103 protein-coding genes, 1 tRNA gene and 1 riboswitch (2 of these 105 running past the window's edge) are annotated in these 114,694 nt (G+C 58.8%); of the genes, 53 read left to right on the top strand and 51 right to left on the bottom strand.

The window, feature by feature from the left end:
• A protein-coding gene (locus tag AC3IUF_RS07170) for an enoyl-CoA hydratase/isomerase family protein (RefSeq protein WP_123376322.1) crosses the window boundary here: on the top strand, positions 1-164 show its 3' portion. The gene continues 949 nt to the left of window position 1, outside the view; only the last 164 of its 1,113 coding nucleotides appear in the window; its start codon lies beyond the left edge, outside the window; its stop codon occupies positions 162-164.
• Between the two features lie 68 nt (positions 165-232).
• Here AC3IUF_RS07170 and AC3IUF_RS07165 read toward each other — a convergent pair whose 3' ends face one another.
• The 3 genes from AC3IUF_RS07165 to AC3IUF_RS07155 are packed head-to-tail and all read right to left on the bottom strand — an operon-like array spanning position 233 to position 7,879.
• Entirely contained in the window at positions 233-5,776 is a 5,544-nt protein-coding gene (locus tag AC3IUF_RS07165; protein WP_489280796.1) for a calcium-binding protein, read from the bottom strand.
• Between the two features lie 2 nt (positions 5,777-5,778).
• Positions 5,779-6,633, bottom strand: a complete 855-nt coding sequence (locus AC3IUF_RS07160) for a hypothetical protein (RefSeq protein ID WP_489280794.1) — start codon at positions 6,631-6,633, stop codon at positions 5,779-5,781.
• Position 6,634: 1 nt separating this feature from the next.
• Entirely contained in the window at positions 6,635-7,879 is a 1,245-nt protein-coding gene (locus AC3IUF_RS07155) for a glycosyltransferase family 4 protein (protein WP_489280792.1), read from the bottom strand.
• Positions 7,880-8,268: 389 nt separating this feature from the next.
• Between AC3IUF_RS07155 and AC3IUF_RS07150 the strand changes: the two genes are divergently transcribed.
• Positions 8,269-13,560 carry an SET domain-containing protein-lysine N-methyltransferase gene (locus AC3IUF_RS07150; RefSeq protein ID WP_489280790.1) on the top strand — a complete coding sequence of 1,764 codons (5,292 nt, stop codon included), beginning with the start codon at positions 8,269-8,271 and terminating at the stop codon, positions 13,558-13,560.
• 132 nt (positions 13,561-13,692) lie between these two features.
• On the opposite strand, the gene AC3IUF_RS07145 is transcribed toward AC3IUF_RS07150, so the two are convergent.
• Positions 13,693-14,121: a hypothetical protein gene (locus tag AC3IUF_RS07145; protein ID WP_489280789.1), complete on the bottom strand. Its 429-nt coding sequence runs from the start codon at positions 14,119-14,121 to the stop codon at positions 13,693-13,695.
• Positions 14,122-14,301: 180 nt separating this feature from the next.
• Positions 14,302-14,565 (bottom strand): hypothetical protein, encoded by a 264-nt coding sequence (locus tag AC3IUF_RS07140; protein ID WP_007911455.1) that lies wholly within the window; start codon positions 14,563-14,565, stop codon positions 14,302-14,304.
• Between the two features lie 283 nt (positions 14,566-14,848).
• Positions 14,849-14,949: riboswitch (guanidine-I (ykkC/yxkD leader) on the top strand.
• A gap of 63 nt (positions 14,950-15,012) precedes the next feature.
• Between AC3IUF_RS07140 and AC3IUF_RS07135 the strand changes: the two genes are divergently transcribed.
• The 13 genes from AC3IUF_RS07135 to AC3IUF_RS07075 all read left to right on the top strand — a co-directional run bounded on the left by AC3IUF_RS07135 (position 15,013) and on the right by AC3IUF_RS07075 (position 29,457).
• Complete coding sequence (locus AC3IUF_RS07135) at positions 15,013-16,080, top strand: putative urea ABC transporter substrate-binding protein (protein ID WP_007911457.1); 1,068 nt, start codon at positions 15,013-15,015, stop codon at positions 16,078-16,080.
• 18 nt (positions 16,081-16,098) lie between these two features.
• Complete coding sequence (locus AC3IUF_RS07130; RefSeq protein WP_095113796.1) at positions 16,099-16,914, top strand: ABC transporter permease; 816 nt, start codon at positions 16,099-16,101, stop codon at positions 16,912-16,914.
• Positions 16,911-17,699, top strand: a complete 789-nt coding sequence (locus tag AC3IUF_RS07125; RefSeq protein WP_123376328.1) for an ABC transporter ATP-binding protein — start codon at positions 16,911-16,913, stop codon at positions 17,697-17,699. Before AC3IUF_RS07130 ends, AC3IUF_RS07125 begins: the two co-directional genes overlap by 4 nt.
• A gap of 25 nt (positions 17,700-17,724) precedes the next feature.
• Entirely contained in the window at positions 17,725-18,450 is a 726-nt protein-coding gene (locus AC3IUF_RS07120; protein ID WP_489280785.1) for an urea amidolyase associated protein UAAP1, read from the top strand.
• 11 nt (positions 18,451-18,461) lie between these two features.
• Complete coding sequence (locus AC3IUF_RS07115) at positions 18,462-19,103, top strand: urea amidolyase associated protein UAAP2 (RefSeq protein ID WP_095113798.1); 642 nt, start codon at positions 18,462-18,464, stop codon at positions 19,101-19,103.
• Between the two features lie 278 nt (positions 19,104-19,381).
• Positions 19,382-23,014, top strand: a complete 3,633-nt coding sequence (uca, locus tag AC3IUF_RS07110) for an urea carboxylase (protein WP_489280783.1) — start codon at positions 19,382-19,384, stop codon at positions 23,012-23,014.
• 24 nt (positions 23,015-23,038) lie between these two features.
• On the top strand, positions 23,039-24,811 hold the full coding sequence (atzF, locus tag AC3IUF_RS07105; protein WP_489280781.1) for an allophanate hydrolase: 1,773 nt from the start codon (positions 23,039-23,041) through the stop codon (positions 24,809-24,811).
• A 276-nt stretch (positions 24,812-25,087) separates the two neighbouring features.
• Positions 25,088-26,575, top strand: a complete 1,488-nt coding sequence (locus tag AC3IUF_RS07100; RefSeq protein ID WP_489280779.1) for a sensor domain-containing diguanylate cyclase — start codon at positions 25,088-25,090, stop codon at positions 26,573-26,575.
• Positions 26,568-26,798 (top strand): cysteine-rich CWC family protein, encoded by a 231-nt coding sequence (locus tag AC3IUF_RS07095; RefSeq protein ID WP_007911468.1) that lies wholly within the window; start codon positions 26,568-26,570, stop codon positions 26,796-26,798. The genes AC3IUF_RS07100 and AC3IUF_RS07095 overlap by 8 nt, the downstream gene beginning before the upstream one ends.
• A gap of 33 nt (positions 26,799-26,831) precedes the next feature.
• The gene (locus tag AC3IUF_RS07090; RefSeq protein ID WP_273914384.1) at positions 26,832-27,524 is read left to right on the top strand and encodes a pseudouridine synthase; all 693 of its coding nucleotides are present in this window, start codon (positions 26,832-26,834) and stop codon (positions 27,522-27,524) included.
• A 316-nt stretch (positions 27,525-27,840) separates the two neighbouring features.
• Positions 27,841-28,725: an alpha/beta fold hydrolase gene (locus AC3IUF_RS07085; protein WP_007911470.1), complete on the top strand. Its 885-nt coding sequence runs from the start codon at positions 27,841-27,843 to the stop codon at positions 28,723-28,725.
• A 158-nt stretch (positions 28,726-28,883) separates the two neighbouring features.
• Positions 28,884-28,957 (top strand) — tRNA-Gly (locus tag AC3IUF_RS07080).
• 254 nt (positions 28,958-29,211) lie between these two features.
• On the top strand, positions 29,212-29,457 hold the full coding sequence (locus tag AC3IUF_RS07075) for a hypothetical protein (RefSeq protein WP_007911471.1): 246 nt from the start codon (positions 29,212-29,214) through the stop codon (positions 29,455-29,457).
• On the opposite strand, the gene AC3IUF_RS07070 is transcribed toward AC3IUF_RS07075, so the two are convergent.
• Positions 29,413-29,931: a BRCT domain-containing protein gene (locus AC3IUF_RS07070; RefSeq protein WP_042704881.1), complete on the bottom strand. Its 519-nt coding sequence runs from the start codon at positions 29,929-29,931 to the stop codon at positions 29,413-29,415. The two genes, AC3IUF_RS07075 and AC3IUF_RS07070, sit on opposite strands and share 45 nt — an antisense overlap.
• A 366-nt stretch (positions 29,932-30,297) precedes the next feature.
• On the opposite strand from AC3IUF_RS07070, the gene AC3IUF_RS07065 reads away from it, so the two are divergent.
• The 4 genes from AC3IUF_RS07065 to AC3IUF_RS07050 all read left to right on the top strand — a co-directional run bounded on the left by AC3IUF_RS07065 (position 30,298) and on the right by AC3IUF_RS07050 (position 32,652).
• Entirely contained in the window at positions 30,298-30,477 is a 180-nt protein-coding gene (locus AC3IUF_RS07065) for a type II toxin-antitoxin system HicA family toxin (RefSeq protein WP_007911472.1), read from the top strand.
• Between the two features lie 36 nt (positions 30,478-30,513).
• Positions 30,514-30,921 carry a type II toxin-antitoxin system HicB family antitoxin gene (locus AC3IUF_RS07060; protein WP_463542512.1) on the top strand — a complete coding sequence of 136 codons (408 nt, stop codon included), beginning with the start codon at positions 30,514-30,516 and terminating at the stop codon, positions 30,919-30,921.
• A gap of 143 nt (positions 30,922-31,064) precedes the next feature.
• Positions 31,065-31,382, top strand: coding sequence for a helix-turn-helix domain-containing protein (locus tag AC3IUF_RS07055; RefSeq protein WP_007911474.1), 318 nt, complete (start codon positions 31,065-31,067; stop codon positions 31,380-31,382).
• On the top strand, positions 31,375-32,652 hold the full coding sequence (locus AC3IUF_RS07050) for a type II toxin-antitoxin system HipA family toxin (protein ID WP_007911475.1): 1,278 nt from the start codon (positions 31,375-31,377) through the stop codon (positions 32,650-32,652). The genes AC3IUF_RS07055 and AC3IUF_RS07050 overlap by 8 nt, the downstream gene beginning before the upstream one ends.
• Positions 32,653-32,710: 58 nt before the next feature.
• Here AC3IUF_RS07050 and AC3IUF_RS07045 read toward each other — a convergent pair whose 3' ends face one another.
• Complete coding sequence (locus tag AC3IUF_RS07045; RefSeq protein ID WP_489280776.1) at positions 32,711-33,073, bottom strand: DUF6124 family protein; 363 nt, start codon at positions 33,071-33,073, stop codon at positions 32,711-32,713.
• A gap of 572 nt (positions 33,074-33,645) precedes the next feature.
• Between AC3IUF_RS07045 and AC3IUF_RS07040 the strand changes: the two genes are divergently transcribed.
• Positions 33,646-34,374, top strand: a complete 729-nt coding sequence (locus tag AC3IUF_RS07040; RefSeq protein ID WP_095113805.1) for a class I SAM-dependent methyltransferase — start codon at positions 33,646-33,648, stop codon at positions 34,372-34,374.
• Between the two features lie 160 nt (positions 34,375-34,534).
• On the opposite strand, the gene tam is transcribed toward AC3IUF_RS07040, so the two are convergent.
• Entirely contained in the window at positions 34,535-35,305 is a 771-nt protein-coding gene (gene tam / locus AC3IUF_RS07035) for a trans-aconitate 2-methyltransferase (protein ID WP_489280775.1), read from the bottom strand.
• Between the two features lie 377 nt (positions 35,306-35,682).
• Here tam and AC3IUF_RS07030 point away from each other — a divergent pair, with 377 nt between their 5' ends.
• From AC3IUF_RS07030 to AC3IUF_RS07020, 3 genes are all read left to right on the top strand, one after another.
• Positions 35,683-36,186, top strand: a complete 504-nt coding sequence (locus AC3IUF_RS07030) for an inclusion body family protein (RefSeq protein WP_007911481.1) — start codon at positions 35,683-35,685, stop codon at positions 36,184-36,186.
• Positions 36,187-36,311: 125 nt separating this feature from the next.
• Entirely contained in the window at positions 36,312-36,851 is a 540-nt protein-coding gene (locus AC3IUF_RS07025) for an AidA/PixA family protein (RefSeq protein WP_007911482.1), read from the top strand.
• Positions 36,852-36,972: 121 nt separating this feature from the next.
• On the top strand, positions 36,973-37,383 hold the full coding sequence (locus AC3IUF_RS07020; RefSeq protein WP_038358294.1) for a low affinity iron permease family protein: 411 nt from the start codon (positions 36,973-36,975) through the stop codon (positions 37,381-37,383).
• An 86-nt stretch (positions 37,384-37,469) separates the two neighbouring features.
• On the opposite strand, the gene AC3IUF_RS07015 is transcribed toward AC3IUF_RS07020, so the two are convergent.
• The 8 genes from AC3IUF_RS07015 to AC3IUF_RS06980 all read right to left on the bottom strand — a co-directional run bounded on the left by AC3IUF_RS07015 (position 37,470) and on the right by AC3IUF_RS06980 (position 43,291).
• A complete protein-coding gene (locus AC3IUF_RS07015) occupies positions 37,470-37,973 on the bottom strand; it encodes a DUF4142 domain-containing protein (RefSeq protein ID WP_007911484.1) in 504 nt (167 codons plus the stop codon).
• Between the two features lie 76 nt (positions 37,974-38,049).
• Positions 38,050-38,205 (bottom strand): KGG domain-containing protein, encoded by a 156-nt coding sequence (locus AC3IUF_RS07010; RefSeq protein ID WP_007911485.1) that lies wholly within the window; start codon positions 38,203-38,205, stop codon positions 38,050-38,052.
• Positions 38,206-38,321: 116 nt separating this feature from the next.
• On the bottom strand, positions 38,322-39,671 hold the full coding sequence (locus AC3IUF_RS07005) for a sensor domain-containing protein (RefSeq protein ID WP_007911486.1): 1,350 nt from the start codon (positions 39,669-39,671) through the stop codon (positions 38,322-38,324).
• Positions 39,672-39,750: 79 nt separating this feature from the next.
• Complete coding sequence (locus AC3IUF_RS07000) at positions 39,751-40,389, bottom strand: LysE family translocator (RefSeq protein ID WP_095113810.1); 639 nt, start codon at positions 40,387-40,389, stop codon at positions 39,751-39,753.
• Between the two features lie 60 nt (positions 40,390-40,449).
• Complete coding sequence (gene fos / locus AC3IUF_RS06995) at positions 40,450-40,866, bottom strand: fosfomycin resistance glutathione transferase (RefSeq protein ID WP_489280773.1); 417 nt, start codon at positions 40,864-40,866, stop codon at positions 40,450-40,452.
• 4 nt (positions 40,867-40,870) lie between these two features.
• Complete coding sequence (locus AC3IUF_RS06990; RefSeq protein WP_007911492.1) at positions 40,871-41,587, bottom strand: PA3715 family protein; 717 nt, start codon at positions 41,585-41,587, stop codon at positions 40,871-40,873.
• Between the two features lie 37 nt (positions 41,588-41,624).
• Complete coding sequence (locus tag AC3IUF_RS06985) at positions 41,625-42,359, bottom strand: PA3715 family protein (RefSeq protein ID WP_007911494.1); 735 nt, start codon at positions 42,357-42,359, stop codon at positions 41,625-41,627.
• A 20-nt stretch (positions 42,360-42,379) separates the two neighbouring features.
• Complete coding sequence (locus AC3IUF_RS06980) at positions 42,380-43,291, bottom strand: LysR substrate-binding domain-containing protein (protein ID WP_489280771.1); 912 nt, start codon at positions 43,289-43,291, stop codon at positions 42,380-42,382.
• A gap of 78 nt (positions 43,292-43,369) precedes the next feature.
• Between AC3IUF_RS06980 and AC3IUF_RS06975 the strand changes: the two genes are divergently transcribed.
• The gene (locus AC3IUF_RS06975; RefSeq protein ID WP_095113814.1) at positions 43,370-43,858 is read left to right on the top strand and encodes a DMT family transporter; all 489 of its coding nucleotides are present in this window, start codon (positions 43,370-43,372) and stop codon (positions 43,856-43,858) included.
• A 167-nt stretch (positions 43,859-44,025) separates the two neighbouring features.
• Here AC3IUF_RS06975 and AC3IUF_RS06970 read toward each other — a convergent pair whose 3' ends face one another.
• Complete coding sequence (locus AC3IUF_RS06970) at positions 44,026-45,354, bottom strand: NHL repeat-containing protein (protein WP_489280769.1); 1,329 nt, start codon at positions 45,352-45,354, stop codon at positions 44,026-44,028.
• 219 nt (positions 45,355-45,573) lie between these two features.
• Here AC3IUF_RS06970 and AC3IUF_RS06965 point away from each other — a divergent pair, with 219 nt between their 5' ends.
• On the top strand, positions 45,574-46,179 hold the full coding sequence (locus AC3IUF_RS06965) for a hypothetical protein (RefSeq protein WP_414915391.1): 606 nt from the start codon (positions 45,574-45,576) through the stop codon (positions 46,177-46,179).
• Between the two features lie 15 nt (positions 46,180-46,194).
• On the opposite strand, the gene yiaY is transcribed toward AC3IUF_RS06965, so the two are convergent.
• Entirely contained in the window at positions 46,195-47,343 is a 1,149-nt protein-coding gene (gene yiaY / locus AC3IUF_RS06960) for an L-threonine dehydrogenase (RefSeq protein WP_095113816.1), read from the bottom strand.
• Positions 47,344-47,499: 156 nt separating this feature from the next.
• Here yiaY and AC3IUF_RS06955 point away from each other — a divergent pair, with 156 nt between their 5' ends.
• Entirely contained in the window at positions 47,500-48,519 is a 1,020-nt protein-coding gene (locus AC3IUF_RS06955) for a DUF4917 family protein (protein ID WP_489280767.1), read from the top strand.
• 63 nt (positions 48,520-48,582) lie between these two features.
• On the opposite strand, the gene AC3IUF_RS06950 is transcribed toward AC3IUF_RS06955, so the two are convergent.
• On the bottom strand, positions 48,583-49,125 hold the full coding sequence (locus AC3IUF_RS06950; protein WP_201227620.1) for a helix-turn-helix domain-containing protein: 543 nt from the start codon (positions 49,123-49,125) through the stop codon (positions 48,583-48,585).
• A gap of 106 nt (positions 49,126-49,231) precedes the next feature.
• Here AC3IUF_RS06950 and AC3IUF_RS06945 point away from each other — a divergent pair, with 106 nt between their 5' ends.
• Positions 49,232-50,014, top strand: a complete 783-nt coding sequence (locus tag AC3IUF_RS06945) for an aldolase (RefSeq protein WP_007911518.1) — start codon at positions 49,232-49,234, stop codon at positions 50,012-50,014.
• 22 nt (positions 50,015-50,036) lie between these two features.
• On the top strand, positions 50,037-50,918 hold the full coding sequence (locus AC3IUF_RS06940; RefSeq protein ID WP_489280765.1) for a dihydrodipicolinate synthase family protein: 882 nt from the start codon (positions 50,037-50,039) through the stop codon (positions 50,916-50,918).
• A 138-nt stretch (positions 50,919-51,056) separates the two neighbouring features.
• On the opposite strand, the gene AC3IUF_RS06935 is transcribed toward AC3IUF_RS06940, so the two are convergent.
• The 3 genes from AC3IUF_RS06935 to AC3IUF_RS06925 form a co-directional block, all read right to left on the bottom strand.
• A complete protein-coding gene (locus tag AC3IUF_RS06935; RefSeq protein ID WP_007916316.1) occupies positions 51,057-51,401 on the bottom strand; it encodes a YegP family protein in 345 nt (114 codons plus the stop codon).
• Between the two features lie 192 nt (positions 51,402-51,593).
• Positions 51,594-51,899, bottom strand: a complete 306-nt coding sequence (locus AC3IUF_RS06930; RefSeq protein ID WP_007916314.1) for a ribbon-helix-helix domain-containing protein — start codon at positions 51,897-51,899, stop codon at positions 51,594-51,596.
• Positions 51,900-51,912: 13 nt separating this feature from the next.
• Positions 51,913-52,494 carry a DJ-1/PfpI family protein gene (locus AC3IUF_RS06925; RefSeq protein WP_007916312.1) on the bottom strand — a complete coding sequence of 194 codons (582 nt, stop codon included), beginning with the start codon at positions 52,492-52,494 and terminating at the stop codon, positions 51,913-51,915.
• A gap of 269 nt (positions 52,495-52,763) precedes the next feature.
• Here AC3IUF_RS06925 and AC3IUF_RS06920 point away from each other — a divergent pair, with 269 nt between their 5' ends.
• Entirely contained in the window at positions 52,764-53,654 is an 891-nt protein-coding gene (locus AC3IUF_RS06920; protein ID WP_489280763.1) for a DMT family transporter, read from the top strand.
• Positions 53,655-53,678: 24 nt separating this feature from the next.
• On the opposite strand, the gene AC3IUF_RS06915 is transcribed toward AC3IUF_RS06920, so the two are convergent.
• The 4 genes from AC3IUF_RS06915 to AC3IUF_RS06900 form a co-directional block, all read right to left on the bottom strand.
• Positions 53,679-54,896, bottom strand: a complete 1,218-nt coding sequence (locus AC3IUF_RS06915) for a class I SAM-dependent methyltransferase (RefSeq protein WP_489280762.1) — start codon at positions 54,894-54,896, stop codon at positions 53,679-53,681.
• 334 nt (positions 54,897-55,230) lie between these two features.
• Complete coding sequence (locus AC3IUF_RS06910) at positions 55,231-55,848, bottom strand: TPM domain-containing protein (RefSeq protein WP_007916305.1); 618 nt, start codon at positions 55,846-55,848, stop codon at positions 55,231-55,233.
• A gap of 33 nt (positions 55,849-55,881) precedes the next feature.
• Positions 55,882-56,655 carry a TPM domain-containing protein gene (locus AC3IUF_RS06905; RefSeq protein WP_489280760.1) on the bottom strand — a complete coding sequence of 258 codons (774 nt, stop codon included), beginning with the start codon at positions 56,653-56,655 and terminating at the stop codon, positions 55,882-55,884.
• A gap of 13 nt (positions 56,656-56,668) precedes the next feature.
• Positions 56,669-57,277: a LemA family protein gene (locus tag AC3IUF_RS06900; protein WP_489280758.1), complete on the bottom strand. Its 609-nt coding sequence runs from the start codon at positions 57,275-57,277 to the stop codon at positions 56,669-56,671.
• 261 nt (positions 57,278-57,538) lie between these two features.
• On the opposite strand from AC3IUF_RS06900, the gene bglX reads away from it, so the two are divergent.
• Positions 57,539-59,830, top strand: coding sequence for a beta-glucosidase BglX (gene bglX, locus AC3IUF_RS06895; protein ID WP_095113824.1), 2,292 nt, complete (start codon positions 57,539-57,541; stop codon positions 59,828-59,830).
• Positions 59,831-59,962: 132 nt separating this feature from the next.
• On the opposite strand, the gene AC3IUF_RS06890 is transcribed toward bglX, so the two are convergent.
• The 5 genes from AC3IUF_RS06890 to AC3IUF_RS06870 all read right to left on the bottom strand — a co-directional run bounded on the left by AC3IUF_RS06890 (position 59,963) and on the right by AC3IUF_RS06870 (position 64,343).
• Complete coding sequence (locus AC3IUF_RS06890) at positions 59,963-61,120, bottom strand: phospholipase D-like domain-containing protein (protein ID WP_489280757.1); 1,158 nt, start codon at positions 61,118-61,120, stop codon at positions 59,963-59,965.
• A gap of 1 nt (position 61,121) precedes the next feature.
• Complete coding sequence (locus AC3IUF_RS06885) at positions 61,122-61,712, bottom strand: YceI family protein (protein ID WP_007916295.1); 591 nt, start codon at positions 61,710-61,712, stop codon at positions 61,122-61,124.
• 219 nt (positions 61,713-61,931) lie between these two features.
• Positions 61,932-62,228: an amidase gene (locus AC3IUF_RS06880; RefSeq protein WP_414893905.1), complete on the bottom strand. Its 297-nt coding sequence runs from the start codon at positions 62,226-62,228 to the stop codon at positions 61,932-61,934.
• Complete coding sequence (locus AC3IUF_RS06875) at positions 62,225-63,298, bottom strand: serine hydrolase domain-containing protein (protein WP_489280755.1); 1,074 nt, start codon at positions 63,296-63,298, stop codon at positions 62,225-62,227. Before AC3IUF_RS06875 ends, AC3IUF_RS06880 begins: the two co-directional genes overlap by 4 nt.
• A 166-nt stretch (positions 63,299-63,464) precedes the next feature.
• The gene (locus AC3IUF_RS06870) at positions 63,465-64,343 is read right to left on the bottom strand and encodes an acyl-CoA dehydrogenase middle domain-containing protein (RefSeq protein ID WP_489280754.1); all 879 of its coding nucleotides are present in this window, start codon (positions 64,341-64,343) and stop codon (positions 63,465-63,467) included.
• A gap of 153 nt (positions 64,344-64,496) precedes the next feature.
• Here AC3IUF_RS06870 and olsB point away from each other — a divergent pair, with 153 nt between their 5' ends.
• Entirely contained in the window at positions 64,497-65,252 is a 756-nt protein-coding gene (olsB, locus tag AC3IUF_RS06865) for an L-ornithine N(alpha)-acyltransferase (RefSeq protein WP_007916280.1), read from the top strand.
• Entirely contained in the window at positions 65,252-66,043 is a 792-nt protein-coding gene (locus AC3IUF_RS06860; protein ID WP_489280753.1) for a lysophospholipid acyltransferase family protein, read from the top strand. The genes olsB and AC3IUF_RS06860 overlap by 1 nt, the downstream gene beginning before the upstream one ends.
• Before the next feature lie 124 nt (positions 66,044-66,167).
• On the opposite strand, the gene AC3IUF_RS06855 is transcribed toward AC3IUF_RS06860, so the two are convergent.
• A complete protein-coding gene (locus tag AC3IUF_RS06855) occupies positions 66,168-66,746 on the bottom strand; it encodes an acyl carrier protein phosphodiesterase (RefSeq protein ID WP_007917067.1) in 579 nt (192 codons plus the stop codon).
• Between the two features lie 170 nt (positions 66,747-66,916).
• Here AC3IUF_RS06855 and AC3IUF_RS06850 point away from each other — a divergent pair, with 170 nt between their 5' ends.
• Genes AC3IUF_RS06850 through AC3IUF_RS06840 form a run of 3 tightly spaced genes read left to right on the top strand, consistent with a single transcriptional unit; the run spans position 66,917 to position 69,498 of the window.
• Complete coding sequence (locus AC3IUF_RS06850; protein ID WP_007917068.1) at positions 66,917-67,219, top strand: ArsR/SmtB family transcription factor; 303 nt, start codon at positions 66,917-66,919, stop codon at positions 67,217-67,219.
• Between the two features lie 34 nt (positions 67,220-67,253).
• Positions 67,254-68,420: an MFS transporter gene (locus AC3IUF_RS06845; protein ID WP_007917078.1), complete on the top strand. Its 1,167-nt coding sequence runs from the start codon at positions 67,254-67,256 to the stop codon at positions 68,418-68,420.
• A 28-nt stretch (positions 68,421-68,448) separates the two neighbouring features.
• Positions 68,449-69,498: an alkene reductase gene (locus AC3IUF_RS06840; RefSeq protein ID WP_489280751.1), complete on the top strand. Its 1,050-nt coding sequence runs from the start codon at positions 68,449-68,451 to the stop codon at positions 69,496-69,498.
• Between the two features lie 397 nt (positions 69,499-69,895).
• Here the strand turns inward: AC3IUF_RS06840 and emhR are convergent, their stop codons facing one another.
• Positions 69,896-70,528 carry an efflux system transcriptional repressor EmhR gene (emhR, locus tag AC3IUF_RS06835; RefSeq protein ID WP_007917080.1) on the bottom strand — a complete coding sequence of 211 codons (633 nt, stop codon included), beginning with the start codon at positions 70,526-70,528 and terminating at the stop codon, positions 69,896-69,898.
• A 266-nt stretch (positions 70,529-70,794) separates the two neighbouring features.
• On the opposite strand from emhR, the gene AC3IUF_RS06830 reads away from it, so the two are divergent.
• From AC3IUF_RS06830 to AC3IUF_RS06810, 5 genes are all read left to right on the top strand, one after another.
• On the top strand, positions 70,795-71,952 hold the full coding sequence (locus AC3IUF_RS06830; protein WP_007917081.1) for an efflux RND transporter periplasmic adaptor subunit: 1,158 nt from the start codon (positions 70,795-70,797) through the stop codon (positions 71,950-71,952).
• Between the two features lie 3 nt (positions 71,953-71,955).
• Positions 71,956-75,105 (top strand): efflux RND transporter permease subunit EmhB, encoded by a 3,150-nt coding sequence (emhB, locus tag AC3IUF_RS06825; protein WP_007917083.1) that lies wholly within the window; start codon positions 71,956-71,958, stop codon positions 75,103-75,105.
• Positions 75,102-76,562, top strand: coding sequence for an efflux RND transporter outer membrane subunit EmhC (gene emhC / locus AC3IUF_RS06820; protein ID WP_007917089.1), 1,461 nt, complete (start codon positions 75,102-75,104; stop codon positions 76,560-76,562). Before emhB ends, emhC begins: the two co-directional genes overlap by 4 nt.
• 442 nt (positions 76,563-77,004) lie before the next feature.
• Positions 77,005-78,264: an OprD family porin gene (locus AC3IUF_RS06815; protein WP_489280749.1), complete on the top strand. Its 1,260-nt coding sequence runs from the start codon at positions 77,005-77,007 to the stop codon at positions 78,262-78,264.
• 268 nt (positions 78,265-78,532) lie between these two features.
• Positions 78,533-79,336, top strand: a complete 804-nt coding sequence (locus AC3IUF_RS06810) for a methyltransferase domain-containing protein (protein WP_489280748.1) — start codon at positions 78,533-78,535, stop codon at positions 79,334-79,336.
• Between the two features lie 131 nt (positions 79,337-79,467).
• On the opposite strand, the gene pcaC is transcribed toward AC3IUF_RS06810, so the two are convergent.
• From pcaC to pcaR, 11 genes are all read right to left on the bottom strand, one after another.
• Complete coding sequence (gene pcaC / locus AC3IUF_RS06805; RefSeq protein WP_489280747.1) at positions 79,468-79,860, bottom strand: 4-carboxymuconolactone decarboxylase; 393 nt, start codon at positions 79,858-79,860, stop codon at positions 79,468-79,470.
• A 13-nt stretch (positions 79,861-79,873) separates the two neighbouring features.
• The gene (pcaD, locus tag AC3IUF_RS06800) at positions 79,874-80,662 is read right to left on the bottom strand and encodes a 3-oxoadipate enol-lactonase (RefSeq protein ID WP_123376356.1); all 789 of its coding nucleotides are present in this window, start codon (positions 80,660-80,662) and stop codon (positions 79,874-79,876) included.
• 12 nt (positions 80,663-80,674) lie between these two features.
• Entirely contained in the window at positions 80,675-82,039 is a 1,365-nt protein-coding gene (locus AC3IUF_RS06795; protein ID WP_463542496.1) for a 3-carboxy-cis,cis-muconate cycloisomerase, read from the bottom strand.
• 46 nt (positions 82,040-82,085) lie between these two features.
• Positions 82,086-83,381: an MFS family transporter gene (locus tag AC3IUF_RS06790; RefSeq protein WP_007917096.1), complete on the bottom strand. Its 1,296-nt coding sequence runs from the start codon at positions 83,379-83,381 to the stop codon at positions 82,086-82,088.
• A gap of 187 nt (positions 83,382-83,568) precedes the next feature.
• Entirely contained in the window at positions 83,569-84,135 is a 567-nt protein-coding gene (gene pcaG / locus AC3IUF_RS06785) for a protocatechuate 3,4-dioxygenase subunit alpha (RefSeq protein WP_150792567.1), read from the bottom strand.
• Position 84,136: 1 nt separating this feature from the next.
• Positions 84,137-84,841, bottom strand: coding sequence for a protocatechuate 3,4-dioxygenase subunit beta (pcaH, locus tag AC3IUF_RS06780; RefSeq protein ID WP_007917099.1), 705 nt, complete (start codon positions 84,839-84,841; stop codon positions 84,137-84,139).
• A gap of 36 nt (positions 84,842-84,877) precedes the next feature.
• Complete coding sequence (gene pcaF / locus AC3IUF_RS06775; RefSeq protein WP_489280743.1) at positions 84,878-86,083, bottom strand: 3-oxoadipyl-CoA thiolase; 1,206 nt, start codon at positions 86,081-86,083, stop codon at positions 84,878-84,880.
• Complete coding sequence (locus AC3IUF_RS06770; protein WP_176472360.1) at positions 86,080-86,862, bottom strand: CoA-transferase subunit beta; 783 nt, start codon at positions 86,860-86,862, stop codon at positions 86,080-86,082. The genes pcaF and AC3IUF_RS06770 overlap by 4 nt, the downstream gene beginning before the upstream one ends.
• Complete coding sequence (locus AC3IUF_RS06765; RefSeq protein ID WP_007917105.1) at positions 86,859-87,716, bottom strand: CoA transferase subunit A; 858 nt, start codon at positions 87,714-87,716, stop codon at positions 86,859-86,861. Before AC3IUF_RS06765 ends, AC3IUF_RS06770 begins: the two co-directional genes overlap by 4 nt.
• Before the next feature lie 262 nt (positions 87,717-87,978).
• The gene (pcaK, locus tag AC3IUF_RS06760; RefSeq protein ID WP_007917107.1) at positions 87,979-89,325 is read right to left on the bottom strand and encodes a 4-hydroxybenzoate transporter PcaK; all 1,347 of its coding nucleotides are present in this window, start codon (positions 89,323-89,325) and stop codon (positions 87,979-87,981) included.
• Positions 89,326-89,619: 294 nt separating this feature from the next.
• Positions 89,620-90,462, bottom strand: coding sequence for a pca regulon transcriptional regulator PcaR (gene pcaR / locus AC3IUF_RS06755; RefSeq protein WP_007917109.1), 843 nt, complete (start codon positions 90,460-90,462; stop codon positions 89,620-89,622).
• A 650-nt stretch (positions 90,463-91,112) separates the two neighbouring features.
• Here pcaR and AC3IUF_RS06750 point away from each other — a divergent pair.
• Entirely contained in the window at positions 91,113-91,313 is a 201-nt protein-coding gene (locus AC3IUF_RS06750) for a hypothetical protein (RefSeq protein WP_008080067.1), read from the top strand.
• Positions 91,314-91,687: 374 nt separating this feature from the next.
• A complete protein-coding gene (locus AC3IUF_RS06745; protein ID WP_007917114.1) occupies positions 91,688-93,163 on the top strand; it encodes an inorganic phosphate transporter in 1,476 nt (491 codons plus the stop codon).
• 732 nt (positions 93,164-93,895) lie between these two features.
• Here the strand turns inward: AC3IUF_RS06745 and AC3IUF_RS06740 are convergent.
• The 4 genes from AC3IUF_RS06740 to AC3IUF_RS06725 all read right to left on the bottom strand — a co-directional run bounded on the left by AC3IUF_RS06740 (position 93,896) and on the right by AC3IUF_RS06725 (position 96,589).
• Complete coding sequence (locus AC3IUF_RS06740; RefSeq protein ID WP_489278862.1) at positions 93,896-95,038, bottom strand: IS481 family transposase; 1,143 nt, start codon at positions 95,036-95,038, stop codon at positions 93,896-93,898.
• A gap of 691 nt (positions 95,039-95,729) precedes the next feature.
• Positions 95,730-95,843, bottom strand: a complete 114-nt coding sequence (gene ccoM, locus AC3IUF_RS06735) for a cytochrome c oxidase subunit CcoM (protein WP_003222396.1) — start codon at positions 95,841-95,843, stop codon at positions 95,730-95,732.
• A 146-nt stretch (positions 95,844-95,989) separates the two neighbouring features.
• On the bottom strand, positions 95,990-96,151 hold the full coding sequence (locus tag AC3IUF_RS06730) for a hypothetical protein (protein ID WP_007918490.1): 162 nt from the start codon (positions 96,149-96,151) through the stop codon (positions 95,990-95,992).
• A 96-nt stretch (positions 96,152-96,247) separates the two neighbouring features.
• Positions 96,248-96,589, bottom strand: coding sequence for a hypothetical protein (locus AC3IUF_RS06725; RefSeq protein ID WP_003222394.1), 342 nt, complete (start codon positions 96,587-96,589; stop codon positions 96,248-96,250).
• Positions 96,590-96,841: 252 nt separating this feature from the next.
• On the opposite strand from AC3IUF_RS06725, the gene rapA reads away from it, so the two are divergent.
• Complete coding sequence (rapA, locus tag AC3IUF_RS06720) at positions 96,842-99,688, top strand: RNA polymerase-associated protein RapA (protein ID WP_095113838.1); 2,847 nt, start codon at positions 96,842-96,844, stop codon at positions 99,686-99,688.
• Between the two features lie 190 nt (positions 99,689-99,878).
• Here rapA and AC3IUF_RS06715 read toward each other — a convergent pair whose 3' ends face one another.
• Positions 99,879-101,228 carry a spinster family MFS transporter gene (locus AC3IUF_RS06715; protein ID WP_489280740.1) on the bottom strand — a complete coding sequence of 450 codons (1,350 nt, stop codon included), beginning with the start codon at positions 101,226-101,228 and terminating at the stop codon, positions 99,879-99,881.
• Positions 101,229-101,529: 301 nt separating this feature from the next.
• Here AC3IUF_RS06715 and AC3IUF_RS06710 point away from each other — a divergent pair, with 301 nt between their 5' ends.
• Together AC3IUF_RS06710 and AC3IUF_RS06705 are read left to right on the top strand one after the other, a co-directional pair.
• Positions 101,530-101,898 carry a YkgJ family cysteine cluster protein gene (locus AC3IUF_RS06710; protein WP_007918504.1) on the top strand — a complete coding sequence of 123 codons (369 nt, stop codon included), beginning with the start codon at positions 101,530-101,532 and terminating at the stop codon, positions 101,896-101,898.
• Between the two features lie 149 nt (positions 101,899-102,047).
• Positions 102,048-104,330, top strand: a complete 2,283-nt coding sequence (locus AC3IUF_RS06705) for a putative bifunctional diguanylate cyclase/phosphodiesterase (protein WP_489280738.1) — start codon at positions 102,048-102,050, stop codon at positions 104,328-104,330.
• On the opposite strand, the gene AC3IUF_RS06700 is transcribed toward AC3IUF_RS06705, so the two are convergent.
• Positions 104,221-105,117, bottom strand: a complete 897-nt coding sequence (locus tag AC3IUF_RS06700) for an NAD(P)-dependent oxidoreductase (RefSeq protein WP_414916511.1) — start codon at positions 105,115-105,117, stop codon at positions 104,221-104,223. The genes AC3IUF_RS06705 and AC3IUF_RS06700 overlap by 110 nt on opposite strands.
• A gap of 197 nt (positions 105,118-105,314) precedes the next feature.
• Here AC3IUF_RS06700 and AC3IUF_RS06695 point away from each other — a divergent pair, with 197 nt between their 5' ends.
• A complete protein-coding gene (locus AC3IUF_RS06695) occupies positions 105,315-107,513 on the top strand; it encodes a hypothetical protein (RefSeq protein ID WP_064119773.1) in 2,199 nt (732 codons plus the stop codon).
• A gap of 303 nt (positions 107,514-107,816) precedes the next feature.
• On the opposite strand, the gene AC3IUF_RS06690 is transcribed toward AC3IUF_RS06695, so the two are convergent.
• Complete coding sequence (locus AC3IUF_RS06690; RefSeq protein WP_007918516.1) at positions 107,817-108,137, bottom strand: DUF2288 domain-containing protein; 321 nt, start codon at positions 108,135-108,137, stop codon at positions 107,817-107,819.
• A 352-nt stretch (positions 108,138-108,489) separates the two neighbouring features.
• Between AC3IUF_RS06690 and AC3IUF_RS06685 the strand changes: the two genes are divergently transcribed.
• The 7 genes from AC3IUF_RS06685 to bufB all read left to right on the top strand — a co-directional run.
• Positions 108,490-109,617 carry a branched-chain amino acid ABC transporter substrate-binding protein gene (locus AC3IUF_RS06685; RefSeq protein WP_007918518.1) on the top strand — a complete coding sequence of 376 codons (1,128 nt, stop codon included), beginning with the start codon at positions 108,490-108,492 and terminating at the stop codon, positions 109,615-109,617.
• A gap of 231 nt (positions 109,618-109,848) precedes the next feature.
• On the top strand, positions 109,849-110,772 hold the full coding sequence (livH, locus tag AC3IUF_RS06680) for a high-affinity branched-chain amino acid ABC transporter permease LivH (protein ID WP_007918526.1): 924 nt from the start codon (positions 109,849-109,851) through the stop codon (positions 110,770-110,772).
• Entirely contained in the window at positions 110,769-112,025 is a 1,257-nt protein-coding gene (locus tag AC3IUF_RS06675; protein ID WP_038358181.1) for a high-affinity branched-chain amino acid ABC transporter permease LivM, read from the top strand. Before livH ends, AC3IUF_RS06675 begins: the two co-directional genes overlap by 4 nt.
• Positions 112,022-112,789: a high-affinity branched-chain amino acid ABC transporter ATP-binding protein LivG gene (gene livG / locus AC3IUF_RS06670; RefSeq protein WP_007918535.1), complete on the top strand. Its 768-nt coding sequence runs from the start codon at positions 112,022-112,024 to the stop codon at positions 112,787-112,789. The genes AC3IUF_RS06675 and livG overlap by 4 nt, the downstream gene beginning before the upstream one ends.
• Positions 112,790-113,491, top strand: a complete 702-nt coding sequence (locus tag AC3IUF_RS06665) for an ABC transporter ATP-binding protein (protein ID WP_007918536.1) — start codon at positions 112,790-112,792, stop codon at positions 113,489-113,491.
• 292 nt (positions 113,492-113,783) lie between these two features.
• Entirely contained in the window at positions 113,784-114,089 is a 306-nt protein-coding gene (locus AC3IUF_RS06660; protein ID WP_007918537.1) for a BufA1 family periplasmic bufferin-type metallophore, read from the top strand.
• A gap of 25 nt (positions 114,090-114,114) precedes the next feature.
• On the top strand, positions 114,115-114,694 hold the 5' portion of the coding sequence (gene bufB, locus AC3IUF_RS06655; RefSeq protein ID WP_489280734.1) for an MNIO family bufferin maturase. It continues 308 nt past the right edge of the window; only the first 580 of its 888 coding nucleotides appear in the window; it begins with the start codon at positions 114,115-114,117; the stop codon falls past the right edge of the window.

The following is a 114,694-nucleotide window of genomic DNA, read 5'->3' as shown; positions in this document are numbered from 1 at the left end:
ATCCGGAGTTCAGCGAAGGGGTTCGCGCGCGGTTGATCGACAAGGATCAAAAGCCGCACTGGCACTGGCCGGATATCAACAATGTACCGGATGCGGTGGTTGACGCGCACTTTCACAAGGTTTGGGAGGGGCGGCATCCGTTGGCGGATTTGACGCAGTATTGAACTGACGCGATGCTCGCGATGACGACTGGATTCCCATCGCGAGCTGGCTCAATCAGTCGCCATACGACTCAGACATTCAGCTCGTAAAACTGAATGATCTCCGTCATCGCCCGCTGCGCTTCTTCGTCGCCCTTTATCAAAATGTCTTCGACATCCCTCAATGGCGGAAGAGGGTGCAGACGTTCAGCAATCTGCATCGAGCTGTAGTCTTGAGTCGCTGTTCCTTCGCTGGCTCTTATGAAGCCGATTGCGCTTTCGCCTGCGGCAAAATGATTGGAAACCCGGATTTTCGGTGCCATGCCGTAATCCACCACGATCACCAGATCATCGCGCTCACGGTGAAACTTCAAGCTGTCGATCGTCAGCCTGCGTTCGGAAAAGTCGATCCCGTCAAGGCCGTCTCCGCGATTGATGATCACGTCCCTGCCGAGGCCATCGTATCGGTAGATATCATTTCCGGCGCCGCCGGTCAGCGTGTCATTGCCCGGCCCACCCAACAGCAGATCATCACCGGGGCTGCCCGTGAGCACGTCATCCCCTTCCATGCCTCGGATTTCCCCCGCGCCGCTTATCGTGTCGTTGCCTCGACCACCGACTAACGGCAGCGCCCGTCCGTCTCGCAGAGACGTAAAACGCGTTGAATTGTTAACGGCTACACCCGTATGAAAAGTCTCGGGCGCAGGGCCCAGCTGACTTGACTCCAAGAGTTGCTTCAAACTCACGACCGACCCATCGGCGAAATTCAAGAGCTCAATCCCGGCCCCCTCAAGTTCACCGTTGAGGGGCAGGACGATGCGAACCTTCTGTATCCCACCCCAATTGATATCGAGTGTCGGATGGAGCATTTTCGCTCTTGGCGGATTGCGGTGTGCCCCGCGACCAGGGTTGGGTTCCAGCGCGACATGTGTGGTTTCTATCAGCGCAGCACCCCAGCTCAATTGCAGTGCATTGCGCTGCGCATCTGCTGGAAGGACGACCGTGTCCTGATCGATCAATCCGTACTTGTCTTTCCACCCCGCTGCGCCAACTTCTGCTCGGTGGAAAACAGGGTTCGGCACATCCGCAATCGTGGTAGTTGCTCCGGCGTGCGCTTGCACGATGTAGGTGTCGGCACCGTCTTCACCGTAAAGCCAATCATCCCCTGCCCCGCTGACCAGATAGTCGGCGCCCTCGGAGCCCAGCAAGGTATCGTCACCTGCACCTGCGGATAAAAACGCGCCCGGTGTTCTGTCGCCGACAGTGCCGTAGTCAAGTGGGGAGCCTGCATAAGCGACAATCAGATCGTCTCCCGCGCCGCCGTGGAAAACGTTTTCCACTTCGACGTTGACTCGCCCGCCGGCATCGTCGCCAGAGACGATTTTGCGTTTGATCGTTTCAGTTGTGACATCCCAGCGAAACGCCTTGGGCACCGTTTCCCCCGAACCGAAGCTTGCTGCCGGATAGATGTACCAGCCCTCAAGCGCGCCGGATTCCTTACGGTCTTCAACCAATACATCTCCGGTATTGAATGAAAAGCCGTTGGCCGAGCCGGATCGATAATAGCGAGGCGCCTGACTCGAAGAGGCTATCGCCCCATCGGCTTTCACCTGCTTATGTTCGACACGGGTTGTGGTTTTCGACTGCCTTTCACTGACCACGGCATGCCCTGCATCAACCTTCATCCATGGCGGCGCGTCAGACAGTGTTCCCGTTTCGACGCCGTCATCGCTCAGCTCGGTGTGAGTGATGTAACCGGTGTCGCTAGTCGTGATATGACTGCGAACCCAGACGCCTTGATCACTCAAGGTGAAACCTGTGGCGTGTTTGCGGGCGTAGCGCTTGGATTTGATTTGTGCGAGGAATTTTTCAGTCCAGTCAACGGGGTGATCAGATGCCACAGGGCGTTGCGCCGCGATGGTTACATCGTCTGGCTGAACCGGATCTTCAACTTTGCTTTGCTGGATTCCTGAGGCGGTTACAACTTCCGGTACAGGTGACTCGGGCACCTTTATCGGCGGCAATGTTTTACGCAGGACATCCTCATAATCAAGTACAACGCCATCGCTGAAACTGAATGTGGAATCCTTCCACTGCTCGTGACTCTTGATGAGTATCGCGTCGCCCGCGCCGTTGGCCAGCCGCAATACCGTGCCGACGGCAACTTCAATAATGTCGGCTTTCAGACTTTGTGCGGAAAAGCCTGCGCCGAACCTGATGATGTTGCAGCCGCCGGCATCGGTAACAATATCCAGACCATCGCCAGCGCCGAAATAGTAAACATCAGCGCCGTCACGGCCTTCCAGCACGTCGTTACCGGCACCGCCATCAAAAACGTTATTGCCGGAATCGCCGCGAAGGTGGTCTACGCCCTCCCCGCCCAATAACGTGTCGTTGCCACCACCGCCCAGCAAGGTATCGTTGCCTGATCCACCGTCCAGATAATCTGCGCCGTGTTCGGCCTCGGCTGTCTGCTCGTAGTCGCCGGATAAAATGTCATCATCAGCGCCGCCATAAAGCGTGTCGGCGCCCAAGCCGCCCAAAAGGGTATCGTTTCCTTCATCGCCTTGAAGGTAATCATTGTTGATTCCACCTGACTGCAGGTTGGACACATCGCCATCCATCGCGTCAGCTCCTGCCCCACCGATCAGGGTATCGGAGCCACCCATTCCCTGAAGTGTGTCATCGCCCGCTCCACCATCAAGTAAATCATTGCCGTGATAACGAACCGGATGCTCAGCATAATCCCCGGCCAGCGCGTCGTTACCTTCACCTCCGAGCAGCAGATCATCCGCCCCACCGCCCCAGAGCTTGTCGTCTCCTGCACCACCGTCCAGCAGGTCATTTCCAAAAAAGTGGGCGGCGTCCCCGGCAACGCCGTTCAGTACATCGTCATCCCCCTTGAGAGTGTCATTGCCTGAGCCACCATAAATCGCATCGGCTCCACCGTTACCAGTGAGCCAATCATCGCCACTGCCACCGTCCAATACATCGTTGCCATGGTGTTTGCTTTGCAGGCCACCGCCCCAGTCGAGGTTATCGCCCATCATTGTGTCGTTACCGCTTCCTCCGGCCAGCGTGTCATTTCCACCATCCCCCGAAAGAAGATCATCTTCAGTTCCGCCATCAAGCAGGTCCTCGCCCCATCCACCATTGAGAACATCACGACCGCCCTGGCCGTAGAGAACATCGTTATCACCCTGCGTCGGACTGTTAAAGGAGGCCTTTGAAAAGACAGTTCGGTGACTGGTGACACCACCATCTATAAGAACGTCGACGCGTTTGAATCCCCATTTCTGCTCCAGCGCGCCGGTCGTTTCATCGCCTGATAAAATGTCATCCCCCGCACCTCCAATCAGCGTATCCCGATCGTTACCGCCCAGAAGCACGTCTTGGGATGCCGTACCGATGAGCAAATCGTGACCTGCTCCTCCATCAAGCCAATCACCTCGAGCTGTTTTCCCTTTAACGTCGCCAGCGGCCATGGCTTTTTCGAGCGTCGTCTGTTTATCCCCAAACAATTGATCGTTTCCATCCTTGCCGAACAATCGATCAGAACCGCCAAGTCCGAGAATGACGTCGTCCTTGGCAGAGCCGTAAAGCACATCGGCCTTGTTTCTCTGTTTTACGTTGGCCAATAGCAAGGCGTTGCCCAGCTCATCGTATGAGAACTGATCACCGGGAACATTGGGGTCGATATCCTTCGCTTTCCAGTCGCCCTTAAGAACCAGATCGGGAGCAGAGACCGTATGGCCTTGGTATTCAGGAAGTCGGATGCCAAGCAGCCCGGAGCGGAAGTTCTTGATAACGACGAGATCGTTCAGGCCATATTTGATGTTGAGCGTGGGTTCAGTGAGTTCTTCGATGAGGGTCAGGGTGATGGCCTGATCCTCGGTCGACCAGATATTGCCCAAAGGGGCGCGACGTTTGAGTGAAGGAATCGGCGAGCCGTTGATCCATAGCTGCCCATTTGGGGTGGCGTCGAAGATTTCATCGATGCCATCACCGCTGGAAAACTCATAGCGGTCGCTGCCCTCGCCACCGATCAAAGAGTCGTTACCCTTTCCTCCGACCAGAACATCATCACCGGCCATTCCGTGCAGCGCATCATTGCCGTCGCCTCCGGCAAGCAAATCGTTGCCGCGTCCACCCTCAATGACATCGTGACCTGCCAGCCCGTTGATCGTGTCATTGCCCGCGCCACCATAAAGATGATCAGTGTTCGCACCGCCCGCGAAAGACCGCGCGCCGTCATCACCGAACATGACCAGCGAGTTCAACACACCCGTGGTCATCGGCACCTGTTTGGCTGAGGCGAGATCGGAGTAGGAAAACTTCTGCAGCGAGTGTTCTCCAAACGAGCGCTGAGTTCGGGCAATCAAACGGGCCAACATCTGCGCACGATCGGTGAGCCATTGCGCGGTAATGAAACCTTCGCCAGTCAGCGGATCGTAGAGCTCCAGTCCGCGTCCGGGGTAACCGTCAGCTCGCTCAAGGACGATTTCACTGAGTTGCTTCAGGGAATTGCGCAGCGCCAGGCCGATGGGTGTCGACTCGCCAGCCAGTTTTGCCCATGAATTCGCGTTTCCGTATTCACCTATTGATCGGGTGACGATGCTTTGGGACTGCTCTGGTGGAAATGCCGAGAAGAATGCGTAAGCGTTGGTGGCGAAGGTTTCATCGGTGGTAGGTGGCGCTGCTGAATCGCCGTCGTAGGTGCGCTTGAACATGTCCAGAAATTCGTTCTGGCCGTAACGCAACATCAGGTCGACCACGGCGGAAACCGGCGTGCCTTTCACGACATGCTGAATCAGGGGATTGAGGCTGCCACTGGCGAGCGCGATATTGATTTGCTCCGGCACGACAGAAAGCAGACTTTGCAATGGGTTGATGCCGAAATTGCTGATCGCCGCTCGCAGGCCGACACTGTATGAATCGATGGCGAACAGAATATTTTTATAGTCATCGAGCCTGTTGGCTTGTGCCTGAATTGGTGGGCCGCCATCTTCCCGTTCCGCATCACCAGCGGAGATTAATCTCCAGGTTTCATAGGGTGGCATTCCACCCAGCAGGCTGAACCCGACTGTCCCGGACCAACCGGCGTTATGGCTCACGGCTGTATCTTTCTCTCCGCAAGCCTCACTAAACAGTGCCTTGCCGATCGCACTGGCATCAATCTCTGCAATCTGGCTGATGGACGGCACCGTCCAGGGTGCCAGTCGACCGGCGAGAGATCCGTCGATCAAGGTATTGATGAAATTGGCGGCGACCTGATTCGATGACAGTTGCATCAGCTCTTCACTGAAAATTTTATTCAATCTCAGTTCACCTTGCCGCGACGTATAACCGCGAATCAGGGCGGAGTAGGCACCGTTTCCACCGTTGGCATCAATGGCCACGGCAAGCCAGAGCCTGGCACTTTTCAGAATTTCTCCCGCTTCTTGATCGACAGCGGTAACCTCAGAAACTCTTCTGCCGATAATATCGAATAGCTTTTGATACAGGGGAGCGCAGTTAGCCCCCGCTATTCCCAGTGCCTCGTACTCAATTTTTTTTGAGAGAAGCCTCATACCTTTGCAAATATTGGCTGCGTTAAAGATCGCTGTTTTTTCCATATCGCTAAAAACATAACTCATCGTTACTTCCTTGTAATAACTGAGCGTGAAAGATAATCACTGAGAAACTTGAGCATCTCAGGTGCTTCGCGTAGTGACGATAGACCGAGGTCTACGCTGCCGTGCCCCCCAGCAAAGTCAAAGCTATCCAGATTGACAGTGCAGAAAAAGTTCAACTTGCCAAAATCCAGATTTTCCAATTCTGCTCTGCTGAGCCTTGCCAATTTCTCGTCAGTCAGTTGTTCCTCGGAAGCCGGGCGAATCAAACCGTCACAGTCTATCAACCGAGGGGTGCCATCACGCCGCGGCCAGCCAGTAATGACAAACGTTCTGACGGAATCCACATTCTTGAAATGCGGCGGCGGAGCATCCAGCCAAATCTCTAACCCCGGATAATTTTTCAACTTCACAATCAACTCATCCGGCCAGTTGATGTGGCGATAGCCCCGTTCATGGGGCTCGGTGGTTTCTTTTTTTGTATAAAGCCCAGCATTCAGTTTATAAAGACGCCAACTTTCAGGAATCGACTTCAGGCTCTGATCCTGGTACCGGCGCAAGCCCGTCCCGGTCCACCAGAAATGCCCCTTGAGCGTATTGGCCAGACACGCTTTCTTATTCGCCAATTCAGGCATGCCCACATAAAACTCCGGGACCAGAGTCTTATCCACATAGCTGCCGCCCAGTATGGGCACCTGCTTCAGGCTCGCCAGCTTCTTTTGACAGGCCTCCTGATCCGCGTAATAGATTGCCATTGCCTCAGCGACTTCTTCTTTACGGATATAAAAATCAACCACGCAGTAACAGACATAAATAAACAAGCCGTATTTCAACAACGTCTTAAACCATTTAACCCATTGCTTACGCGACATCCCGAGCATTTCAAAGCTCCCGGTCAAACTGAGTTTCAGGCTGTTTCTTGAGATGTCCGGACATCGCGCTTTCAAATAGCTCAAAGTAGTGTTTAGTGCCGTACTCCACATCAAATCTGCTCGCCGTCAACTTCGCGGCGCTGCGCAGGCTGTCGTACTCATCAACGGAATCAAGAACCTTGGTAATACGTTTGGCGATACCGTGATGATCGAAGAAATCCACCAGCATTCCATTGTGACCATCGACGATCACCTCCCTTACCGGAGCCGTATCTGACGCTACTACCACACACCCAGCCGCCATCGCCTCCAATAACGACCACGACAAAACAAACGGATACGTCAAATAAACATGAATCTTTGAGCAGTCCAGAATCGCGCGGTAAGTCCGGTAAGGAAGCTTCCCAGTGAAATGAACGGTGGAATGATCGAAACTTACCTCTGCCTGCATCCTGCTGCGCCAATTTGCATAGCCAACCGGCTTACACCCATAACTGACGTCATCACCGCCCACTACGATTATCTGCGCATCGGGACACTCAGCCTGAATATGCGGGATCGCTCGCATAAAACTGTGAAACCCGCGATAAGGCTCAAGATTCCTCGCGACATAAGTAACGATCGGCTGCCCGGCTCTCAGCTCGACGCCATTGGGCAACCTGACGGCCCCAACTTTCGCCAAGCAAGAACTTTGAATGACGCCCTCGTGAATAACCCGAATGGCCGACTGATAAGCGGCCGGAAACAGATTGCGCTGCCACCGCGTAGGCGCAATGGCAATGTCACATTGTTCGAGATTCAAAAGATGCAGCGAATTGAGCACTCGCAGCCTTGATGACTCTCTTGTGGCTCGCGGGAATTCAGGGTCGAACCCAGAGTCCGCGCCCTGCGCTCGATAGTAATATTCGCAATAGTGAATAAGCGGCGTGTCAGGATAGACATCCTTGACGAAGAGCGTTTCCCCCCATCCGGGATGAGCAAGAATCACGTCCGGCCGATAACCCGAATGTTTCAGTCGGCTCAGAATTTGAAAAACTTTCTCTCCATCAGTCACCGCTTGTTCGTAACGGATCAGATAGGGGTGAATAGCGCCCGCTGCTCTGCTGGCGGCGCGGTATCGATATATATTCACCTCTGCGATACCCGGCGCCGTATCCCGACCTATCGCCAAAACCTCGTAACGGCTGTCAATCGCCGCCAGCACCACGTGACGGAACTGGCCCGGAAAGTTTTGGTGAATCACAAGAAGCTTCATAACGGCATCGTCCTTTTATTCGCCGCTAATGAACTGAGTTTTGCTCACCTCGATCGGCAGGAACAAACGCTAACAAATGCAAGGAAATGAAACTGTAGGAAGCGTCCGGGAATGCCCTAGGAGAAGGCTAATGGGACGACTTTTCGACGGGCATAAAAAAGCGGTGCGGCACCCGTTGGCGGATTTGAGGGTTTACTGAGCCTATCGCCGGATTGGACAGGAAGTCCGTTTACATCCTCTCCGGCCGCGCGACACTGGGCTCATCTGACCTGTACGCAAAGTCTCACACTTGGTTTATGGCGTTTGTTCACGGAGTGTTTTTACTCTCGTGGACGCTGGAAGCGCCCCCCGCGTTTCCCAAGGACGACTCTTTGACTATGGACAGTCTCATGACGGGCAATACCCTCGTAATCACACCTTCGCAGATTCACCCGCTCCCACTTGACGATCAATCCACGCCAGAACCTGACGACATCGACTCGTCAAACGCAGGTACCGGCAGTGCCATCCGGCAACCGCTGGGTAATCCGGGTGGGGCGTTGTCCTGGCCGATTCCACTGAGTCCAGACGAACAACGGCGCTTGCGCCTGATCACGATGAATCATGCGCACCATTTGGGCGATCAGCCGCTGGTGATGCAAACCAAGGGCGGTGTGCTGGAGTTTCTGCGCTATCGCTGCCCACTCCCGGATAACATCGTGAACGATCCTGCCCGGGTACTTGAAACCCTGCTCGGCTGTGCGCAAGGGCAACTGATGGGCAGAGCTTTGCAACAGAAAATGCAAGGCATTGACAGCGCAAGCAGTGCGATCGATTACCTGCTGGCGGGCATCACACTGCAGCTGGACCCCGAATCGATCGCAACCCCTGATCGGCACAAAACAGCCGGCTTTGATCTGGCCAGTGATCGGCATTGGGGTCGGCACGCCTCTGAAGTTGCAGGTGAACTGGCTGCTCATTTAAGCCGTGAAGGTAGAACCAGCGCTGACTTGGCGAAAGCCGGTGCGTACCTTTTGTTGGCCAGGCTGGCCCCGCAGTTTCTGATTGCAGAGACTCCTCAGAATGTGAAAGTTGGCAGTCTGGCTTGGGCCAACCTGACCATGGCAGCAATGGCCATCGAAGCTCAAACACCGGGCAAAGTCCCCGGCCTGACGTTTGCCCAGGTCATGAGCATGGCGCAAAGTGCCCGCCTGGCAGACCCTGCGTCTACCCAGCGCATTCAGACAGCTGCGTTACTCGATTGGGCCGTGGCCAACGAAATCATCCTGAAAATAAACGATGACAGCTACACCGCCGGACAACTTGAAACGATAAGAGCGACATTTAACCAGGAGCTGGATGAGCGGCTTGCTGCCGCCAGAATACTGGACAAGGAATTACCGACACGAAAAGACATTGCCCTGGCCATATTGATGGAGCGATTTGGCGATTTGGGTCCGCTTTTCGACGTCAAGGCACTCCACACAGATACATATCGTGGCGAGCGTGGACAGACGGGTTTTAGTGGCATTCATTCGCTACTGGATTACGCGATGATGGATTTGCCGAATCCACGGCCGCTGGCATCGAGTGACTCGCGTATTCCCTTGGAGGCATTGAACAGTAACCCGACATTTGGCGTGCGGGAGGCTTTCGAACAGCAATTCACGCGCGCCATCGAGGCTAAAAAAACCGCTGTCAATACAACGGTCAGGCACATGATCTCCCTGCTCCCACGAGAGGACCGAAAGAATTTCGAGTTTGGAAAAATCAGCTTTTTCCAGCAAGGATCATTTTTGTCAGATGGCTTTTTCAACCATACCCCCTGTCCGAACGCGCCCGGACTGCTCATTGGAACGCAGTTGAGCGGCCACTTCCACGCATATGAAATCAACATCAATAAAGACACGATCGAACGCATAGCTCCGCACAAGGCAAAGCATCAGGATTCCAGGGAAGCCAACAAATATTTTACGACCAGAGAGCTTGTCCCCCGTGAGGCGGCAAATGAACTGGGTCGTGAGCGCACCGTCAGCGAATCACTTTTGAACAGTTTCAACAGCGCTCGGTCCCGTGCGATTGCCGATACCTTTGTACAACATCTTGATCTGGATGACCCCACAATCAAAGAGCTGGCACGCGGGCAGACGCCTATGGACGAATATTACCGGCCCAAGGCGCTGGGGGAGTTTTTGTTGAACCTGATTCCCTTCAGGTCCGCCATCGTCAATTTTCAGAAGGGCAACTACGGCGAGGCGGTATTTGATCTCACAGTGGATGTATTCGGTTTTCTCACTGCGGGCGCCGCCACTGCCGGAAAATTGATCAGGATCGGCAGGACAGCTCTTTCCGCCGGGACCAAGACACTGAAGACCGTTCATGTTATCGGCGTCGCCACCATCGAGGTGCTCAACCCGGTGGGTGGCCTGGGTAATCTGGCCAGACTCCTCGCTACCGGCGGCGCTCATCTACTCTCCCGAGGTGCCAAAGCCGTCAACCGGCTCAGGGGCGCCGCTGACAGCTACGACGTATTGAAAGCTGTCAGCACACAATATGATGCGGCGGCAACAGGCACCATAAAAGTGGCTGGCCAGACTGTGGAAGGCGCCGCCGTGTTGAAGAATGGTCACTGGTATTCATTTGATGCCAACACGATGCGACCTTATGGCAGCCCGATCGAGGAGTTCGCGGTCGCCACCCAGGCGGTCGCCGGCAGAGTGATCACTTCACACGTCGATGAGTTACTCGAGCTGAGCCATGATCTGTTCGGGCATTACGGTGTGCCCGAGTCCACAATCACCGGGCTCTCTCGCAACAGCCAAGGGGTATATGTTGCCGCCGATGGGCATCTCTCCCACATACGCCATACCGATAGCAGCGGTAAATCGGCGGTGTACGAGGTCAGACAGATCACTCGCACGGAAGACGGCATTGTGCAGGCGCGGGTCTATCACAATAACCGGCAAACCGAATTGCTGATTCAGCATCTCCGGGATGAGCAGTGGCAACGACTGGGCGCGCAAGGGGCTGGGCGGGAGATTACCGCATTGCATTTGCGGATATGGGAAGCATTGTCGACGGCGCAACAGCAACAAGTTACTCGCAGCGGCTTCGCCCGACAGTATCTGCTACCTCGCAAAACATTTGAGTATTACGTCAAGCCTGATGGCCAATTGAACGCCACGGGCGTGCTGGTGCGCGACCGCCCCGTTGACACGCCATTCAATCTGCCGAGCGAAGCGCATGTCCGCGAATGGCAGAAAATGACGCAGAACGCCCGTGACGTAATGACCATGGGCGGATTTGCCGGTCTGCATCACCTGAACCCGGCAACCTTCAGAAGTTACGTCAGGGCCGACGGTGGCCTGGGGCCGGCTGGCGAAGTGCTGCTGCACAGAGCGGCCGGGCGTACCTATAACCCATTTACAGATGACTATCTGCACCAGTGGAATGCGCTCTTCAGGCAGCCGGACAACGCGATGACAGCCACGCAGTTCATGCATCAACATCAGCTCAACCCCTTCATATGGCAGAAGCACGTCAAGCAAGATGGATCGCTGACAGAGGAAGCTGTCAAACGTCGCGATAAGGCGGGACAAAACATCGATCAGCCTGTCTCGCTTCAGCAAGCAGAAGCGCAGGTGATTCGGCAGATCGAGGTGCCCGGCAAGAGTCCGAAGGGCAAGACCCAGAGGGTCACTGCCGAGCACCTGCGGCGATGGGAGGCACTGCCTCAAGCAGAACAGCAGCAGCTAACCCGAGAAGGCTTTGCACTGCAGAATAATCTGCCGCGAAAAACATTCGAGTACTACGTGAAGCCTGACGGCCGATTGAGCGAAACCGGCGTACTCGTACGCGACCGTCCGACAGACAAAACCTTCAATCGGACAAGCGAAACGCACGTCCGTGATTGGCAAAACATGACTCAGCAAGAGCGTGACACCATCACAATTCAAGGATTTTCCGGTCATCATTATCTTCAACCAGAGACCTTTGCGGGCTATGTGTACGCCAATGGAAGCTTGAGGCCAGCCGGACAATCGCTACTGCACCGCGCGGCCGGTGGCACCTATAACATTTTGACCGATGAACATTTGCGTCAGTGGTACGGGCTTTCCAGACAGCAAGACAACACCCTCACGGCAGAGGATTTTGTCCGTCGGCACTCACTCAATCCTGCTACATGGCAATCGAAAGTCAAAGTCGATGGAACCCTCAGAACCGCAGCCTTACGGCGTATCGAAAGCGGAGCACAAAGCACAAGAGTGCGCAAACAAAGGATCACTACCGAACATTTGCGGAACTGGCTGGCGTTACCGCAAGCGGAGCGACAGAGCCTCACCCGCGCAGGCTTTGCCCGACAGAACAATCTGCCGCGGAAAACATTTGAGTACTACGTGAAACCTGACGGCGAGTTGAGCGCGACCGGCATATCAGTACGTGACCGTCCTGCCGACCTGGCCTTCAACCAGCCGGATGAAACACATGTCCGTGACTGGCAGAAGATGTCTCAGCAGGAGCGAGACACAATGACCGTGGAAGGTTTTGCCGGTCATCATCATCTTCATCCGAATACACTTTACAGTTATGTCCGGGCCGATGGAGGTCTGGGGCCACGGGGGCAGGCCTTGATGCACAAGGCCGCAGGCCATACTTACAACGCAATTACCGACGAACATTTACGCCGCTGGGACGTGCTTTTCAGGCTTGCGGACAACACCGTCTCGGTGACCGCGTTCGGGCGCCAGAACGGACTCGATCCCCGCCAATGGATGAGCTACGTCAACATTGACGGCACGTTAAAAGACACAGCCTTGCGACGTCTCGAAGGAGTGGGGCAAAGTACCCTGCCACGCCTTGAAGACCAGCCCCCTGAAACGATTGCGCCACAAAAGCGCCCGGCGCCGGTCTCGCTGGACTCACCGCAACCGAAGAAGCCCGCCGAGGCGCCAGAGCGTGTCGACGAAATTCCAGGCCTCTCTTCCGACATCTTGCCAGTCACCATCAAGATTGAACCTGGGGCTTCCTCGTCGTTGCCTCATCAAGCCGACAACACATTGCCGATCCTGCAAGATCCGCAAAACCCGACAATCAGCCGGACATTATCCGTAGAGGGACCGATTGATGACATCCGTATCGCCAACTGGAGTGGCCTGCTTGACGGTCTCGATAGCGCAAGCAAACAACACGTATCAACTCAGATCAAGGAATCGATCAAAGACTGGTTGCATACCGAAGGGCAGCATCAGGCGAGGTTTGATCAGACTCTGGAAGTGCTCACGGCCCTGGATGACGGTGGACCCAATCGCGGCGCGTCGGTATGGGCGCGCCGCGATATTGCCAAATTTGAGGTGCTTGGACCGTACGCGGGCAAATTCCACGAATCAGAAGCGTCATTGTTTCGGGAGATACGCAAACAAGGTTCACGGGCTGTACTGACCTATTTGTTCGGCACACGTTCGGGCAATCGCTCAGTGAGTGCGCTGCACACGGGCAATACCCTGAGCCTGATCAATACCTCGCAACTGGGCAATGGCCCGGCATGGAGGTCGAATAACGTCATTACCATCGCCGCGGGGAAAAACCTGACCTTCTACGTGGCGCTGAATGACATTCGCAAGGGAGATGAATTACTGGTGGATTACGGCCTGTCCTACAAGCCGGTGCCTGATATAGCGATCAAACCGGACCCTAGTCGCTGATCATCAGATTCAAGCGCCAAAGCGACCGCGGCCTTAAGTCATTTAGTGCGCTTAACAGTTGGTCTTCATCCTGACGATATCCTCAGGCACAAAAAAGCGGCGCTTCAAGCGCCGCTTTTCATTTGCGGGTGATTACCAGCGGTTACCACGCCCATTGTGATCGCCGCGTCCACTGTGTCGGTCGTAGTTGCCACGACCGCGATGGTCGTTATCCCAACCGCCGCGACGGTGGCCATTCCAGCGCCCGCGATCGTTGTCGTGCCAGCGACGGCTTTCGTAGTAGCGCGGGGCCGGTTGGTAGTAACGCGGCGCCGACTGGTAATAGCGCGGTTGCTGGTAGTACCGCGGGGCTGGCTGGTAGTACCGCGGGGCTGGCTGGTAGTAACGTGGCTGCGCGTAATACGTGCTGCCACCCCGGTAATAGGTGCCGCCTGTGTTGTAGTAGGCCGGTGCGGGTGACGTGTAGACCTCTGAGCTGTAATACGAGTCCGCGTAAGAGTACGGGACGCAACCGGCAACGGAAAACATCAACGCAGCAAGCAGAAGAATTCGTCTATACATGGCGGCCTCCTGGACCGCGGGTTGGCCACACCAGCGACGCTGGCAGGCGACAGTCATTTAATCGGTGACTGTCGAAAAATCAGACAGCGTTTTCGGCATCTGGTGCGTTCCTGCAACAAGTTGAAACAAGTGATTAATGAAATCCTGTTCATTTGGAAAACGCTGTCATTCAGCCGCTGATTAATGGTGGCCACCGTGATATCCGCCGCCGTGATAACCCCGTCCGTAACCACCCCGATACCCGTAGCCACCGTGGTAATAACGCGCACCGCCGTAGTAGCGTGGCCCGTAATAACCACCGTAGTAATAAGGCGAGTAATAGCCGGGATAGTAGTAGGTGGACGGATACGCATCGTAGGGACCGGCGTAGTAATAACAACCGGACAGACCGAAACCGAGCACCGCTCCCAGCAGCGCCCTTCGCAACGTTTTTTGAATGAGCATGGCGGCCTCCTGAAAGACCCGCGACAGCAGTCGGCACAGACCGGCTGACATCTGTTTTGACTGGCGAAGCCATGCCGAGTGCCAACACCGCAAAACCATCAGATCAGCGGCAACCACGCTGCATGACGGTGCAGCCGCGCACCAACACAAAGCGCCACATCGCCCTCACCTGCAAACCGACGCCACCCGCGCGCCCGAGCCAGAGCGCCTGACGCAACTTGGCACGCGTCTCGCTTTAGCAAACCCGTGCAGGAGTCATCACAGGTTCGCGGCACCACAATTTGCAATGGCTGACTAGGGTTCCGGCTCGCAATCGCGAGTGGCTGGTCCGAGAGTTGGCGACCTCCAGTTGAGGTTACACGGCGGGACAAAAGCCCGGGAGACAAGCCACCGTTCGCGGTGCCGCGTTGCCTTCCTGTCCGCCCTTGATCAACTGGAGAATCCACCATGACCCGACTACGTTTGCCCGCCCTGCTCGCCGCCGCCTTCGCCGCGCTCATCAGCACGCAATCCCCCGCCGCCCAGAAAGACCACTTCAGCGTCTGCTGGACGATTTACGCCGGCTGGATGCCCTGGGAATACGCCGGCAGCCAGGGCATCGTCGACAAATGGGCGAAGAAATACGGGATCAAGATCGACGTCGTGCAGCTCAACGACTACGTCGAATCGATCAACCAGTACACCGCCGGCCAGTTCGACGGCTGCACCATGACCAACATGGATGCGCTGACCATTCCGGCCGCCGGCGGCGTCGACAGCACCGCGTTGATCGTCAGCGACTTTTCCAACGGTAACGACGGCATCGTCCTCAAGGGCGCCGGCAAGAAAGTCGCCGACCTCAAGGGCATGGACGTCAACCTGGTCGAACTGTCGGTCTCGCACTACCTGCTGGCCCGCGCGCTGGATTCGGTCGACCTGACCGAGAAAGACCTGAAAGTGGTCAACACTTCCGACGCCGATATCTCCGCCGCTTTCAACACCGAACAGGTCAACGCCGTCACTACTTGGAACCCAATGCTCTCGGACATCAAGGCCAAACCGGGCGTGACCGAGGTGTTCAATTCCAGCCAGATTCCTGGCGAGATCATGGACATGATGGTGGTCAACAGCGCCACCCTCAAAGACAACCCGGCGCTGGGCAAAGCACTGACCGGTGCGTGGTTCGAAGTGGTCGAGTTGATGAACGCCAAGAACGCCGCGAGCAAAGCTGCGCTGGAGCACATGGCCAAAGCTTCGGGCACCGACCTCGCTGGATTCCAGGCACAACTCGACACCACCAAACTGTTCGCCACGCCAAGCGAAGCGCTGAACTTCGCCACCAGCAAACAACTGCCGGAAACCATGCGCAAGGTCGCCGAATTCTCCTTCCAGCACGGCTTGCTCGGCGAAGGCGCGAAAGACACCAGCGCGGTCGGCATGGCCTTCGCCAACGGCGTGACCAGTGGCGACACCGGCAACCTCAAGCTGCGTTTCGATCCGACTTACGTGCAGATGGCCGCCGACGCCAAGCTGTAAGCCACGGAGGATTTGGCCATGCGCCTGATCAATCGCCACCCGGATCGCCCCAGTCGCCTGCTGTTGGTGATCCTGCCGTTCGCGCTGGTGTTGTTCGCCTACTTCATGGGTTCGGCCGAGCGCCTAGCGGAAAACCCCAACGACAAACTGCTGCCCAGCGCCGTGCAGATGAGCGACGCGGTCAAACGTCTGGCCTTCAATGCCGACAGCCGCACCGGTGACTACCTGTTGTGGCAGGACACCGCGTCGAGTCTGCGGCGTCTGGCCATCGGCCTCGGCATCGCTGCATTGGCCGGGCTGTGCCTGGGCATCGCCGCCGGCACGCTGCCGTTGTTCGGCGCGCCGTTGTCACCGCTGCTGACAGTGCTGTCGATGGTGCCGCCGCTGGCGATCCTGCCGATTCTGTTCATCGTCTTCGGTCTGGGCGAGTTGTCGAAAGTCATGCTGATCGTGATCGGCATCACCCCAGCCCTCGCTCGCGATCTGGAACAGCGCGCACGGGAAATTCCCGTCGAACTGCTGATCAAGGCGCAGACCCTCGGCGCCTCGACCTGGACGCTGATGCTGCGCGTGGTGTTGCCGCAACTGCTGCCACGCTTGCTGATTTCGTTACGGCTGATGCTCGGTTCAGCGTGGCTGTTCCTGATTGCCGCCGAAGCGATCGCCTCCACCGACGGCCTCGGCTACCGGATTTTTCTGGTGCGGCGCTATCTGGCGATGGACGTGATTCTGCCGTACGTGGTGTGGATCACACTCCTCGCCTGGCTGATGGATTGGGGCCTGAAATACCTGACCCGTCGCGCCTTCCCTTGGTATGAGGGGGCGGCCAAATGAGCTTCATCACCGTGAAAAACGTCTGGCAGCAATACGCCGATCAGGTGGTGCTGGAAGGCTTGAACCTGAGCGTCAACGAGGGCGAGTTCTGCACCCTGGTCGGCGCGTCCGGTTGCGGCAAATCGACCTTCCTGCGCCTGCTGCTCGGCCAGGAAACCGCGAGTCGCGGCGAGATTCTGCTCGACGGTCAAGCGCTGGCCAGCGAACCGGATGCCAGCCGTGGTGTGGTGTTCCAGCGCTACTCGGTGTTCCCGCATTTGAGCGTGCTCGACAACGTCGCCCTCGGCCTCGAATTGCCGCGTGCGCCGCTGATCGGTCGGTTGTTCGGCAGCGCCAAACGTGAGGCGCGCGAACAAGCGGCGGCATTGCTGAATAAAGTCGGCCTCGGCCATGCCCTCGACAAATACCCGGCGCAGTTGTCCGGCGGCATGCAGCAACGCTTGGCGATTGCCCAGGCACTGATCATGAAACCGCGGGTGTTGCTGCTCGACGAACCGTTCGGCGCGCTCGATCCGGGCATCCGCAAGGACATGCACGCCTTGCTGCTGGAGCTGTGGCGCGAGACCCAGTTGACCGTGTTCATGGTCACCCATGACCTGTCCGAAGGTTTCAGCCTCGGCACCCGTCTGCTGGTGTTCGACAAGGTGCGTCTCGACCCGCACGCCCCCGGCGCCTATGGCGCACGCATCACCTACGACATCCCTTTGAACAGCGACCGCCGCGCCCAACGCGCCGCCGTCGACGCCCTGCCGTTGCCACTGGCAGGCGCCCTTCGCACCGCTTGAGAGGACTGCTCCGATGAATAAGCCGATGACTGATTCGATCCAACTGTTTCCACCCTTCGCCGAAGAAATGCTCCCCGGTGGCGGCCACCGTTCCTTCGTGTTGAAGCGCGGCCAATTGCTGCGCCTGACCGATCTGCGAGGCGGCGCCAACGTCAGCCTGACCCTGCTCAACGCCAATGAAAAAACCGAGCGGCTGAACCTGCCCGACAGCCTCAAGTGCCAACACACCGCCAAACTCACCAGCGGCCACTGCCTGTACTCGGACATGGGCCGCGTACTCGCCGCAATCACTGCCGACACCTGCGGCTGGAGCGACAGTCTCGGCGGTGTGCTCTGCGCCGAAGAAGTCGCAGAAAAGTACGGCCAGGGCCGCTATCAGGAACTGCGCAACGGTTTCTTCCGCAACGGCACCGACAACCTGTTGGTGGAACTCGGCAAGTGGGGCCTGGGCCTCTCCGATCTGCTGATGACGCTCAATCTGTTCAGCCGGGTCAACGTCGATGAGACCGGGCGCTTCCACTTCGTCGAGGGCAATTCCAAGGCTGGCGATTACATCGAACTGTACGCGCCGATGGACACGCTGGTGGTGCTCACCGCGCTGCAACACCCGATGGATCCGGCGCCGGAATACGCACCCAAACCACTGAAGCTGAGCTGGATGAACGCCGACGCCAGCGTCGCCGAACACTGCCGCACCTCGCGCCCGGAAAATGAGCGCGGCTTTATCAACACCGACCGTTTGTTCGCCTGAGGATCGCTGCCATGTCAGTTGCTATCGCCACTTCGCAAAAACAACCCGACGCAGCGGTGTATCGCGCCACAATCCCGGCCGGTGAACCCTGGCTGATGGAGGTCAAGGCTGGCCAGACCCTGCGCATTCTCGACCTGGAAGGCAATCAGGCCGTCGATACCTTGTTCTACAGCCTCGCCAACCCCAAGGAACGCTACGACGTGCAGCGCACCTTGCGTCGACAGAACAGCGTCTACCTGAGCACCGGCAGCGTGCTGTATTCCAACCTCGGCCACGCAATGCTGACCATCGTCGCCGACACCTGCGGACGCCACGACACCCTCGGCGGCGCGTGCGCGCAAGAGAGCAACACCGTGCGCTACGCCCTGGAAAAACGCTACATGCACAGCTGCCGCGACAACTACCTGCGCGCCTGTGCCCATGATGGGCGACTGGGCAAAGGTGACATCGGGCCGAACATCAATTTCTTCATGAATGTGCCGGTAACGGCGGATGGCGGGCTGACCTTCGAGGACGGGATTTCGGCGCCGGGCAAGTACGTCGACTTGCGTGCGGAGATGGATGTGATTGTGTTGATTTCCAACTGTCCGCAGTTGAACAACCCTTGCAACGCCTACAACCCGACACCTGCGGAGCTGCTGGTATGGAACTGAAAATCAGCCGTTTGCGCCGTTGGCTTTTCGCCCTGTGCCAGGCCCGTTCCGGGCAATGCCTTAAAAAGTGAAACCAGCACAAATCCCATTGTAGGAGTGAGCCTGCTCGCGATCGCGGTGTGTCAGACACATCAGTTTCGATTGATCCGACGCTATCGCGAGCAGGCTCACTCCTACAGGGGCTCGGTGGTGATCTGAAGTGGTTTTTTCATCCGGGACGGCCCGGATGTCTGTCGAAAAACAGCGGGACGGCCCGCTTCCCCTTCAGGGGTTATGCCATGTTCGAAAAAGTCCTCATCGCCAACCGTGGCGCCATTGCCTGCCGCATCCTGCGCACCCTCGGCGCACTGCAGGTCAAAGGCGTGGCGGTGTATTCCGAAGCCGACGCCGCCAGCCTGCACATCCTGCACGCGGATGAAGCGCACAGCCTCGGTGAAGGCGCTGCCGCCGGCACCTATCTGGCGGTCGAAAAAATCCTCGCCATCGCCAAGCAAAGCGGCGCCACCGCGATCCATCCCGGCTACGGATTCCTCTCGGAAAACGCCGCGTTCGCCGAAGCCTGCGCAGCGCAGAACATCGCCTTCATCGGCCCGACGCCGGAGCAACTGCGCGTGTTCGGCCTCAAACACACCGCCCGCGCGTTGGCCAAACAACATGGCGTGCCCATGCTCGAAGGCACCGAACTGCTCGACAGCCTCGACGCCGCGCTGATTGCCGGCGAACAAGTCGGCTACCCGGTGATGCTGAAAAGCACCGCCGGCGGTGGCGGCATCGGCATGCGCGTGTGCCGCAGCGCCAGCGAACTGAGCGAGTCGTTCGAAGCGGTGAAACGCCTCGGTCAGAACAACTTCAGCGACGCCGGCGTGTTTATCGAGAAGTACATTCAGCGCGCCCGGCACCTGGAGGTGCAGATGTTCGGCGACGGACGCGGCGAGGTCATCGCCCTCGGCGTGCGCGACTGCTCGGTGCAGCGGCGCAATCAGAAAGTCCTCGAAGAAACCCCGGCGCCGAACTTGCCCGACGGCATGGCCGACGAGCTGTGCGCGGCGGCGATCAAACTGGCGAAGGCGGTGAACTACCGAAGCGCCGGCACGGTTGAATTCGTCTTCGACAGCGACGCGCAGCGCTTCTACTTTCTCGAAGTGAACACACGGTTGCAGGTGGAGCATGGCGTCACTGAGCAAGTATGGGGCGTGGATCTGGTGCGCTGGATGGTTGAGCTGGCGGCGGGAGATTTACCGCCGCTGAGCGAGTTGTATCGTCAGCTGAAACCCGAGGGCCACGCGATTCAGGCGCGCCTGTACGCGGAGGATCCCGGCCGCGATTTTCAGCCGAGCCCAGGCTTGCTGACAGCCGTGGAATTCCCGCCGGCCAACGGTATTCAACTGCGCATCGATACCTGGGTTGAGGCCGGTTGCGAGATTCCGCCGTACTTCGATCCGATGATTGCCAAGGTCATCACCTGGGCGCCGAGCCGCGAACAGGCGCGCGCCGAGTTGCATCAAGCGTTGGGCGACAGTCTGTTGTACGGCGTGGAAACCAACCGCGATTACCTGCGGCAGATTCTCCTCGACGCGCCGTTCGCCAGCGGTGAGCCGTGGACCCGTTGTCTGGAAGGTCTGGTCTATCGCGCCAACACTTTTGAAGTGCTCAGCGCAGGCACGCAAACCAGCGTGCAGGATTATCCCGGTCGCCTCGGTTACTGGGCTGTCGGTGTACCTCCATCGGGGCCGATGGACAGTCGCGCGCTGCGTTTGGGCAATCGTCTGCTCGGCAACGCTGACGGCGCGGCGGCGCTGGAAATCACCATGAGCGGGCCGTTGCTGCGCTTCAATTGCACAGCAGTGGTCGCGGTGACGGGGGCGCCGATTGCCTTGACGCTTGAAGGCACAAGCGTGCCGATGAACACCGCGCTGCTGATCCCGGCGGGCGCGACGTTGCATCTGGGCAGCATCAGCGGCGCCGGGGCACGCAGTTATCTGTGCCTGCGCGGTGGTTTGCAGGTGCCGGATTATCTGGGCAGCAAAAGCACTTTCACCCTCGGCCAGTTTGGTGGGCATGGTGGTCGGGCGTTGCGTGCCGGGGATGTGTTGCATATCCCTGCGCTGACTGACCGCAGTGCTGGCCAGCAGTTGACCGAGCAGCACATCACCGCGTTGCCAGCGGTGCGGCAGATCAGGGTGATTTACGGCCCGCACGGCGCACCGGAATATTTTACGGAAAACTACATCGGCAGTTTTTTTCAAACCCAGTGGGAAGTGCATTTCAACTCCAGCCGCACCGGTGTCCGCCTGATCGGGCCGAAGCCGGAATGGGTGCGTGCCGACGGTGGCGAGGCCGGGTTGCATCCATCGAACATTCACGACAATCCGTATGCCATCGGCGCGGTGGATTTCACCGGTGACATGCCGGTGATCCTCGGCCCGGATGGCCCGAGCCTTGGCGGGTTTGTCTGCCCGGTGACGGTGATCGAGGCGGATCTGTGGCAACTGGGGCAGCTCAAGGCTGGCGACAAGATCCAGTTCATTCCCGTCGACCTCAAAACCGCCCGCGATCTCGCCCTGAAATGGGATAACTGTGGGAGCTGGCTTGCCAGCGATGGGGCCCGTCCAGACACCGCATTAACTTCATCGCTGGCAAGCCAGCTCCCACAGGATCTTGTGTCGCCTGTGGTGCTGGAGTTGGGTCAGGGTGATATGCGCTTGGTTGGGCGGGTCTCTGGCGATACTCACCTATTGTTGGAAATCGGCGAGCCTGAACTCAATCTCGTCCTGCGCTTCCGCGCCCACGCCCTCATGCAAGCGCTGGAACACAAATCCCTGCACGGCGTGATCGACCTCACCCCCGGCATTCGCTCATTGCAAATCCACTATCAACCCGAGCAACTGCCGCTGGCCGATCTGCTCGGCATCGTCGCCGGTGAATGGGACGCGGTGTGCGCCGCCAACGACCTGCAAGTGCCGTCGCGCATCATCCATTTGCCGCTGTCGTGGGACGACCCGGCCTGCCAGTTGGCCATCGAAAAATACATGACTACTGTGCGCAAGGACGCGCCGTGGTGCCCGAGCAATCTGGAGTTCATCCGCCGCATCAACGACCTGCCCAACCTCGACGAAGTGCAGCGCACGGTGTTCGAGGCGAGCTATCTGGTGATGGGGCTTGGCGACGTTTACCTCGGCGCGCCAGTCGCCACACCACTCGATCCGCGTCATCGTCTGGTCACAACCAAATACAACCCGGCACGCACCTGGACCGCCGAGAATTCGGTGGGCATCGGCGGTGCCTATATGTGCGTGTACGGCATGGAAGGTCCCGGCGGTTATCAGTTTGTCGGGCGTACCTTGCAAATGTGGAACCGCTATCGCGAAGTCGCCGCGTTCGACGGCAAACCGTGGCTGCTGCGCTTCTTCGATCAGATCCGTTTTTACCCGGTCAGCGCCGACGAGCTGCTGCGCATCCGCCGCGATTTTCCGCTGGGGCGCTTCGATCTGAACATCGAACACAGCCAACTCAACCTCGCCGAGTATCAGACGTTTCTCAGCCGTGAAGCCGAGAGCATCAACGCGTTTCGTGCTCAGCAACAAGGCGCATTCAACGCCGAGCGCGAACGCTGGATCGCCAGCGGTCAGGCGCATTTCGACAGCGAAGAAGCCGTGGCGGAGTCCAGCGAAGACGCTCCACTGGCCGACGGTGAGCACAGCGTCGACAGCCACATTGCCGGCAATCTCTGGCAGGTGCAGGTCGAGGCCGGCAGCCGTGTCGCGGCGGGTGACGTGCTGGTGATTCTCGAGTCGATGAAGATGGAAATCCCGGTCCTCGCGCCGATGGCCGGGGTGGTGCGCGAGATCCGCGTGCAGCCCGGTTCGGCGGTGCGCGCCGGACAACGGGTCGTGGTGCTGGAACTCGACTGAAGCCAATTGGATAAGGATCAACTCATGAATCTGCAACTCGATGTTCTGCGCCAGGCCTATCGCAATGGCGACACAACACCACGTCAACTGCTGGCGAAACTGCGCGAGAAAGCTGCCGCGCTGAACCCGGATTATCACCTGTTCATTCATCTGCTCAGCGTCGTTGAACTGGAGCCCTACCTTGCCGCCCTCGACGGCCGCGACCTCGACAGTCTGCCGCTGTATGGCGTGCCGTTTGCGATCAAGGACAACATTGATCTGGCGGGTATTGCCACCACCGCCGCGTGCCCGGACTTTGCTTATGTGCCGGAGCGCTCGGCGACCATCGTCGAGCAGTTGATCGCCTTGGGGGCGATTCCGCTGGGCAAGACCAACCTCGATCAATTCGCCACGGGGCTCAACGGCAGCCGCTCGCCGTATGGCGCGTGCCCGAACAGCGTGCTGACGGAGTATCCGTCCGGTGGCTCCAGCGCCGGTTCGTCGCTGGCGGTGGCGTTGGGCGTGGCGAGTTTTGCCTTGGGCACTGACACCGCAGGCTCCGGTCGGGTGCCGGCGGCGCTGAATAATCTGGTTGGATTGAAGGCGAGCAAAGGCCTGATTTCCACGGCCGGTGTGCTGCCCGCATGCCGCACGCTGGATTGCGTGACCACGTTTACCGCGACGGCGCGTGAAGCCAGTCAGTTGCTCGCGTTGATGGCAAAACTTGATCCGCGCGACGAATACAGCCGCCGCAATCCATCGTGGAATGACGGCTCGGCGTTTGGTGCGCCACGCGCATTTCGATTCGGTGTGCCGCGCGCGCAGGATCTCAAGTTTTTCGGCTGCGTCGAAGGCCCGCTGCTGTTCGGCGATGCCATCGACCGGCTCAAGGCCCTGGGTGGCGAAGCGGTTGAACTGGACCTGTCGCCATTCCTTGAAGCCGCGCGCCTGCTTTACGAAGGGCCGTGGGTCGCCGAACGCTATAGCGTGGCAGGCGAGTTGATGGAGCAGAATCCCGAAGCGGTTTTGCCGGTGATTCGTGCCGTGCTGGCCAAGGCGCCGGCGGTGAGCGGCGTACAGACCTTCCGTGCGCAATATCGGCTGCAAGCCTTGAAAGCGCTGTGCGATCAGGCACTCGAAGATCTCGACTGCGTACTCACACCGACTATCGGCCGCCCGGTGACACTGGCCGAACTGCACGCCGAACCGGTTTTGCGCAACTCCGAACTGGGTTACTACACCAACTTCATGAACCTGCTCGACTACGCCGCCGTCGCCGTGCCGAGCGGGTTTATGGCCAATGGATTGCCGTGGGGCGTGACGCTGTTTGGCCGGGCGTTCACCGATCAATATCTGCTGAGCGTGGCCGATGCGCTGCAGCGTCAGCAGGACTCGGCATTGCCCACGCCCGCAAACGTTGCGCGCCATGATCGCGCACGCATCGTGGTGTGTGGCGCGCATTTGCAAGGGTTGGCGTTGAACTGGCAACTGACGCAGCGTGGCGGGAGATTGCTGGAGACGACGTTGAGTTCGCCGGACTATCAACTGCACGCGTTGGCCGGCGGCCCACCGCTGCGTCCGGGCATGGTGCGGGTCAAGGCTGGCGGTGTGGCGATTGCGGTGGAGGTGTGGGAATTGCCGAGCAGTGAGTTGGGCTCGTTCCTCACCGGGATTCCGGCACCGCTTGGGTTGGGCAAGGTGCAACTGGCGGATGGACGTTGGGAGAGCGGGTTTATTTGTGAGCCGTATGGTCTGGAAGGGGCGCTGGACATCAGCCATTTGGGGGGATGGCGGGCGTATCTTGAAACTCGGAGTTGATCCAGAAACCAGCCCTCACCCTCTCCCGGAGGGAGAGGGGACTGACCGAGGTGTCTTTAAGATAGTTGCCATTCGGTGATACCGAGCCGAACACAATTTTTGAAATCACCACAATCTAGCTCCCTCTCCCTCCGGGAGAGGGCTGGGGTGAGGGAGCGATCCTCCACACACACCCTCAACGTCATATCCCCCGCCATTTCAGGCATAAATCCCGCAGTCTTTTCCCGGCCATCCCACTAGAATGCATGCCATCGGGCCACTGCTAACGGATCTGCCATGCCGCTTCGTTCTCCCCTGTACTCGCAACGCTCACTGGTCCTGACGCTGATCGCCCTGCTCGGCGCCGGGTTCCTTGCCACGTCGTTACTCAGCTACTACGCCTCCCGCGCGTCGATCCGCGACAACATCGTCAACACCGAACTGCCGCTGACGTCCGACACGGTCTACTCGGAAATCCAGAAAGACCTCGTCAGGCCGATCCTGATTTCCTCGATGATGTCCCGCGACACCTTCATGCGCGACTGGGTGGTCAACGGCGAGCAAAATCCCGAGCAGATGACCCGCTACCTCGACGAAGTCATGACCCATTACGGCGCCTACACGGCTTTCTTCGTCTCCAACAGCACCCTCACCTACTACCACGCCAAAGGCGTGCTCAAGCAGGTCAAGGTCGATGAGCCGCGCGACGCCTGGTACTTCCGCGTGCGCGACATGAAGGACCCGTACGAGATCAACGTCGACCCGGATCTGGCTAACAAGGACAACCTGACGTTCTTCATCAACTACAAGGTTTACGACTATCACAATCGCTTCATCGGCGCGGCCGGGGTCGGTCTGACCGTGGACGCGGTGATCAAGTTGATCGACAAGTATCAACAGCGCTATCAACGCAGCGTGTACTTCGTCGACACCTTCGGCCGACTGGTGTTGACCGGCGCCGAGGGCGGGCCTGAAGGCGCGCACATCGGTCAGAGCCTGAGTGAACTGGAGAGCATGAAAAGTCTGGTGAGCCAGTTGCCGAAACCGCACAGCGGCAGCTACGAATATTCCGCTCATGGGCAAGGGCATTTCCTCAACGTACGGTTTATTCCGGAGCTGAACTGGTACCTGTTTGTCGATAAACGCGAAGACGGCGCGCTGAGTGAGATTCGCCAGTCGCTGTACCTGAATCTGCTGATCTGCCTGCTGGTGACGCTGATCGTTCTGGCGCTGCTCAACCGCGTGATCAAGCGTTATCAAAGCAAAATCCAGGCGCAGGCCATTCTCGACAGTCTCACCGAACTGCCCAACCGCCGTGGCTTCGACATTCTCGCCGCGCAGGCTCTGCACGAAGCCCAACGCGAAACCAAACCGCTGACGGCGTTGCTGCTCGACCTCGATCATTTCAAGGTGTTGAACGACACCTACGGGCACATGGCCGGCGATCAGGTATTGATCGGTTTTGCCCGCGACCTGCAAAGTTGCCTGCGCCACGCCGACATTGTCTGCCGCTGGGGCGGTGAGGAATTTATCGTTTTACTGAAGGACACCGACGGCGACACCGGTCAGAAAATTGCCGAAAAGATCCGCCAACACGTCGAACAGCACGAATATGCCTACGACGGCCACCGCCTCCATCTGACGGTAAGCATCGGCGCCACCACCCTGCAACGCGATGACACCTTGCACAGCCTGCTGTCGCGGGCCGATCATGCGATGTACCGGGCCAAACAAACCGGCCGCAATCGCACCTGCGTGGAAATGCCTCACTCGACTTATGCCTGATTCTGACGTTAAACCCGACCATTGCCCGGCCTGCGGCGCCCGCAACGACTGCAGCCTCGCCGACCCGCGCAGCGCCGACCGCGAATGCTGGTGCTATGGCGTGAGCATCGACCCGGCCGTGCTTGAAGCGCTGCCGCCAGAACTGCGCAACCAATCCTGCCTGTGCCCGCGTTGCGCGCAAGTCGAGGCGCAACTGCAAGCGGCCAAGCGGCCGATCCCGTAAGATGCGCGCCCCTTCATTTACTGAAACCTGAACATGCGCGTCGACCGTTTCCTCAGCAACCTGCCCCGCTACAACCGTCAGCAGGTTCGCCTGTTGCTGGTGGAAAAGCGCGTGCGGATTGACGGAAAAGTCGTCAGCGATCCGCACAGCGAAGTGCTGGAATTCAGCCGTGTCGAAGTCGATGACGAAGTGCTACAAGTCGGCAAAGCGGCGCGCTACTTCATGCTGCACAAGCCGCCGGGCTGCGTCAGCGCCACCCGCGATCCGCAACATCCGACCGTGCTCGACCTGATCGATGAGCCGGACAAGGACGATCTGCACATCGCCGGACGCCTGGACTTCAACACCACCGGCCTGATGCTGATCACCAACGACGGCGCATGGTCGCGACGCCTGACCCAGCCGCAGACCAAACTGCCAAAGGTCTACTACGTCGAGACCGAGCAGGAGATTGGCGCGCAATATGCGATCACCTTTGCCGAGGGCATCTACTTCGCCTTCGAAGACCTGACGACGCAACCGGCGCAGCTGGAGCTGCTTGGCCCACGGTCGGCGCGGCTGAGCATCGTCGAAGGTCGCTACCATCAGGTGAAGCGCATGTTTGGTTTCTTCAACAACAAAGTCCTGCGCCTGCACCGCGAATCCATGGGGCTTCTACACCTCGATAACGCGCTAAAACCGGGCGAGTACCGCGCTTTGCGCACCGAAGAGATCCATTTGTTCTAAGCCGGCGACCGCTCAGCAGAAGTTGTCGAACAATTTACCAACGGCACTTGCGCGATCCCGACTCCCCTGCTTGAATCAGGACGTCGGCCAGATTGTGACCGATGAGTCACAACATACATCCAAGAAACTTTTTGCCGGTAGAGAGCCTTCAAGGCTCCGCCTCAGCCGGCAGACTGCCCGCCAATAACAATACCCGTCGACCGCAGTCATGGATCGACATGGGCCAAGCAAATTCCAGGCGTATGCCTACCTGTCACAAAGCTCGTGCAATCTCTATTTGCGCGCATACCCGCTTGCTTGCCAGGAGTCTTATGACATGAGGCCAGAAATCGCTGTGCTGGATATACAGGGTCAGTATCGGGTTTACACGGAGTTCTATCGCGCAGACGCCGCAGAAAAGACCATCATCCTGGTCAACGGCTCGATGGCCACGACTGCGTCGTTTGCACAGACTGTGAAAAACCTGCACCCGCAATTCAACGTGGTCTGCTACGACCAGCCCTACGCGGGCCGGTCAAAAGCCCACAATCGCCACGAGAAACATCTGACGAAGGACGTCGAAGGGCAGATTCTGCTCGAGCTGATCGACCACTTCGCCGCCGAACACGTGCTGTCGTTTTCCTGGGGCGGCGCCGCGACCCTGGTCGCTCTCGCCCACCAGCCACGGCGCATTGAACGGGCGGTGATCAGCTCGTTCTCGCCAGTGATCAACGCGCACATGCTCGATTACCTCGAACGCGGCGTCGACTACCTCGGCCAGCGCGACGGCGACCGCGTCGGCCATCTGGTCAACAGCACCATCGGCAAACACCTGCCGTCACTGTTCAAACGCTTCAACTATCGCCACGTCAGCAGCCTGGCCGAGCACGAATACGGGCAGATGCACTTCCACATCAGCGACGTACTGCACAGTGATCGGCAGTGCTATCTGAACGCAGCGAAAAAGATCAACGTGCCAGTGCTGTTTCTAAACGGCGAATGGGACGAATACACCGCTGCCGAAGACGCACGCCTGTTCGGCAACCACGTGGCGCAGAGCACGTTCACCACGCTGCAAGCCACCGGGCACTTTCTCGACATGGAACACAAGGCCGCGTGCCGCGACAGCCAGAACGCCCTGCTCGGCTTTCTGAAACCGGCACAGCAGACCAGCCGAACGCGTTACTCGTTTGTTCAGGATCAACATGCATTGGCTATTTGAAAGAGTGTCATCGCGCGCGAGGCTGCGGGGCTGGGATTTTGCTTTACGCACCGCAGTGCTCGCCCGCGATTGACCGTTTTCAGTGATTCAAAGCGTTCATGAGTAAAAGAAAAACTTCAAATCCGTGGCCGAGTCTGGTACAAAGTCAGCCGCTCTGAGCGGGTATAGTTTAATGGTAGAACAGTAGCTTCCCAAGCTTCCGACGAGGGTTCGATTCCCTCTACCCGCTCCACTCAATTTTTGTCTCACGTTGTTTTTTTTGACGGGGGATGCAGCGATAGAAAAAACCGGCCTATAGGGCCGGTTTTTTTGTGGCTGGGATTTGAGGTTGGCCAAATGGGGCAGTTCGGAACCTTTCAGAAACACTCCGCTAGTTGAAGATGCGCTCTCCCCCTGTACGCTTTTGTTCTCTCTAACGACAATCCTTGAGAAGCGTGCGAGGCACGAAATGGTACCCATGCTCGGGATCTATGAAGGGGCAATTCCATGACAATCGAATTCGAAGGGGAGTACGCAAGCCCATTCGCAGACTTCATCCGTAATGCGAAATCCCATGAAAAAAAGCGAGTTTACCGTGAAGTGCTGACCGCAGCTACCAAGAAGCAGAATGAGGTGATGCTGGCTGCATGTAACAAGCATTCGGCGGTTGGTGCAGTTTCAATGCGCAGGCTGAGCGAAGTGATGACTTCAGGGGATTTCTCCCGTTGTGATCAGATTCAAGAATTGCTCTGAGTTGATGATGAAAGCTCCAGCCTCAAGTGCCTTGGAAACTTTGGTTGGCCCCGCATTTTCACCATAACAAAGAAACGTCAGCGTCTTGCCTGCCGTACTCATGACCTTCAACCCATATTCCACTGCCTTTTGCTCAAGCTCAGCCCGTTGTGCAGCTGCGAACCCAGTGAAAAGAATTTGATTGATCCTACCCGGTGACATTTTCGGATCAGGCGTTTGCGAAGCGGCTTCTGAAGCAACGAGCGCCGGTGGCTTTCGATCGTGCTGAAGCCTCGGAGAAGGAGGAGCGGCCTCCTTTAAGAGCAGCTCAGCCCCAAGCAATACTTCGATGATGCGATCCTTGCGATAGGTTTTAGGAAAGGTATCGCTGGCCGATCGTCCTTGAATGTAAACCGAATTCTCTGACCATTGAATCAACTCCCGCTGACTTAAATCGCCCTTTGCATCTCTATAGCTGAATTTTAGAGTCGACATCCGTTTCACTCCCTTCTGACGATCACATGGGCAAATTCCATGCATAACTACGCTGGCTATATCGAGAGGTGATTTCCTTTCAACAGGCTCGTTGAGGGTCCATGACCTTCGCCCATTAGAGTTCAACGTTAGCAGCCCGAGCAGTGACGTCAGAAAAAGATGTGTTCCATTATTTTGCAGCGGAAGATCGCCACATGAACATAAGCAAAACCCGGTAACACACCCACCTCACCATCGCTTCTGCCTTATCTAGACTGCGCTAAGCGACCCCGCCCGTCAGAGGACCACTACCGCCCGGTGGTTATAGTGTTGATCATATTAGTTCAATGGGTATAGTACCCACCAAGCACACCACAGGGAGGTGTTGTGAATAGCCGTTTTTTAATCGGCCAACTCGTCGCAGACGGTTGGTATCTGGTAAGGATCAAAGGAAGTCACCATCACTTCAAGCACCCGAGCAAACCAGGACTGGTCACCGTGCCACATCCAAAAAAGGATCTGCTGAAGAAAACGGCCATCAGTATTTTGCAGCAGGCGCTGCTTTGACTCTCTGAGTCAGTTGCGCCATGGAGGACAACGAATATGCTCTACCCGATTGCGATTTCAATTGGCGATGACCATCACGCCTGGGGTGTAGAAGTCCCGGACATTCCTGGATGCTTTTCCGCCGGAGAGGATATGGACGATGCCGTCGCCATGGCTCGCGAAGCCATCGAAGGTCATTTCGAGATTCTGGCGGACGACGACGCCCCCATTCCAGCGGCCAGCAAACTGAGCCTGCACGTGGCCAACCCGAAATACGCCGGTTGTGCATGGGCCGTGGTGGATATCGATGTGCTCAAGTATTTGGGCAAAGCCCAAAAGCTCAACATCACCCTGCCGGGCCATTTGCTCAATCGCATTGATGAGTATGTGTTGCATCACCCGGAAGAGAAAAGCCGCTCGGGCTTTCTGGCGTCGGCGGCTCTGAAAGTTTTGCAGCAGGGTTGAACCTTGGCGCGTCAACCCGTGCTGGCCTATCCTACCCATTAAACCTAATTACATTTTCTTGTGAGTTAAAGGATATTTTCAGGTTTAATCCACAGTATATTGCGTACTGAGAATCAAAACTGAACGCCGACGGTACACACGACATGCTGGATTTAAGCCTCACCACCGCAAGCGAGATCGTCAAACGGATTTGCCACCGCCTGCGCACAGAACGATTGGCTTTGGAGATGACACAGGCAGACGTGGCCGCTCGCGCGGGCATTGCGACGAATACGGTGTCAAACCTTGAAGCCGGTCGTAATGTGAGTTTCGACAACATGGTGCGAGTGGCAATGGTTCTCGGGCGCGAAAAGGAACTCGAAGGGTTGTTTCTGCCAAGGCTCGAAACTCTAGACGATATCATTCGCTACGAAAAAACGGCCAAGCGTCATCGCATCAAAAGGAAAGCCGACAATGCTTGAACAAGTGGACGTCTACTACGAGGGCTGGGGTGAACGTTGGCGGTGGGGCACACTTGCTTCGACGAAAGCCCTGACCGGTCGCCCGCAGGTCATGTTTGAGTACAGCGATGAGGCAAAAAACAGAGGGCTGGAACTCTCCTCCTTGAGGCTTCCATTACAGGGAGCCAGGTTAAACCGGGATTTCCCGTCACATCAGTTGGGACTGCCTGGGCCGGTTTATGACTCGCTGCCAGATGGCTGGGGCATGTTGCTGATGGACCGATTGTTCAAACGTCGAGGCCTCAACCCCGCGCGCATAGGCCCCTTGGAGCGGCTAGCCTACATTGGCAACAATGCCATGGGGGCCATGTCGTTTGAACCTGTTGCACCCGAGGCGCTGGAACCGCAAATGCATGTTCCCATCGAGTTGCTCGCGTCCGAAGTGCAGGAAGTACTCAAAGGTAAAGGTGGAGAGCTTCTCCAGAAGCTGCTACTGGTCGGAGGTTCTCCACAAGGCGCCCGACCAAAAGCGCTGGTGTATCGCGATCCGCACACTGACGCCTTTACTACGGCTGCCACTCCCGGTTTCGAAGCCTGGTTGGTGAAGTTTCCGGCTCAGCAAGAACATCCCGAGGTGTGCGCCATCGAAATGGTCTATGCCGAATGTTTACGCTTGTGCGGTATCCAAACCCCTGACACTCGTTATTTCAGCCTGTCTGAAGGAATGGCCGCTTTTGCCACCAAACGCTTTGACCGACAAAACGACTTGCGGGTGCCCATGCAGAGTCTTGCAGCCTTTACCGGTGCGGACTTCAGATCCCCAGGGGCGCTGGACTACGTCAACTTCTTGCGTGCGACTCATAAGTGCAGCAATGACGTACGAGAGAAAGCCGTAGCGTTTGAGCGGGTCGTCTTCAATGTCGCATTCAATAACCGAGACGACCATCCGAAGAACTTTGCTTACATCATGTCGCCTGGCGGAGACTGGAAATTAGCGCCGGCCTATGACGTCACTTTCTGCGAGGGGCCGGGAGGCTATCACCAGATGGACGTGATGGGTGAAGCCTTGGAAATTGGAAGAGAACACCTGCTCAACCTTGCAGTGGAGGCTGAAGTAAACGCCGCTACGGCCGCCGACATCATTGACCGATTTTGCGAGGTGGCTAGCCGATTCACAGCCATGGCTGAAAGTTTGTATCCGGGTGTGATCACCCAGGAAACCTTGCGCACCATTCAACAACGCATCGACCAAAACATCGGGCTACTTGCCGGAAGTCGTGCTGCCAGGTAGCCGTCTCGAGAAACCGGCACTCATTGGCCGGTTTCTTTGGCTTCTTGAAGCGAAAGGGTTAACCCGCCGGCACAACCTTATCCAGCGCCTGATTCACCGCCAATTCCCCCAACATGACGACCTGCGCGATGCCGAGTGCAGTCTTGCGGTGCGAGGTGTCGAGCAGCGCGGCGAAGTTGTTGAGCAGGGTGGTGGCCGAGCCGAGTGTTTCGCTGGCGTTGGCCAGCAGGGATTCGGTGTCATAGGCAGGGTTGGCGAGGTACATCGGTTCGGGTTCGCGGGAGGAACCCATGATCTGCGCGGTCGGGCTGAGGTAGTGGTCGAGCGCGCGTTCGGCGGCTTCGTGGAATTTCTTGGAATTGGGTGATTCGTAGGGGGATGCCGGATCGGTTTCCGGCGGATTGGGCGTAACTTTGAACATTGGATTGAGACCTTTTAGTAAGGCCGCAACCGATCTCGCTACTAAACGGATGGGTGGCAGCTGTGCGCAAGTTAGTAGACCGGACCCCAATCCAAATCCGGCGCACCCGAGGGCGCCATGCGCACAGCCACCATCAGGTGCAGGCATTCGCCTGACTGAGTGGTACTCATGCAGCTATTTAGATTGAGGATACCGGGCTACTAAACCCGATCACTGGAAATCAGTGACGCGAACCAAGTTACCGACCGCCCCCCAAGCGCACAAGCCGGCGGATTCTGGCGTAGCGGTAGGCAACGGCGCAAGGATTTGTAGGCTTCAGGACGTAACACCGCACGCCTCTAAACACTTCAGTCGGAACATGTTTATGAAGCGATAACAAATAGCGATTTCCCCGACATTACAGATCCACAACACTCCACCGGTTTTCACCTCCCGCCCAACCGACTAGCATTTCCTCATCAACCACCACCCTCCCCCTGCGCGGCCATCGACGAATACGCGCCATCACTTTCGAGGGATTCCAATCGCGGCCACATTGCCGCTGACGACCGAACTCAAAAGAGCACTTCACCATGACGCAAAACATTTACGACGATCCCGAATTCTTCCAGGGTTACAGCCAGATGAACCGTTCCATCGGCGGCCTCGACGCGGCGCCGGAGTGGCCAGCGCTCAAGGCGCTGTTGCCCTCCATGCATGGCCTGAACGTGGTGGATCTGGGCTGCGGTTATGGCTGGTTCAGTCGCTGGGCCATTGAGAATGGCGCGGCCAGTGTCTTGGGGCTGGATGTCTCGGAAAAGATGCTGGAGCGGGCACGGGAGACCACCACGACGGCGAATATTCGCTATGAGCGCGGCGACCTGGAACAGCTCGACCTGCCCGCCTGCAGTTTCGATCTGGCTTACAGTTCGCTAGCGCTGCATTACATCAAGGATCTGCCGGGGTTGTTTGCGCACCTGTACGCGGCGCTGAAACCGGGTTCGCATTTTGTGTTTTCCATTGAGCATCCGATCTTTATGGCGCCACGTAATCCGGGTTGGTTGATTGACGCTGAAGGCAACAAGCGTTGGCCGCTGGACAGCTATCAGTTGGAGGGTGAGCGAGTTACGAATTGGCTGGCTGAGGGCGTGATCAAGCAGCATCGTACGGTTGGGACGTTGCTCAATTCGCTGATCGATGCAGGATTCACGATTCGACATGTCAATGAATGGGGGCCGAGCGATGCTGAAGTGGCGGCGCAACCGGCTCTGGCAGAAGAGCGAGAGCGGCCGATGATGATGTTGGTGGCGGTGCAGCGCTGAGCCCTCACCCTAACCCTCTCCCAGAGGGAGAGGGGACTGACCGCAGCGCCAGTACGAGCTACGCCGACGTGCGAAATCGAGGCGAACTCAGGTTTTGCAAGCAACACCAATCGGCTCCCTCTCCCTCGGGAGAGGGCTGGGGTGAGTGGGCCAATTTATTTCAGCGCGTCGCAACGATAAATAACCGTGGAAATGGCAACAACACCGAGCCATCCGCCAATGCCGGATAAGCCTTCTCAACCTTCGCCAGATATTGCTCCAGGTACTGCGCCTTTTCCGCCTCGCTCAACGGACTCAAAAACGGAATCAACCCGCTGCCCTTGAACCACTCCACCACCCCCGCCGCCCCGCCGGACAGCTGATGGTGATAGGTCGTACGCCACACATCGACCCGCGCGCAGTGTGGTCGCAGCATCGAGAAATAATCACTGGCGCTGGCCATGTCGGTACGTTGCCCCGCAGCGCCGGAAAGCTTGCTCGCCCACGGACCATTAGCAGCGACTTCACGCATCAAGCGGTGTGAGGATTCATTGAGATTGTCCGGCATCTGGATCGCCAGGCTGCCACCGGCCGACAACTTGCTAGCCAACGCCGGCAACAACGTCGCGTGATCCGGCACCCACTGCAACACGGCATTGGCGAAGATCACATCGAACGGCCCGGCATCAGCCCACTGATCAATCTCGGCCACCTCGAACTGCAAATCCGGCAAGCGTTTGCGAGCCGCGTCGATCATGTCTGCCGAGCTGTCCAGCCCGCTGACCTTCGCCCCGGGAAAACGCTGCACCAGCAACTCCGTCGAGTTGCCGGGACCGCAACCGATATCGACCACAGTTCGCGTTTCAGGCGTAGGAATCGCGGCGAGCAGATCGCGGGCCGGGCGGGTGCGTTCATCTTCGAAAGCGACGTATTGTTTGGCGGACCAACTCATTGCGTTCTCCTGTCGGGACATACCAGCGGTTCGTCACGATACAGGCCGCACAGCAAACAGTTCCAGAGCGACTGAATTGCAAAGGGTGTCGGACCAACCCATCGGCTTATCGCCAATGGGTTGGTTCTAATAAATCAGGTGACCGTCCGTCGAGCCAGACAAAAGCGATTTTGACAGCTAAAAAATCATACCTATAGTCAAGGAGCGGCAATCGGAAGGAACCCGAATCAGTCGATTTCGTGCAAGGAGCACGGCCTGTTCATTTCTCGTGATCAGTGGGTTCCCCCCAGTAGTGTGCTCGCAAAAGCCATACGGCAAGCAAGCGTCGTCGTGCCTGGATTGCAGTCCGACGTTCACTATGAAAAAGGAGCATCACCATGTCTCGAGTGACGGATATTCTGGTTTCCATCGACACCGAAACCATTCTGAAAAAATATCCAAACATCAGCAAGGATCCGAAGAACCCAACGCTGATTGATTGGAAACATGTGTACATGGTCACCAATCAGGACAACGTCGTCAGTGGTCAGGCCGGTGGCGAACTGGATCTCAAGGCTCAGGTCGGCGATCTGATCCGCTGGCGTGAAACCAGCCTGTCGCAGAGCTTCGAACAGGCGGTAATTTTCTACAAATTCGTCCCCAACGCCGGAGAGAACCTGATCTCGCCGCCCTCGCCGCGCAAGGCCACAGCGTGCGTTGCTGTGCCCAACACGAGCAATCCATCCGTACCAAGCTGCCAGAAAGTCGACAACCACTATTGGTCATCCGAAACCCTCGACTGTGGTCGCGTGACCTATCACTTCCACTTCCTGATCGTCGATCGCAACTGCCAGATCATCGGCTGCTGTTCGTGGGATCCGTTCATCTCCATTCATAACTGATGATGTGTCGAGCCCTTTGGTGACAAGGGGCTCAACCGATCCGCTGCCGCTGCGGCCGGAACAGGAAGTGTTGCCTTGACCGAAGCGGCTGTCGTTTTGTGCCAACATCATGAAAGGAATCCATGATGACCAGCGAACCGATCCCGTCGCCCTCATCCGGCGTTAGCAGCGCACACAACGTGTTGCTGATCGTCGATGCCGAATCAGTACTGAAGCATTACCCAAATCCAAGTCTGGACGCCGCCGCGCCGACGAGCATTACCGATGGTTTTATCTTTTTCGCAACTGGTAACAATCCGAAAGAAATAGTCATAAATGACAGCTCAATAACAATCCAGGTCGAAACTGGCTGCGACCTGCACGTTCGTGGACGCTCCGTCAGCCTGATCGCCGAACACAGTGTGGTTGTGTACCGCATGACCGTGGCTGATAGCGGTGTGCTTTCCGAACCGAACCTGCAAATTCATACCAACCTGACGGTGCCCGCGCCCAACCCGGACGACCCGACCACGCTGGGCAGTCGAAAAGCTGACGACCACTATTGGACCTGCACGCCGAAGAAACCTGGCGATGTGCAATGCGAACTGAGTTTCATGCTGGTCAATCAGCAGTGTGAGGTGGTGGGTTACTTCCACTGGACCGTCGACGTCGAACTCGAGGTTTAGAGTACCAATGCCAAAACCGGTCGTGAGGCCGGTTTTTCAGGGACATCTTGCACATCAGTAGAATTTTCATAACGTCGCCAATGTCTGAATTTCAAGCATTCCCCCAATAAGGAACACGGCTATGAAATTCGCAAAAATCTCCCAGAAGCTCGCTCTATGGGCCGGTAGTCCGAAGACCTTCATGGGCGCGTTGATCCTGATCGGGTTGTGGGGTTTGAGCGGGCCGATCTTCGACTACAACGACACTTGGCAACTGATCATCAACACCTCGACCACCATCATCACCTTCCTGATGGTGTTCCTGATTCAGAACACGCAGAACCGCGACACCGACATTCTTCATTTGAAAATCGATGAATTGCTGTTGGTGACCAAAGAAGCGCAAAACGCAATGCTCGGGCTGGAGGCGCTGGATTTGAAGCAGCTGGAGGCGTTGCGCAGACACTACCGCTCGCTGGGCGAGGGTGAGGTGTTCAATCTTGAGGGATTGGGCGAGAAGAGTAAGTCGAAGCAGGATTTAAATGAGTGTTGAGGATTGAAAGCAAAAGATCGCAGCCTTCGGCAGCTCCTACAGGGATTGAGTAGGAGCTGCCGAAGGCTGCGATCTTTTGCTCTTGATTAGCGGCTGGCCTGCAACTGGCGAGCCATCTCCAGATGGCTTTGCAGTTTCGGCAAGGTCTCGTCAGCAAACGCCTTGATCTCCGGCACGTCGGTGGTCTGCGCTTCCTGCTGAATCTGCTCGATGGCCTCTTCAGTGGCTTTGACCTGACTGGCGGCGTAGGCCTGATCAAAGGAGGCGCCGTCGGTCACTTGCGGCATCAATTCCTTGGCCTTGTCGGCCAGCTCTTCACGAGGCGCGACGGGCAGGTCAAGTTTCTTGGCGATTTTCGCCAGGTGCTGGTTGGCCGTCGTGCGGTCGTTGATGACGACGATGGTGTAGTCCTTGACCTCTTTCGATTCGGCCTTGCTGTGGGCCAGACGACTGGCCTCGATGTCGGCCATGCCTTTGGCCGAGGCATCGTTGATGAAATCGGCGGGCGACTGGGCAAAAGCGCTGCTGGCACAGAGGCCCAATAGCGATGCAAAACTCATGGTGCGTATACGGGTGGCCATTCGGCTCATGGTCGCGCCCTCCTTACTTGCAAAATTCAAGCGGGAGCTTACGCCCCCGCCTCTCAATCAAAACTACCTTCACCGACTACTTCGATTTCTGAGCGGGCTTGCGGCCCATGTCTGGTTTTGGCTCTTTGTCGACGGTCGTTGTGGTGGTTTTCCCACCTTTGCGACCTGCTTCAGAGGCCTTCGTTCGATCGTTGGCGAAGTTTCCCGAGTTCGAGTTTCTTGAGTTAGGCATGATTCTCTACCTCTTGGTAATGATCGTGGCGAGCAGGTGCCCGCCTAGATTGAGAATTTTCTGGCCGGCAAAGGTTTAGAAAAATTGCAGTCGCTGCGACGAACGGCGGCCCCGGATCAACTATTCAACGCGTGATGGTTCAGGCGTTTGGCGGCGTACATCGCCTGATCGGCATGGCGAAACAGTTGCTGCTCTTCACTGCCGTGCTCTGGATAGCGGGCCACGCCGATACTTGGTTCGATGTGCAGGTTGTGGCCATCGAGACGCATCGGTTGCACCAGCACCTGTCGGATTTTTTCCGCCACGCCGTCAGCATCTTCCGAGACCTGGACACTGTGCAGCAACACGACAAATTCATCGCCGCCGATTCTGGCCACGGTATCGGTTTCCCGCACGCAGCCCTTGAGGCGATTGGCTACGGTTTGCAGGAGCATGTCGCCGACGGCGTGACCAAAGGTGTCATTGACCTGTTTGAAGCGGTCCAGATCGACATACAACAAGGCCATGTGCCCGGATTGCTCGCGCGCGCTGGCCAACGCAGCCTTCAAGCGATCGCGCAGCAATTCACGATTGGGCAACTGCGTCAGTTGGTCGTACTGCGCCATACGTCGCAGGCGGGCGTGCAATTGCTGACGCTCGATGGCCGTGGCGACCTGGGCGCAAACGTATTGCAGCAGTTCCTTGTCTTGCTCGGTGTAGCGCTCGCCGCCGGGCAGGCTTTTGACGATCAAGGCGCCGATGGTGCCGTTTTTCGAGTTCAACGGCACACCGAGCCAGCAAGGCGCGTTCTGCCCGGCCACCAGTTCGGCGAAATCGGCTGGGGAATCTGCACTGTCCGGCGTCAGAAGAATCGGCTGGCCGCTACGGATAACTTCCGCGCACAGGCGTCCGGTGACGGTGCCCGGTTGCTCGGGCTGCAATTCGTGATCATCGACGTGATAAGGGAAATTCAGTTGTGCGCAGTGCTCGTCGTACAGCGCCACGGAGAAATTCATCGCTGGCAACCATTCGCCGATGATCAGATGAATACGCTTGAACAGCGCCAGCAGATCTTCCGCCGCATGCGCCGCTTCGGAAATCGCGTACAACGCTGCCTGGCGCGATTCGGCCTGTTTGCGCTCGGTGATGTCGCGCGCCACGGCGATGCGCAGTTGATCGACTTCCGACCAACGCGCCGACCAGAGGATATGCACGACGCTGCCGTCCTTGCGCAGGTAACGGTTTTCGAAGTTGAGCTTGGGTTCGCCGCCCATGATTTCGTTTGCGGCTGCGAGAGTGCGCTGCCGATCCGCCGGGTGCACCAGCTCGATCATTTGCCGGCCGATCAACTCTTCAGGCGAATAACCGAAAACACGCTCACAAGCGGCACTGACAAAAACGAAACGACCCTGCTTGTCGACCGCGCAGACGGCGTCCAGCAACAGATCGATAAAACTCGCCAACGGCGCGGAATTTCGGCTTTCCATGGTTCAGCGTGGGTGTCCGGACAATGCAGCACTGATCAACCATCCCTGACCTTTTTATTGCGCCTCCCTGCACACATTTTCAAGCCTTGTTCGGCATCAGCCCCGGCAGTGCATGCACCAGCGCGTTGATGGCAAAACCGATAAACATCACGCCGCACAAGCGGGTGATAAGCAACTCATGACGCTGATACAGCGTGCGAACCCGTTGCGCGCCAACCACGCCAATCAGAATAGCGTAGGCCAGCAGGCCGCCGAGGAAACTCAGGGCAATCAACGCCGGCAGCATCGACCAGTTGAGCAGTTCGGCGCGGCTCGACAACAGCGCGGTGAAGGTCGCGACCGCCACCGGATAGGCCTTGGGATTGGTCAAGCCGAACAGAATGCCGTGCCAGAACGGATTGCGCGCCGCGCCCTGCGGCTCGTCACCGTTGCGACGCTGGGCGCGCACCGCGCGCCAGCCGAGCCAGAACAAGTACAAACCGCTGAGCACACCGAGCACATCAAACGCGGTGCTGCCGATTTCCCGGGCGCCGACAATTGCGATCAGCGCCGTACTGCACCAGACCACATCACCGAGCAGGTGCCCGCAAAGAAACCCCGCCCCGGCCCGTCGCCCGTGGGCTGCACCGATGCCAAACACCGCCAGCACCCCCGGCCCGGGCGTGATGCCGTAAATGAAACCCGAGGCCAGCACGGCCATTAGCAACGATGGAGTCATGGAAAACCTGCAAGCGCCAGAACACGTGGCCGCCAGTCTATAACAGACAAATGTGTCTGATCATGACTCGTCGTAAAAACGCATGCCGGCGTACGGTTTTTGCCGACACGCTGCCAGCCGTGAAGCGAGATCGCCGACGTGAATTTCCAGCTTGTGGCCGTCGGGATCGAGAAAATAGAACGACGCACCTTCGCTGCGGTTATCGCGCCACTCTTGCACGTTTGCCGCTTTTAGCTTCTGCACGAACGTTGAGAAATCGGCTGCATCGAGGCTGAAAGCGTAATGGGTGTAATCGGCGCACGGTTCGCTTGAACGCAGCGGATCAAGCGACAGACACAACCACAGCCCCGGCAGCGACAGGTAAGCGCCGGCATCCCACGTGGCTTCGACGCGCAACTGCAGCAGATCACGGTAGAAGGCGAGGCTGCGATTCAAATCGCTGACCGCGAAGGTCAGATGGTTGAGGCCGGTGAGCATCGGGTCAGTAACCTCTGAGGTCTTCGGGGACGATGTATTGCTGGCCGTCGTAGGTCAGGGTGATCTGTTTTTGCTTCAGACGTGTGGTATTGGAAACGCACTCTTTACCCGACTGGGTGTTTTTCATTTTGCTGCCGCTGGTCGTGACGATCAAATCGGCCAGACCATGATGACTGGAAGAGCCGATCTCGACGGTTCGGCGAATCGTCTTTGTGTAGCCTTCGCAATCATTCATGAACTCGCCATTGCTCTTGGCAACCACCAAGCCCTCCAGCACCGGACGCAACTCATTGCCTTCGCGAACATACAGCGCCAGATCGGTTTTCTCGTAGGGAATGGCGTGGGAACTGTGCGCGAACTTTGAACGCAAGCCGAAAGCCCGAACCTCCGGCGCCAGTCGATAACGGGCAGTGTCGATGCGCAGATCCTCAAAGCGCACGGCATCGGAGTTGTAAGCCCCCGGTTTACGGTAAGTGACGATGGGGTTGTAAGTGCTCGCATTGACGATCGACAGATCCAGATCGAACACCCCGGCCTCATCGTCGCCGGCGTCGGCAAGGTAAGTGGATTTAACCGAAATCGCCTGGCTCTGCACGGCCGGCCAGACTTTGCAGCGCGACAGGGATTTGCCGTCGAAGTCTTTGGTCTGGCAAGCGGCCTGGGCTTGAGGAACGAGGGCCAGAATACTGAGGGCTATAAGGAGTCTGGTGGGCGTGAGCATTGTTCTTCCTTGATAAAAGTCGGGTTAAGCAGGCCGGTTAAAGGCCTTTGAATTCTTGCGGCAGGACGTACGCTTTTCCGTCGTAGCGGAGAGTGGTCAGCACGGGCTTGTCGTTCGTAGTCTTCATTTCGCAATTGTCAGGCGATCCTTCTCCGACGAGACCGGTGGTGACTGATTTAACGACAAGGTCGGCAAAACCATGAGAGCTGGTTTTACCCATTTCGATGGTGCGAACAGTGGTCGCGCGTTCTCCCGCGCAATTGCCGTCCCATTCACCACTGAAGCGGTAAACCACTAATCGATCCAACACAGGACGCAGTTTGCTTCCCTCTTTCACATAGAGCGACAGCACGGTTTCATCCAATGGATTAACGCGAGACGAGCCTTTGAAATTTGCCCGAATACCAAAAGCACGAAGTTCAGGCGTGAGTTTGTAGCGCGCGGTGTCGATCTGCACGCTATCCAGCGCGAACGCATCAGAAAAAAATGCAACAGGTTGATGGTAAGTGGCGATGGGGGTTGGGTCGTCTGCTGATAAAACGGATAAACCCAAATCGTAAGAGCCAATCTTATCGCCATCGGTGTCAACTGGATCCGGCTCAAACTTCAATAGCAAAGAGATGGTCAGCCCTGGATAAGCAGGCCAATCCTTGCACTGGCCAAAGTCCCAGTTTCCCGACACCGCGGGTGGCGTGCAATCGGCCAATGCCTGCCCCGCCAGCAACCACCCGCACAATACCGCACACCCGATCCAGCCAGACTTCACTGTCACTTCCTTCTCCTTGTACCTTTTCAGCCGCGCACTATCCCCTCCTCAATCGTCCGATTCAACCAGTTCAACGCTTGATCCCCGCCCCGCCGCTTATGCCACGCCAGCACAAACGTGAATGGCGCAATCTCGAACGGCGGCGGCACCACGATCAGTTCGCGCTGATCAATCTCGCGCACGCTGCGTGAAGACACCGTAAGAATCAGATCCGTGCCACTGATGAACTGCGGCGCGACGTTCCAGTGCGGCAGGCTGATCGCGACGCGGCGACGCTCACGCAATGACGTCAATGCGCGCTCGATTTCCGGCGTGCCGCTGCCGCGCATTTCCAGCAGTACATGTGGACGTGACAGGTAGGTCGGCAAATCCAGAACACCGTTGCCCGGCAACATCTGTCGATCCAGCAGGCAGACGTAGCGCTCTTCAAACAGTACCGAGCTGCGCAGTTCGTGGGGCATTTCCGGGAAGACGCCGGCGGCGACATCGATATCGCCATTGAGCACGCCTTCCAGCATGCCTTCGCGACTGGCATGGCTGATTTGCAGGTCGATCCCCGGCGCTTCCCGGCGCAGGGTGCGGATCAGCGTAGGCAGAATGATCGCTGCGCCGTAGTCCGACATCGCCACGCGAAACGTCCTGCGCGCACTCGCCGGATCGAAGGTGTTCGGCGCCAGCAGCGATTGCACCTGAGCCAACGCTTCGGCCAGCGGCGCGACCAGTTCCAGCGCTCGCGCGGTGGGCACCAGCGTCGAGCCGGCACGCACCAGCAGCGGATCGCCGAGCAGATCGCGCAACCGTGCCAGCGCATGGCTGACCGCCGGTTGACTGAGGTGCAAACGCTCGGCGGCGCGGGTGACGTGCTGCTCGCTGAGCAAGGCGTCGAGGATCACCAACAGGTTGAGGTCGATACGGCGCAGATCATTCATCTGATGCATGTACTGGATGACGAAACGGAATTTAAATCTGCTCGACGAATACCCTAGAGTCCAGCAAAACCTCTTGGAGTGATGAACATGAGTACGTTGCAGTGGGCCGGTTTGCTGGTGCTGGCCGCGTTTGCCGGGGCGGTGGTGCCGTTTCAGAGTGCGATCAACAGCAATCTTGCGCGTGGGCTGGGACATCCGTTGTGGGCGACATTGGCGTCGTTGCTGGTCAGCGTGATCGTGTTGCTGCCGGTGATTCTGGCGTTGCGTTTGCCATTGCCGTCGTTGGCGTTTATCAGCAAGGCGCCATTGTGGATGTGGGCCGGTGGTGCGTTTGGTGTGTGTTTTGTGGCGTTGGCGGTAGCGTTGTTGCCCAAGCTTGGCGCTTCAGGGTTTGTCGCGCTGGCGTTGGCAGGGCAAGTCATTGCGTCGATGGTGCTGGATCACTTCGGGTGGTTCGGGCTGGTTGAGAAACAACTGACGGTATCGCGGGTATCGGGCGCGCTGTTGTTGATTGCCGGAGTGGTGTTGATTCAGTTTGGCGGGGTGTTTGAGAAGAATACAGTGGCTGCTGGATGATCGTTTGAATCGATGTTTTTCAGTGTCTGGAAGTCAGTCTTCGCGAGCAGGCTCGCCCCCACAGGGGATCGAATTTCAATGTGGGAGCGGGTTTGTTTGCGAACGCGTCACAGCAGGCCACCGATCTCGGAGGATTGCCGTTCTGCCAATCAACCGACGGGGGGATTTCACAGATCACTGACCGATGCGGTAAGCAAGCGAATCAGTTGCACCCTGCCATTTCTGTTCCCCAAGACCAGCACCGATGAATTCTGCATACAGGCACTCTTGGCAGGCCACTCGATCTGCGCCGCACCCTCGACGTTGAATGCCGGATCCACGGCGCCATTTGCCAAAAAGCCTCCCGTCAGTAAACCTCGTGTGCCCCCCGAGGTTTGTCCAACCGTGACGATTCGATGGCCGGCGCTGTCATCCAGGGCGAACCCTTCCGTCCAGCTCCTGAGATCGAGGGTCCCTGTCGCAGGGGTGATAACCGGATATTTGCCATTGAATGTTTCATCCTTTTCGCCGGTGTGGGTGATGCCGCTGATAAACGCGTGCTGGAATTTGTCCCCTGCCGACGCTTCGACCGCCGAACCGAGCAAGAGCAAGCGCTCTGACGTTTGCACAATGACCTGCTCGACCGAGCTTTCGAGCGGCTTGTCATCCTGTTCAAGGTTCAACAGCAATGTCCCCTTGTTGCCAAACGCCTCTGCGACGTTTCCGCTGCTGTCGAACGCCATGACCAATCCCTGATTGGTTATTTCCGTTTTGCCATGCACCAGAATAAGCCCATCGTCGAGTTGGATGATCCCTCGCAATGAAATTGCCACCTCCTTAAGCGTCAGGACAATCCAGCCGTTGGCAGCGAACGATGAGTCGTCGGAGCCATCCAGTAGGAAGCGCGTCAGCAAGCCACTGCCCTTTTGCGAGGTCACGAAAAGCAGCCTGTCCGGCTCCGCCGCCAGGGGCGTGGACTTCGCCAGAATCAGACCGCCACCCGTGGCGCCTGTCAGCAGAGGAATACGCGTGGGCACAATCCGATAACCGCTTTTATGGTCATCGTCATCGTCATCGTCGCCGAACCCGGTATCAGGCGAGCCGTCGGGCATGAATCGAGCGATGACCTGTTGGTATTCGATGGCTGTGTCTTTGCTCTCGCCAATCACGCCGCACAGGTAGATCCGGCCGGTTGCATCCACGATCAACTGTCCGGCTTGCGAGAGCAGACCATTGCCAAATCGGCCGCGAAGATAGCCGCCATTACCAAAGCCCGGATCTGGATTGCCATTGGCATCCAGACGCGCCAGGCCGTAGTACGAAAGGCCCGATACCTCAACGGTTGCGCTGACCATGATTTGCCCCGACGGCGTTATCGCCACCCCATGGCCAATGGTCTTGCTCGCTCCGGGAAAATTCAGCGTTCGCAGGCCAAAGCGATCATCCAGCTCTCCTGCTGATTGTGCTTTTGCTGTTTTGGGGGCTTTCGATGCTGTGGGTGCTGTGGCTTTCGGCATGTTCGTGTGCTCCTAGAGAGATCGAAGTCGACCCCCGTTGTCAGAGCATTCGATCCGAAGTAGCCACGCCGGACAACTGACAGAAATGACAGTTTTTTAGAAGAAAATGAAATTGCGTATCAAGCAAAAAAAGCTAAAAAACTGGTAGTTTTTACAGGTTCGAAACGGGACACGCCGTGCCAGTGTTTCGTTTCAAATCAGCCTGAAACGAGAAACACAATGAGCACTCCCGACAAGCCCAACACGCAACCTGTCCCGCCCCCGACCATCACGTACCCCGAAAAGGACAAGAACACGGGGGTTGCAACACTGTTTCTCGGCAGCGGTATACCGGGTGCTCTGGTGCAGGTTTGGAACATTGAAGAGACGCATTCGCTGGGTGGAGGACAGGTCAGCAAAAATGGACGATGGGCGTTCAGCTTCAGCGGAGCCCAGTCCCCGGGGGAGCATGGGATTAAAGCCCGCCAGGAGGTGGAAGGCGTCAAGTCAGGTTGGAGTGAGGAGCGCAAATACAAGGTGCTCTTGCGGCCCCCCATCAACATTCCGGTCGTTATGGAACCGGAGGAAGAAGCCGAGGTAGATGCCGTTCCGGTCTTTCGTGGCGATGTCACGCAGCCCATCGGCAGAGTTAGCATTATCGATTTGGACAACGGCCTGGAGATTGCCAGAGCCGACGTCGACAGCGAAATGCAATGGCATACTCAACCTACCCTCCCCCTGAAGGAAGGCAGGTATCGAATATCCGCCATTCACAACATCAATGGAAAATTGTCTGATTGGGGCCGTGTTCGAACGTTTACGGTGACCTCTGAGGGCAAGGGCTGACCCCGTCGTAACCGCTCAAAACGCGTTACGAAAAATCTCCTCGATCTGGCGCTGATCGGCCGCCCGAGGATTGGTCAGACCGCAGGCGTCTTTCAGCGCATTGCTGGCGAGCAGCGGAATGTCACTGAGCCTGGCGCCCAATTCGCGCAGGCCATCGGGAATCTCGACATCTTTGGCCAGGCAGCGGATCGCATTGATCGCCGCCTGCGCCCCCTCTTCGGCGCTGAAACCGCGAATGTCGGCGCCCATGGCGTGGGCAACATCGGTCAGCCGATCGGCACACACCAGCGCGTTGAACGTCTGCACATGAGGCAGCAGCACGGCGTTGCACACGCCATGGGCCAAGTCGTAGAACCCGCCCAATTGATGCGCCATCGCATGCACATACCCGAGCGAGGCATTGTTGAAGGCCATGCCGGCGAGGAACTGCGCGTAAGCCATATTTTCCCGCGCGGCGAGGTCGCTGCCGTCACGTACAGCCAGGCGCAGGTTGTTGCTGATCAGGGTCATGGCTTTCAGCGCACAGGCGTCGGTGATCGGATTGGCGGCAGTCGAGACATACGCCTCGATGGCGTGAGTCAGCGCATCCATGCCGGTGGCGGCCGTCAGACCTTTGGGCATGGCGACCATCAGCTCGGGGTCATTGACCGACAGCAGCGGTGTGACGTTGCGGTCGACGATGGCCATTTTCACGTGCCGTGATTCGTCGGTGATGATGCAGAACCGGGTCATCTCGCTGGCGGTGCCGGCGGTGGTGTTGATCGCGATCAGCGGCAGTTGCGGCTTGCTCGATTGATCGACGCCTTCGTAATCACGGATCTGCCCGCCATTGGTCGCGCACAGGGCAATGCCTTTGGCGCAGTCGTGCGGCGAACCGCCGCCCAGCGAGACGACGAAATCGCAGCGACTTTCCTTTAGCAGCCCCAGACCCGACTCGACATTGGCAATGCTCGGGTTCGGTTTGGCGCCGTCGAAAATCACCGAATCGATGTCCTGCATCGCCAGTTTCTCGGCGACCATCGTGGCCACGCCAGCCTTGGCCAGCCCCACGTCAGTGACGATCAACGCTTTGCGAAAACCGTAGTTGCGAATGGCGACCATAGCTTCATCGAGGCAGCCGTTGCCCATGATGTTTACCGCCGGAATGAAAAAAGTGCTGGTCATGCGCGCATCTCCTGACAGGGGCCGAATCGACTGCTCCGGTTCGGCGGATAGACACAGCATCGACCGATCGGTCACGAGCGATCTTGATCTGGCTCAATGCCCGCTCGTGATAAAGTCGCCGTCCATCAGCCCCTTTGTTTTGAGACCGCCTACGCAATGACCGATTTTCTCGATGTCGACGCCAGCCTCGAAGACTGGAACACCCTGCGCGCCACGACCGACTTCAACGGTCTGTTGGTAGGCAATGGCGCCAGCCGTGCGGTGTGGGACGACTTCGGCTACGACTCGCTGTTTGAAAACGCCCGCACCGTCGAAGAAAAACCGCTGAGCCCGTCGGAACTGGCGGTGTTCGACGCGATGCACACGCGCAGTTTCGAGCAGGTACTCGGCGCACTGAAAACCACCAGCCGGGTCAACAAGGCGTTGGCTGTCAGCTCGGCGGCGCCGCGCAATCGTTACTACGCGATCAAGGAAGCGCTGATCAACACCGTGCACGCCGTGCACATTCCGTGGCGACTGGTGAAGCCTTCGACGCTGGCGACGTTGAACGAAGAACTGGCGCGCTATCGCACCGTGTTCACCACCAACTACGACTTGCTCAATTACTGGGCGCTGCAACATCAAGGCGACGCCATCGACGACCTGTTCAACGGCGCCAATGCGAGTTTTGATCTGAGCGAAACTGCCACCGACAAACCGCGCCTGTTGTACCTGCACGGCGGTCTGCATCTGGTGCGCAATCAGGACGGCACGGCGCGCAAACTGACTTCAACCGAAGGCACGTTGCTCGGTAGTTTTGCGATCAACAACACGATCAAGACACTGGATGACGTGCCGCTGTTCGTCACCGAAGGACCGAGTGCGGACAAGCTCAAGACTATTCGCAGTTCGGATTACCTGTCGTTCTGTTATGAGCAGTTGCTCGGGCATGGCGGCAGTCTGTGCATCTTTGGCCATGCCTTGGGCGAGCAGGATGCGCACATCGTTCGGGCGCTGCGCTTGGCGAAACCTGCAACGGTGGCGATCTCGATTTATCCGCGCAGTGCGGCGTTTGTTCAGCATCAGAAGCGGCATTACGCGCAGGTGTTCGAAGGCACGGGCGTTGAGTTGCGGTTTTTTGATGCCAAGAGCCATGCGCTCGGCAGCCCTAAGTTGTCGGTGCCGGTCGAGGTTTAAAGCAAGATCAAAAGATCGTCCGAAGACTCGGGCCGCGTTCGGACGATCTTTTGACTCTAAGGTTCATTCTTCGGCGCTGTGTACCACCACCAGCAACTGCGCCTGCACCTCGCCAACCGAGCGGATCCGGTGAGGTTTCTGCGCATTGAAGTGCAGCGCGTCACCGCGCTCCAGCAGCACCTTCTCGTTCATGAAATCCACTTCAACCTGCCCTTCGTGGACGAACAGAAACTCCTCGCCCAAATGCTCCTTGAAGGTTTTGTCAGTGAACTCGCTCGGCGGGTAGATGATGAACGGCAGCAGGTTGCGCTCGCTGACCTGATGCGCGAGCACGGCATATCCCGGACTCTGGTCATTGGCCGCCAATGACTGGCGCTCATGGCTGCGCACCAGGCTGTAGCTGTCGAGGCTGACGTTGTCTTCGGAGAACAATTCCTCGACTTTCACGTTCAACGCCTTCGCCAGTTTCAACGCGGCAGCAATCGACGGGGTGTTCAGCCCGCGCTCGACTTTCGACAGATAACTCTTGGTCATGCCGGACTTTTCGGCCAGCGCCTCAAGGGTTACGCCAAGTTTTTTTCTTAACAATTTCAAACGGATAGACATGCGCGGCGGTTATTCCAGCAAGGAAGCGACGATTTGTGCTTGCCAATGACACTTTGTGTCATATAGCCTCTTTCGTGTCATTTGCAATCACCCAAAGGACACAGACATGGCCAAGACATTAGCACTACCCAAAGACCAACTGGTCAAGCAAGCACTGACCCAGATGCAAAAAAGCCTGGCGGATAATACGTGGACGGACCGGCAAAAGCTGGCCCTGACTTGCCGGATTCTCTTCGAGAACGGTCACGACTCAGGTCTGGCCGGGCAAATCACCGCCCGTGGCCCGCAGCCCGGCACCTATTACACTCAGCAATTGGGCCTGGGTTTCGACGAAATCACCGCGAGCAATCTGTTGCTGGTCAACGAGGATCTGGAAGTCCTCGAAGGTCACGGCATGGCCAACCCGGCCAACCGTTTCCACAGCTGGGTGTACCGCGCACGCCCGGATGTGAATTGCATCATTCACACCCACCCGACGCACGTCGCGGCGTTGTCGATGCTGGAAGTACCGCTGCAGATTTCCCACATGGACCTGTGCCCGCTGTACGACGACTGCGCATTTCTCGAGGGCTGGCCGGGTGTGCCGGTGGGCAACGAAGAAGGCGAGCTGATTGCCGGTGCGCTGGGCGACAAACGCGCGATCCTGCTTTCGCACCACGGTCAGCTGTCGACCGGTACGACGATTGAAGAAGCCTGCGTCATCGCTCAATTGATCGAACGCGCGGCCAAACTGCAACTGCTGGCGATGGCCGCCGGCACGATCAAACCGATCATCCCTGAGCTGGGCCGTGAGGCGCACGACTGGATCGCCAAGCCGAAGCGCCACGCCGCTGCGTTCAACTACTACGCCCGGCAGAACCTGCGTCAACACGCCGATTGCCTGAACTGAAACCTGTTACGGAGAGATTCCCATGTCCACTATTCACGGCATCATCGGCTACACCATCACCCCGTTCGGCGCCAATGGCGAAGGGCTGGATTTGCCAGCGCTCGGACAATCTATCGATCGTCTGATCGACAGCGGCGTCCACGCCATCGCCCCACTGGGCAGCACCGGCGAAGGCGCTTACCTGAGCGACGCGGAGTGGGATCAGGTCGCCGAGTTCAGCATCAAGCATGTGGCCAAACGCGTGCCGACCATTGTCAGCGTGTCCGACCTGACCACCGCCAAAGCCGTGCGCCGCGCGCGTTTCGCCGAAGCTCATGGCGCCGATGTGGTGATGGTGCTGCCAGCTTCGTACTGGAAACTCAGCGAAGCGGAAATCCTCGCCCACTACCGCGCCATCGGCGAGCGCATCGGCGTGCCGATCATGCTCTACAACAACCCGGCCACCAGCGGCACCGATATGTCCGTTGATTTGATTCTGCGCATCTTCAATGCCGTGGACAACGTGACCATGGTCAAGGAGAGCACCGGCGATATTCAGCGCATGCACAAGCTGCAATTGCTCGGTGAAGGTCAGGTGCCGTTCTACAACGGCTGCAATCCGCTGGCGCTGGAGGCGTTTGCGGCCGGGGCGAAAGGCTGGTGCACGGCGGCGCCGAACCTGATCCCGAAGTTGAATCTGGATCTTTATGACGCGGCCATGGCCGGCGATCTGGATCGCGCGCGGGATTTGTTTTACCGCCAGTTGCCGCTGCTGGATTTCATCCTCAAGGGTGGGTTGCCGGCGACGATCAAGGCCGGATTGCGTCAGACCGGGCTGGAGGTGGGTGATCCGCGCTTGCCGGTATTCCCGTTGAGTGAGGCGGGCCAGACGCAGCTGCAAGCAATCCTGAAAACCCTGCGCTGATCCACTGACAACGCAAAAACCTGTGGGAGCTGGCTTGCCAGCGATGGCGGTGAATCATTCAACATCAATGCTGAATGAAATGGCCTCATCGCTGGCAAGCCAGCTCCCACAGGAATGGTGTTGGATTTGAAAGCGGGTTTAGAGAACCGGCAAAGTCTTGTCCTTGATCACTTTGCTCGGCCCGTTCACCTTGACGCTGGCAATGCCTTTATCGCACGCCGCATCCGATGAATACGCCTCGCTGCTGCCGATGACCTGATGATTGGCCGCTTTCAGGTTGAAATACGGATGGCCGTCCTTCGTCGACTTCTTCTCGTAGCGCTCATCGAGCGGGCTGTTGGTTTGCACCGCCGCGATGCCGCCGTCGGCCGCTGCGCGAGTGGTGTACAGCTCGCTGGTCAGAATCGTTTCGGCATTCGCCGCTTTCAACACGAACCTGAACTGGCCGTTGCTGCTTTTACTGAGTTCGTACCATCCGGACATGTTCGTTGCTCCTTGGCGATTGAGAGATTTCGCGCAAATGAGTAAAGACCAGCCCCAGCCTTCTGTCGCCTGTACCGGCCCAATCGCTGGCAAGCCAGCTCCCACAGGGGTCTGTTGTGTGCCCTATAACTGTGCCGCATCACAATACCTGTGGGAGCTGGCTTGCCAGCGATGGGGTCAACCCGGTCTGGCCTATTTCACCACCGCCCGCACCACCGACAACTCCGGCGCACTCACCCGCCGCTGACTCAGATAGCGCATACAACTCACCCGCAGGAACGAGGCAAAATTCACCACCTCACCGCGATAATCCATCACCTCTTCATACAGCTTGGCGATCAGTTGGTTGGTGGTCATGCCGTCGACCTCGGCGATTTCGCTGAGGATGTCCCAGAACTGATTCTCCAGGCGCAGCGTCGTCACCACGCCGCAGATGCGCAGCGAACGCGAGCGTGACTCATAAAGAATCGGGTCAGCCTTGACGTAGAGCTCGCACATCGGCGGATCCTCGTTACAGGGTGATTTTAGTGCCGAGCAAGCCGAGGAAACCGGCCAGCCAGTTCGGATGCGCCGGCCATGCCGGCGCCGTGGCCAGATTGCCTTGAACGTGGCCGTCCGTCACCGGAATATCGATGTACGTCCCGCCCGCCAGTCGCACTTCCGGCGCGCAGGCTGGATAGGCGCTGCATTCGCGACCTTCCAGAATGCCCGCTGCTGCCAGCAGTTGCGCGCCGTGGCAAACGGCAGCAATCGGTTTTCCGGCCTTGTCGAAGGCGCGCACCAGGTCGAGGACTTTTTCGTTGAGGCGCAGGTACTCCGGCGCACGCCCGCCGGGGATCAACAGCGCGTCGTAATCGGCTTCGCTGACCTTGGCGAAGTCAAAGTTGAGGGCGAACAGGTGACCGGGCTTTTCGCTGTAGGTCTGATCGCCTTCAAAGTCATGGATCGCGGTGCGCACGGTTTTGCCGGCAGCCTTGTCCGGGCATACGGCGTGAACGGTATGACCAACCATTTGCAGGGCCTGGAATGGCACCATCACTTCGTAGTCTTCGACGTAATCGCCGACCAGCATCAGGATCTTTTTCGCGGCCATGGGGAGGTCTCCTCTGGTGGAATGCTTGGGAGTATTCAAGGTAGACCTATTCGACAGTGACGGGTAACAACGGGCTACTACCGAGTTGACGCCATCGCGAGCAGGCTCACTCCTACAGGGGTAGGCATCTCAACTGTAGGAGTGAGCCTGCTCGCGATGGCGTCAGCAAACTGTACGGATAAGTCTGTGCCTAGCTGTAACAGCCCGCAACGCCCGGTTTATGGCTTGATGAAGGTCATTCCCAACCACCTTCAATTTCGGTCCCCATCATGTCCTCGCGCGAAAACACCGGCATGGCCCTCGGCCTGCCCGGCGTGGTGATCTTCAGCCTCACCCTGCCCTTCACCCGCATCGTGGTGCAGGAACTGCACCCGCTGCTCAACGGTTTGGGCCGCGCATTGTTCGCAGCGATTCCGGCGGCGCTGCTTCTGTTATGGCGGCGCGAAAAGTGGCCAACCTGGCAGCAAATCAAAGGCCTGAGCCTGGTGATCGCCGGGGTGATTCTAGGTTTTCCGGTGTTGTCGGCGTGGGCCATGCAAACCTTGCCCGCGTCCCACGGTGCACTGGTCAACGGCTTGCAACCATTGTGCGTTGCGCTCTATGCCGCATGGCTGTCCCACGAACGTCCATCGAAAGCCTTCTGGGCCTGTGCGGCGTTGGGCAGTGCATTGGTGCTCGGTTATGCGTTGTACACCGGGGCCGGCAGTATTCAGGCCGGTGATCTGTTGATGCTCGGCGCGATTGCCGTCGGCGGCTTGGGTTACGCCGAAGGTGGCCGGTTGGCCAAGGAGATGGGTGGCTGGCAGGTGATCTGCTGGGCGCTGGTGCTGTCGACGCCGCTGTTGATCGGGCCGGTGCTGTATCTGGCGCTTCAGCATCAGGGCGCGGTATCGGCCAAGACCTGGTGGGCGTTTGGGTATGTGGCGTTGTTTTCGCAGTTTCTTGGGTTCTTTGCGTGGTACGCCGGGCTGGCCATGGGTGGGATTGCCCGGGTCAGTCAGATCCAGTTGTTGCAGATCTTCTTCACCATTGCATTCTCAGCGCTGTTCTTTGGTGAACATGTCGAGCCGATTACCTGGCTGTTTGCCTGTGGCGTGATTGCAACGGTCATGCTCGGTCGTAAAACCGCGGTGCGCCCGGCGCAACCTGCCACAGCTTGAACACATAACCTTGTAGGGACCGAGTCAGGCGAGATAGCCATCCGCGCGCAGCAAGGTTTCCAGGCAGTGTTCGCTGATGTTGTAGAACGCTTTCAACTCTTCGATCTTCACCAACAACTGCGCTGGGTCGACCGGCTCGGCGCGTTTCACCGCCAGAATCATTTTGTTCTTGTTGGTGTGTTCCAGCGAGATGAACTCGAACACCTTGGTCTCGTAACCACAGGCTTCAAGGAACAACGCACGCAGGCTGTCGGTGACCATTTCCGCCTGCTGACCCAGGTGCAAACCGTATTGCAACATCGGTTTGAGCAGCGCCGGGCTCTGGATCTGCAGGCGAATCTGTTTGTGGCAGCACGGCGAGCACATGATGATCGACGCGCCTGAGCGGATGCCGGTGTGGATCGCGTAGTCAGTGGCGATGTCGCAGGCATGCAGGGCGATCATCACGTCCAGCTCGCTCGGCGCCACGCTGCGCACGTCACCGCACTTGAACACCAGCCCCGGATGATTGAGTTTCGCGGCGGCAGCGTTGCACAGGTTGACCATCTCTTCGCGCAACTCGACGCCGGTGACTTCGCCTTCCGCCTTAAGCGTGTTGCGCAGGTAATCGTGAATCGCGAACGTCAAATAGCCCTTGCCCGAACCGAAATCCGCCACGCGTACAGGTTGGTCCAGCGCCAGCGGCGACGAGGTCAGGGCATGACTGAATACTTCGATGAACTTGTTGATCTGCTTCCACTTGCGCGACATCGCCGGGATCAGCTCATGTTGCGCGTTGGTCACGCCCAAGTCTTTGAGGAACGGTCGGCTCAACTCAAGAAAACGGTTTTTCTCACGGTTGTGCTCGGCGGACGGCGCCTCGCGCAATTGCTGAGGTTTGCTCTTGAACAGCGAAGGCTTGCCCTTTTTGCTGTATTCCAGCTGGGCTTCGTCAGTTACCGCGAGTAAATGCGCATTCTTGAACGAGGCCGGCAACAGCGCGGCAATCGCCGCCACGCCGTCGACCAGGGTCAGGTTTTTGGTGATGTCGCGGGTTTTGTAGCGATAGACGAACGACAGATTCGGCTGCGCTTTGACCGTCACTGCTTTGATGATCACCCGCTGCAAATCCACTTCTTCGCCGACGTACTTGGCCAGCACCAGTTTGATGAAGCCGTTCTGGTCGAGGCTGGTTTGCAGCAGCTCGATGAACTGGGCGTGGTGATCGGGCGCGGGCTTGGTGGCAGGTGCAGTAACGGACATGGCAAAGCGGCCTCGGACGGGCGAAATCGGGAATGGCGGGTATTTTAGGGGGGATGGGGGTTGGGGACACGCTCTTATTTACCCAACGGTTTTAAAAGCGGCCCTCACCCTAGCCCTCTCCCAGAGGTAGAGGGGACTGATTGGGGGATATTGACGAGATACACCGACTTGAACGATTTGCCTTGAATCCATAATCGACACGGTTTTTCAGGTCGATGTCGAGCGCAAGACACCTCGGTCGGCCCCCTCTCCCTCTGGGCGGTCCGACGTTTCGGGAGGGCTGGGCGGGCGGCGTTCCGATGAGGGTTTGGATCTAAAACAGGAAAAAAGTACTTCAGCCCAACACCACCAACCGATTCGGCAACTCATTCCTCACCTGCGTCACCGGCACATGTACTTTCAGCAACTCCCCACACGCCTCGATACACGTCACAAACCCTTCCAGCGTGCGCCCCTGCCTGACCTGCTCGGTAAACGCCGCGACAATCGCATCCCAGGATTTATTATCGAGCCGTTTGGAAATCCCCTCATCCACCAGAATCTCCACATACCGCTCCGCCTCACACACAAAAATCAGCATTCCCGTGCTGCCCACAGTGTGGTGCAGGTTCTGCTCGAGAAACTGCCGCCGCGCCAGGTTCGACGCGCGCCAGTGCCGTACGCGGCGGGGAATCAGATGGGTGGTGATTTTCGGCAAACGAAACAGCAGGCACAGCACGATAAACGCGCCCCATTGCACCAGCAGCAGACTGCGCAGGGTCAGCCAGCCGGTCAGGTAGTGCACGACGCCCGGCACCACCAGCGCCAACAGGCTCGCCCACAGCAGCGGGATGTACGCGTAGTCATCAGCGCGCGCCGCGAGCACCGTTACCAGTTCGGCGTCGGTGTCGCGCTCGACCCGGGCAATCGCCTCGGCGACTTTGCGTTGTTCGTGTTCGGTCAGTAATGCCATGTTGAAAAGTGCCTGCTCATTATTCTTCTGATTTCACCAGCCGCCGGACGAACCACCGCCGCCGAAACTGCCCCCGCCGCCGCTGAAGCCCCCGCCTCCACCGCCGCCGCCAAAACCGCCACCACCGCCGAAGCCGCCACCACCGCCGAAGCCGCCCCCTCCTCCGGAGCCACCCCGGCCGGCAGGCAGGATACCGAGCATCTGGCAGACAAACACCGTCAGGATGAACAACATCACCAAAAACACGAACAATCCCGGGTGCCGCGAGATGAAATCATCGGACGGATCACCACTGGACTCATAAACCGTCGATGGCTCATCCAGCGGATTACCACCGAGCACCACCAGCATCGCCGCTACGCCGTCGCTGATGCCTTTGCTGAAGTTGCCGCTTTTGAATGCAGGAGTGATGACTTGATGAATGATCACTGAAGTCTGCGCGTCGGTCAGCCGGTCTTCGAGGCCATAACCGACTTCGATGCGCAGTTTGCGCTCGTCACGGGCAACGATCAGCAGCGCGCCGTTGTTCTTGTCCTTCTGACCGATGGCCCAATGTCGACCGAGTTGAACGCCGAAGTCCTCAATGGTCGTGCCTTGCAGATCCGGCAGCGTGACCACGACTAACTGCTCGCCGGTCGCCTGCTCGTGGGCCTGCAACTGCTGGCTCAGTTGCGCACGCACCGATGGCTCGAGCATCTGCGCTTCGTCCACCACCCGCCCGCTCAGCGTCGGGAACGTCAACTCGGCGTGGGCGCTGAAGGCTAATACCCACAGCACCAACACCAGGCCCATTTTCAACACGCGCATGGACAACCTCGAATCAGAATTTCACTTCCGGGGCCTTTTCCGCGCCGGGCGTGGTGGCTTCGAAGGTTTCGCGGATCGGCAGATCGCTGTACATCACGCTGTGCCAGAGGCGACCGGGAAAGGTGCGGATCTCGGTGTTGTATTTCTGCACCGCCAGAATGAAATCGCGGCGCGCCACGGCAATGCGGTTTTCCGTACCTTCCAGTTGCGATTGCAGGGCGAGGAAGTTCTGGTTGGCTTTCAGGTCCGGATAACGCTCGGAAACCACCATCAGGCGACTCAATGCGCCGCTCAGTTGATCCTGCGCCTGCTGGAACTGCTTGAGCTTCTCGGGATTGTCGAGAGTGCTGGCGTCGACCTGAATCGACGTGGCTTTCGCCCGCGCCTCAATCACTGCCGTGAGAGTTTCCTCTTCATGCTTGGCGTAACCCTTGACCGTCTCCACCAGATTGGGGATCAGGTCGGCACGGCGCTGGTACTGGTTCTGCACCTGGCCCCATGCGGCTTTGGTCTGTTCGTCGAGGGTCGGGATATTGTTGATGCCGCACGCGGTCAACAGCGTGGCCAGCACCAGCAGTGTGGCGACCTGCAAACGTGAGCGATTGGTTGGGCTTACATTCATCGCGGTGATGCTCCTTGGCACATATCATTATAAAAACCGAGCGCGAAACATTCTCAGCGGGCTCTTGGGGCATAATCGGCCGCGTCGCTGGATTACGACGGGGCAATGGGCTAAAAAGTGCCCTGCGTGATCATGCGGCCAAGTGTCGGCTGCCGTTTTTGGCTCTGTTTCTTTGAGCCTGTACCCGAACAACAATAGTCGCTCCCTAAATTTTGGCTGGCCGGCGTTGCATCGCCGCTTGGGCCCTTGAGAAAACTATTCATGAAGAAGCTGTGTTTGCTGGGTCTGTTCGTCAGCCTGGCCAGTCATCAAGTATTGGCCGCCACGACCCCGGTACCCCTGGAAAACAAGGATGCGTTCATCAGCAACCTGATGAACCAGATGACCCTCGATGAAAAGATCGGCCAGTTGCGCCTGATCAGCATCGGCCCGGAAATGCCCCGCGAGCTGATCCGCAAAGAGATCGCTGCCGGCAATATCGGCGGTACGTTCAACTCGATCACCCGCCCGGAAAACCGACCGATGCAGGACGCTGCGATGCGCAGCCGCCTGAAGATTCCGATGTTTTTCGCGTACGACGTGATCCACGGTCACCGTACGATTTTCCCGATTCCGCTGGCCCTCGCCTCGAGCTGGGACATGGACGCCATCGGCCAGTCCGGACGTGTTGCTGCCAAAGAAGCAGCCGCCGACAGCCTCGACATTACCTTCGCGCCGATGGTCGACATCTCCCGCGACCCGCGCTGGGGCCGTAGCTCCGAAGGTTTCGGTGAAGACACCTACCTGACCTCGCGCATCGCCGGCGTGATGGTGCGCGCCTATCAGGGCGCCACCCCGAGTGCGGCCGACAGCATCATGGCCAGCGTCAAGCACTTCGCCCTGTACGGCGCGGTCGAGGGCGGTCGCGACTACAACACCGTCGACATGAGTCCGGTGAAGATGTACCAGGATTACCTGCCGCCGTACCGCGCTGCGATCGATGCTGGCGCCGGTGGCGTGATGGTTGCGTTGAACTCGATCAACGGTATTCCGGCCACCGCCAACACCTGGCTGATGAATGATCTGCTGCGCAAGGACTGGGGCTTTAAAGGCCTGGCGGTCAGCGACCACGGTGCGATCTTCGAACTGATCAAGCACGGCGTGGCCCGCGACGGTCGTGAAGCGGCGAAGCTGGCGATCAAGGCCGGCATCGACATGAGCATGAACGACACCCTCTACGGCAAAGAGCTGCCGGGGCTGCTCAAGTCCGGTGAGATCGAACAGAAAGACATCGACAACGCCGTGCGTGAAGTGCTCGCGGCCAAGTACGACATGGGCCTGTTCAAGGACCCGTACCTGCGCATCGGCAAGGCTGAAGATGATCCGGCCGACACCTACGCCGAGAGCCGTCTGCACCGCGCCGAGGCCCGCGAAGTGGCGCGTCGCAGCATGGTGCTGCTGAAGAACCAGAACGAAACCCTGCCGCTAAAGAAAGACGCGAAAGTCGCGCTGGTCGGCCCGTTGGCCAAAGCCCCGATCGACATGATGGGCAGTTGGGCGGCCGCCGGGCGCCCTGCGCAATCGGTGACGCTGTTCGATGGCATGAGTTCGGTGATCGGCAACAAGTCGAACCTGATCTACGCCCGTGGCGCCAACATCACCAGCGACAAGAAGGTCCTCGACTACCTGAACTTCCTCAACTTCGATGCGCCGGAAGTGGTCGACGATCCGCGCCCGGCCAACGTGCTGATCGACGAAGCAGTGAAAGCTGCCAAGGATGCTGACGTGATCGTTGCAGCGGTAGGTGAATCCCGTGGCATGTCTCACGAATCCTCCAGCCGCACCGACCTGAACATCCCGGAAACCCAGCGCGAGCTGATCCGCGCGCTGAAAGCCACCGGCAAACCGCTGGTATTGGTGCTGATGAACGGCCGCCCGTTGACCATTCTCGAAGAGAACCAGTCGGCTGACGCGATTCTGGAAACCTGGTTCAGCGGCACCGAGGGCGGCAACGCCATCGCCGACGTGCTGTTCGGCGACTACAACCCGTCGGGCAAACTGCCGGTGACTTTCCCGCGCTCCGTGGGCCAGATCCCGACTTACTACAACCACCTGAGTATTGGCCGGCCGTTCACGCCGGGCAAACCGGGCAACTACACCTCGCAGTATTTCGATGACACGACTGGCCCGCTGTTCCCGTTCGGGTATGGCCTGAGCTACACGCAATTCGCCCTGAGCGACATGGCGCTGTCGTCGACCACCCTGAACGCCACCGGCAAGCTCGACGCCAGCGTCATGGTGAAAAACACCGGCAAGCGCGACGGCGAAACCGTGGTGCAGTTGTACATCCAGGATGTCACCGGCTCGATGATCCGCCCGGTGAAAGAACTGAAGAACTTCCAGAAAATCATGCTCAAGGCCGGTGAACAGAAAGTCGTGCACTTCACCATCAGCGAGGATGACCTGAAGTTCTATAACGCCCAGCTCAAATATGCGGCAGAGCCTGGCAAGTTCAACGTGCAGATCGGCCTGGATTCCCAGGACGTGACGCAGCAGAGCTTTGAACTTCTGTAATTTTTCAGGCAACACATAAACCTGTGGGAGCTGGCTTGCCAGCGATGAGGCCGGCACATTCAACATCTCTGTTGACTGATACTCCGCCATCGCTGGCAAGCCAGCTCCCACAGTGTTTTTTTGGTGTAGCAACTATCCCCGGCGATCCAGCAGATTGACCACCACCCGATCCACCCAGCCCCACACCCGCTGCTTGACCCGCCGCCACAACGGCCGGCGCTGCCACTCCTCCAGACTCACCTGCTGGCTCAGCCCGAAATCCTTCACAAAACTCGCCTCTACCGCTGCCGTCAACGACGGATCCAGCGCCTCCAGATTCGCCTCCAGATTGAAGCGCAGGTTCCAGTGGTCGAAGTTGCACGAACCAATGCTCACCCAATCGTCCACCAGCACCATTTTCAAATGCAGAAAACACGGCTGGTACTCGAAGATCCGCACCCCGGCCTTGAGCAGTCGTGGGTAGTAGCGATGCCCGGCGTAACGCACCGACGGGTGATCGGTGCGCGGCCCGGTCAACAGCAAACGCACATCGACACCGCGCGCCGCCGCCTTGCGCAGGGAGCGGCGAATTTTCCAGGTTGGCAGGAAGTACGGTGTGGCCATCCAGATGCGTTTTTGCCCACTGTTCAAAGCGCGGAACAGCGACTGCAGAATGTCACGATGCTGGCGGGCATCGGCATACGCCACACGGCCCATGCCTTCGCCCTTGTCCGGTACGCGCGGTAATCGCGGCAAGCCAAAATGCGCGGCCGGGCGCCAGGCGCGGCGATAGCGGTTGGCGATCCACTGGCGATCAAACAACAATTGCCAGTCGATCACCAACGGACCGCTGATCTCGACCATCACTTCGTGCCATTCGCTGGTGTCGTGCCCCGGCGTCCAGAACTCGTCAGTGACGCCAGTACCGCCGACCACGGCCAGACGCTGATCGACCAGCAGCAATTTACGGTGATCACGATAGAAATTACCGATCCAGCGCCGCCAGCTCAGGCGATTGTAGAAACGTAGTTCGACTCCAGCGTGTGTCAGGCGCTGACGCAGATTGAGCGTAAACGCCAGGCTGCCGTAATCATCGAACAGGCACCGCACACGCACGCCACGTTCGGCCGCCAGCACCAGCGCTTGCACGATGGTTTCGGCGCAGGCGCCGGCCTCGACCAGATACAGTTCGAGTTCGATCTGCTCCTGCGCACCAGCAATCTGCTCGAGCATGCGCGGAAAGAAATGCGGGCCGTCGATCAACAGTTCGAACCGGTTGCCATCCCGCCACGGGAACACCGCGCCGCGCATGTCAGCGCGCCGTGAAGATCAGCACCGCACCCACCGGCACCGACAGACTGATCGCCGACAGATCGGCGAGTTTGCGCAGGCTTTCCAGCCCCGGCACGAGGTCGAAATCCTCGGCGTTGATCACCAGCGGCTCGAGGGTGACCACTTGAAAACGACGATCATCGAGACGCGTCGCCAGCAGTTCGGCGGGATATTCGTGTTGTTTGCCGTGCAAATTGACGGTGAGTGGCAGGCGCAATTCCAGCTGCGCACCGGGGGCCAGATCGTTGATCGGGCGCAAATCAATCTGCGTGGTGATGGTCGCTTCTGGAAATTGCTCGATCTGGAACAGCTCCTTGCGCATGCGCTCATCGCGCAGCGGGATGCCGCTGTTGATCGAATCCAGCTCGACTTCGACTTCGGCGCGCCCATTGGGGTCGACCTTGCCGTGCAGCACCAGAAAGCGCTGCACTTCGGAAACATTGGCGTTTTTCGTGCTGACGAACGACAGCCGCGACGACTCGCCGTCCAGATACCAATTGGCCTGCGCCGGCAGCGCAACGGCAGCGAGCAGCAGGCTGGACAGGGTTGCACAGAGGGAGCGGTTGAACATTGAACACTCGTGGGGCCGATAAACCTGCACGAACCTTAACCGCCTATGCCGTTATTGCAAACTCGGTCGCCGCAAATCTATCAATTGATGAAAATCCCTGTGGGAGCTGGCTTGCCAGCGATGGCGGTGTATCAGTCACACAAATATTGCCTGTGCCGACGCAATCGCTGGCAAGCCAGCTCCCACAGGGGCCTCTGTTCACAGGAGGATTGCGGGTTTTCAGGGGTTCAGGCGGCAGCCCAAGCGTTCGCTCAACCACTGGGCGCGGTGGCTGCGGCCCATGCCGCTGACCGTGATGGTTTTGCTGGCAGGGTCATCGGTGAAACCGCTGGTCGGCAGCCACTGCTTTACGTAGCCACGGCAGTATTGCGCGTCGTTATTCATCACATAGCGGCACGAACAATATTCCTTGGCGGTGTACGCGCTGATGATGTCGGGGAAGGCCCACAGATTTTCGCGCTCGTAGACGACCCAGCCGAGCAGCAAAACCAGCAGCAACAGCAAAAAGCGCTTCATGGCCGCACCGCCTTCAGCACGCGTTTGAGCAATTCGTTGTGTCGATAACTGCCGTCGCGGTCATCGGCGTAGCGCACGATCACCAGGTTGGCGCTGGGGATTACGTACAGCGCCTGGCCCCAATGGCCAAGCGCGGCGAAGGTGTCGGGCGGTGCATCGGGCCACGGTGACAAGGCGCCATCGGCCGGACGATTGAGCCACCATTGTCCGCCGGGCACCGCTTCGTCCTGATGAGCCTTGTAACCGGCGAAGGGCTGCCGATTGAAGTCGACCCAATCCTTGGGCAGCAATTGCCGATCGTTCCAGCGCCCGTCACGGGCCATCAACAGCCCGACGCGCGCCAGATCCCTTGCCGTCAGGTAAGCGTAAGACGACGCGACAAACGTGCCGCTGGCATCGGTCTCCCAAACGGCGTGGCGAATGCCCAACGGCTCGAACAACGCCTCCCACGGATAATCCGCATAACGCTGCGGGCCGACGATCGTTTTCAACGCTGCCGCCAAGAGATTGCTGTCGCCACTGGAATAGCGGAAGGCCTGCCCCGGTTCGGCGTAGGCATCGTGATCGGCGGTAAACGCAGCCATGTCGCGATGACCACGGGTATAGAGCATCGCCACCACCGAGGATTTCAGCGGGGCGTATTCGTAGTCTTCCTGCCAATCGATACCAGAGGCCCAGTGCAGCAGATCGGCGATTTTTATCGCCGGGTATTTGGTCAGTAACGGGTAAAACTTCGCGGCCGGATCGTCGAGTTTGAACAGGCCCTCGCCGTAGGCCACACCGAGCACGCTGGCCATCAGGCTTTTGCTGATCGACCAGGTCAGGTGCGGGGTTTGTGCTGTGGTCGGGCCGGCGTAGCGTTCGTAGATGATCTGGCCGTCGCAGATGATCAGCAGCGCGTCGGTGCGGATGCCTTGGCGGGTGCTGTCATCGCGGGGCGGGAAGGCGTAATGATCCAGCGCCTCTGTATCGGTGACCTTCGGGCCGGTTGGCCATTCTTCACCCGGCCATTGTTCGGCGTGAACGGTGAAGGTGATCAGCAGCAGAAACAGCGACAGGCCTTTGCACATGGTGGGGGCTCATGGAAAGAACCTGCTGAGACTAGTCGGGGTTTATGACAAGTATGCGGTGTTATTTAGATTGCTATCGCGAGCAGGCGAAGGCCTACAGGGGCTCGCATTTCAACTGACGAAACTCGATCAACTGTAGGCCTTCGCCTGCTCGCGATGAGGCCCTTCAGCCCGCCACCAAAGCCTTGGCCAAGCGCTTGGCCCTGGCCCCTGCGGCCAACTGCATCACCCCTTGATCGCGCTGCCACATCTGCGCCCATTCTACCGGCCCGTCAGCCAAGGCCTGACTCACCTCCCCCTCCAGCGCCGCAAACTGCGCAAACAACCCACCCAGCAACACATGCCCGACGGGATTGTTCGGCGGTTGCCGGCTCGCCTCGGCACACCCGGCCAACAGCGCCAGCAAACGCAATTGCAGCGCTTGCGGCCAGTCACTGTCCTGCCCGACGCCATACAGCCACGCGGTCATCGCGCTCAGCACATAAACGTCCTCCAGGGTGCGGAACGGTTTGACGTAAGCGTCCCAACCATCGCCGGCCAACAACTCGCACAACGCGTTATCAAGCTGCAGCCGACCATGGCTGATGTCCGGCATCAATGGCAGCGCCGGCAGTTTCTCTACCGTCACACCGGGCTCGCCGGGATACACCACCGCCAGACTCAAGCGCGGCGTTTCACCGGGTGCTTCACTGCGCGCAGCGATCAGCAACCAGTCCGCCGCATCGCCGGCCGTAACGAAATCCTTGCGCCCACTCAGGCGCAAATCGCTCAGCCGCGTGTGCATGTTAGACGGACGCAGACTGCGCTGTTCGGTCGCACACAACGCACCAAGGCTCAGCGGCGCACTCGGCCACAACATGCGCAAGGCCGCTTGATAACCGACCAGAAACGCCAGCCCCGGCGTCGCCATCCGCCGCCCGCCCGCGACCGCCAATTCGAACGGCGTGACGTTGCCCAGTTGCTGCAACAACGTCGCAAAACCCTCGGCCAGGTCAGCAACGGCGGGCAATCGGTCACGGCTGTGCAGCAGATCTGGCCAGGGCATAAGAGGCTCCTTGTGGGCTGTCATATAAGCATCACCAAAGGTTCATGGCGATGACACCGGGGCTACATAGCCTGACTTTGCACAACACGGCTGCATAAAGAAAGTCGATCGGCTGCAACCCACGACGGGTTAAAGGCCCGTACGGAGATTCACATGACTCAGATCGCCCGCATCAGCGACACCGGCAATGAACGCCGCCTGCAAGCCGAACGCCTGATCGGCGCCGAGGCCTTGCAGCAAGCCCAGGCCCTGCGCTTCAACGTCTTCAGCGGCGAGTTCAACGCCAAATTGAAAGGCGCGGAGCTGGGTCTGGACATGGATGATTATGATGTTCACTGCAGCCACATCGGCGTGCGTGATCTGAACACCGGCCGTTTGGTCGCGACCACGCGTTTGCTTGATCACACCGCCGCCAGCAGCCTCGGCAAGTTCTACAGCGAAGAAGAATTCAGCCTGCACGGCCTCGCCCATCTGCAAGGCCCGATCCTCGAAATCGGCCGCACCTGCGTCGACCCGGCGTACCGCAACGGCGGCACCATTGCGGTGTTGTGGGGCGAGTTGGCCGAAGTGCTGAATCAGGGCGGCTACAGCTATCTGATGGGTTGCGCGAGCATCCCCATGCAGGACGGCGGCATCCAGGCCCACGCGATCATGCAGCGCCTGCGCGAACGTTATCTGTGCACCGAACACCTGCGCGCCGAGCCGAAAAATCCGCTGCCGACGCTGGATATTCCATCGAACGTGATCGCGGAAATGCCGCCACTGCTCAAGGCCTATATGCGCCTGGGCGCGAAGATCTGTGGCGAACCGTGCTGGGATGAAGACTTCCAGGTCGCCGACGTGTTTATCCTGCTCAAACGCGACGAACTCTGCCCGCGCTACGCCAAGCACTTCAAGGCGGCTGTGTGATGAGCCGGTTGCGCGTATACGCGCGGATCGCGCGGGTGCTGCTGGTGGTGGCGCTGGGGTTGACCATGGCCAGCGTCTTTGGCGTGTTTGAACGCATTGGCCTGGCGCATTCGATGGAGCGGCGTCAGCGCTGGTCGCGCTTCTTCATGGCGCGCCTGAGCAACGCCCTGCCCTTTCGGGTGACGGTGCACGGTGAGCTGCCGAAGCAGCCGATGCTGTGGGTCAGCAATCATGTGTCGTGGACCGACATTCCGCTGCTCGGCATGCTCACGCCGCTGTCGTTTCTGTCCAAGGCCGAAGTGCGCACCTGGCCGGTGGCCGGTTGGCTCGCGGCGAAGGCTGGCAGCCTGTTCATCCGTCGCGGTTCGGGCGACAGCCAGTTGATCCGCAAGCAGATGACCCGTCATCTGCAAACCGAGCATGCGTTGCTGATGTTTCCGGAAGGCACCACCACCGATGGCCGTTCGCTGCGCACCTTTCATGGTCGCTTGCTGGCGGCGGCGATTGATTCCGAGGTGATGCTGCAACCGGTGGCGATTCGTTATCTGCGTGACGGCGAAATCGACTCGCTGGCGCCGTTCATTGGTGATGATGATCTGCTCTCGCACCTGATGCGCCTGTTCAGCAATGATTGCGGCGATGTTGAAGTGCACTTGCTCAAGCCGATGGCCTGTCAGGGACGAGAGCGTGCTGCGCTGGCGTTTGAAGCGCAGCAGGCGGTGCAGAAGGCGTTGTTTGGCGCAATTCCGGAAACCCTACAATCCCCAATGCGTCCGGCAATCGCTGCCTGAAATACAAATCCTGAAATCGCCTTGGCCCCTGTGGGAGCTGGCTTGCCAGCGATAGCGGTAGACCAGCCGACACGAATGTTGAATGTGCTGACGCCATCGCTGGCAAGCCAGCTCCCACAGGGATTCAGGGTGTTGGTGGGGATTGGGCGAAGTCCTGGAGTTGCGGGTAGAAGAGCCGGAAGTCTTCACTGAGCGGCTCATACAACCGCCGCAATTCCTGCATCGCCCCCGCCAGTTCCTCCGGCCGGCTCAGTCGCCGCGAGATCCCGCGCAACACCTGCTCCAGCACTTCAAATTCCTGATACGAACCCAGCCAGTCATTGGCGACCATGTGCGGGGCAATCTTCGCCAGTCGCTCGGGCAGTTGCCGCTCGCGGGTCAGAACCCGATAAACGTCAGCGGTGAAAACCTCCAGCGGCTGATCGGCATACAGCCGCCAGTCCCGCGCCAGGCAATGATCGAAAAACACATCGAGCACAATCCCGGCATAACGCCGGCGCGTGTCGGAAAACCGCCCCAGGGCGATATCCACCAGCGGATGGCGATCGGTGAATACATCGATCCGTCGATGCAATTGAATGGCCGCCTCGACCTCGGGCGCAAACTGCCCTTGCAGCCGGCCTTTGACGAAGTCGCCATACAGACTGCCGAGCAGTTGCCCGGGGCGCTGGCCACCGAGGTGTAAATGTGCGAGATAGTTCATGGGCGCAGCTTAGCACTGCGGCCCATAAGCCATACACCCATGTATCGTTATAACGCGATATACCAATTTATGCTGGCGTCAGATCAAAATCATATTGGTGTATCGCGATCTAACGATTTATATTTCGCCACATCGCGATATAGCGTTGTACACATTGTGAGCACCCTGCCATGAACCTCGACCTCGACGAAATAATAAAAGCCCTGGCGCACCCAGTACGGCGAGACATCCTCAACTGGCTGAAAGACCCGAAGAACGAATTTCCGGAACAGTTGCACAACCACGAGTACGGCATCTGCGCCGGGCAGATCGATCAGCGCTGCGGTTTGTCGCAGTCGACCGTTTCTGCACACCTCGCGACGTTGCAACGCGCCGGTCTGATCAGCAGCCAGAAGGCCGGTCAATGGCACTTTTTCAAACGAAACGAGGACGTGATCCAGGCGTTCCTCAGCACCCTCAGTAAAGAGCTCTGACCCTTAACGTCAGCCAGCCGACAAGGAAACCTGCATGCCCCTCTCGCTCCTCATCCTCGCCTTGAGCGCCTTCGCCATCGGCACCACCGAATTCGTCATCATGGGCCTGCTGCCCAATGTGGCGGCTGACCTCGGTGTGTCGATTCCCGGCGCCGGTTGGCTGGTGACCGGATACGCCCTCGGCGTGGCCATCGGTGCGCCATTCATGGCAATGGCTACCGCCAAACTGCCGCGTAAAGCAGCACTGGTGGCGTTGATGGGCATCTTTATTGTCGGCAACCTGCTCTGTGCGATTGCCAGTGATTACAACGTGCTGATGTTCGCCCGGGTGATCACTGCGCTGTGCCACGGTGCGTTCTTCGGCATCGGTTCTGTCGTCGCGGCCAATCTGGTGCCAGCGAATAAACGCGCTTCGGCAGTGGCGTTGATGTTCACCGGCCTGACCCTGGCCAACGTCCTCGGTGTACCGCTGGGCACCGCGCTGGGTCAGCAATACGGCTGGCGCTCGACTTTCTGGGCAGTGACCGTTATCGGCGTGATCGCACTGATCGGCCTGATCCGTTTCCTGCCGGCCAAACGTGACGAAGAGAAGCTCGACATGCGCGCCGAACTCGCCGCCCTCAAAGGGGCCGGGATCTGGCTGTCGCTGAGCATGACCGCGCTGTTCGCCGCGTCCGTCTTCACCCTGTTCACCTACGTTGCCCCGCTGCTCGGCGAAGTCACCGGTGTGTCGCCGCGTGGCGTGACCTGGACGCTGATGCTGATCGGCCTGGGCCTGACTGTCGGCAACATCATCGGCGGCAAACTCGCCGACAAGGGCATGGCCGCGACGCTGATCGGCGTGTTCATCGCCATGGCCGTGGTCTCGACCGTACTGACCTGGACCAGCGTCGCGCTGATCCCCACCGAAATCACCCTGTTCCTCTGGGCCACCGCGTGTTTTGCCGCCGTACCGGCGCTGCAAGTCAACGTGGTGACCTTCGGCAAAGCCGCACCGAATCTGGTCTCGACCCTGAACATCGGCGCCTTCAACGTCGGCAACGCCCTCGGCGCCTGGGTCGGCGGCAGTGTCATCGCTCACGGCTACGGCCTGACCAGCGTGCCACTCGCAGCCGCCGCGCTGGCCGTGCTCGCTCTGCTGGTGACCCTGATTACTTTCCGTCAGAACGGCAATGCCGATCTGGCCCCTGCTACCAACTGATTAACTTTCACCTACGAGGGTTGTAGACATGGCAACTATTTTTGATCCGATCAAACTGGGCGACATCGAACTGGCCAACCGCATCATCATGGCCCCGTTGACTCGCTGCCGCGCCGACGAAGGCCGTGTGCCGAACGCGCTGATGGCTGAATACTATGTACAGCGTGCTTCCGCTGGCCTGATCCTCAGCGAAGCCACGTCGGTGACGCCGATGGGCGTTGGCTACCCGGACACCCCGGGCATCTGGTCCAACGATCAAGTGCGCGGCTGGGCCAACGTGACCAAAGCCATTCACGGCGCTGGCGGCAAGATCTTCCTGCAACTGTGGCACGTCGGTCGCGTCTCGCACCCGTCGTACCTCAACGGTGAAGCACCGGTGGCACCGAGCGCGATCCAGCCGAAAGGTCACGTCAGCCTGGTGCGCCCACTGGCCGACTACCCAACCCCGCGTGCCCTGGAAACCGCTGAAATTGCCGACATTGTCGACGCCTACCGCACCGGTGCCGAAAACGCCAAGGCCGCCGGTTTCGACGGCGTGGAAATCCACGGCGCCAACGGTTACCTGCTCGACCAATTCCTGCAAAGCAGCACCAACCAGCGCACCGACAACTACGGCGGCTCGCTGGAAAACCGTGCACGCCTGCTGCTGGAAGTGACTGACGCCGCGATCGAAGTCTGGGGCGCCGGCCGTGTCGGTGTGCACCTGGCACCGCGCGCCGACTCCCATGACATGGGCGACGACAACCTGGCAGAAACCTTCACTTACGTGGCTCGTGAGCTGGGCAAACGCGGCATCGCGTTCATCTGCTCCCGTGAGAAAGAAGGCGCCGACAGCCTCGGCCCGCAACTGAAAGAAGCCTTTGGCGGCACGTACATCGCCAACGAACGCTTCACCAAGGACAGCGCTAATGAGTGGCTGGCCAGCGGCAAGGCTGATGCCGTGGCGTTTGGTGTGCCGTTCATTGCCAACCCGGATCTGCCGGCGCGCTTGAAGGCGGATGCGCCGTTGAATGATGCGCGTCCAGAGCTCTTCTATGCCAAGGGTCCGGTTGGTTATATCGACTATCCGACGCTGTAATAGGCAACACGCAGAAACGCGAAAGCCCCCGACTTGTGAGAGTCGGGGGCTTTTTTTGTGTTCGCCGGGAGAGCGATTGCGCGGCTGAGTACGTAGCCCCTCATCGGAACGCCGCCCGCCCAGCCCTCTCCAGAGGGAGAGGGAGCCGATCTGTGTGCTTTTCAAATCTGGAGTTCGACCTGATATCTCAGGTCGGCGTATCTCGAAAGAACACCTCGGTCAGTCCCCTCTACCTCTGGGAGAGGGCTAGGGTGAGGGCAAGCGGCTCACACTCATTCACACAGAAGACACAAATTCCCTACAAAATGCGTAGCTCGCTACGTTTAAACTCCCCCCGCTGCGAAGCTATATAAAGGCAGGCCAATTGACATAGGCTGTGCCAATTACGCATTTTGTTTCATTTGCGCAGGCTGGGGCTCAGGCGCAGCATATCCAACCCTGTATCGACCCAACGTTCGGCCTCGGCATGCAGCTCAAAGCTGTCCGGCGCCAGAAGCCATCCATACAGAAGGCCATCGATATAGCTGTGAATGCTGATGGCCGCACGGGCAGTGTCGAGATCTTCCGGCAATTGGCCGCGATTTACCGCATTACGCAACGTCAGCGCGATGCGCTCATTGCAATCGAGACTGACGTCCCTGCGCTGCTGGCGCAAATCGCACATTTCATCGGTGAACTCGCACTTATGAAACAGAATTTCGTTGATACGCCGGGTTTTCGGGTCCAGCGCAACTTGATGAAACAAATGAATCAGCAGTTGGCGCATGCAGCCCAGTGGATCGAGTTCATCTTCGCTTTCGCTGGCCCTGGCCAACTCATCCAGCGGCTCACGCAGCGAATCCAGCATGGCCTGGACCAGGTCGGCCTTGTTGCTGAAATGCCAGTAAATGGCACCGCGCGTGACCCCGGCCAAGGCCGCGATGTCGGCCAACGTCGTACGAGCGACGCCCCTTTCATAAAAGGCTTTCTCCGCCGCTTCCAGAATCTGGCTACGGGTTTCTTGAGCTTCCTCTTTGGTACGACGGACCATGACAGTAAAACCTCAAACAGGATGTTTCAGGGATGGCTGAATATCCGCTGAATAAAGAGGGGGCGATCTCTCACGGATCAGCTCCCCGGCCTACAATTTCAAACCTTGCGACGAGTTTTGTAACAGGGTGGATACGACGCCAAGGTATTTACAAACAACCATGAACGTAAGTATATTCCTTAGCAAGCTACTTATCCACCCGGTATCCTTTTTTTACCCTTACACACTTCTTGTGCGCTTTTTGCGCGCCTGACCCGAGGATCTTCATGCAATTCAAGCCAGCTGTTACCGCTCTGGTCACTGCCGTCGCCCTGGCATCGCTGCTCAGCGGATGTAAAAAGGAAGAAGCGGCACCGGCCGCTCCTCCGCCTCAGGTCGGCGTCGTCACCCTGCAACCACAAGCCTTTACCCTCACCTCCGAGCTGCCGGGTCGCACCAGTGCGTTCCGTATTGCGGAAGTTCGACCGCAGGTCAACGGCATCATTCTCAAGCGTCTGTTCAAGGAAGGCGGCGATGTCAAAGCCGGCCAACAGCTGTATCAGATCGATCCGGCGGTCTATGAAGCGACCCTGAAAAGCGCCGAAGCCAGCCTGCGTTCGACCAAGTCGATCTCCGACCGCTACAAGCAACTGGTCGACGAGCAGGCCGTGAGCCGTCAGGAATACGACACGGCCGTGTCCAACCGCATGGAATCGGAAGCGTCGCTGCAGAGCGCGCAGATCAACGTGAAATACACCAAGGTCTATGCGCCGATCTCCGGCCGCATCGGTCGTTCTTCGGTCACCGAAGGCGCACTGGTCAGCAATGGTCAGGCCGACGCAATGGCGACGATCCAGCAACTGGACCCGATCTACGTTGACGTTACCCAGTCTTCGGTTGAACTGCTGGAACTGCGCCGTGAGCTGGAAAGCGGTCGTCTGCAAAAATCCGGCGAAAACTCGGCAGCAGTCAAACTGACCCTGGAAGACGGCAGCCAGTACAAGCTCGACGGTAAGCTGGAATTCTCCGAAGTCACGGTCGACCCGACTACCGGTTCGGTGACCCTGCGTGCAGTGTTCCCGAACCCGGATCACACCCTGCTGCCAGGCATGTTCGTCCGCGCCCAGTTGCAGGCCGGTGTCAACGCCGCCGCCATTCTGGCACCGCAACAAGGCGTGACCCGCGACCTCAAAGGCACTCCGACCGCACTGGTCGTCGGCCCCGACAACAAGGTTGAACTGCGTCAGCTCAAGGCCAGCCGCACTGTCGGCAGCCAGTGGCTGATCGAAGACGGCCTGAAGGCCGGCGATCGCTTGATCACCGAAGGCCTGCAGTACGTGCGCCCAGGTGTTCAGGTCAACCCGTCCGAAGCCACTAACGTAGGCAACAAGAACCCGGCCCCCGCTCAGGCAGCTGACAAAGCCGCCGGCGGCAAAGGGGAGTAATCCATGTCAAAATTCTTCATCGACCGTCCGATTTTCGCTTGGGTAATTGCCCTGGTGATCATGCTGGTCGGGGCACTTTCGATCCTGAAACTGCCGATCAACCAGTACCCGAGCATTGCGCCGCCGGCCATTGCGATCTCCGTGACCTACCCGGGTGCTTCGGCGCAAACCGTGCAGGACACCGTGGTCCAGGTGATCGAGCAGCAGCTCAACGGTATCGACAACCTGCGTTATGTGTCCTCGGAAAGTAACTCCGACGGCAGCATGACCATCACCGCGACCTTCGAGCAAGGCACCAACTCCGACACCGCGCAGGTACAGGTTCAGAACAAGCTGAACCTGGCCACCCCGCTGTTGCCGCAGGAAGTGCAGCAACAAGGTATCCGCGTGACCAAGGCAGTGAAAAACTTCCTCTTGGTCATCGGCGTGGTATCGCGTGACGGCAGCATGACCAAGGACGACCTGTCCAACTACATCGTGTCGAACATGCAGGATCCGATTTCGCGGACCGCCGGTGTCGGTGACTTCCAGGTCTTCGGTGCCCAGTACGCGATGCGCATCTGGCTCGATCCGGCCAAGTTGAACAAGTACAACCTGACCCCGGCTGACGTCAGCTCCGCCATCTCGGCGCAGAACGTTCAGGTGTCGTCCGGTCAGCTCGGCGGTTTGCCGGCGCTGCCAGGCCAGCAACTGAACGCGACGATCATCGGCAAGACCCGTCTGCAGACCGCCGAGCAGTTCAAGGCGATTCTGCTCAAGGTCAATCAGGACGGCTCGCAAGTGCGCGTCGGCGACGTCGCCGATGTCGGTCTGGGCGGTGAGAACTCGACCATCTCGGCACAGTTCAACGGCAAGCCATCGTCCGGTCTGGCGGTGAAACTGGCCAACGGTGCCAACGCCCTCGACACCGCCAAAGCCCTGCGCAAGACGATTGACGAACTCAAGCCGTTCTTCCCGCAAGGCATGGAAGTGGTGTTCCCGTACGACACCACCCCGGTGGTAACCGAATCGATCAAAGGTGTGGTTGAAACCCTGGTCGAAGCGATCGTGCTGGTGTTCCTGGTGATGTTCCTGTTCCTGCAGAACTTCCGCGCCACCGTCATCACCACGATGACCGTGCCGGTGGTATTGCTCGGTACGTTCGGCATCCTCGCGGCGTTCGGTTTCAGCATCAACACCCTGACCATGTTCGGTATGGTGCTGGCCATCGGCTTGCTGGTGGACGACGCCATCGTCGTGGTGGAAAACGTCGAGCGGGTGATGAGCGAAGAAGGCTTGTCACCGAAGGAAGCGACCAAGAAGTCCATGGGCCAGATCCAGGGCGCACTGGTCGGTATTGCTCTGGTTCTGTCGGCGGTACTGTTGCCGATGGCGTTCTTCAGCGGTTCCACCGGTGTGATCTACAAGCAGTTCTCGATCACCATCGTCTCGGCCATGGCCCTGTCGGTACTGGTCGCGCTGATCTTCACCCCGGCGCTGTGCGCAACCATGCTCAAGGCGATTCCGAAAGGCGAGCACGGCACACCGAAAAAAGGCTTCTTCGGCTGGTTCAACCGTAACTTCGACCGTGGCGTTCGCAGCTACGAGCGCGGCGTTGGCAACATGCTGTCGCGCAAAGCCCCGTATCTGCTGGCGTATCTGCTGATCGTTGTTGGCATGATCTGGCTGTTCACCCGTATTCCGACCGCGTTCCTGCCGGAAGAAGACCAGGGCGTACTGTTCGCCCAGGTGCAAACCCCGGCCGGTTCCAGTGCCGAACGTACGCAAGTCGTGATCGACGAAATGCGTTCCTACCTGCTGGAGAAAGAATCCGGTGCGGTCGCCTCGGTGTTCACCGTGAACGGCTTCAACTTCGCCGGTCGCGGTCAGAGCTCGGGTCTGGCGTTCATCATGCTCAAACCGTGGGACGAGCGTGACGCGAGCAACAGCGTGTTCGCCCTCGCCCAGCGTGCGCAGCAACACTTCTTCAGCTTCCGCGACGCGATGGTGTTTGCTTTCGCCCCGCCAGCGGTACTGGAATTGGGTAACGCCACCGGTTTCGACGTGTTCCTGCAGGACCGCGCCGGTATCGGTCACGAAAAACTGATGGAAGCGCGCAACCAGTTCCTCGGTCTGGCAGCGCAGAGCAAGGTGCTCTATCAGGTGCGTCCGAACGGCCTGAACGACGAGCCGCAATACCACCTGGAAATCGACGATCAGAAGGCCCAGGCCCTCGGCGTGAGCATTGCCGACATCAATAGCACGCTGTCGATCTCCTTCGGTAGTAGCTACGTCAACGACTTCATCGACCGTGGTCGGGTGAAGAAGGTGTACGTGCAAGGTCAGGCCGGTGCTCGCATGAGCCCTGAAGACTTGAAGAAGTGGTACGTGCGCAACAGCGCCGGGACCATGGTGCCGTTCTCCGCGTTCGCCAAGGGCGAGTGGATCTACGGATCGCCGAAACTGGCGCGTTACAACGGTGTAGAAGCGATGGAGATCCTCGGTTCTCCGGCGCCGGGTTACTCCACCGGTGATGCGATGGCCGAAGTCGAAGCGATTGCCAAGAAGCTGCCGGCGGGTGTCGGTATTTCCTGGACCGGTCTGTCTTATGAGGAACGTCTGTCCGGCTCGCAAGCGCCGGCGCTGTACGCCCTGTCGCTGCTGATGGTGTTCCTGTGTCTGGCGGCGCTGTACGAAAGCTGGTCGATTCCGATCGCGGTTATGCTCGTGGTGCCGCTGGGGATCATCGGTGCGCTGCTGGCCACCAGCCTGCGCGGTCTGTCCAACGACGTGTACTTCCAGGTGGGGCTGTTGACGACCATCGGTCTGGCAGCTAAAAACGCCATTCTGATCGTCGAGTTCGCCAAGGAACTGCATGAACAGGGACGCAGCCTGCGGGATGCGGCGATTGAAGCCTGCCGCATGCGTCTGCGACCGATCATCATGACCTCGCTGGCCTTCGTCCTCGGTGTTGTACCGTTGGCGATCTCCACCGGCGCCGGTTCAGGCAGTCAACATGCGATCGGTACGGGCGTGATTGGCGGTATGCTCACGGCCACGATCCTGGCGATCTTCTGGGTCCCACTGTTCTTCGTTACGGTTTCGTCCCTGGGCCAGCGTAAAATCGCTGACGAGGATGAGGCTACTGAAACTCCTAAAGAGGCTGGCCAATGAGCAAGTCGCTACTCTCCATCGCAGTCGCCGCCTTCGTGCTGAGCGGTTGCTCGCTGATACCTGACTATCAGCAGCCTGAGGCTCCGGTCGCAGGTCAGTACCCGCAGGGGCCGGCGTACTCGCCGGCCCAGGCTCCGGCGCAGGCCGCTGCCGAGCAAGGCTGGAAGCAGTTTTTCCACGACCCGGCGCTGCAACAGCTGATTCAGGTGTCGCTGGAAAACAACCGCGACCTGCGTGTCGCGGCGCTGAACATCGATGCTTACGCGGCTCAATACCGCATCCAGCGTGCCGACCTGTTCCCGGCGGTTTCGGCCAATGCCAGCGGCAGCCGTCAACGTCTGCCGGCTCGCGCGTCGACGACTGGCGACTCGATGATCAGCAGTTCGTATTCCGCCACCGTCGGCATCAGCGCTTATGAACTCGACCTGTTCGGTCGCGTTCGTAGCCTGAGCGAGCAAGCGCTGCAACAATACTTCGCCACTGAAGAAGCACGCCGCAGCACCCAGATCAGTCTGGTCGCCAGCGTCGCCAACGCTTACCTGACCTGGCAAGCGGACAAGGAACTGCTCAAGCTGACCCAAGACACCCTCGGTGCCTTCGAAGAAAGCTACAAGCTGACCAGCCGCAGCAACGAAGTCGGTGTCGCTTCGGCGCTGGATCTGGCGCAGTCGCGCACCTCGGTCGAGAACGCCCGGGCACAACTGGCGCGTTACACCCGCCAAGTGGCCCAGGACGAAAACAGCCTGACCCTGCTGCTCGGCACCGGTATCCCGGCCAATCTGCAAACGGCCAAGCCGCTGGCGGATGACCTGCTCAGCGACGTACCGCCGGGGCTGCCTTCTGACTTGCTGCAACGTCGTCCGGACATTCTGCAGGCCGAGTACAACCTGAAAGCGGCCAACGCCAACATCGGCGCGGCCCGTGCAGCGTTCTTCCCGAGCATCAGCCTGACCGCCAACGCGGGTAGCCTGAGCCCGGATCTGTCCGGTTTGTTCAAGGGTGGTTCGGGGACGTGGTTGTTCCAGCCGCAGATCAACCTGCCGATCTTCAACGCCGGCAGCCTGCGCGCCAGCCTCGACTACGCCAAGATCCAGAAGGACATTGGCGTGGCGAACTACGAGAAATCCATTCAAACGGCCTTCCAGGAAGTCGCCGACGGCCTCGCCGCCCGCCAGACCTACACCGAACAGCTGCAAGCGCAGCGTGACTTCGTGCAGGCCAACCAGGATTACTACCGCCTGGCCGAGCGTCGCTACCGCATCGGTGTCGACAGCAACCTGACCTTCCTCGATGCCCAGCGTCAGCTGTTCAGCGCGCAACAAGCGCTGATCACCGACCGCCTCGCGCAGCTGACCAGTGCGGTCAACCTGTACAAGGCATTGGGCGGTGGCTGGAATGCACAAACCGCGCAGAACGAACCGCTGAAAGAAGAAGCACCGAAGATGAAGTTGTTCTGATCATCATCAGGTGAACACAAGGAGCCCACCGATTGGTGGGCTTTTTGTTGCCTGTCTGAAAGTTGTGGTGTCTGGGCTGGCCCCATCGCTGGCAAGCCAGCTCCCACAATGTTCTGTGGTGTACCCAACATTGTGAACGACACAAAAACCTGTGGGAGCTGGCTTGCCAGCGATGAGGCCCTCCCATTCACCCAAAACCCCGAGCAAATCTTGCGTTCGATAATCGCCCAAAAACCGCTTCCGCCGATTGAATCCCCACCACCGCCCCCCGCACCATTCGATCAACAAAACCAATAACAACAGGTTCGACACCATGCTCCCGCGCCCTGCTCCGACCGGCTGATCGCCGTCGCCTCACCCCCTGAATTCATCGCATTTCTGCACCGTAAAAAACGGCCGCAGCGCACCCGTTCGCCCTAAAAAAACAAGAGAGACCCCAGCTATGACAACCTCCCCTGCGCCTTACGCATTTCCCGGTCTGATCGTCCTGGCCCTGGCCGGCGCGGCGCTGCCCGCTGCGGCTGAAGAGGCCGGTTTCATCGAAGGGGCCAAGGTCAACCTGAACCTGCGCAACTTCTACATCAACCGCAACTTCACCAATCCGACCAAAGCTCAGGGCAAGGCCGAAGAGTGGACGCAGAGCTTCATCCTCGACGCGAAATCCGGCTTCACCCAAGGCACCGTCGGTTTCGGCCTGGACGTGCTCGGCTTGTATTCGGTGAAGCTCGATGGCGGCAAAGGCACCGGCGGCACCCAATTGCTGCCACTGGATCGCGATGGACGCCCAGCGGACAACTTCGGCCGCACCAACGTCGCCTTCAAAGCCAAGCTTTCGCAGACCGAAGTGAAGGTCGGCGAGTGGATGCCGGTGCTGCCAATCCTGCGTTCGGACGACGGCCGCTCGCTGCCGCAGACCTTTCGTGGCGGGCAGATTACCTCGAAAGAAATCGACGGCCTGACCCTCTACGGCGGTCAGTTCCGCGCCAACAGCCCGCGCGACGACAGCAGCATGAGCGACATGTCGATGACCGGCAAAGCGGCGTTCACCTCTGATCGCTTCAACTTTCAGGGCGGTGAATACGTTTTCAACGAAAAACGCACACAGATCGGCCTGTGGAATGCCGAACTCAAGGACATCTACAGCCAGCAATACGTCAACCTGATTCACAGCCAGCCACTCGGCGACTGGACCCTCGGCGCTAACCTCGGCTTCTTCTATGGCAAGGACGATGGTAGCGCCCGCGTCGGCGATCTCGACAACAAGACCTGGTCGGGCATGTTCTCGGCGAAGTACGGCGGCAACACCTTCTACGTCGGCCTGCAGAAACTCACTGGCGACAGCGCCTGGATGCGGGTCAACGGCACCAGCGGCGGCACGCTGGCCAACGACAGCTACAACGCCAGTTATGACAATGCGCAGGAACGCTCCTGGCAAGTGCGCCATGACTACAACTTCGTGGCGATGGGCATCCCCGGCCTGACCCTGATGAACCGCTATATCAGCGGCGACAACGTGCACACCGGGACGATCACCGACGGTAAGGAATGGGACCGCGAATCGGAACTGGGCTACACCGTGCAGAGCGGCGCGCTGAAGGATCTCAACGTCCGGTGGCGCAACTCGACCATGCGCCGGGACTTCAGCAACAACGAGTTCGACGAGAACCGCTTGATCGTCAGCTACCCGATCAGCCTCCTCTAAACACCGATCCACCCCTGTAGGAGCTGCCGCAGGCTGCGATCTTTTGATCTTAAAAACAAGATCAAAAGATCGCAGCCTGCGGCAGCTCCTACATTGGAATTCTCGCCACTGGTCAGGAGAAGTGGCACTTTGCCGGTCGGCAGGTAAAGTGACAAAACCTGAAGGACTCAGGTGCTTCACCTTTCCGCTTCCGTCGTCGTAGTCGGTCCTCAAGCTGGGAGCCAGGTTGTCATCGGAAGACACCAACGATCACCGGAGGACCCCCTCAATGATCTCTCGTCTTGCAACACCCGACTGGGACGCCAAGGCGTACCAGCAGTTTTCCCGTCTCAGGCAACGCCCGGTCCATGAATTGCTCGACCGTGTCGACCTGCGGAACCCGCAACGTATTTACGACCTTGGCTGCGGCACCGGCATTGCCACGCAGTTGCTGGCCGAACGCTGGCCGCGCGCGCAGTTGCAGGGTGTCGACAGCTCCACGCAGATGCTCGATGAAGCGCGCTGTCTGCCGATCCGGGCGCAGTGGAAGTGTTGCGATCTGCTCGACTGGCGGCCGGAGCAGCCAGCGGATCTGCTGCTCGCTGCCGCCGTACTGCACTTTATCGGGGGCCATGAAACGCTGCTGCCGCACCTGCTCGGTTATCTGAATCCCGGCGGTTGTCTGGCGGCGCACATGCCGGACTGGCGCGATGCGCTGTGGTATCGGCTGATGCTCGACACCCTCGAAGACGGCGGCCCCGGCGGCACGCCAATAGGCACACCAGAACTGCGTCAGCGCATGGCCGCACGGCCGTTGTTGGCACTGGAGGATTACTACCGTTTGCTCGCGCCGCTGACCTCGTCGCTGGATATCTGGGAGACCGAGCAGTTGCAGGTAGTCGACGGTAAATCGCCGGTGTATGACTGGGTGAAGGTCTCGGCGCTGCGGCCGGTGATGCAGGCGCTGAATTCAGCGGAACAGACGCGGTTTATTTATCACTACCTGATGCGGGTGCATGAGCATTATCCGCAGGAAGCGGACGGGCATACGTTGTTTGCGTTCAAGCGGATATTTATTGTTGCCACGGTTTGATTGGTCGCGGCCACTATTGCTATCGCTGGCAAGCCAGCTCCCACAGGGATTTTCAGCGAACACAGATTTTGTGCACACCTGAAAAACCTGTGGGAGCTGGCTTGCCAGCGATGGCGTCAGCTCAGGCAACATCACTCCCGGGATTCGACTCCTAGCTCATCCCAAACCGATTCAGCCAGATGAAACGTCGCATTCGCCGCCGGAATCCCGCAGTAGATCGCGCTCTGCATGATCACTTCCTTGATCTCGCCCCGGCTCACACCATTACTGGCCGCCGCGCGCAGATGCAGTTTCAGCTCGCCTTCGCGGTTCATGCCGATCAGCATGGCGATGGTGATCAGGCTGCGGGTATGCCGAGGCAAACCCGGACGCGTCCAGATATCACCCCAGGCATGCCGGGTGATCATCTCCTGAAACTCCGAGTTGAACTCGGTCAACGTGGTCAGGCTGCGATCGACATGCGCATCACCGAGCACCGCGCGGCGCACTTGCATGCCTTCGTCGTAACGTTGTTTCTCGTCCACGAAAATCCCCTTATCAGGCGTTTAGAAACGCCAACACACGATCACTGAAATCCGCGCCAGCCTGCACGTTGGACAGGTGCGCCGCGTAGAACTCGGCGTACTGGGCACCGCGTACATGCTCCTGAATGAAATGCCCACCGGCCGGCGGCGTTACCGCATCTTCAGTGCCGGCAATCACCAACAACGGCACGTTGATCGACGCCAGTTGCTCGCGGAAATCGGCATCACGCACCGCCGCGCAGTTGGCCGCATAACCTTCAGGCGAAGTGGCCGCGAGCATGTCGGTAATCTGCTTGGCTGCGGCCGGATGTGCAGCGGAAAAATCCGGGGTAAACCAACGGGCAATCGATGCATCACGCAAGGCAACCATCGCCGCCGCGCCGTCACGCAACACGGTTTCGATGCGTGGATTCCACACCGACGGATCGCCGATTTTTGCCGCTGTGTTGCAGACGATCAGCTTGTCCAGGCGATGCCCGGCGTTGATCCCCAGCCATTGGCCGATCAAGCCGCCCATCGACAATCCACAGAAATGCGCACTCTCGATATGCAGTGCATCCAGCAGACCGAGCACGTCATAACCCAGTTGTTCGATGCTGTAAGGCCCCGGCGTCACCAGCGATTGGCCATGGCCACGGGTATCGAAACGCAGCACGCGAAAATGCTCGGTAAATGCCGGCATCTGCGCGTCCCACATGTGCAGATCAGTGCCCAGCGAGTTGGACAGCACCAGCACCGGCGCATCGACCGGACCTTCAATTTGATAGTGCAGTTCGCCATCGGCGAGTTGAACGAAAGCCACAGCCCTCTCCTTTCAGACAGACAATGCGTTGTGTTCGGCCACCGCACGCTCGACCCAGACTTGCGCCTGACCGAGGTAATGGGCGGGATTCAAAAGTTGATCGAGTTCAGCGCTGCTCAACTCGGCGGTGACTTGCGGTTCGTCACCGAGCACGGCGCGCAAATGGCGTTGTTCGGCCACCGCGCGTTTGCAGCATTGCTCAAGCAGATGATGCGCGGTGTCGCGGCCAACACGCTGGGCAAGGACGATGCTCACGGCTTCGGCCAGCACCAGCCCCTGCGTCAATTCAAGGTTTCGGCCCATGCGCTCGGCATCGACTTCCAATCCATCGGCGAGTAACCGAGCCTGTTGCAGCGACCCCGAAACGAGGCAGCAAATCTCCGGCAAGGTTTCCCATTCGGCATGCCACAGGCCGAGGCTGCGTTCGTGCTCCTGCGGCATCGCGCTGAACAGCGTCGAGACCAGACCGGGCACGCGCGTCGCTGCGCCAATCAACACCGCTGCACCCACTGGATTGCGCTTGTGCGGCATGGTCGACGAGCCACCCTTGCCCGGTGCCGATGGCTCGAACACTTCTGCTGCTTCGGTCTGCATCAACAGGCTGATGTCGCGGCCGAATTTGCCGAGGCTGCCGGCGATCAAACCGAGCACTGCGCCGAACTCGACCACGCGATCACGCTGGGTGTGCCACGGTTGTTCGGGCAAGGTCAGTTGCAGTTCTTCGGCCAACGCTTGGGCAATCGGCAAGGCCTGTTCGCCCAACGCGGCGAGGGTCCCGGATGCACCACCGAATTGCAGCACTAGCAAACGCGGTTTGAGTTCGCGCAGACGCTGACGACTGCGAGTGACAGCGCCCAACCATCCGGCGATTTTCATGCCGAGGGTTACCGGCGTCGCATGTTGCAGCCAGGTGCGTCCGGCCAGCGGCGTGGCGGCGTAACGTTGCGCCTGAACCGCGAGGGAATCGGCCAATTGCGCCAGATCGCTTTCAATCAGTGCCAGCGCCTGCCGCAATTGCAGCACCAGCCCGGAATCCATCACGTCCTGACTGGTCGCACCCAAATGCACATAACGCTCGGCTTGTGCATCGGTCGCGGCAATCTGTTTACCCAACGCCTTGACCAGCGGAATCGCCGAATTGCCGGCCGTGGCAATCGCCTCGCCCAGTGCCGCGAAATCATACAGACCGGCACTGCAAGCCGTCGCAATCGGTGCCACCGCAGAGGAAGGAATCAAACCAACCCGCGCCTCGGCCCGGGCCAGCGCCGCTTCAAAGTCGAGCATCGCCTGCACGCGGCCCTGATCGCAGAACACTTCACGCATATCGCGGGCAGTGAAGTAGGCATCGAACAATTGATTGCCCGGTCGCTGAGTCATAAACAGTCCTTGCCGGCGCGGGCCATGACAGCCCGGGCACTTCGGGTTAGAGATCGTGGTGCAAATACGCCGCCTGTTTCGGCAGGCGCAGACTGAACAGGAAGGCGATCGCCATCATCGCCGTCACGTACCAGTAGAAGGAGTTTTCCATGCCGATGTTCTTCAGGCTCAGGGCGACGAATTCCGCCGAACCGCCGAAGATCGCATTCGCCACCGCGTAAGCCAGACCGACGCCGAGGGCGCGGACTTCCGGCGGAAACATTTCGGCTTTAACCAGGCCGCTGATCGAGGTGTAGAAACTGACAATCGCCAGCGCTACGGTGATCAACACAAACGCGAGGAACGGGCTGCTGACGCTTTTCAGGCTCAACAGAATGGGCACAGTAAACAGCGTACCGAGCGCGCCGAACCAGAGCATCGAATTACGTCGACCGATCTTGTCGGCGAGCATGCCGAACAGCGGCTGCATGCACATATACAGGAACAGCGCGCCGGTCATGATGTAGCTGGCGGTCTTGGCGTGCATGCCGGCGGTGTTCACCAGATACTTCTGCATGTAGGTAGTGAAGGTGTAGAAAATCAGCGAACCACCGGCGGTGTACCCGAGCACGGTGATGAACGCAGCTTTGTGATCGCGGAACAGCGCGGCGATGCTGCCGGCATCCTTGTGTTCTCGGGTTTCCTTGTTGGTGGTTTCTTTCAGACTGCGACGCAGAAACAGCGAAATCAATGCCGCCACCGCACCGACCACAAACGGAATCCGCCAGCCGTAGGCACGCAGGTCTTCTTCGGTGAGGAATTGCTGCAGAACCACCACCAGCGACACGGCCAGCAATTGGCCGCCAATCAACGTCACGTACTGGAACGAGGCGAAAAATCCGCGCTGGCCCTTGAGGGCGACTTCGCTCATGTAGGTGGCAGTGGTGCCGTACTCACCGCCGACCGACAGGCCTTGCAGCAAACGTGCGAACAAAAGCAGCACCGGTGCCCAGACGCCGATGTCTTTATAGGTTGGCAGGCAGGCGATCAGCAACGAGCCGAAGCACATCATCAGAATCGAGATGAGCATCGAATTCTTGCGCCCGTGCTTGTCGGCGACCCGGCCAAAAATCCAGCCACCAATCGGGCGCATCAGGAAGCCGGCAGCGAACACGCCAGCGGTGTTGACCAGTTGCACCGTCGGGTTGTCGGAGGGGAAAAACGCCGGGGCGAAATAGATCGCGCAGAAGGCGTAGACGTAGAAGTCGAACCATTCGACGAGGTTGCCGGACGAGGCGCCGACAATGGCAAAGATGCGCTTGCTGCGCTCTTCACCAGTGTAATGGGAGGTAGTGGTTGTCATTGTTTTTCACTCGATAGGGACAGTGAGAGTCTAGACATACTTTGCAACAGTCCCGTTCCACATCCTATATCGATCGTTCCCACGCTCCGCGTGGTAACGCATTCGGTGACGCTCCGCGTCACAGTGGACGCGGAGCGTCCATGGCGGCATTCCCACGCAGAGCGTGGGAATGATCAGTTGTCAGCGATCAGTAATCGAAGAACACGGTTTCGGCATCAGTGCCCTGCAGAATCACATTCCACTGGTAAACACCCGAAGCATCCTGTTTGGCCAGCAACGTACTGCGACGTTCAGCCGGCACACATTCGAGCAACGGATCATCAACGTTGGCCGGCTCGCCCTCAAAGTAGATCCGCGTCAGCAAGTGCTTCACCAGGCCACGGGCAAACACCAGCACCACCAGATGCGGCGCCTGGGTCGAGCCCTTCAGGCCTTCAACCGTGCCCGGTTTGATCGTGGTGAAGCGGAAGCGCCCTTCCGCATCCACCGGCACCCGGCCAAAACCTTCAAAGTGCGGATCGAGCGGTTTGTCCTGCTCGTCTTCCGGGTGGTCGTACTTGCCGGCGGCGTTGGCCTGCCAGACTTCGAGCATGGCGTCGTTGACGACATCGCCGTTGCCATCCACCACTTGCCCGGTGATCGCCACGCGTTCGCCCAGAGTCTGTTCGACGGTGAGGTCTTCACGGTTCAGCCAGGTCAGACCGATGTGGTAGTACGGCCCGACGGTGTGGGACGTGGTCGCAGTCAGCGTCATCTTATTTCTCCATCGGCGTGGCTTCACGCCCGCGCAGCACGATGTCCCAGCGATAACCGAGGGCGTAGGACGGAATGGTTTTTTCCAGATCGAAACTGGCGATCAGGCGTTCCTTGGCCGAAGTATCTGGCACGCAGTTGTAGATCGGGTCGTAGGCCAGCAGCGGATCGCCCGGGAAATACATTTGCGTGACCAGACGGGTGAGGATGCTCGGCCCGAACAGCGAAAAGTGGATGTGCGCCGGGCGCCAGGCGTTGTGGTGGTTGCCCCACGGGTAGGCGCCGGGTTTGATGGTCTGGAATTGATACCAGCCGTCGGCGTCGGTGACGGTGCGGCCGGTGCCGGTGAAATTCGGGTCCAGCGGCGCGTCGTGCAGGTCGCGCTTGTGGTTGTAGCGGCCGGCAGCGTTGGCCTGCCAGATCTCCACCAGAATCCCCGGCACCGGCAGACCATTTTCATCGAGCACGCGGCCGTGAATGATGATGCGTTCGCCCTGCGGCTCGCCTTCGTGCTGCGCGGTCAGGTCATTATCGGTGTCGCCCACGTGCTCGGCGCCGATGGTCGGCCCGGTGATTTCCGACAGCGAGTGCGGCAGAAACACCAACGGCTTCGACGGCGAGCGCAGGTTGGTGGATTGATACGTCGGGTGCAGGTACTCAGGCTGAGTGCCTTCCTGCGGACGACGGTAACCAGGCTTGTCAGACATGTCGCTTTCCTCTGTTCTTTTTCGTCACGGCTTGCGTCAGACGCGTTCGATGGCCAGGGCCAGACCTTGGCCGACACCAACGCACATGGTCGCCAGACCTTTCTTGCCTTGAATCTTTTCAAGCTGATGCAGCGCGGTCAGCACCAGACGCGCACCGCTCATGCCCAACGGATGACCGAGGGCGATCGCGCCGCCATTCGGATTGACCTGCGCGGCGTCATCCGCCAGACCCAGTTCACGCAGTACCGCCAAACCTTGGCTGGCAAACGCTTCGTTGAGTTCGATCACGTCGAAATCGCTGACCGCGACGCCGAGGCGCTCGATCAATTTGCGCACCGCTGGCACCGGGCCGATGCCCATCACCCGAGGGGCGACACCAGCACTAGCCATGCCGAGCACTTTGGCGCGGGCGGTCAGGCCATGTTTTTTTACGGCTTCGGCGGACGCCAGAATCAGCGCGGCGGCACCGTCGTTGACGCCGGAGGCATTGCCGGCGGTGACGGTTTTGTCCGGGCCGTTGACCGGTTTCAGCTTGTTCAGCGCTTCGAGGGTCGTGTCGGCGCGAGGATGTTCATCCTGGCTAACCACGGTTTCGCCCTTCTTGTGGGCGATGCGCACTTCGACGATTTCTTCAGCGAAGTAGCCAGCAGCCTGCGCAGCGGCGGTACGTTGCTGGCTGCGCAGGGCAAAAGCGTCTTGATCGGCGCGCGAGACTTTATAGTCGTCGGCGACGTTATCGGCGGTCTGTGGCATCGCGTCGACGCCGTACTGCGCCTTCATCAACGGGTTGATGAAACGCCAGCCGATGGTGGTGTCTTCCAGCTTCATGTTGCGCGAAAACGCTGCGTCAGCCTTGCCCATCACAAACGGCGCGCGGGACATCGACTCGACACCGCCGGCAATCGCCAGCTCCATCTCGCCGCTGGCGATGGCACGGAATGCCGTGCCGATCGCATCCATGCCCGAAGCGCAAAGACGATTGAGGGTCACGCCCGGCACGCTGTCCGGCAGGCCTGCCAACAGCAGCGCCATGCGCGCGACGTTGCGGTTGTCTTCGCCGGCCTGGTTGGCGCAACCGAGGAACACTTCGTCGATGGCGCTCCAGTCCACCGACGGATTGCGTTCCATCAGGGCCTTGATCGGCACAGCGGCCAGGTCGTCGGCGCGAACGGCAGACAAACCGCCGCCGAACCGGCCAATCGGGGTGCGAATCGCATCGCAGATATAAACCTCACGCATCATGCTTCTCCCGGTGCCTGGCCGTGGGCGGCGGCCGTGCGCGCTTCGAGATCGCGCAGCGCCGTCAGTTCGACGTCGGTCGGTTCAGCGGTGGTTTCGACGTTGTCAGCAAAACGAACCGCCCAACCGGTGGCCGCGACCACTTGCTCGCGGGTCACGCCCGGGTGCAACGCGGTGACCACGAATTCGTGGGTGCCCTCTTCCGGCTCCATGATGCACAGGTCGGTGATGATCCCGACCGGACCGGCGCCCGGCAGGCCCAGACGTTTGCGCGAATCACCGCCCTCGCCGTGACCGACCGAGGTGATGAAATCGAGTTTGTCGACGAACGAACGCGCCGACTGTTTAAGGATGATCAACACGCTTTTCGCCGAACCGGCAATTTCCGGCGCGCCACCGGCACCTGGCAGACGCACTTTCGGCGAGAAGTAATCGCCGACCACGGTGGTGTTGATGTTGCCGAAACGGTCGACCTGCGCGGCGCCGAGAAAACCGACGTCGATGCGCCCGCCCTGCAACCAGTAGCGAAAAATCTCACCGGTCGGTACGACGGTGTCAGCGGTTTCAGCGAGTTCGCCGTCACCGATCGACAGCGGCAGCACACTTGGCTTGGCGCCAATCGGACCCGATTCGTAGATCAGCACCACGTCCGGCGAAGAAGTCAGGCGCGCAAGGTTGGCGGCTTTCGACGGCAGGCCGATGCCGACGAAGCACACCGAGCCGTTCTTCAGGCGACGGGCCGCGGCGACGGTCATCATTTCATTGGTGGTGTAAGTCATTATTTGGCCTCCGAAGCAGCGGCCAACTTGGCCTGGAACGCGCTGAAGTCAGCGCAGCCATGGATGTATTCGTTGATCCACGCAGTAAACGTCTCACGGTCTCGGGCGATCGGATCCCACGCCTGATAGAAACGATTGTCGCGCTCGTTGTAACCGTGGGCGTAGGAAGGATGTGCGCCGCCGGGAACATGGCAGACCGCGCTCAAGGCCCAGGTCGGCAATACACAAGAGTTCATCGGCGCGTTGAGGTCATCGACGATTTCTTCAACCGTGACGATGCAGCGCTTGGCGGCCAGTGCGGCTTCTTTCTGCACACCAAGAATGCCCCACAGCAACACGTTGCCCTGGCGGTCGGCTTTCTGTGCGTGGATCACGGTCACGTCCGGACGCACCGACGGCACCGCCGCCAACACTTCACCGGTGAACGGGCAGGTCACGGTTTTGATCAGCGGATTGACCTTTGGCAGGTCGGAACCGGCGTAGGCTCGCAGCACCGCGAACGGTAGTCCGGAGGCGCCGGCGACGTAGGCATTGGCCAGGTCGGCGTGGCTGTGCTCTTCGATTTCGAGAGCGTGCGGCCATTGCTTCTCGACCGCATCACGCAGACGGTGCAGCGAACCCACGCCAGGGTTGCCGCCCCAGGAGAAAATCAGTTTGCGGGCACAACCGGCACCGATCAGTTGGTCGTAGATCAGGTCAGGCGTCATCCGCACCAGCGTCAGATCTTTCTTGCCCTGACGAATGATTTCATGACCCGCTGCTGTAGGGATCAGGTGAGTGAAGCCTTCGAGTGCGACGGTGTCACCGTCATTGACGAATTGCTTCACCGCGTCGTGCAGCGAAAGGATCTCAGCCATGGAGCGGGCTCCTGTTTTTGTAATGAATCGCCAGTGATAAAAAGGCGCGAGGTTCAGCGCCGGAGTGACTGAAGATTAAGCCTGGGAAAATTACCAAACAATCCGATAATCGACTGAGTGTTCGTTTATCGAACAGATTGTTGTCAACCTATCGGTTCGTGTTGCCTGCAAAAGATCGCAGCCTTCGGCAGCTCCTACAGGGTTACGCGTTCACATGTAGGAGCTGCCGAAGGCTGCGATCTTTTCGCTTTACATCGAAATATCAGGTCGCATCCGCATGACTGACCATGCCTTTGATCAGCACCGCCGTGGTGGCCAACGCCGCCGGAATCACCAACGCCGTCAGCACCTGCTCGAAATTCCAGCCCAGGCCCAACAACGTCGCGCCCATCCACGCCCCGAGAATCGCGCCAAAGCGGCCAATCCCCAGCATCCACGAGACCCCGGTCGCCCGCCCTTGGGTCGGATAAAACCGCGCCGCCAGTGACGGCATCGCCGACTGCGCACCGTTCACGCACATCCCCGCCACCAGCACCAACGTCGCCAGCAACGTGATATTGCCCAGGCTCTGCCCCACCGCGTAGGCAAACACCCCGGCCAGCAGGTAGAACGTGCCGATGACCTTGTGCGGATTGAAGCGGTCCATGGCCCAGCCCACCGCCACCGCACTCAACACCCCGCCAAACTGGAACAACGCACCGATAAACGCGGCTTGTTCCATGCTCGCGCCACTGTCACGCATCAGCGTCGGCAGCCAACTGGTCAGCAGGTAAACGATCACCAGGCCCATGAAATAGGTCAGCCACAGCAGCAAGGTGCCAGTGCTGTAAGTACCGGAGAAAATCACCGCGAACACGTTTCGCGCCTTGACGGTTTTCTGTTCCGGCACGCTGAAGCTGGAAGCCTGGGCCACAGTGAGCGGATCAATCGGCGCCAGGGTTTTGCGGATTTTGTCAGTGCCACGATTGCGGACTACAAGGTAGCGCGCCGATTCCGGCAGCCAGAACAGCAGCACTACGGCGAGGATCAGCGGCAAGATCCCGCCGATCAGCAGCAGGCTGTGCCAGCCGAACGCGGGGATCAGCTTGGCGGAAATAAACCCGCCACCGGCCATACCGAGGTTGAAACCGCAGAACATGCTGGTCACCAGCAGCGATTTCTTGCGCTCCGGGGTGTATTCCGAGAGCAGCGTGGTGGCGTTGGGCATGCCGGCGCCCAGACCCAGACCGGTGAGGAAACGCAACACCAACAGTTGTTCGACGTTGGTGCTGTATGCCGACGCCAGGCTGAAGGCACCGAACAGCACCACAGCGCCGACGAGTACGACTTTTCGCCCGAAGCGGTCAGCCAATGGACCGGAACCCAGTGCGCCAAAGACCATACCGATCAACGCCGCACTCATCACCGGGCCAAGACTGGCGCGGTCGATGCCCCAGTCCTGCGACAGCGCCGGGGCAATGAAGCCCATCGCGGCGGTGTCGAGGCCATCGAGAAAGACAATCAGGAAACACAAGATCACCACCCGCCACTGATAGCGCGAGATCGGTTGGGCATTGATGAAGGTCTGCACGTCGAGGCAGTTACCTACAGCGGACTGAGGCTGGTTCATTATTTTTATTCCACGCAAAAAACGCAGTCGAACGGCGGCCGGCCAGAGAGAGGCACGGTCACGAGAATAGAAGGTCTGGATCAGGCGTTGCGGGAAACCCGGCAACAGCGGGTGGAGCGGAGACAGTCGGAGAGCGTGCGCATGGTGAGTTGCCTCTTGTCATTATTATGGGAGTCGACAGTCCGGCGGGCTCATTCACATCAGCGCCGGATGACGCTGCCGCGACATTAATGATCCGAGGGTTTTAGCGTCAATTCGATAAACGCAACACTGTGCGTTTATCGAACAGCTTCATCAGGCGAACAGCTGTGCGCTGAGGTCGCGACTGGCACTGAGCAAGCCCGGCAGGAAGCGCTGCTCCAGCTCGGTCCGACTGACGCGACCGGCGTGGGTACTGACGTTGAGCGCCGCCACCACTTGGCCCGAGGCATCGTAGACCGGCACGGCAATCGAACGCAGGCCTTGTTCCAGTTCCTGATCGACAATGCACCAGCCTTGCTGCCGCACTTCCTGCAGACATTCGAGCAACGCATCAGGGGTATGGATCGTGCGACTGGTCTTGGCGACCAGTTCGGCGTGATCGAGGTACTCACGCAACGACGTATCGTCGAGGGCTGCCAGCAGAATCCGGCCCATCGATGTGCAATACGCCGGCAACCGACCGCCCACCGACAGATCCACCGATATCAGCCGTTGGGTGGTCGCCGAACGCGCGATGTAGAGAATGTCGTCGCCTTCAAGCGTGGCCATGTTGCAGGCTTCGTGCAGTTGCTCGCTCATGCGGTCGAGGTAGGGCTGGGCGGACACCGCCAACGGCGTCGACGACAGATACGCGTGGCCGAGGGTCAGCACTTTGGGCAGCAACGAATAGGTGCGCCCGTCGGTGGTGGCGTAGCCGAGTTTGATCAGCGTATGCAGACACCGGCGCACGGCGGCGCGAGGAATTTCCGTGCGGTGACTGATTTGGGCGATGGTCAGATGACGCTTGCGCTCCTGAAACGCCTGCACCACCGCCAAGCCCCGGGCCAGCGAGGTCATGAAGTCCGGATCACCGGTCAACGCCTGGATGCGTTTGGCCGGCGAGGCGACGATCGGCGGCGCCACGGAGGTGAAAGAGTTGCGCATTTGATCGTTCATTTCTTGTCCTTTTATCCGGCACGGATCAATGGGCTATACAAGCGGCTCGCCAACAAATGCACAAGCGTCGGACCTGCAAGATTGGGCGATTATCGAACCGCGGGCCGATAATCGCAATCAGCCATGCGGCTCGCGTCAACGCTCCAAGGGTTCGGCTGAACTTTGGCTTTTATCTGAATCACGGCCTTAGTTGTTCGACTAAATGGCGCCAAAAACAGATCGCTCGCTAAATAGTGGGCGTCTGCACTTCAACTAGCGAGAAAAGTTGCGAGTCACAAAACAATCACACATTCAGAACCGTTTTTAACTTGGCAAAGATAGTCATTCCTGAATCGACCGCTATAATGCACCTCAGTGGCACCTCGTTTTTAAACGCCGAGGTCGTCACCCGCTGCGGCGATGTCCATCGCCAACAGCCCGGCCAGCGCCTGACGCGCATCACTCATGCAACGCCTGCGCTCGCTGAAACAGGAAACTGATGCTGCGTCAGTTTTTATCTGGTGCCGTAGCCGCCTGTAACACGGAAGTCTTGATCGCCCCACCGATTACACCAATGCCTGTTCAGGTGCTGGATGCTCGGTGGCTTCGTTCAATCGATTCGTTGCAGTGCGTTTCACCAGACACTTAACTCAACTCATACAGGTAGCACTGTGACGAAAGACGAACTGCGCGCGGAACTTGAGCGCCAGGAACAACGTTACAAGGAAGTTTACGGCGGGGAAGTCACCACCTACGCCGCTCAGCCCGAACCGGAACGCAAAGCGTGGCGTAAACGCCCGACCGTTCAGGATCAGGTCTTCAAGCAAGAAATCGAAAAGATCGAAAAGGAACTCAAAGCCGAAGAGCCTTGAGCCACAGTTTTTCGATCGTTGAAGGTTTTACGTCCACACCGGTTACAAGCGCGGTGGAACGACGATGCCTTGCGCGCCCGCTACCCGCGGGCAGCGGCCATCATCCGATCTGGCAGACTGAGGACGGGCGTCCTACAGGTTTCACAGATATTTCAGACAAGCGTTCGAGACCTCTCTGCGACGATGAAATCGCCTGCGAAATGAGCCTTTTACTATATAAATCAATGACTTGAAAAACCCTGTGCTGCGCTGGGTTTTCATGCGCTGCAACAAATTAAATCGAAGAAGTGTGTAACCGATGAGCAGGTAGGGGATCGATTTCCAGTCTTTTCTGGCATAATCGCGCCCCCTTACGACCGGGTCAGAAAACCTTCATGATCGATTTATTCAGCGGACTGGATGCTTGGGTGCTTGTGAGCCTCTTGCTCGCCCTGACGTTTGTCCTCGCCTTCGAGTTCATCAATGGATTTCATGACACCGCTAACGCGGTAGCCACTGTTATCTACACCAAAGCCATGCCGCCCCACCTGGCGGTGTTCTTTTCCGGTGTGTTCAATTTCCTCGGCGTGCTGCTGGGCGGCGTTGGCGTGGCGTATGCCATTGTCCATTTGCTGCCGGTTGAACTGCTGATCAATGTGAACACCGGCCATGGCCTGGCGATGGTGTTCTCGTTGCTCGCCGCGGCAATCGCCTGGAACCTGGGCACCTGGTACTTCGGTATCCCGGCTTCCAGCTCGCACACCTTGATCGGCTCGATCCTCGGTGTCGGCCTGGCCAACGCCCTGATCAACGACATTCCGTTGGCCGACGGCGTGAACTGGCAGAAAGCGATCGACATTGGCGCCTCGCTGGTGTTCTCGCCAATGGCCGGCTTCCTGATCGCCGCGCTGATTCTGATCGGCCTGAAATGGTGGCGTCCGCTGTCGAAGATGCACAAGACACCGGAACAGCGCCGCAAGATCGACGACAAGAAGCATCCACCGTTCTGGAACCGTCTGGTCCTGGTGATCTCGGCGATGGCCGTGAGCTTCGTGCACGGCTCCAACGATGGTCAGAAAGGCATCGGCCTGATCATGCTGGTGCTGATCGGTATCGTGCCTGCGCAGTTCGTCCTCGACCTGAACAGCACCACGTATCAGATCGAACGCACCCGCGATGCGACCCTGCACCTGAGCCAGTTCTACCAGCGCAACGCCGATTCGCTGGGTGAATTCCTGGCCTTGGGCAAGAGCGTGGAAGGCGACCTGCCGGAGAAATTCCGCTGCAACCCGCAGCAGACCGAACCGACCATCAGCGCCCTGCTGCACACGCTTAAAGGCGTAGCGGACTACCACTCGCTGTCGTCGGAAAGCCGTATCGAAGTACGTCGCTACCTGCTCTGCCTGGACGACACCGCGAAGAAGGTTGGCAAGCTGCCTGGCCTGGAAGCCCGTGAAAAGGCTGACCTCGACAAGCTGCGCAAAGACCTGACCACCACCACTGAATACGCGCCGTTCTGGGTGATTCTGGCGGTTGCACTGGCCTTGGGCCTGGGCACCATGGTTGGCTGGAAACGCGTGGTGCTGACCATCGGCGAGAAGATCGGCAAGCAGGGCATGACCTATTCCCAGGGCATGTCCGCGCAGATCACTACTGCCAGTTTGATCGGCATGGCCAACATCTTCAGCCTGCCGGTGTCGACCACTCACGTGCTGTCTTCGGGCGTGGCGGGCACCATGGTCGCCAACAAGAGCGGCCTGCAGGGTGGCACGGTTCGCACCATTCTGTTGGCTTGGGTGTTGACCTTGCCGGCGACTGTGGCGCTGTCCGCTGGGTTGTTCTGGCTGGCTTCGAAGGCGCTGGGGAGCTGATAGATAGCGGGACATGAGAAAGGCGCGATTCGAGAGGATCGCGCCTTTTTTTGTGTTTGGGGGTTTGGAATTGGGGGGGGCATATCCGTTGCTGCGGGTGTTGCCGCTGGCGGTTTCGCTCTTACAGCGAGTCACCTTTTCCAAACGCCGAAAAGGTAACCCAAAAGGCTTTGCCCCGGCGTACGGCACTTCGCTGAGGCTCAGTGTTCCCTCGCTACGGTGTCCATCCGGGGCATCGCCTACGGTTTGCTTCGCTGCACCTCCTCTCGATGTATGCGGCTGCGCCGCACGGCGCTGCGCGCCTACCCCCCGGATGAACACCTCCGCTCGGCCTGCCGAAGGGGCAAAAGATCAAAAGCCAAAGCCAGAGCAAGATCAAAAGCCAGATCAAAAGCCAGATCAAAAGCCAGATCAAAAGCCAGATCAAAAGCCCCTCACCCTAGCCCTCTCCCAGAGGGAGAGGGGACTGACCGAGGTGTTTGGGAGAGGCACGCCGACGTGAAATACCGTGCCGAACTCAGATTTTGAAGCCTTGAAGCAAGAGCCCCTCACCCTAACCCTCTCCCAGAGGGAGAGGGGACTGATCGAGGTGTTTGGGAGAGGCGCGCCGACGTGAAATACCGTACCGAACTCAGATTTTGAAGCCTTGAAGCAAGAGCCCCTCACCCTAGCCCTCTCCCTGTATGTACCGGAGACATGGTGGACACATGTTCGGAGACATAGTGGACGGTTTTAGATCTTCTTACCTGCCGTCACGATCTGCAAGTTCAAGTCGATTCGGGCGATACGATGTCTACTCCAGTAGACATCGTGGATGCCGTCCTCCGTCGTTTCCCGGATAGCTACTGACCTCCCGTGAAAAGCCTTTCCAACTGAGTATTCACGGTTCCTCCAGTAGATCTCTCCTTTTACCTGAACCTTCCTGACCACATCCCCATCGTCGTACTCCGGTGCCGCTGGTTGCTCCTGGTATTCCCGTGGGCTGCTGCTGTAACGAGTAGCAGGAACCTGCATGTCCAGCGCTTGATGCGGGCGCTTCTGGTTGTAGATATCACGCCAGATATCAAACGCCCGTTGTGCATCGTCCAGATCGATGAAGAGTTGGCCTTGCAGGACTTCCCTTTTCAGACTGCGGTGGAAGCGCTCCAGCTTTCCCTGGGTTTGCGGGTGATAAGGTCGGGAGTGGCCGACCTTGATGCCCTGGCTCATCAGCCAGACCTCCAGCGCGGTATAAACGCCGGTCTGGTCACCCCATGGCGAACCGTTGTCCATCGTCATGCGCAGAGGCAGACCGTAGCGCCGAAAGGCCCGCATTAGTTGCTCCTGGACGGTTCGGCGCTGCTCATTGGCGCACGCAGCGATGCACAGTGAGAACCGTGAGTGATCGTCCAGTATCGTCAGCGGATGGCAACGTCCGTGTTTCAGGCTGATATGGCCTTTGAAGTCGATCTGCCAAAGATCGTTGGGCGCCTCGTGCTCGAACCGGATAAACGGTTTGACCTCGGCAGCCTTTGGATCAACGCGCGAATGACGCTGTAAAACCGCATGCACGGTGCTGACAGAGGGCATCACTTTGCCGTCGTCTTCCAACACGCGCTTGAGCTTGCGAGCGCCCCAAGCGGCGTACTCCTGACTCACGGTCAAAATCTGCTGCTCAACCTCATCAGCGCAGCGTTTGGGTGACGTCTTCGGTCGTCGAGACTGATCGATCAACCCTTGCGCACCGAGGTTTTCAAACCTGTTGAGCCATTTGTAGGCAGTGCTTGGGCTGATATTGAATCGACGGCAAAGCTGCCGAACATTGGCCCCTTCTTGCCGAGCCAACAGCACGAATTCTGAACGAAGCTGCACGGTGGACACCTCTTCCCAAGACACAGGCCATCTCCTTCGCGATAAGCAATGTGTCTATTAAAATGTGTCCACCATGTCTCCGAACACCTGTCCACCATGTCTCCGGTACATACACTCCCAGAGGGAGAGGGGACTGACCGTGGTGTTTGGGGAAGGTACGCCGACGTGCGATACCGCGTTGAACTCAGATCTTGAAAAGCCCACAAATCGGCTCCCTCTCCCTCGGGAGAGGGCTGGGGTGAGGGGAAAATCCACCACAAATCCAAAGCCGACCACGCCCCGCTCTTCACCACTCAATAGGCCGAGTGTCAGCTCGCCTGCTCTTGATCTTGCTCCACGGGCGACGTCGGAAGGCTGAGCGGAGGGATTGATCCGGGCGTGGGAGCGCAGCGACCGTTTGGCGAAGCCAAACACAGCGAGAGGAGGTGCAGCGAAGCAAACCGTAGGCGCTGCGCCCGGATCGATCCCGCAGCGAAGGACCCCCGAGCCCCAGCGAGCGGGCCGCACGTAGGAGCAAGCCTTTTGGGTTACCTTTTCGGCGTTTGGAAAAGGTGACCCGCCGTAAGGGCGGAACCCTAAGCCGCCGTTACCGCAGCAACGGATATTCACAAAGCACACCCAAAGCATGGTCGGCCCAAAGGCCGCCAAGACACAAAAAAAAAGGGGCAACCGAAGTCGCCCCAAAATGCCTTGCGTGCTCATCAATCCAGAAGAATCACTTCTTGCGCTTATTCGCATCCTTCCAGATAAAAAATCCAAACCCTGCAAAAAACAGAACCATCAGCCCTACAGTCAGGACCCCGGCAAACACCACGTTATCGAAAAACATGACTGGCCTCCTGGGCCTCTGCTCTGCTGCGATGGAACTAAGTTACCAAACACACAGGCGCACAAATTGACCGGGATCAATACCAGCAACGAAGGAGAGTAAAGGAGGGAAATTAAATGACCTGCATCAACGGATGCAGGCAGAGATCAACGCTTTTTCGGCTTGTTTTTCGACTTTTTCTTGGCTTTTCCCAGCGGCATCGCCTGTTCGAACGCCTGGCGCACTTCGTTCAGCCGCTTCTCTTTAATGTCATGCACGCGCTTGGCGCGTTCAGTACTGAGGTCAATCAGTTTGTCGTCTTGGCTCATGGCGTCAGTACATCACTTGAAAGAATCACAACTGCCACATCACCGGCAGGACTGCGCCAATAATGCAACGTCACACCAGCGCTGAACAGCCGAAGATCAGATCTCGATATCGACCCACAAGCCCTGACGCGGCTGATCTTCCATCAGCGGCACCACCGGCACGGTGTTATCGGCGTTCAACTCGGTGCCGGGCACGGCCAGGTGTTCTTCCGGGTCTTCATCGGCTTCGCGACGACGGCGATCACGTTCTTGCTGACGGCGCTGCTCTTCACGCGCCAGCAGTCGATCCTCTTCAGGATCGCGCTTTTGCAAATCGATCGTGCTTTCGTTGGAGCTTTCCTGCACCGGCACCACCGGAGGAATGTCCGGGCGCTGGCGGATCGGATCCTGCTGGGAAGTGATCGGCACAGCGCTCAGGGGGAGCATCGGTGGCAACATATATGGGGTCTCCTGTCAGCAGGCTATCGGCTGCGGCAAAGGCGCCTTGAGCCATCCGTCGCAAATCTGTGACGCACTTGGCACGTGTAGGAGCTGCCGAAGGCTGCGATCTTTATCAGACAGCTCAAACCTCAAGGGTTCTCAAAGATCAAAAGATCGCAGCCTGCGGCAGCTCCTACGCCAGTAATCTTTGGCCCTGAAGCCCTCATTCCGTTAAGATAGCCCGCTTTTTCAAGGTGGGAGTCAGGCAGCATGGCGCAGCAGTATCAACCGGGGCAACGCTGGATCAGTGACAGCGAAGCAGAGCTTGGTTTAGGCACCGTTCTGGCACAGGACGGCCGCTTGTTGACCGTGCTTTACCCGGCCACTGGCGAAACCCGCCAGTACGCGCTACGGAATGCGCCCCTGACCCGCGTGCGGTTCTCGCCGGGTGACAGCATCACCCACTTCGAAGGCTGGAAGATGACCGTGCAGCAAGTCGACGATGTCGACGGCCTGATGGTCTATCACGGTCTCAACGGGCAGAACGAAGCCGTCACCCTGCCGGAAACCCAGCTGTCGAACTTCATCCAGTTCCGTCTGGCCAGCGACCGTCTGTTCGCCGGCCAGATCGATCCGCTGGCGTGGTTCTCGCTGCGTTACAACACTCTCGAACACACCAGCCGCCAGTTGCAATCATCGCTCTGGGGCCTGGGTGGCGTTCGCGCGCAGCCAATCGCGCACCAATTGCACATCGCCCGTGAAGTCGCCGACCGTATCGCCCCGCGCGTTTTGCTGGCGGACGAAGTGGGTCTGGGTAAAACCATCGAAGCCGGTCTGGTGATCCATCGCCAACTGCTCTCGGGCCGCGCCAACCGCGTGCTGATCCTCGTCCCGGAAAACCTCCAGCACCAGTGGCTGGTGGAGATGCGCCGCCGCTTCAACCTGCAGGTCGCGCTGTTCGACGAAGAACGCTTCATCGAAAGCGATGCCACCAACCCGTTCGAAGACACGCAACTGGCGCTGGTCGCGCTGGAGTGGCTGGTCGATGACGAGAAGGCTCAGGACGCACTGTTTGCTGCCGGTTGGGATCTGCTGGTGGTCGACGAAGCGCACCACTTGGTCTGGCACGAAGAAAAGGCCAGCCCGGAATACTCGCTGGTCGAACAACTCGCCGAAGTCATCCCGGGCGTGCTGCTGCTCACCGCCACCCCGGAACAACTCGGTCAGGACAGCCACTTCGCCCGTCTGCGCCTGCTCGACCCGAACCGTTTCCACGACCTGGCCGCCTTCCGCGCCGAGAGCGACAACTATCGCCCGGTGGCCGAAGCCGTGCAGGAACTGCTCGACAAGGGCCGTCTCTCGGCCGAAGCGCACAAAACCATTCACGGCTTCCTCGGCAACGAAGGCGAAGCCCTGTTGACCGCGGTCAACGATGGCGACACCGAAGCCAGCGCCCGCCTCGTGCGCGAACTGCTCGATCGCCACGGCACCGGTCGCGTGCTGTTCCGTAATACCCGCGCCGCCGTGCAGGGTTTCCCTGAGCGCAAACTGCACCCGTACCCGCTGCCGTGCCCGGACGAATACCTCGAACTGCCGCTGGGCGAACACGCTGAGCTGTACCCGGAAGTCAGCTTCCAGGCGCAACCAGACGCCAGCGAAGAAGAGCGCTGGTGGAAATTCGACCCGCGTGTCGAGTGGCTGATCGATCAGCTGAAAATGCTCAAGCGCACCAAAGTGCTGGTGATCTGCGCCCACGCCGAAACCGCGATGGACCTGGAAGACGCCCTGCGCGTGCGTTCCGGCATCCCGGCCACGGTGTTCCATGAAGGCATGAACATCCTTGAGCGTGACCGCGCCGCCGCTTACTTCGCCGATGAAGAGTTCGGCGCGCAAGTGCTGATCTGCTCGGAAATCGGCAGTGAAGGTCGCAACTTCCAGTTCGCTCACCACTTGGTGCTGTTCGATCTGCCGTCGCACCCGGACCTGCTCGAGCAGCGGATCGGTCGTCTCGACCGGATCGGCCAGAAGCACATCATCGAACTGCACGTGCCGTACCTGGAAACCAGCCCGCAAGAGCGCCTGTTCCAGTGGTATCACGAAGCGCTGAACGCGTTCCTCAACACCTGCCCGACCGGCAACGCCTTGCAGCATCAGTTCGGCCCGCGCCTGCTGCCGTTGCTCGAAGAAGCCGACGACAGCGAGTGGCAAGCGCTGATCGACGAAGCGCGCAGCGAGCGCGAGCGTCTGGAAGCCGAGTTGCACACCGGCCGTGACCGTTTGCTGGAGCTCAACTCCGGCGGCGCTGGCGAAGGTGAAGCGCTGGTCGAGGACATCCTTGAGCAAGACGATCAGTTCGCCCTGCCGATCTACATGGAAACCCTGTTCGACGCGTTCGGCATCGACAGCGAAGACCATTCGGAAAACGCCCTGATCCTCAAGCCGAGCGAGAAGATGCTCGACGCCAGCTTCCCGCTGGGCGACGACGAAGGCGTGACCATCACCTACGACCGCAACCAGGCGCTGTCGCGCGAAGACATGCAGTTCATCACCTGGGAACACCCGATGGTGCAGGGCGGCATGGATCTGGTGCTGTCCGGTTCGATGGGCAACACCGCCGTCGCGCTGATCAAGAACAAGGCGTTGAAGCCAGGCACCGTGCTGCTCGAACTGCTTTATGTCAGCGAAGTGGTAGCGCCGCGTTCGCTGCAACTGGGCCGTTACCTGCCGCCGGCCGCCCTGCGCTGCCTGCTTGATGCCAACGGCAACGACCTGTCGGCGCGCGTCTCGTTCGAAACCTTGAACGATCAGCTGGAAAGCGTGCCACGTGCCAGCGCCAACAAGTTCATCCAGGCCCAGCGCGATCAGCTGACGCCACGGATCAACGCCGGTGAAGACAAGATCGCCCCGCGTCACGCCGAGCGCGTGGCCGAGGCCCGTCGCCGTCTGGCGGCCGACACCGACGAAGAACTGGCGCGCCTGACCGCGTTGCAAGCGGTCAACCCGACCGTGCGCGACAGCGAACTGGTGGCGCTGCGTGAACAGCGTGAGCAAGGTCTGGCGATGCTGGATAAAGCGGCGTTGCGTCTGGAAGCGATTCGGGTGTTGGTAGCGGGTTAATCGCCCTGCCCCATCGTTGAAAACAAGAAGGCCCGCAGCAATGCGGGCCTTTTTTGTTGCCTGTGATTTTTCAGCTGATGCTGATGGCCTCATCGCTGGCAAGCCAGCTCCCACAGGTTTCGGGTCGTTTACAGATTATGTGTACGACTCGGTCACTGTAGGAGCTGCCGAAGGCTGCGATCTTTTGATCTTAAGCAGTCGCTACTGCAACCTCAGGCTCAACCACAGCAACCAAGCCCTCCTTCATCCGCTGCGCATCGCGCACAAAACACCGCGCCGCCAGAAACAGAAACACCATGGTCAGAAACAGCGCCACCGGAATCAGGTACATCGCATCATGCAGGCCGACTGCCTTAAAGGCCTCGGTCATCTGCTCCGCACCGGACGCCAACATCGCCGTGTGCGCAAAATGATCCGACAAACCACCCACCACCACCGGCCCCAACCCACCGCCGAGCAGATACAACCCGGCAAAGAACAACGCCATCGCCGTGGCCCGCAGACGCGGTTCGACCACGTCCTGAATCGCTGTATAAACACATGTGTAAAAGTTGTAGGCAAACAGCCAGCCAACACTGAACAGCGCGACAAACACACCAATCTCGATACGCCCCGAATGCAGCGCCCACGCCGTACACAGCGTCGAGATAATCAGACTGAACGCGGCAAACAGCAGCCGCCCATTGGCCACGCGCTGGTGAATCTTGTCGGCTATCCAGCCGCCCAGGGTCAAACCGACCAGTCCGGTCACGCCGACAATCATCCCGGTCGCCACCGCCGCTTCCTGCAACGGCATGAGGAAATAGCGTTGCAGCATCGGCACCAGAAACGAGTTGCAGGCATAGGTGGCGAAGTTGAAGCACAACCCGGCCATCACCAGCCAGAGAAAGGTCGGCACCGCCAGAATCCGGCGGATCGGCTTGTCGACTTTCTCTTGCGAAACCTGCACGGTCTCCGCTGCGCCGCGCTTCGGCTCTTTGATAAAGAACATGAAAATCGCCAGAAGCAGACCCGGCACCGCTGCAATAAAGAACGGCGCGCGCCAGCTGTCGAACGCCTTGACCATCCAGCCGATGGTGAAGAAAGCCAGCAACAGGCCCAACGGCAAACCGAGCATGAAGATGCCCATGGCCCGCGCCCGCCGATGAGCCGGAAACAGATCGCCAATCAGCGAGTTGGCCGCCGGTGCATAACTGGCCTCACCAATGCCGATGCCCATGCGCACGATCAGGAAACTCCAGAAACTGCCGACCAGACCGTTGACCGCCGTCAGCGCACTCCACGTCGCCAGGCCCCAGCCCATCAGCTTGCTGCGCGAACCGGTATCGGCCATGCGCCCCAGCGGCAGGCCGGCGATGGCGTAAACAATGGTGAATGCGGTGCCGACGATCCCCAACTGGAAGTCGCTGAGGTGCCATTCCATGCGGATCGGCTCGATGATGATCGCTGGAATGGTGCGGTCGAAGAAGTTGAACAGGTTGGCGAGGAACAGCAGGAACAGAATGCGCCAGGCATTCGCCGCTTGGGTCGAGTTCTGCATGGGTCCGTCTCTTTATTGTTATAGGGCTTCACTGCCAACGCATCCGAGCCCGGAACCTGCAATCTAGTCAGCCACGCAAAGGCTGTCTGTGATCATTCGTCTGCCTGATATCGGCCCATGGCACTGTAACGAAACGTAAGCCCTTGATAAGTCTGTAATCCCCCGAAAACCGGGGCTTTTGCGGCAAAACCTTGCCACAAAAAAATAGTTTCGCGCCCCCCTTCCCAAGTCCGCGGCAAAGCCTAGAATGGCCGCCGGATCCGTCCGGATCTCCCGATCAATCCCTTTGATACCCTCGCCCATGTCTGAAGTCAGTCCGTGTCTGAATTGCGGTGCCTGCTGTTCCCATTTTCGCGTGTCTTTCTTTTGGGGTGAGTGCTCATCTTCCGGCGGCACGGTGCCTGATGAACTGGTCACACAGATCAGTCCAAGCCGGGTGGCGATGAACGGCACCGACTGCAAATCGCCACGTTGCACGGCGCTGGTCGGTGAAGTCGGCAGCGAGGTGAAGTGCTCGATTTATGAACTGCGCTCCAGCCCCTGCCGTGAATTCGAATCTTCATGGGAAAACGGCGAACAGAATGTCGACTGCGACAAGGCCCGTGCACGTTTCGGCTTGCCGCCGCTGCAGCCGGACTGGGCGCAAATCCCTTTCGAACAGATCGCGTAAGCCTTTAGCGCCAATCGCTATGGCGCTAATGCCGAAATCATTAGCGCCAATGTGCCACTACCACTTGCACCCCGAAATCGGCCTCTATACTCCTGACATTCAACTGCGTTCAACGCGCACTCGGGACGACTTCAGAGACGGGGCATGCTATGGAGTGGCTTGGTTTGCAGTTTGTTACCGAGCTGCCGGAGAGCGGGCAGGTCATTTTAGATTGCACACATAATCCCTTGTTGGTACTGGTGGCCTATCTGGTCGCCTGTGCGGCGAGCTTTGCCACTCTCGACATGGCCGAACGGGTCGCGCACGCAGAAGATCTCGGCTCGCAACGGCTCTGGCGCTGGATCGGCGCGACCTGCCTGGCCGGCGGCATCTGGGCCATGCACTTCATTGGCATGCTGGCGTTCCAGGCGCCGATCGAAATCCATTACGATTTGTCCATCACGCTGTTCTCCCTGCTGATCGCCCTGCTCGCCTCATGGCTGGCCATGCACACGCTGAGTGAAGCGCAGCCCAGTCTTTTGCTGTACCTGAAAACCGCCATCGTCATCGGCCTGGGTATCGCCGGCATGCATTACGTCGGCATGGCGGCGATGGAGTCGAGCGCAACGGCCTACTACCAGCCAACGCTGTTCGTGCTGTCGATCGCCATTGCCATCGGCGCCAGTTTCGCCGCGCTGTGGGTCGCCGGATATTTGCGTGAAAACAGTGGCCTGTTCCATCAGATGCTCAGGTACAGCGCGGCCCTGCTTCTCGGCGCCGGCATCTTCAGCATGCATTTCACCGGGATGGCCGCGCTGAATCTGGTCTTGCCCGAAAGCAGCCTGCCGATACCGGTAGCCGAAACCAACCATCTGCAATTGGGCCTTACCGTAGCGCTGATTACCTTGCTGATCCTTGGCAGCGCGATCAGTGCGGCGCTGGCCGACAAGAAACTGCAGAACAAAGAAGAGGATCTGCGCCGCGTCAACGCCCTGCTCAGCCAGCTCGATCAGGCGCGCATGTCGCTGCAACAAGCGGCCAACTACGACGCCCTGACCAACCTGATCAACCGCCGCGGGTTCAACCAGATCTTTGCCGAGAAACTCTGCCAGAAAGCCACCGAGGGCGGCATGCTCGCGGTGATGTTTCTCGACATCGACCACTTCAAGCGGATCAACGATAGCCTCGGCCATGACGCCGGTGACGAACTGCTCAAGGTCATCGCCAATCACATCAAAGGCTCGGTGCGCAGCCATGAAGACGTGGTCGCGCGTTTCGGTGGCGACGAATTCTGCATCCTCATCAACCTGCATGACCGCGAAGAGGCCCGCAACATGGCCCAGCGCATCATGCTCAAGATGAAGGAGCCGATCGAGCTGGCCGGGCGCCGCATGGTGATGACCACCAGCATCGGCATCAGTCTGTTTCCGGAGGACGGCACCACCTGCGAAGAACTGCTCAAGCACGCCGACCTGGCGTTGTATCAATCCAAGGGCGCAGGACGTAACGGCCTGCACTTTTTCAGTTCCAACCTCAAGACCCGCGCCAGCTTCGAGCTGCAACTGGAAGAAGAACTGCGCCATGCCCTGCGCGAAGAAAACGGTTTGATGCTGTATTACCAACCGATCTTCGAACTGAAAACCGGCCGCGTCACCAAGCTTGAAGCGCTGATTCGCTGGCAGCATCCGCTGCATGGCTTGCTGACCCCGGATCGTTTCATCTCGATTGCCGAAAACAACGGCTTGATCGCCGAACTGGACAACTGGGTGCTGCGCCGCGCGTGCAAGGATCTGGGTGAACTGTCGCGCCATGGCTGCGAAGAACTGAAAATCGCCTGGAACTGCTCGCCACTCAATCTCACCCGGGATGAGCTGGCCAACGAAATCGAAAGTGCCTTGCGCACCGCCGGGGTGGCACCGGAGCGGCTGGAACTGGAAGTCACCGAAAACGCGCTGATGGGCAACATCGCCAACACCCTGGTGTTACTGCGGCAGATTCGTGCCCTGGGTGTATCGCTGTCGATCGACGACTTCGGCACCGGCTACTCGTCGCTGGCCTACCTCAAGCGCCTGCCGCTCAACACCTTGAAGATCGACCGCTCGTTCATCCTCGATATTCCCACGGCGACCGCCGACATGGAGATCGTCCAGGCGATCATCGTCATGGCGCACACCCTGCATTTGCAAGTGGTCACCGAAGGCGTGGAAAGCCTGGAACAGTACGAATTCCTTGAACGCTCAGGCTGCGACTTCATTCAAGGTTACCTGCTCAGCCGCCCGGTGCCGCTGGACGAGCTGCGCCCGGTGCTGGAGGAAATCAATCAGCGCAAACATTCACACGCGGTCAATCCGTTGATTCTGGCGCGCGGTACATTTGCACCAGTGTCGCTGGATCCTGCGCCAAATAACCTTGCGCCCCATGCAGGCGCATCAGTTGTGCGGCCAATCCGCTGATCGGCGTCGCCGAACCCTGTTCGCGGGAAAACTTCACTGCCGTATCAAGATCCTTGAGCAAGGTGCGCACGTGCCATTTGATCGGTTCGAAACGGCTTTCGGCCATTTGCGGGGCGAGGATCTGCAACGGTTTCGAATCGGCAAAACCACCCGCCAGCGCCTCGGCGATCAGGCTCGCATCGACCCCGGCCTGCTCCGCCAGCGCCACCACTTCGGCGATCACCAGTGCGTTGCAGGCGACGATCATCTGGTTGCAGGCCTTGGTCACCTGCCCCGCGCCGATGCCGCCCATGTGCGTGACGCGCTGACCGAGGTTGAGCAATACCGGGCGCACACGCTCCAGATTTGCCGCATCGCCGCCGACCATGATAGCCAAACTGCCCGCCTCGGCACCGACCACGCCGCCGGACACCGGTGAATCCAGCCAGGCCATGCCGGTTTTCTCCACCAGTTCTGTCGCCATTTCGCGAGTAGCCGTCGGTTCAAGGCTGGAAAAGTCCACCAGCAACTGGCCGCTTTTCGCGCCTTCGGCGATACCGCCCGCGCCAAATACCACCTCGCGAACCACTGCCGTATCGGCCAGACACAACATCACCACGTCGGCGTGTTCGCACAATTCAGCGGCAGTCGCCACCTGCCGGGCACCGGCCTCGACCAGTGGCGCGCACTTGGCCGGGTTGCGATTCCACACGGTCAGCGGGTAACCCGCCGCCAACAAACGGCGGCACATGGGCAGGCCCATCAGACCGATTCCGGCGAACCCCAACGAAGGTAGCGTTGACATCATTTTGCCTCTTTTCGATTAAAGATCGCCGAATAATGGCCGATTCATCAACGATCAGGAAAGGATTCCCCCCAGCGACAGTCAGGCCAAAACCCTGACGCTCGGGCTCAATTCGCGCAATTAAAAGACGCGAGATCTTATTCCGTGAGGTTCGCAGGCAACTGGCCAGCGAGCCAACCAGTCCAGGTATATGGCGCACAATGACTTCTAAAAATAATCCCGCCACTGCGGTATCCGATCTGACTTTGAGCCCCGCCGCCAACAGCCCGTCATCGTCGAAGCCATTGGTCCCGTCGCGCCCGCTGTCAACCCAGCAATACCTGTACTTCACCGAAACCAATACCGACCGCATCCTCGACAACCTCGACGGCCTGCGTGATCTGGTGTTCCCGCGCCCACCGCACCTGGAAGGCGACAACGAACAGCACAACGACCAGGAATTCCCCTCGGTGTGCCTGATCGGCCTCGGTCGCTGCGGCTCGAACATCGCCCTTGATGTCGCGGAGCTGGTGTACAACGCGCGCAAGTTCTACCTCAACGAATTCAATAACGAAGACCGCGCGGCGGATCGCCGACTGGCCGACAAGGGTTACAGCCCGGCGCAGTGGATCAAGAACAACCTGCGCATCGGCCCGAACAAATCGACCAAACCGGTGTTTCTGGTCGAACCGCTGGTGATGCTCGGCGACCTCGACAAGGACATCGCCGGGCGCATCCGTTTCTCGCGCAAGGGCGAGAAAAGCGGCTTCCTGCGCGACTACAGCAAAATGAAGATCATGGACTTGTCCGAAGTCCACGCCGGTGGCGCCGGTAACGCGCCGATCCTCGGCCAGTACCTGGCGAAGATCATCCTCAACAAGGACACCCAGCGCTTCTCCAGCCCTGACTGGAAAATGATCCACTCGTACCTGATCGACAGCTGCGGCATCAAGGCCAACCAGTCGCGCCTGTATTTCTCGATCTTCAGTGCCGGCGGCGGTACCGGTTCCGGCATGGCTTCGGAATTCGGTCTGGCCCAGCAGCACTCGTACATGAACAAGACGTTCGACACCAAACCGATGGACGAGCATGACGGCAAGAGCGGTCATTCGTTTGTGTTCGAACCGATCTTCACCAGCGGCATCTGCGTGCTGCCGAACATTTCCGATCACCGCAGCGAAATGTCCGAGGCGCTGCACATCAACGCCGGTCGCCTGCTGTGCAAATACCTTTCGGAAGAATGGGATTTCTCCTACAACTTCGCCAATGAAGACAGTAGCGAAGCCAGCGTCATGGGCCGTATCCGCCCATGGAACGCAATGATGCTGATCTCCAACGACATCATGCGTTACGCCGAAGAAAGCGATGACGGCAACATCCAGAACATTGATGTCAATGCGATGGAGAAGCACGCCAACCAGTACATCTCGCAGCAGATCTTCAACATTCTCACGGCGCAGGCAGTCACCACTGACTACGACCAGAACTACTTCCGCCGCGCCGGCATCGACATCGGTGAGACCATTCGCCTGGATGCTAACGACTTGTTCATGAGCCTGGCAGGTCCGGTGGCAATTGCCTACGCAGAGTCGGTGGTACCGGAAACCCCGCCGCCGAGCAGCGACAAATTCAAGGTGTTCGATAAAGAGCCGCAGCGTCTGAACATCGATGACCTGTTCTTCCGCTCGATCGATCTGCCGCATTTCAACAAAGTGACTCAGGCCATCGAAGGCATCAGTCTGCTGCCGATCGAGTCCAAGCGTTATCGCGCTTCGCTGGAGCAGTACAAGAACTCCGGCTACGACGCCGCGGCCCTGCACGACCTGCACTTCTTCAAGAACTGCTCGTCGGTGGTCTCGATCGTTTCGCTGCCGAAAGACTACAAGCTGTCGTACATGGACCTGAACCGGTTGAAGACGCACCTCAACAGCCTGTTCCCCAACACCACGCTCAAGCGTTACGCACTGGTAATCGGCGCCTCGGCCAACCTGTCGCTGACCACGTTGATTGCGAAGAGCCCGTGCCTGTCGGACGACTTCCTGACCCTGATCGTCGCGTTTATCAAGCGTTGCTTCGCGAAGAACCCGTACCGCTTCGACGAGACCCTGGACAACTCGATTCTTGATTTCATCATCAACGAAGAATTCGACGAAGATCGCATCGACGACCTGCTCAACGAATTCGAGAACCCGGCGAAGATCCTCGACACCAACTGGTACGCGATCAAACCGATGTACGAGAAGAAGTACCGCGAGCTGATCAACGACAAAGAGAAGTTTGTCTCGATCAATGACATTCGCCTGTCGCGTGATTGCGTGAAGAAGTCGATCAAGTACCTGCGCGAGATCTACCGCCACCGGATTGGCAAGACCAAGGTTATTTCGCTGAATAACCATACCGGCAAGTCGTTTACGGTCTGATCGAAGGCCGAGTCGCCGCCATCGCTGGCAAGCCAGCTCCCACAGGGTCCGGGTGAACACAATTATTGTGTAAACCACAAAACCTGTGGGAGCTGGCTTGCCAGCGAAGAGGCCCTGAAATTCACTGAAGATTTCAGCCTTTCCAATATCCAGAAACAATTAAGCAGCCGTTAGGCTGCTTACTAAACTGTTCCCGTTACGTTTACGTCACCGTGAGGTCACCCGCGCTTGTGGCGATTCTTCACGGCAACGTGCCATCACGCTACTCCGCTACACACTTTCCGCTGACGGCCGGTCGCACCATCAAGGTGCGACGTCAGCAGCGACTGCCCTTTCCTGGATCAGAATCCACGGCGAAACCACCACTGCCCACAGCTGTGGATCACGTTCGAAAAGATCCAGCGCCCGCGATTCAGACAGCTTGGCGACTTTGTCTGCGGCCAGCCAGGCAGCCACTTTCTCGCCTTCATCCGACGCCACGGCCTCGGCAGCGGCGATCAAATCGAGCATAGGGTCGACCCACAATAGGGCACCCTTGGCGAAGAACGGCTCCAACTCTTTCCAGGTAATAGATGCGGTTTCACCAAGCAGCTTGGCATAGAGGGTGCTAGGTTCTTGATTCATGGGAGCTGTCCGGAAAAGAAATCGACGCGAATAATAACGTCGGTGGTCCGTCAGCAAAACCCGGTTGCAAATGGCTGTACCGAACGAAAAGAGCAGGAACGCCAGGGAATGCTGCTGATTGGGCTATATGCCCACGAACGCCCCGCCGCAATTCTGTCTTTTTCATTCAAAAATGCGACACCCCCAAGTTTTGCCCCTCGGCGCCCGCTTCCCAGGCTGACAACCGGCGCTCTACACTGTACCGGTACAGTTGCCGGGGGCATTTCCGGAGGGTATCGCAAAGATATCTGACCCGGTTCTGCTGCTACGGCGCCAGAACTCAAAAAAATTACAACAGTAAGAGTGGAGCACTATGACTAAGGCTACTAAGCAGATTTCCAAACTGTTTGCCGCTATGGTTCTGGCCGGGGTTGCCAGCCATTCGTTCGCAGCTGACACCATCAAAATCGGTATCGCCGGTCCTAAAACCGGTCCAGTAGCCCAGTACGGCGACATGCAGTTCAGTGGCGCAAAAATGGCCATCGAGCAAATCAACGCCAAGGGCGGCGTCGACGGCAAGAAACTTGAAGCCGTTGAATACGACGATGCCTGCGATCCAAAACAAGCGGTAGCGGTTGCGAACAAGGTCGTCAACGACGGCGTCAAGTTCGTCGTCGGTCACCTGTGCTCCAGCTCCACTCAACCGGCTTCGGACATCTACGAAGACGAAGGCGTGATCATGATCACCCCGGCTGCCACCAGCCCGGACATCACCGCCCGTGGTTACAAAATGGTCTTCCGCACCATCGGTCTGGACAGCGCCCAGGGCCCTGCCGCCGGTAACTACATTGCCGACCACGTGAAACCGAAAATTGTCGGCGTCCTGCACGACAAGCAACAGTACGGTGAAGGCATCGCCACCGCGGTGAAATCGACCCTCGAGAAGAAAGGCACCAAAGTTGCCGTGTTCGAAGGCGTCAACGCCGGCGACAAAGACTTCTCGGCGATCATCGCCAAACTCAAGCAAGCCAACGTCGATTTCGTCTACTACGGCGGCTACCACCCGGAGCTGGGTCTGATCCTGCGTCAAGCACAGGAAAAGGGCCTGAAAGCCAAGTTCATGGGTCCGGAAGGCGTGGGTAACGACTCGATCACTCAGATCGCCAAGGACGCGTCCGAAGGCCTGCTGGTGACCCTGCCGAAATCCTTCGACCAGGATCCAGCCAACATCGCCCTGGCCGATGCCTTCAAAGCGAAGAAAGAAGATCCAAGCGGTCCGTTCGTGTTCCCGTCCTACTCGGCGGTTGAAGTGATTGCCGAAGGCATCAAGGCAGCCAAGTCCGAAGACGCGACCAAAGTGGCTGAAGCCATTCACGCCGGTACCTTCAAGACCCCGACTGGCGACCTGAGCTTCGACGCCAAGGGCGACTTGAAAGACTTCAAATTCGTGGTCTACGAGTGGCACAACGGCAAACCTAAAACTGAAGTATCGCCTCAGTAAGGCGCTGCCTGACTGACTGCCAATAAAGCCCACGGCGTGCCGTGGGCTTTGTTTTACGAATGTATTGGGCCGCGCTGGCGTGATCCGCCAGTCTCCCCACCTGAAAATCTCAAAACCGTCATCAGCGGTTCGCTGGCAAAACCCGGATTCGAAGTGGATAAAGATCCACGGGGCCGGGCGGGAAAATGACTCCACCAGTGAAATGCGTATCAGGTTTTTAGGAGCGCTGTAATGCCTGACATCTATCACTTCTTCCAACAGCTGGTTAACGGCCTGAACGTTGGCAGCATGTATGCCTTGATCGCCATCGGCTACACGATGGTTTACGGCATCATTGGAATGATCAACTTCGCCCACGGCGAGGTGTACATGATCGGCTCTTACGTGGCGTTCATCGCCATCGCCGGGTTGACCATGATGGGACTCGACAGTGTCCCGCTGTTGATGACGGCGGCGTTCATCGCCAGTATCGTCGTCACCAGTTCCTACGGTTACAGCATCGAACGGATCGCCTACCGCCCCCTGCGCGGCAGCAACCGTCTGATCCCGCTGATTTCCGCGATCGGTATGTCGATCTTCCTGCAGAACACGGTTCTGCTGGCGCAAGACTCCAAGGACAAAGCTATCCCCAACCTGATTCCGGGCAACATTGCCTTCGGCCCAGGTGGCGCACAAGAAGTGCTGATTTCCTACATGCAAATCGTGGTGTTCGTGGTGACCCTGATCGCCATGCTCGGCCTGACGCTGTTCATCTCCCGCTCTCGCTTGGGTCGCGCCTGCCGCGCCTGCGCCGAAGACATCAAGATGGCCAACCTGCTCGGCATCAACACCAACAACATCATCGCCCTGACCTTCGTCATTGGTGCCGCGCTGGCAGCCGTTGCGGCTGTGCTGCTGAGCATGCAATACGGGGTGATCAACCCGAACGCCGGTTTCCTCGTCGGCCTCAAAGCCTTCACCGCTGCGGTACTTGGCGGTATCGGCAGCATCCCCGGCGCCATGCTCGGCGGGCTGGTGCTTGGGGTGGCAGAAGCCTTTGGTGCCGATATCTTCGGCGACCAGTACAAGGATGTCGTGGCTTTCGGCTTGTTGGTTCTGGTGCTGTTGTTCCGTCCGACCGGCATTCTGGGCCGTCCGGAGGTTGAGAAAGTATGACTAGGAATCTTAAACAGGCACTGTTCAGTGCCTTGCTGGTGTGGGCCGTGGCCTACCCGGTACTCGGTTTGAAACTGACCATCGTCGGCATCAACCTGGAAGTGCACAACACCAGCCCGACCGTGCTGGCGACCATCGCCATCTGTTCGGTGCTGATGTTCCTGCGCGTGCTGTTCAACCAGCAGATCAGCAAAGCCTGGCGTGCGTCGCCGGGCCTGCCGCTGATTCCGGCCAAGGCGAGCAACTTCCTCACCCTGCCAACCACCCAGCGCTATTTCATCATTGCGCTGATCCTGGTGGCGCTGGTGTGGCCGTTCTTCGGCTCCCGTGGCGCGGTGGATATCGCGACGCTGATCCTGATCTACGTGATGCTCGGCCTCGGTCTGAACATCGTCGTCGGTCTGGCCGGTCTGCTCGACCTCGGTTACGTCGGTTTCTACGCCGTCGGCGCCTACAGCTACGCGCTGCTGTCGCACTACTACGGCTTGAGCTTCTGGATCTGCCTGCCGATTGCCGGCCTGATGGCGGCGACGTTCGGCTTCCTGCTGGGCTTCCCGGTGTTGCGTCTGCGCGGTGACTATCTGGCGATCGTGACCCTCGGCTTCGGTGAGATCATCCGTCTGTTCCTGCGTAACCTGACCGACATCACCGGTGGCCCGAACGGCATCAGCAACATCGAGAAACCGACGTTCTTCGGTCTGACCTTTGAACGCAAGGCTGCGGAAGGCATGCAAACCTTCCACGAGTATTTCGGCCTGCAATACAACTCGATCAACAAGGTGATTTTCCTCTACCTGGTTGCGCTACTGCTGGCGCTGGCGGCGCTGTTCGTCATCAACCGTCTGCTGCGCATGCCGATCGGTCGTGCGTGGGAAGCGCTGCGTGAAGATGAAATCGCTTGCCGTGCACTGGGTCTGAATCCAACGATCATCAAGCTCTCCGCGTTCACTCTCGGCGCTGCATTCGCCGGTTTCGCCGGTAGCTTCTTCGCTGCGCGTCAGGGTCTGGTGACGCCGGAGTCGTTCACCTTCATCGAGTCGGCGATCATCCTCGCCATCGTTGTGTTGGGTGGCATGGGCTCGCAGTTGGGCGTGATCCTGGCGGCCGTGGTGATGATCCTGTTGCCGGAAATGATGCGTGAGTTCAGCGAGTACCGCATGTTGATGTTCGGTGCCCTGATGGTGTTGATGATGATTTGGCGTCCACAAGGTCTGCTGCCGATGCAACGCCCACACATGGAGTTGCGAAAATGAGCCGCGAGATCCTTAAAGTCGAAAACCTGAGCATGCGCTTCGGCGGTTTGCTCGCGGTCAACGGTGTGGCCCTGACCGTCAAAGAGAAACAGGTGGTTGCATTGATCGGGCCGAACGGCGCGGGCAAGACCACCGTGTTCAACTGCCTGACCGGTTTCTATCAGCCCACCGGCGGCAGCATCCTGCTGGACGGTGAGCCGATTCAAGGCCTGCCGGGCCACAAGATCGCCCTCAAAGGCGTGGTGCGTACCTTCCAGAACGTGCGCTTGTTCAAGGACATGACGGCGGTCGAGAACCTGTTGATCGCCCAACACCGTCACCTCAACACCAACTTCCTGTCCGGCCTGTTCAAGACCCCGGCGTTCCGCAAAAGCGAGCGCGAGGCCATGGAATTTGCCGAGTACTGGCTGGAAAAGGTCAACCTCAAAGAGTTCGCCAACCGTACCGCCGGCACCCTGGCCTATGGTCAGCAACGGCGTCTGGAGATCGCCCGCTGCATGATGACCCGTCCGCGGATCCTCATGCTCGACGAACCGGCCGCTGGTCTGAACCCGAAAGAAACCGAAGACCTCAAGGCGCTGATAAGCGTGCTGCGTGAAGAGCACAACGTGACGGTGCTGTTGATCGAACACGACATGAAACTGGTCATGAGCATTTCCGACCACATCGTCGTGATCAACCAGGGCACGCCTCTGGCTGACGGCACGCCGGAACAGATCCGCGACAATCCTGAAGTGATCAAAGCCTACCTGGGGGAAGCGTAAATGCTGCAGTTCGAAAACGTTTCCACCTTCTACGGCAAGATCCAGGCCCTGCACAACGTCAACGTCGAAGTCCGTCAGGGCGAGATCGTGACCCTGATCGGCGCCAACGGTGCCGGCAAGTCGACGTTGCTGATGACGCTCTGCGGTTCGCCGCAGGCGCACAGCGGCAGCATCCGCTACATGGGTGAGGAACTGGTCGGCCAGGACTCGTCGCAGATCATGCGCAAGAGCATTGCCGTGGTGCCGGAAGGTCGTCGGGTGTTCGCCCGTCTGACCGTTGAAGAAAACCTCTCCATGGGCGGTTTCTTCACCGACAAGGGCGACTATCAGGAACAAATGGACAAGGTCCTTGGCCTGTTCCCGCGCCTGAAAGAACGCTTCAACCAGCGCGGCGGCACCATGTCCGGCGGCGAACAGCAGATGCTCGCTATCGGCCGTGCGTTGATGAGCAAGCCGAAACTGTTGCTGCTCGACGAGCCGTCGCTGGGCCTGGCACCGATCATCATCCAGCAGATTTTCGACATCATCGAAATGCTGCGCAAGGATGGTGTGACGGTGTTTCTGGTCGAGCAGAACGCCAACCAGGCGCTGAAAATCGCTGACCGGGCGTACGTTCTGGAGAACGGTCGCGTGGTCATGCAAGGCACCGGTGAAGCGCTGCTGACCGACCCGAAAGTACGCGAGGCGTATCTCGGCGGTTGATGCATGTCGCCAAACAAACAAACGGCCTTCGGGCCGTTTTTTTGTGCCTGCACAATTTTCAGATTCTCCAAAAATCCCTTGTAGGAGTGAGCCTGCTCGCGATGGCGTCGTGTCATTCAACATCGCCAGTATCTGACATGACGCCATCGCGAGCAGGCTCACTCCTACAGGGTTTTGCGTTTTTCCAAAAAGATTATGAGCGGGCTGTAACGCAACGCCACCTCGTTTCTCTAGAGGGACAAGCAAGCGCAAACGCGCTTGTAAAAACCCTGACCAAGACTGGAGAAACATCATGACTGCTACCACTCGCACCCTGTCCGCCACCGCCCTGGTTCTGGCCCTCGGTTCTGCCCTGAGCATGGCTGCTGTATCGACCGTCCACGCCGCTGACGCCGACATGGAAAAATGCTTCGGCGTGGCCATGAAAGGTCATAACGATTGCGCCGCCGGTGCAGGCACTACCTGTGCCGGCACGTCGAAAATGGACTATCAGGCCAATGCCTGGAAACTCGTTCCAAAGGGCACCTGCGCCACCACCGAGAGCAAGACTTCGCCGACCGGTTTCGGTCAGATGGAAGCCTTCAAAGCCAAGTCCTGATCGTTGGTCTGCCTGAGTGACGATCATGCTCACAATCAACGACCATGTTCCCTCCGGCACTCAGGCAGCCCGCACCGGGCTCCCGTCCCGTGCCGGGCTGGGGCTCAAGACCGGGCACTTTCGTGAAGTGCTCGGCTCACAACCGGACATCGGTTTCTTCGAAGTCCACGCCGAAAACTACATGGTGGCCGGCGGTCCGTTTCATCATTTTCTCGGTTTGATCCGCGAGCAGTATCCGCTGTCGCTGCACGGTGTCGGCTTGTCCATCGGTGCTGAAGGGCCGCTGGATAAACAGCATCTCAAGCGCCTTGCCGAACTGATACGGCGCTATCAACCGCAAGCCTTTTCTGAGCATCTGGCCTGGTCGAGCCACGGCCCGGTGTTTCTCAATGACCTGCTGCCACTGGCCTATGACACGCCGACGCTGAACCGCGTTTGCGAGCATATTGATCAGGTGCAGAACACACTCAAACGTCCCATGTTGCTGGAGAATCCAGCGACCTATCTGGCCTTTCAGCGTTCGACCATCGATGAGCCTGACTTCATCGCCGAGGTCGTACACCGCAGCGGCTGTGGACTGTTGCTGGACGTCAACAATGTCTACG

The organism is Pseudomonas sp. KH_040 (assembly GCF_057839305.1).
This window is presented reverse-complemented; position numbering and strand designations above follow the sequence as displayed.

Excerpts from the sequence above, each read along its gene's own strand:
- AC3IUF_RS07005 (WP_007911486.1), bottom strand. The coding sequence starts at position 39,671 with ATGGAAAGCCGAAATTCCGCGCCGTTGGCGAGTTTTATCGATCTGTTG.
- AC3IUF_RS07125 (WP_123376328.1), top strand. The coding sequence starts at position 16,911 with ATGAGCTTCATCACCGTGAAAAACGTCTGGCAGCAATACGCCGATCAG.
- AC3IUF_RS07055 (WP_007911474.1), top strand. The coding sequence starts at position 31,065 with ATGCTGGATTTAAGCCTCACCACCGCAAGCGAGATCGTCAAACGGATT.
- pcaK (WP_007917107.1), bottom strand. The coding sequence starts at position 89,325 with ATGAACCAGCCTCAGTCCGCTGTAGGTAACTGCCTCGACGTGCAGACC.
- AC3IUF_RS07160 (WP_489280794.1), bottom strand. The coding sequence starts at position 6,633 with ATGCTCGGGATGTCGCGTAAGCAATGGGTTAAATGGTTTAAGACGTTG.
- AC3IUF_RS07040 (WP_095113805.1), top strand. The coding sequence starts at position 33,646 with ATGACGCAAAACATTTACGACGATCCCGAATTCTTCCAGGGTTACAGC.
- AC3IUF_RS06840 (WP_489280751.1), top strand. The coding sequence starts at position 68,449 with ATGGCAACTATTTTTGATCCGATCAAACTGGGCGACATCGAACTGGCC.
- AC3IUF_RS06875 (WP_489280755.1), bottom strand. The coding sequence starts at position 63,298 with ATGTGCAAAGGCCTGTCGCTGTTTCTGCTGCTGATCACCTTCACCGTT.
- AC3IUF_RS06965 (WP_414915391.1), top strand. The coding sequence starts at position 45,574 with ATGAGCACTCCCGACAAGCCCAACACGCAACCTGTCCCGCCCCCGACC.
- AC3IUF_RS06910 (WP_007916305.1), bottom strand. The coding sequence starts at position 55,848 with ATGGCATTACTGACCGAACACGAACAACGCAAAGTCGCCGAGGCGATT.
- AC3IUF_RS06725 (WP_003222394.1), bottom strand. The coding sequence starts at position 96,589 with ATGTTGCCACCGATGCTCCCCCTGAGCGCTGTGCCGATCACTTCCCAG.
- AC3IUF_RS06955 (WP_489280767.1), top strand. The coding sequence starts at position 47,500 with ATGACCGATTTTCTCGATGTCGACGCCAGCCTCGAAGACTGGAACACC.
- AC3IUF_RS07015 (WP_007911484.1), bottom strand. The coding sequence starts at position 37,973 with ATGAGCCGAATGGCCACCCGTATACGCACCATGAGTTTTGCATCGCTA.
- atzF (WP_489280781.1), top strand. The coding sequence starts at position 23,039 with ATGAATCTGCAACTCGATGTTCTGCGCCAGGCCTATCGCAATGGCGAC.
- bglX (WP_095113824.1), top strand. The coding sequence starts at position 57,539 with ATGAAGAAGCTGTGTTTGCTGGGTCTGTTCGTCAGCCTGGCCAGTCAT.
- AC3IUF_RS06950 (WP_201227620.1), bottom strand. The coding sequence starts at position 49,125 with ATGTCTATCCGTTTGAAATTGTTAAGAAAAAAACTTGGCGTAACCCTT.
- AC3IUF_RS07115 (WP_095113798.1), top strand. The coding sequence starts at position 18,462 with ATGTCAGTTGCTATCGCCACTTCGCAAAAACAACCCGACGCAGCGGTG.
- AC3IUF_RS07060 (WP_463542512.1), top strand. The coding sequence starts at position 30,514 with ATGCTCTACCCGATTGCGATTTCAATTGGCGATGACCATCACGCCTGG.
- AC3IUF_RS07130 (WP_095113796.1), top strand. The coding sequence starts at position 16,099 with ATGCGCCTGATCAATCGCCACCCGGATCGCCCCAGTCGCCTGCTGTTG.
- AC3IUF_RS06905 (WP_489280760.1), bottom strand. The coding sequence starts at position 56,655 with ATGCGCGTGTTGAAAATGGGCCTGGTGTTGGTGCTGTGGGTATTAGCC.
- AC3IUF_RS06925 (WP_007916312.1), bottom strand. The coding sequence starts at position 52,494 with ATGGCCGCGAAAAAGATCCTGATGCTGGTCGGCGATTACGTCGAAGAC.
- AC3IUF_RS07095 (WP_007911468.1), top strand. The coding sequence starts at position 26,568 with ATGCCTGATTCTGACGTTAAACCCGACCATTGCCCGGCCTGCGGCGCC.
- uca (WP_489280783.1), top strand. The coding sequence starts at position 19,382 with ATGTTCGAAAAAGTCCTCATCGCCAACCGTGGCGCCATTGCCTGCCGC.
- AC3IUF_RS06870 (WP_489280754.1), bottom strand. The coding sequence starts at position 64,343 with ATGCCCTGGCCAGATCTGCTGCACAGCCGTGACCGATTGCCCGCCGTT.
- AC3IUF_RS06685 (WP_007918518.1), top strand. The coding sequence starts at position 108,490 with ATGACTAAGGCTACTAAGCAGATTTCCAAACTGTTTGCCGCTATGGTT.
- AC3IUF_RS07090 (WP_273914384.1), top strand. The coding sequence starts at position 26,832 with ATGCGCGTCGACCGTTTCCTCAGCAACCTGCCCCGCTACAACCGTCAG.
- AC3IUF_RS06940 (WP_489280765.1), top strand. The coding sequence starts at position 50,037 with ATGTCCACTATTCACGGCATCATCGGCTACACCATCACCCCGTTCGGC.
- AC3IUF_RS07165 (WP_489280796.1), bottom strand. The coding sequence starts at position 5,776 with ATGAGTTATGTTTTTAGCGATATGGAAAAAACAGCGATCTTTAACGCA.
- AC3IUF_RS07000 (WP_095113810.1), bottom strand. The coding sequence starts at position 40,389 with ATGACTCCATCGTTGCTAATGGCCGTGCTGGCCTCGGGTTTCATTTAC.
- AC3IUF_RS06855 (WP_007917067.1), bottom strand. The coding sequence starts at position 66,746 with ATGAACTATCTCGCACATTTACACCTCGGTGGCCAGCGCCCCGGGCAA.
- livH (WP_007918526.1), top strand. The coding sequence starts at position 109,849 with ATGCCTGACATCTATCACTTCTTCCAACAGCTGGTTAACGGCCTGAAC.
- AC3IUF_RS06880 (WP_414893905.1), bottom strand. The coding sequence starts at position 62,228 with ATGAAGCGCTTTTTGCTGTTGCTGCTGGTTTTGCTGCTCGGCTGGGTC.
- AC3IUF_RS07050 (WP_007911475.1), top strand. The coding sequence starts at position 31,375 with ATGCTTGAACAAGTGGACGTCTACTACGAGGGCTGGGGTGAACGTTGG.
- pcaH (WP_007917099.1), bottom strand. The coding sequence starts at position 84,841 with ATGTCTGACAAGCCTGGTTACCGTCGTCCGCAGGAAGGCACTCAGCCT.
- AC3IUF_RS07135 (WP_007911457.1), top strand. The coding sequence starts at position 15,013 with ATGACCCGACTACGTTTGCCCGCCCTGCTCGCCGCCGCCTTCGCCGCG.
- AC3IUF_RS06915 (WP_489280762.1), bottom strand. The coding sequence starts at position 54,896 with ATGTCCGTTACTGCACCTGCCACCAAGCCCGCGCCCGATCACCACGCC.
- AC3IUF_RS06810 (WP_489280748.1), top strand. The coding sequence starts at position 78,533 with ATGATCTCTCGTCTTGCAACACCCGACTGGGACGCCAAGGCGTACCAG.
- pcaF (WP_489280743.1), bottom strand. The coding sequence starts at position 86,083 with ATGATGCGTGAGGTTTATATCTGCGATGCGATTCGCACCCCGATTGGC.
- AC3IUF_RS06945 (WP_007911518.1), top strand. The coding sequence starts at position 49,232 with ATGGCCAAGACATTAGCACTACCCAAAGACCAACTGGTCAAGCAAGCA.
- AC3IUF_RS06890 (WP_489280757.1), bottom strand. The coding sequence starts at position 61,120 with ATGCGCGGCGCGGTGTTCCCGTGGCGGGATGGCAACCGGTTCGAACTG.
- AC3IUF_RS06815 (WP_489280749.1), top strand. The coding sequence starts at position 77,005 with ATGACAACCTCCCCTGCGCCTTACGCATTTCCCGGTCTGATCGTCCTG.
- AC3IUF_RS06730 (WP_007918490.1), bottom strand. The coding sequence starts at position 96,151 with ATGAGCCAAGACGACAAACTGATTGACCTCAGTACTGAACGCGCCAAG.
- AC3IUF_RS06990 (WP_007911492.1), bottom strand. The coding sequence starts at position 41,587 with ATGCTCACGCCCACCAGACTCCTTATAGCCCTCAGTATTCTGGCCCTC.
- pcaG (WP_150792567.1), bottom strand. The coding sequence starts at position 84,135 with ATGACGCTGACTGCGACCACGTCCCACACCGTCGGGCCGTACTACCAC.
- AC3IUF_RS07070 (WP_042704881.1), bottom strand. The coding sequence starts at position 29,931 with ATGTCGACTCTAAAATTCAGCTATAGAGATGCAAAGGGCGATTTAAGT.
- fos (WP_489280773.1), bottom strand. The coding sequence starts at position 40,866 with ATGCTCACCGGCCTCAACCATCTGACCTTCGCGGTCAGCGATTTGAAT.
- pcaR (WP_007917109.1), bottom strand. The coding sequence starts at position 90,462 with ATGAACGATCAAATGCGCAACTCTTTCACCTCCGTGGCGCCGCCGATC.
- AC3IUF_RS06850 (WP_007917068.1), top strand. The coding sequence starts at position 66,917 with ATGAACCTCGACCTCGACGAAATAATAAAAGCCCTGGCGCACCCAGTA.
- yiaY (WP_095113816.1), bottom strand. The coding sequence starts at position 47,343 with ATGACCAGCACTTTTTTCATTCCGGCGGTAAACATCATGGGCAACGGC.
- AC3IUF_RS07030 (WP_007911481.1), top strand. The coding sequence starts at position 35,683 with ATGTCTCGAGTGACGGATATTCTGGTTTCCATCGACACCGAAACCATT.
- AC3IUF_RS07145 (WP_489280789.1), bottom strand. The coding sequence starts at position 14,121 with ATGTATAGACGAATTCTTCTGCTTGCTGCGTTGATGTTTTCCGTTGCC.
- AC3IUF_RS07010 (WP_007911485.1), bottom strand. The coding sequence starts at position 38,205 with ATGCCTAACTCAAGAAACTCGAACTCGGGAAACTTCGCCAACGATCGA.
- AC3IUF_RS06935 (WP_007916316.1), bottom strand. The coding sequence starts at position 51,401 with ATGTCCGGATGGTACGAACTCAGTAAAAGCAGCAACGGCCAGTTCAGG.
- AC3IUF_RS06930 (WP_007916314.1), bottom strand. The coding sequence starts at position 51,899 with ATGTGCGAGCTCTACGTCAAGGCTGACCCGATTCTTTATGAGTCACGC.
- AC3IUF_RS06660 (WP_007918537.1), top strand. The coding sequence starts at position 113,784 with ATGACTGCTACCACTCGCACCCTGTCCGCCACCGCCCTGGTTCTGGCC.
- emhR (WP_007917080.1), bottom strand. The coding sequence starts at position 70,528 with ATGGTCCGTCGTACCAAAGAGGAAGCTCAAGAAACCCGTAGCCAGATT.
- livG (WP_007918535.1), top strand. The coding sequence starts at position 112,022 with ATGAGCCGCGAGATCCTTAAAGTCGAAAACCTGAGCATGCGCTTCGGC.
- AC3IUF_RS06860 (WP_489280753.1), top strand. The coding sequence starts at position 65,252 with ATGAGCCGGTTGCGCGTATACGCGCGGATCGCGCGGGTGCTGCTGGTG.
- AC3IUF_RS06675 (WP_038358181.1), top strand. The coding sequence starts at position 110,769 with ATGACTAGGAATCTTAAACAGGCACTGTTCAGTGCCTTGCTGGTGTGG.
- ccoM (WP_003222396.1), bottom strand. The coding sequence starts at position 95,843 with ATGTTTTTCGATAACGTGGTGTTTGCCGGGGTCCTGACTGTAGGGCTG.
- AC3IUF_RS06975 (WP_095113814.1), top strand. The coding sequence starts at position 43,370 with ATGAGTACGTTGCAGTGGGCCGGTTTGCTGGTGCTGGCCGCGTTTGCC.
- AC3IUF_RS06885 (WP_007916295.1), bottom strand. The coding sequence starts at position 61,712 with ATGTTCAACCGCTCCCTCTGTGCAACCCTGTCCAGCCTGCTGCTCGCT.
- AC3IUF_RS06700 (WP_414916511.1), bottom strand. The coding sequence starts at position 105,117 with ATGATGTCAACGCTACCTTCGTTGGGGTTCGCCGGAATCGGTCTGATG.
- AC3IUF_RS06900 (WP_489280758.1), bottom strand. The coding sequence starts at position 57,277 with ATGAATGTAAGCCCAACCAATCGCTCACGTTTGCAGGTCGCCACACTG.
- olsB (WP_007916280.1), top strand. The coding sequence starts at position 64,497 with ATGACTCAGATCGCCCGCATCAGCGACACCGGCAATGAACGCCGCCTG.
- AC3IUF_RS07140 (WP_007911455.1), bottom strand. The coding sequence starts at position 14,565 with ATGCTCATTCAAAAAACGTTGCGAAGGGCGCTGCTGGGAGCGGTGCTC.
- tam (WP_489280775.1), bottom strand. The coding sequence starts at position 35,305 with ATGAGTTGGTCCGCCAAACAATACGTCGCTTTCGAAGATGAACGCACC.
- emhB (WP_007917083.1), top strand. The coding sequence starts at position 71,956 with ATGTCAAAATTCTTCATCGACCGTCCGATTTTCGCTTGGGTAATTGCC.
- AC3IUF_RS06970 (WP_489280769.1), bottom strand. The coding sequence starts at position 45,354 with ATGCCGAAAGCCACAGCACCCACAGCATCGAAAGCCCCCAAAACAGCA.
- AC3IUF_RS06790 (WP_007917096.1), bottom strand. The coding sequence starts at position 83,381 with ATGACAACCACTACCTCCCATTACACTGGTGAAGAGCGCAGCAAGCGC.
- AC3IUF_RS06845 (WP_007917078.1), top strand. The coding sequence starts at position 67,254 with ATGCCCCTCTCGCTCCTCATCCTCGCCTTGAGCGCCTTCGCCATCGGC.
- AC3IUF_RS07155 (WP_489280792.1), bottom strand. The coding sequence starts at position 7,879 with ATGAAGCTTCTTGTGATTCACCAAAACTTTCCGGGCCAGTTCCGTCAC.
- AC3IUF_RS06705 (WP_489280738.1), top strand. The coding sequence starts at position 102,048 with ATGGAGTGGCTTGGTTTGCAGTTTGTTACCGAGCTGCCGGAGAGCGGG.
- AC3IUF_RS06745 (WP_007917114.1), top strand. The coding sequence starts at position 91,688 with ATGATCGATTTATTCAGCGGACTGGATGCTTGGGTGCTTGTGAGCCTC.
- AC3IUF_RS07100 (WP_489280779.1), top strand. The coding sequence starts at position 25,088 with ATGCCGCTTCGTTCTCCCCTGTACTCGCAACGCTCACTGGTCCTGACG.
- emhC (WP_007917089.1), top strand. The coding sequence starts at position 75,102 with ATGAGCAAGTCGCTACTCTCCATCGCAGTCGCCGCCTTCGTGCTGAGC.
- AC3IUF_RS07085 (WP_007911470.1), top strand. The coding sequence starts at position 27,841 with ATGAGGCCAGAAATCGCTGTGCTGGATATACAGGGTCAGTATCGGGTT.
- AC3IUF_RS06920 (WP_489280763.1), top strand. The coding sequence starts at position 52,764 with ATGTCCTCGCGCGAAAACACCGGCATGGCCCTCGGCCTGCCCGGCGTG.
- AC3IUF_RS06665 (WP_007918536.1), top strand. The coding sequence starts at position 112,790 with ATGCTGCAGTTCGAAAACGTTTCCACCTTCTACGGCAAGATCCAGGCC.
- AC3IUF_RS07150 (WP_489280790.1), top strand. The coding sequence starts at position 8,269 with ATGACGGGCAATACCCTCGTAATCACACCTTCGCAGATTCACCCGCTC.
- AC3IUF_RS06710 (WP_007918504.1), top strand. The coding sequence starts at position 101,530 with ATGTCTGAAGTCAGTCCGTGTCTGAATTGCGGTGCCTGCTGTTCCCAT.
- AC3IUF_RS07075 (WP_007911471.1), top strand. The coding sequence starts at position 29,212 with ATGACAATCGAATTCGAAGGGGAGTACGCAAGCCCATTCGCAGACTTC.
- AC3IUF_RS06830 (WP_007917081.1), top strand. The coding sequence starts at position 70,795 with ATGCAATTCAAGCCAGCTGTTACCGCTCTGGTCACTGCCGTCGCCCTG.
- AC3IUF_RS07020 (WP_038358294.1), top strand. The coding sequence starts at position 36,973 with ATGAAATTCGCAAAAATCTCCCAGAAGCTCGCTCTATGGGCCGGTAGT.
- AC3IUF_RS07025 (WP_007911482.1), top strand. The coding sequence starts at position 36,312 with ATGACCAGCGAACCGATCCCGTCGCCCTCATCCGGCGTTAGCAGCGCA.
- AC3IUF_RS06715 (WP_489280740.1), bottom strand. The coding sequence starts at position 101,228 with ATGCAGAACTCGACCCAAGCGGCGAATGCCTGGCGCATTCTGTTCCTG.
- AC3IUF_RS06690 (WP_007918516.1), bottom strand. The coding sequence starts at position 108,137 with ATGAATCAAGAACCTAGCACCCTCTATGCCAAGCTGCTTGGTGAAACC.
- AC3IUF_RS06795 (WP_463542496.1), bottom strand. The coding sequence starts at position 82,039 with ATGACTCAGCGACCGGGCAATCAATTGTTCGATGCCTACTTCACTGCC.
- rapA (WP_095113838.1), top strand. The coding sequence starts at position 96,842 with ATGGCGCAGCAGTATCAACCGGGGCAACGCTGGATCAGTGACAGCGAA.
- AC3IUF_RS07120 (WP_489280785.1), top strand. The coding sequence starts at position 17,725 with ATGACTGATTCGATCCAACTGTTTCCACCCTTCGCCGAAGAAATGCTC.
- AC3IUF_RS07045 (WP_489280776.1), bottom strand. The coding sequence starts at position 33,073 with ATGTTCAAAGTTACGCCCAATCCGCCGGAAACCGATCCGGCATCCCCC.
- AC3IUF_RS06980 (WP_489280771.1), bottom strand. The coding sequence starts at position 43,291 with ATGCATCAGATGAATGATCTGCGCCGTATCGACCTCAACCTGTTGGTG.
- AC3IUF_RS06695 (WP_064119773.1), top strand. The coding sequence starts at position 105,315 with ATGACTTCTAAAAATAATCCCGCCACTGCGGTATCCGATCTGACTTTG.
- AC3IUF_RS06765 (WP_007917105.1), bottom strand. The coding sequence starts at position 87,716 with ATGGCTGAGATCCTTTCGCTGCACGACGCGGTGAAGCAATTCGTCAAT.